The following is a 115,343-nucleotide window of genomic DNA, read 5'->3' on the forward strand; positions in this document are numbered from 1 at the left end:
AGGATATTAGCGCCATCTGCCCCCGGTTTTCCGGTTGTGGTCTGTACATTAACCCCCGCCGCGAGTCCGGCCAAAGAAGAGCTAAGTGTAGCCGTTGATCTGTTTTCCACCGAACTTCCGTTCACGGTCGATACAGCACCAATCACATTTGCGCGTTTCTGACTTCCGTACCCGACAACAACCACCTCGTCTAGACCACTGACAAGCTCTTGAAGCACAATACTCAATTCTTCATTGCCGGTGACACTCTTTTCTAGACCTTGGTAACCGACGTTTGAAACTACCAAGGTTGCATTGGTAGTTGGTAACTGGATGGTAAATTTCCCATCTTGATCTGTCACCGTGGAGATATTGGTTCCTTTCACGGTAACGGTCGTTCCTACCAGGGCCTGTCCTTTGCCATTAACGACTTTACCGGCAATGCCCCGCTGCAGGACTTCTTTGTGTTCGGGAATTAATGGATTTCTTTTGGGTTTTATCACGATCACCTCATCTTTTTTGATCCATTCCAGATCCAGAGGTGCTACGATAGCATTTAATGCATCTTCCAATTTGGCATGCTGTATATTGACTGACAAGCGAGTCTGTGCCAGCGACTTGCCATTTAAGAAAAAATTGACGCCACTCTGCTTTTGGAGATCGCGCATCACCTGATTTAAGGTGACGTGCTTAGCGGTTAAGTTTATGGTTTGCGCATTTCCTTCTGCAAACAGCTGCATTGCAGTCAGTAAAGAAATGAGTACGATTAATTTCATAATCAGTATACTTCGTAAAGTTAAACTCCACGGGTGTAGCCTAACAAATGGATAAAAAATCATATGTTTGTACGGTTTGTATGTTATTTATAAATGGTTATCAAAAATTTGCCTTTGGGCAACACTTGTAAGTATATGCATCCAATTTAAGGCAGTGCCCCCCAGCACTGCCCTTTTTGTGTTGCTTATACCTTTCTCCAGCTCAAGAAGAGTCTATAGTCATTTCTTTTTTCATCAATATTTAAGGTTTTATTGCAATGGTGTCACCAATAAGATATTTTTTTCCTGACCTTTACTCAACTCAAAATGCAACCCACCTTCTTCCAATACATCGAGTACGTCACGGAGTGACTTGTTTCGTTTGATACGACCATAGAAATGCGTTTGTGGCGCTTCGCCCTTGTACCTCACTTCTACATTATACCAGCGACCAATCTGCTGCAATGCATCCGACACCGGTGTTTCGTCAAAATAAAACAAGCCATCTTTCCAGGCAGTGAACGGCGCTGTATCTACATTTGCAACTTGTATATTTCCATTATTAGTATTAGTCGATTGCTGACCGGGTTGAAGGTATATTGCCTGTGAAGCGCGATTATCGTTTGATAATTTGACCTTCCCTGTGATTAAAGTTGTCTTAATAGCCGTATTTTCCGGATAAGCATTCACATTGAATGTTGTCCCAAGCACCTCAATTTCCTGCCCTTTACTGTGTATTTTGAAAGGTCTCGAGCTATCTTTGGTCACCTCGAAAAAGGCCTCTCCCAACAGGATAACTTTTCGTTCATTTTTGGCAAAGGCCATCGGATATTTTAGCGAAGAGGCCGCATTAAGCCATACTTTTGTTCCATCAGGTAAAGTAATTTGATACATCCCCCCCAGCGGTGTGGTCAACTCCAACATCGCCTTGCTTGGATCCATTTGCTGGCCTTGTTTACTTAAGGCATCGGCGATAGATTGCCCATTTTCGTAGGTGATATTTTCCCCCATGACAATCCCCGAAGCCTGTTTATCGAGTTCCAAAAGTGTACCATCTGCCAAGCGAAGAGTGGCACTGTTTCCGCCAGGCTGTACAGCATCATCCTTTGTATCTTCCAGTCCAGCGAGATTCCTGTCCGCCAGGGTATGACTCGTCTGCTGTTGCCAAAATATTACTGAAAAAACAAAGAGCAATAGACAGGCCGCTGCAGCCCAATAGGGCCATCGTATGGAGATAATGGTTTTCTTCTGGATCGGCATACGATCTTCCCCTCCTTTTTCCAATAAGTTATCGTTATCTTCTTTTCCTTGCTGGATTTGTTTTTTGATGGTTTCGAGTATTATTTTCAATCTCGATTCCTCCATTTTACCAACAGACGAAGGCCGTAGTAAACTAGCGACTAGCGCCTGATCGATCGCATCCTGCTCACTGGTGTCAGTAGTAGAAAGCGCTTGCTGTAGCCATTCGATCTCCTCAAGCGAACAGTTCCCTTCTTGATATTTTTGAAGTAATTGGTCTATTTTAGATTTATTGGTCTCCACTGAGCTGTATTTTAAAGTAAATACACACAGCATGAAATAAAGGTCTGCTCTAGAAAAAATTTTTTTATTTAGCCGAATAGAGAAGCAATGCCAATAACAATGATGAAAATCCACTATCCTGCAATGCGCCACTTCGGATAAACTTATTTGCTTTGACAATATGGTCGCGAACTGTCGCAATGGAAATCCCCATTTCTTCGGCGATCTCTTGATAACTTTTACCCTCCAGCTTGGACAGCCTAAATATTTTTTGGCGTTGTTTGGGCAATTTGCTCAGTAATTCCTCGACCAGGACCAAGGCTTCCTTTGAATCCAGCACTTTATCAATGGTATTCTCGGATTCCACTACCCCATAGGCGAGCTGGATCTCGGATTCCATTTCCAATTTCAACCTTCGTTTGAAATTAAACGTAATATTACGTGAACAGGTAAACAGAAATGCGGCGAAAGATTGTTCAGGATTTATTTTTGTTCTATTTTCCCAAATACGTAGAAAAACATCCTGAAGTAAATCTTCAGCGATAGTTTCATCTTTCAAAAACCTAAGAATATTGGCGTAAATAATCTGGCTATAGCGATGGTACAAAATATCAAAGGCCTGGATATCTCCATAGTGAAGTTGGCACAAGAGTTCCTTCTCAGGCAGATTTTGATCGATGTCCATAATTGATTATTCTAGGCATGAAGTTAATTACTTCGCTGCAATAATTCAAATCAAATTTCTGAAGCCCAGTAAACTTATTGTATTTTTTTCTTAATTTGCAGGAGCTAATCCCCCCATAGCTGCGCAATCAATTGATAAACGTATCCATTTAAAACATGCAAAATTTTAGATATTATTTTCGGAAGCTCAGCCGTTCGACAGCTCAATGTATTAAAATAGGGTCAACCTTGATTCTGATCTATTTTTTTACGGCTTCTTCTCCCTGCCATGCCCAATCTCTTATGCACCCGAATGCACAGATTAAGTTTGTAAAATCGCAGATCAGCAAAAAATCCGAACCGGTATATACGGCGTACAAGCAATTGATTACGCTGGCCGATTCTCTTTTATTGACCAATCATCATGCTGTCGAAGATTTTAGCGTCCCTGGCTTTTATAGCGATAAAGAAGGCCAACGTGCCATGGCAAAAAAACTCCACACAGACGCTTTTGCCGCCTATTGTACGGCCCTCGCCTATACGTTGAACGGGGAGCAGAAATATGCCCAAAAAGCCCTTTACTTCATGAATGCTTGGGCCACCATCAATAAAAAATATTCCCAGTTTGACGGACCAGTTGTACTTTCTTATGCTGGTGCCGGATTAATGATTGCAGCAGAGCTGCTCAAAAACGATCCGCTCTGGGCAGAAAACGATCTTAATCACTTTAAAAGCTGGACGATCAGCGTCTATCAAAAAGCGACACATTTCTTACGTGAAAGGCCAAATAATATTGCTGATTGGGCAAGGTTTGCAAATTTGCTTTCGGCCAATTTTCTTGATGACCCAAAAGAGCTCGCCTTCACCATATCATTGATTAAAGGCGATCTTTTTGAAAAAATCGCAGCGGATGGTCACCTCATTGAGGAAGTAAAACGAGGAGAAAAAGGTTTATGGTACACCTATTTCTCGTTGGCCCCATTAACAGCCTCCATGTGGTGTATACGTCAGGTGACGGGCGAGAACCTGTTTGCAGCCACGAAGGATGGGAAATCGATCAAAAAGGCCCTAGATTACTTATATTATTACAATCAACATCCTACAGCATGGCCCTGGTTTAAAAATCCTGACGTAGACATTCACAACATGACGGTAGGCGTCTGGCCTTCCAACCTACTTGAAGCCATGAAGGATATTTATCAGACGGCTGAATATGATTCGTATCTCTCGATTTACCGTCCAATTATCTACAAAAAGAATCATTTTGCCTGGACTTTCCCGACATTAATGCCGGTATACTTGAATCAGGCCAATAATATAGAATAGTATAAACCATAAAGCGATCCTTCGTGAAAACGAGGATCGCTTTAATCGTGTAAATTGGGGTTCTATCTCTTAAATCCAGCAATACCGAGCTCTTGAAACTCCAGCTTTTTATTCCCCACGATACGCACCTTGGTTATCGGTCTGTTCGGAAAAAATAAACTGGTCATTACCGTTAGTCCCCCATCTGCAAAAAGCTCCACAGAGCTCACATCAACATACAAGCTGAAAGAGAGTGTTCCGTTATTCAGCAGGCGTTGTGCTGAAGCTATCTTTGGGAATTCCTCGTTAAACGACACTTCCCCGGACTTAGAACGATCAATATAATAGGCATTTTGATCTTCACGATAACCAATAACCAATTCGTCACCAGATTCATTTGATAAGATCACTTTGAAAGACTGTTGCTTCAAATCTTTGAGGTCCAAACGGTACGCTTGCGGGAGATGTTGCCCAAACGAAACTTCCTTCGTCCCGCCGCCATGGTATTTTTTAAGCGGTCGGAATGCAGTTTCAATTTCTTTGGGCGCAGTACTTGCAACGTAGAACGACTGTCCAATTTTATCCAACGATAAAACACGTGGTATGGTTGAGGAGGAGCGCCATTTTGTGGTAGGAACCACATTGGCATATTGCCAGTTGCTCATCCAGCCAATCATCAGGTGCCTATCCCCCAGGTTGCTCCAAGTTACACCGGCATAATTATCGGGTCCCCAATCCAGCCACTTTATTTTGGTATCTTCTGTGTGGAACTGATGTCCATCAAAGTCACCCACAAAATATTGTGTTACGGAACCACCGTTGGGCCCACCTGGATTGATACTGACCAACAAGACCCACTTTGTAACTCCTTTGTAGTCCATGGGAATAAGATCGGGGCATTCCCAGACGCCTCCATGGGCTCCCACCTCTTTACCAAACTCACTTTCCTTCTGCCATGTTTTCAAATCTTTGGAAGAATAGAAAGTAATACAATCTTTTGTAGCTAAGGTCATAATCCAACGTTGGCTATGCGCATGCCACATCACCTTTGGATCCCTGAAATCCCATATGCCAGGGTTTGGTAATACTGGATTGCCTTTATATTTTGTCCAGGTAAGACCCTTATCTAAACTATAAGCCAAACTTTGATTTTGATGCAATCCCGTTTTCCGATCCTCTTCCTGATGATTGTGATGGGTAAAAATGGCGACCATAGCATCTTTCCCAAACCCTGCGGTGTTGTCTTTATCGATCACAGCGCTACCTGAGAAAATAGTTCCCAAACTGTCGGGGTACAATGCGATCTTCTGCTCGTCCCAATGGATCAAATCTTTACTGATCGCATGGCCCCAATGCATTGGTCCCCAAACGGGCTTTTCGGGATTATGCTGAAAAAAAAGATGATAATTACCGTTCAAATAGACCAGCCCATTGGGGTCGTTCATCCAGCCCTGCTGTGGAGTAAAATGGTAAAGTGGGCGATATTTTTCTTCAGCATCCCGTTGTTTTTGCTGTCCCATCTGGGCCAGACTTGTACCGACAATACTTAGCAAGAACATCGTAAGTCCGTATTTTTTTAATCTTATCATTTTTCTTTTGTTTACGTTTATAATCCGATTATTGTTCGCTTCAATAAGCAAATATCTTATAAATTATCAGGAAGATTTTTCAACTTTCAACCCATTCACTGTAACAGTTCCCTGATCCACAAAAATAGTCCATGGATTTTGATCCATTTTATAGATCCGGTTGGTAAAAGCAACACGATCATTCACATACACGACACAGATAGACTTTTCAATACTAATTTTCAGATTAAAAATCCGATTGGTCGGTACGGTGAGTGGTGTAAAATTGAGTGCTGTTTTACTTCCGCCACCATTTCGAGCCTCCTTATTCATAAGCAGGGCCGGCATATTCCAACGATTGGATGAAGTCAGGTCAAAAGCAATGCTATACACTTCGGTCGGATCATCACATGCTCCAAATGAAAAACCAAATTGATTGGATTGCGAAGCATCAATAGTCATTGTCATTTTTACGGTCGACGTATTTCGGTTAAACAGCGCATAGCTTCTTCCCCCTGATTGAGCTGACAAACGATAGGTTTTATTCGACTCAGAAACTTGACCAACGCTGCTCAGTTTTTCAAAGGCGACTTCTTTATTGAATTTGCTGTTTAGGGCCTCCGGAATTTTAGGATACAACTGTCCTGACGTTCCCTGAACCAACTGATGGGAAATTAGATTTCCAGCCCAGGGCAGTTCGTTGTTATTATTGACGGTTTGTCCCGTTGAACACCAACCCGAAAGATAACGTGTTGTACCATCGCTAGCCGTCTTGCCAGCATAGAGATAAAGTCCATCAAAGGTTTCATGATGTCCTTCGGCATCCCGACAGATCATCCAGGGACCATCCGGAGAATCCGCAATACGATAAAATGTCTTGCGATGTTCATCCCGGTTGATCCGCGAAAACAACAGATACCACTTATTGCCCGTTTTAAATAGATCCGGGCATTCCAATAGTTCAGCATCTGTTTCGATGCCATATTTTTCCACTGTCCCTGTCGTCGCAACGAGCGGTTCAATCATCGACCAACTGCTTAAATCGGTTGACTGATAACGTGCAAGGATTCCTTTTCCGTCTTTTCGCGTCGTGACTAGCATCACGTAGGCATTACGGCCTTCATCCCAATAAACGTGCGGATCCCGAAAATTATTTCGATCATAGCCCACCGCAGCCTGCAGTGCCATAGCTGGTTGCTTGGTCCAATTCATTAAATCAGTGGAGGTAGCCAACATGATCTTTTCTGCTGGAGTAAAAACACTGTTATGACCTGTATAGAAACAGTAATACACTGTTCCTTTTTTGATAAAACTTCCTGTTCCGATCCATTCATCCTGACTCCCCACAGCGCCCGACGACAATACTTCGGTATAGCCCTCAAATGTTCCAAAGTCACTTGTTCGCGTGCTATAAATCGGGTGCCTGTTGGCGTTCTCATAGAGATAAAACAAGTAGAACTTTTTATCGCTGGCATTGTAATAAGGCATGGGATCGCCCACAAACCCCTGCTGAGGCCTATAGAATCGTTGATATGGGCCAGTCTCCTGCCCCGAAATACAAGCCGTAGAACTGTCCACAGGTTGTATTGTTATGGGCTTATCTACCACTGTCGAACGCTCGTCGCTATTCTTGCAACTTGTCAACAAGCTGAGCAAGAATACTGTCGGAAGCAAATACATTTTTGGTCTCATGATTTAAATCTTTCTATTAATCCCTTATAATCTATCATCGCTTGTTTTATTTGTATTCGATCATTCTTTAGGTAATGCTTTCAATTCGTCCCAGTACATCCGTTGGGTAGGAAATGCCACGGGCTGTCCATTAGGATGCTCATGCGGCATCACAAGTATATTGTTGATGATAGCCTTTCTTCCAGCAGGAATCTGAAAAACCAACTCTTGCCACTCCCCAACGTGCTCCTTTGCATAATTAGCCCGCAACCAATCTTTTTGCTGTTCACCATCCGATTGAATCTCCAATTGTACATCTCCCGCTACATCCTTCAATATCATAATGGAAAAACGGCCATATTCTGCCGGATTGATAGTCACTTTATTTGCATTCCACAGCGCACCACCATGCCAGCCTTCGCCCGTTTTATTATCCCGGACAAAAGACGCACAGAACGGTGTTGCATTAATTCCCGTAGTTTTCGGGTTGGGATAAGGTGAATCTACGGCGCTCACCCCTAACCCGTCGAAATGTGGAACGCTTGTTTCGCCATTATAAATCATCAGGATCTGTTTGGGTTCCGTGCCCAAAATCGCTGTTACCGTATACTGGAACGTCTGCCCCATATACGCAAGGCTGTATTTTATCGGAGAACTTAAATCCACGGGGCCACTCTGATTGGGCGTTATGCTCGCGCCAGCTGTAAATTCTATCGCAGGTGATAAGTTCTTCAGGTCTGTCCCCAGGGGTAGGTAAATTTTAATGCTTTTATTTTTCTGATCGATGATTCCAGCTTTTTCTCCGATATGGAATGCCGTTATTTCCGCTTTGATTTCTTTGACGGTTACTTGATAGGTGTTGAATAGATTTCCATTAAACACGCGGTAAGTAATTGGTGTTGTTCCAGAAAATGAAAAGTTCTGGGCGATACCTGAAGCTGGAGAAACCTTGGCGTTATTGGGCAATTCAATCGTCGGAGCCACCGCTGAAAGATCTGTGCCTTCAGGAACCATGACAAGAATGGTACCTTTTGCCGGATCTATTTTTCCAGCGGTATTACCGACCTTGAAGGAAAGTACCTCTACATCTGCGTTCAAATTGAGTGTGCTATCGGCATCACGCTTGCAGGCAGCAATAAGCCAGATAAGTAGGATAGTAATCCCTACTTTTATCGTATTTTTTAATGTGTGCATTGGAATAATTGGTTATGCTAATGGTTCAACAATAAATGCTTATTTAATAGCCTGGATTTTGTTTGTACAGATATTTACTTAATCTGATCTGTGCTTCAGGAATCGGCAAGTATTCGTTCCTATCTGCAGTAAAATGTGCCGAAGAATAATAAGATCGACGTGACTTTTCCGCATCATAATAGGCATTCATGGCCTGGTCTGCAATTCCCCAGCGTACCAAATCAAAGAATCTTCCGTTTTCCATCGCAAGCTCCAATCGTCTTTCCCAACGTAACGCCTTCCGGGCATTTTCTTCGTTCCATACAATATTATCTCCATTTTTGTACGTTTCGATCAGGGTTTTATCATTTGCATAGCCCGTAAGTGCAGTGCTATTTTTTGCCCGCGTACGTACTTGGTTTATCAATGGCAGAGCTTCAGCCGAACGATGCAGCTCGATAAGCGCCTCTGCCCGCATCAACAGCACATCGGCAAAGCGCAATACAATTCGATTTTTTGTATTGGCATAGAAAGGTACCATCGGGACAAAGCAATCGCAATCGGGATCTACATTCTCTTTCAATGAGGCGTAAACCGAATATTCTGCCGGGTTACGGTTCCAGCTTTCTTCATACGTTCTTTTGCTACTATACTTGTACGGTAAGCCCGGAATTGCAACCGTATGAAATAACCGTGGATCGTACTTTTCTGAGGTATTAAAGCTATTCAAAGCATTGTAGTTATCCAGTGGTAGACCTTTACCCGTTGTGCGAAACGCGTTGACAAGGCTTTGACTCGGTTTATTGAAATCACAACAGCCTACGCCCATAGGTACTGATAGCACATCAGAAAAATTAACACGCCCAAATTTTGTGCCGTCATCTTTTGAAAACTGAACTGAAAACAGGGCTTCGGTCCCATTTTCATATTTGCCCGGCAAGAAATTAAAAGCAAAGTCGGTTTCCAGCGTATGATTGGATGAAAGTACAACATCCGTATTTTGTACAACCTTTTCCAAATCTCCGGCATCGATGCCCGTCACCACATTACGTTCGGCATTGTCCTGACGGTATCCCTTATAGAGATAGGTTTTGGCAAGATATGCCGCAGCAGCAACACGGTTGGCACGCCCGACCTCCGTTTGTACAGCCGGGAGATGATCTACAGCATACTGAAAATCATCCACAATCTTTTGCCAGAGCGCATCGTTGCTCAAGGCCCTATTCGATACGGTTTCATAGCTGTCTACTGCGACATTTTCATCAATATAAGGTACATATTTGAAAAGGATCTTGAGCATAAAGTAAAAATGACCGCGTAGAAAGCGTGCTTCACCCAGCTTTTCTTCCTTCCCATCGAAATTATCCATCTCCTGTATGGTCTTGATCGTGGTATTGGCACGCGAAATCGCAACGTACAACTGAAACCACAATTTATCCAACTCTGCAAAATTGGTTGTAATGTTATTGGAGACCTCCAGGAAATGAAAGGTCTGGATATCCTGTGGTCCCGATCCGCCTTTATAAGCATCGTCCGACCGAACCGTACCATAGGGCCATAAGCTAAAAGGAACATCATAATGATCGTTACCCAATGCCGCATAGGTAGCTGTCAATAATCGTTCAGGCTCCTTAACCTGATCGGAGCTTAGTACACCATTGGGTGTTTGATCTAAAAATTTGGTGCATCCTGGAAGTAGTCCAGCAAGAACCATGAATATCGCTATTTTAGTGGTTATTTTTTTCATCCGTATAAATTATTTAGAAGTGTATCGCCTTATTTCGCTCCCATTTTAAAATCCAATATTTACCCCAGCTGTCCACGTGGTTGGAATTGGATAACCCCAACCTACATTTTCAGGATCCACACCGGTGAAATTTTTTGATTTAACGGTAAATAGATTCTGACCAGTTACATAAATCCTTAATCGGCTCATACGTAGGTGTGCGGCGGTTGCTGTTGGCAAAGTGTAGCCCAGAGACAAATTCCGGAGCTTCATATAAGATCCATTCTCGATAAAGTAATTTGACAGACGGCCCTCGTCGTTGTTATTTGTTGTTTGTAAGGCCGGGATCGTTGACGTTGGATTTTGTGGTGTCCAGGCATTGAGCAGACGTACACCTTTATTGGAATTGACGTCGTCCACACTCCAGAAGTCCGTTTGCTTTTTCAGCCAGTTTTCAACATCTATTCCCTGTACCCCCTGAAAGTACGCAGATAGGTCAAAGCTTTTATATTTTAGCACAATGTTCAAACTATAAGAAAAATCAGGATGAGGACTACCAATCCAAGTACGGTCCATATCGGTGATCTGCTTGTCCGCATCATAGACGTTGACATAACGTAAACGCCCTATCCCTTTACCGGTCTGATTGACGTGCGCATCCACCTCGTCCTGATTCTGAAAAATGCCATCGGTGACATAGCCATAAAATGACCCTAGCGGCCGGCCGATAATATTGTCTCCTTGACGACCACCATAGGAGTTTTCTACTGCTTCGGGTAAATGTGTCACCTTGTTTTTATAGGTCGAGAACACAGCCATTACATCATAATCCAATCCAAAGGTTGTTTTATTACGATATCCGGCCGATACGTCCAAACCTTTATTTTCCATGGAGGCACCATTCGCCCAACGGTAACCGCCCTCTCCGACCACACCGATATAGGCTGGATTGATCAACATATCTTTGGTTGCTTTAACATACCAGTCAATCGAACCATAGAGACTTTGATTAAACAATGAAAAGTCCAAGCCTATATTCGTCTGCGTGGTAGTTTCCCATTTCAGATCATTATTTTCCGTTTGGATTTTGCGGTATCCCGATGGTAACTTTCCCGTTCCTGCACCCGATAGATCGTATGCTGTACCGTCCACGATATTCCATGTTGGATCAGCAACACCATATTCGGGGACGAACAGGGCATAGGTAGCCAGATTACCAATACCCTGGTTGCCTGTCTGCCCCCATCCCACACGTAACTTGAGGTCAGAAATATAATTTTTTGTACTTGCCATAAAGCGTTCAGAAGAGATCCGCCAGCCTGCCGTTACCGCCGGAAAAGTGGCAAAGCGGTTATTTTTACCGAAGCGGGAAGAGCCATCGTGGCGTACGGTGAAAGAAGCCAGATAACGGTCATCATAGGAATAATTGGCCTTTCCAAAATAGGATAGCAGCGAGAAGCCTGTAGAGCCACCTCCTACTGCCGCTGTACCCGTACTCACACCTGGCCACATATACTCTGGTGTTTCTATGGCAAATGCACCATCACCAGCGGTATAGGCGTTAAAATTAATATCATTCTGACGGTTCATTTCGATACCAGCAAGCACATCTATTGTATGTTTGTCGATTGCCTTCCGATAAGTCGCTGTATTGGACCAAGTCCACTTCATCCCATGAGACTGCTCCATATTAACGCCACTGCGGCTGCTGTTCATAAATCCCGAACGATAGGATACTTCCAGGTTACGTTTGTAAAAATTACTGTAATCCAGGCCATAACTGGTTCGAACATGCAGATCTTTTATCAGCTGTAGATCGGCATAGGCATTCCCAAACAAACGCCAATAATTGTATTTATTATTTCTATTGTCGTAAAGTACACGCATGGGATTATGACGGTCGTTCATTCCTAATGCTGGTCCCCCCCAGCCCATTCCATCTACCGTATGCACGGGGATAATCGGTAAAGCTTTCAACGAAAGGTCAAGTACATCGCCGGGGACCTGCACTTCACCCGTGTTGTTTACTGTAAAATTCTCTCCAACAACCAGTTTTCCATCAAACAGTTTATAGTCAGCATTCATCCGGGCGGATATTCGCTGGAAATCCGTGTAACGGAGTGTGCCATTGTTGTGCAAATAACCTAAGGAGAAAAAGGAGCTGGATTTTTCTGTTCCGGAGCTCAATGTCGCATTGTATGACTGCTGCAGTCCTGGTTTCGAAACTTCCTTAAACCAATCGGTATCTGAAGCATACATGGTGTGCTCACGATCAATATACTTGGAAACAAAAACAGTATTGAGCTGAGGCACGCCATTCGCATCGTTATTCCATTCAAACTGATAACCAATATTGTTTCCATTTGGATTGCCACCGCTGTTGATCGTTGCCTGCCATAGGGCACGACCATATTGTTGTGCGTCGAGCACTTTCATGCGATTATTAAAATGCGTACTGGTGGCGTAGGCGTCTACTGTAAGTTTAGGGGCACCTAGCTTTCCTTTTTTCGTAGTGATGACAATAACACCATTGGCTGCACGCGAGCCATAGATACTCGCCGAAGAAGCGTCCTTTAAAACCTGAATGCTTTCGATATCATTCGAATTGAGTTCGTGCATTCCGCCCTGTGTGGGGGTTCCATCAATGACATACAAGGGATCCTGACTACTATTGATCGAACTGATTCCGCGCATACGCACTGTTGCCGCTCCACTTGGACTACCATCCGAAGTTACAGTCATACCGGCTACCCTTCCTTGCAGGGATTTCATTGGGTTATTTTCTGGAGCCTTCATCATCTCAGCAACATTCACAACACTCACTGCGCCAGTCAAATCCTTCTTCCGTTCGGTTTGATATCCCGTAACGACCACTTCATCCAGCCCTTTTTCGGTGCTCGTAAGCTGAATATCGAGGAACTTTCTTCCGGCAACAGCAATTGTCTGCGTGGCATAGCCGACATAACTTATTTCTAATGTGCCCTGATTGCCCGATGTCTGGAGGACAAATTCTCCCTTTTCATTTGTCTTGGTAGCTATTGTGGTTCCCTTCACCACTAAAGATGCCCCCACTATAGGTGCTGCTGTTCCTCTATCCGTAATTCTTCCCCGGATTTCAGTCTGCTGCGCAAATGCGACAACAGAAAAAAGTGCCAAAGACGGGAGCAGCATTGCTTTCTGTCTTGTAAACATAATTGGTTATGCGTAAATGGTTAATTATTTAGATTGATTATTTTATGATGATAGCGTGTATACTGCTTCTTTAAGAAGCAGTATACTTACTGTTGCTTCTGGCCTCCATTGAAGATCGGATGCAACCATTGGAATCGATTGATGACCTCATCGTTATATTCAGGACAAGCCCCCCGGCTCTGTGTCACAAACCCACTTAAGGTCGCCGCAAATTCCAGTACTTCCTCCAGCTGAACACCCTCCTGCATCTGAAACCTTTTGGTGAGGAAAGCCGCCAAAAACGAATCACCACTTCCGATGGTATCTTCTACCTGAACTTTCAAGGCCGGGAAATGATAACTGATATTATCTTTTTTATAATGATACACGGCTCCATCTGCACCATAGGTTACAATTGCCTCCTGAATTGCAAAACGGGCCATGATCAAGTCTACACGCTGCTGATCGGTATAGGCTTCCGTGGCGCCATTCCAGTCGGAAATAACATGCAGTTCCTCGGCATTCATTTTCACAAAATCAGCGTATGCCAACAACTTATGTATTTTTTCAGGACCAAAATAAGGTGTACGCAGGTTGACATCCATCACCCGAAAGCGGGCTTTTTCAAGCAATAACAGCAAACTTTGGAAGCTTACTTCATCCCGACAGGCTAGACTTCCATATACCAAAAAATCCACCGTTGCAACTGCTTCCAGAACAGCACTATCCACTGCTATTCTGTCCCAAGCTACCGGATAAACGATATCGTAATGCACATCGCGTTTAGCATCGATCGAAACCTCTACGGTTGAGGTAGGCAATAACTCATCGTACTGGAAAAAATCGGTCGGAATGCCCAGATCCTCACATACCTTACGTAGTTCATAACCATTTTCATCACGCCCTATGCGTGTTAGCATACGCGTCGTAACGCCCAGTTTATTGAGGTGATAAGCCACATTCAACGGTGCACCGCCCAATTTTTTACCGGTAGGAAGATTGTCCCAAAGTACCTCTCCAAAACAAATACCCTGTATTGATTTTTCTCCGTTTTTCATATTTCTTCTTTTTTCACAAAGCTTCGGCCGAGCGCCAAAAGCCATGTAACGAATTGATTATTATATTTCCCTTTAAGTTCAATGTTGACAATAGATACACACGACTTGCTATCATAATGTCATTGATTAAATAGCTTTCGATAGGCGCCAGTCGCGCCATGGCTACTCCGACGCCTATTCGTTTAGTCCAGCTAAAGACTAATGTAGATTGATGGTATGCCCAAGGTCTTCCAGTGACTTCCCTTTTGTCTCCGGCATAAACTTAAGCACATAGATAAGCTGTAAAACCATAAATAGGGCAAAGATCAAGAAGGTACCGCCCCCGCCGAGCATTTCCGTCAATGCAGGAAAACAAAAGGTAATAATTGCCGCCATCACCCAGTGTGTCAAGCTGCCGAATGTCTGTCCTTTAGCACGGACATCATTCGGAAAAATTTCCGAAATAAACACCCAAATCACAGCGCCTTGCGAGAATGCGAAAAAGGCAATAAAACTCATCAGATAGATGGTGATCGCAAAACCCGTCGTTTGACTGGTATAAAAAGCATGGGAAACGAGTGCCAAAGAAACAATCAGTCCAATGGAGCCCACCAACATTAATTTTCTTCTACCGACCTTATCGATGAAATTGATCGCCAGCAACGTAAAGATAAAATTGACAACCCCGATCCCAACTGTTGAAAGCAATGAACTCTGTGAGCCCAAGCCGGCCATTTCAAATACACGGGGGGCATAGTAGATAATTGCGTTAATGCCTGAAACCTGATTGAACAGCGCAAAACAAAAGGCCAATAAAATAGGTTTGACATTTTCGCGAACGAAGAGTTTGCCTTCTCCTGCTGTATTGTTTTTGGACTCCTGAATTTTTGAAATCTCCAGCTCGTAACCATCCGAGTTGATTTTTTTCATAATTCGTTTTGCTTCAGCTAAATTACCCCTGTGCAGCAGTAACCATCTTGGACTTTCCGGAATAAGGAAGATCAGACCGAAGAATAATAACGACGGAAAACACTGTACGCCTAACATCCAACGCCAGGACTCTTCCCCTACCTGACCGATAAAGTAATTGGACAGATAGGCAATCAGAATCCCCAATACGACGTTGAACTGGAAAAGTCCGACCAATTTTCCACGCGATGCCGCCGGAGATATTTCCGATATATAGATTGGCGCAGTTACCGAAGAGACGCCAACGCCTATACCACCCAAAAAGCGGAATAAAATAAATATCGTCCAGTCATTCGCCAATGCGCTGCCTATTGCTGAGATAAAGTAAAGAGCTGCAACCGCAAATAAAGTATTCTTACGCCCCAACTTATCTGAAGGCAGTGCGCCCAGCGCTGCTCCAACAACTGTTCCGATCAATGCAATGGCCATGGTCAATCCATGCTGAAACTCACTTAAATGCCAGTGTTCCTGCACGGCCTTTTCTGCTCCTGAAATAACCGCTGTATCAAATCCAAATAAAAATCCGCCTAAAGCCACTACAAAGGACCAAGCTAGTACCGTGTTTTTGTTCATGTTATGATCTATAATTGATTAATCCAAATTTAACCCTGGTTTCATCTTAACTTAAATTTGAGCTTCGCAAAAACATTTATTTATGTAACATTTTTTAAAAAACATTAAAACACTAAAAATCTGAAACTTACACTAGTATTACTTTTTAAAACTTTCACTTTTTAAACAGAAAATTTAGAAAATGATACATTTTTGAAAGTTTCCATATCAGTGTAAAGAATACACTAACAAAGACGAGGTTACCCTAAAAAAACTAAATAATGTATATTCGGATATTGAAGGGAAAAAAATCATGGGAAAATATTTCATTTATGGTGGCATATTGATCCTGCTTCTTTTTTGTGGATGTCAACCAATGGTCCAGAAGAAAAAGCGGATTATTGCTTTTTCACAGTGTATCGGAAATGATGCCTGGCGACAAACCATGCTCGAAGAAATGAAAAGGGAACTTTCCTTCAATCCGGATATTGACTTTCTTTATCGAGATGCCCATGGCGACAATAATGTCCAGATTAATCAAATTCGGGAATTAGTCAAACAGGATATCGATCTTCTGATTGTATCGCCAAATGAGGCCGAGCCCCTTACCCCTATAGTAGATTCGGTATTTCAACGCAATATACCCGTCATCGTAACTGACCGTAAGACATCCTCAGGCCAATATAATGCCTATGTGGGGGCAGACAATCTTGCTATCGGAAAACTGGCGGGCCAGTATAGCCGCACCATTTTACAAAACAATGGTTCGATCGGCCTGGTTACTGGATTATCGGGTACATCCGCCTCCATAGAACGTGAAAAAGGCTTTATGCAGCAAATTGGAGATGCTAAAGGGATTCGAACGAGCGGAATCATTCACGGCGGATGGGAAAAAAACAAAGCTTATTTGGAAACGCGTAAGCATATAGACCAAATGATCCAGAGTGATATCATCTTCACCTTCAATGATCAGATGGCCATGGGGGTAAAAAAAGCATTGGACGAAGCCCAGATCAAAAAGGACATTAAGATAATCGGTGTTGATGCTCTTCCTGGTCCCGGAAATGGCCTTGAACAGATCATACAGGGCAAAATGTTCGCTTCCATACTCTACCCCACTGGCGGAGCCGAAGCCATTCGAACGGCCTTGGCTATCATCAACCACCAAAACTACCGCCGCGAGAATATACTCGCAACCTCTGTCATCGATAAAACCAACGCGGAGTTGCTTGCCCTGCAGTCGGATAAAATAAAGCAACAGCAGCTCGATATAGACAAAAGACAGGAATTCATTACGGAACAGAATAAGATTTACCAAAGTCAAAAGTCGGTTCTTAATGTACTGGTCGTTAGCTTGGTGCTTGCTGTTGTCTTTGGTGGCATTTCTATTATCGTGATCAGGAGCAACTGGGAAAAGAACAAACATCTGGAAATCCAAAATAGTGAGATCCTTGCGCAACAAAAACAGATCGTCGAGATGAACAGTCAGATCCAGCAAGCGGCAGAAATCAAGAATAATTTCTTCACCAACATCTCACATGAATTTAAAACACCACTGACGCTTATTATAGCGCCTATCGAGGACCTTGAATTACGAAAAGACCTGCCAGAAGAAGTCAAAGAACAGTTGTCGCGCGTCAAGCGGAATGCAAAAAAACTACAGCGTTTGGTTACCGACCTCATTGATATCCACCGAATCAGTAAATCAAAAATTAGGCTACATGCGTCTATCGTTTATATCGATCCATTCATCCAGCAGGTAATAGGTAGTTTCAAACCGCTATTTAAGAAAAACAGAATCTCGGTCAGTTATGTCAACAAAACAAGTTTGAAAGAGGTCTGGATGGACGAATACCTCATGGAACAGGTCCTATCCAACTTATTATCCAATGCGATCAAACATACTTCAGCAAGCGGCAGAATTGAAATTATACTAGAAGAAAACAATTTCAAGGACTATTTTTATCTACGCGTATTGGATAATGGTCTGGGAATTGCGCCGGTTGATATTGAGCATATTTTTGATCCTTTTTACCAAGGAGCCGGCAGCCGTAACGGATCCGGAATCGGACTCGCATACAGCAAACAGATCGTCGAACTGCATCATGGCCAGATCACCGTGAGCAGCAAGCCCGGCCATGGATCGATCTTCACCCTCCGCATGCCAATTGGGAATGGTCACTATGAACCTGCTGAACTGACCGGTTTCGACAGTGGAGAAAAACCATTGTTTCAGCAACAAGATCTACTGGACACGACAGCAAAGGTGGTAGACAACAATCTTTCTTTTCGATCCAACAAATCGAAGAGCATTATGATCGTCGAAGATAATGATGAAATCAGAGACTATCTCCGCTCGTTATTGGAACAGGATTACAACCTGTTTCTGGCGAAGGATGCCCAGCAAGCCACTAGTATGATGAAGACACATTTTCCAGACCTGGTGATCACCGATATTATGCTTCCTGATGGAAGCGGACTGGATATTTTGAAAGACATCAAAGCCTTTTATCAGACCGCACATATTCCCGTCATCTTACTGAGTGCACTTGCCAACGAGGAGACCATGCTTGAGGGGAGCAAATTAATGGCCGATGACTATATTACTAAGCCATTCAATGCCGAACTACTGCGGATACGTATTTCAAATATTCTTCAATCGCGTCATCAGCTTAAAGAAAAATATAGCAGCAACGTCGAACAGTTTGAGCGTACTCAAGCCGAACAGGTCAACGATAGCGACAGAAGATTCCTAAACAATCTCTCCGCCATTGTCGAATCCAAGTTATCGGATCAGCGGTTAAGCGTCGACGGGATTGCCAACGACCTCCATCTCTCACGCGTTCAGCTCTATCGTAAGGTGAAACAGCTGCTCGACTGCAGTGTCAATGAGTATATTGTGGAACGAAGATTAAAGAAAGCCAAAAGCCTGATGGCTGAGGGTCTAACCATCAACGAAATATTTAGTAGTGTCGGCTTTTCATCAGCATCTTACTTCGCGTCGGCCTTTAAAAGGAAATATGGACAGTCACCAAGCGCCTATAAAAAAGAACTTGACAAAAAATAGCCGATCAGTGGGGCATGCACAAACGAAACGTTAAAACTGCCCCTTTCGTTTAAATAGATAAAAGCTGATCAATAGAAATACAACAACCATCACCATGTTGCAGTAATCGAGCCGTGCAAATGAGTCATTTTCGGATAGGATGTTCATGACCGCATTATAAGCACCCGTATAGGGTATAAAATCCGAAAAGCTTTTTTGCGCCACCAGCACTGAAAACACCAACATAAACATCCCCACCCCAATCGGGTAAATAAAGCTTCGGAACAATAGACTTAAAGCCAGCTGGATCATCCCAATAGCTGATAAGGTAATGAAAAGCTTCAGAAATGTATAAAAAATCACCTGCCTATAGTCGTAATTCTGGAAACCAAGGACGGGATAAATCAGACTGAGCAGATAGCCGCTGATCAAAAATGCAGCGTACGCAAAAAGAATTGAAAAAAGTAATGTTAGTAGAATAAAGGTCGCTTTGGAAAAGAAAATATTCGATTTACTGATGGGCACAGTAAAGAGTATTTTATAATTGTTATTCTTATACTCCACATCACAGCAAGCATATACGAACAAAGCGACAAGAATGGGATAGAGTAAATAAAAAAATTGAAATACATATCGACCCAATAAGACTTTCCAGGGATTTGGAATGGCGCTGGCACCACCGGAATTGACAATGTCATAGATTATATAAGCGCTAATCGCAAAAATAAGCAGCATAGGTGCGATCAAGACCCCAAAAATTTCCCTGTTACGAAGAAGTTTGTACTTTTCAGACAAAAAAGCAGTATAAAATGTATTAGTCATTTGCACGAGCGATTAGGTTTATAAAAATTTGTTCAAGGTCAGCACCACGGGATTCCAGCCCATAAATAGCAATCTGCTGTTCAACCAAAGATTTGATCACAAAATCAAATTGCTGATCATCACCTATATTGACGATAACATTTTGACCATCGATCTTAACGGTAGAAAAACCTGCATTTTGCAAAATAGAAACTGTTGCAGCAGGATTGGATGTCCGTAAGAACACTTCTCGGTCAACCTGCCCCAGCAGCTCATGCTTAGTTCCTTGGAAAATCATTTTCCCACCTTCTATGATACCAATGTGTGTTGCTATTTTTTCAAGCTCACTCAAAATATGGCTTGAAAGAAAGATCGTTTTACCCTGTTCATTGAGGTGACAAAACAAGTTGCGCATTTCCACAATACCCTGTGGGTCGAGACCATTTAATGGTTCATCCAGAATGAGTAATTGGGGATCATGAAATATCGCCATTGCAATCCCTAACCGCTGTTTCATACCCATAGACAAAGCATTCGTTTTTTTCTTTTTCTCCCGATGAAGATCAACCATTTCCAACACTTCATCAATGCGTTTATTCCCTTTTTTATGAATGATATCCAAATACTTTAAATTTTCAAAAACGGTTAACTTAGTATAATAACAAGGCGATTCGATCAGGTTTCCAACATTCGTATAGATACGTGTTCGATTTGTCCTAAGACTATTTCCCTGAATAAAAATCGCATCTGTCCGGTCCTCCAAAAGACCTAAAAGTAGCTTGATTGTTGTCGATTTTCCGGCTCCATTTCGCCCGAGATAGCCATAAATACCCTTTTCTGGTACCTGCAGACTGATGTTATCCAGGATTGTTTTCGCGCCTATTTTAAAGCTAAGTTGTTTTGTGAGGATACTTTCCATTGGTGTTACCGGTAAATTGGATCTTTATTGATATCGATATAGAAAATGCCGTCGATAAAGTCGTGCCACCTTCTATCTTCATCAATCCCTTGATTGATGACTGAACTAAAATTCTGTTTTAAAATACTATTTTTGGACAACTCCCGAAGATCTAAAAAGAAATAAGGCGATTTGGTAGCATGAAATACATTTTCCACCGCCAACTTACCCACTCTATCGACAACACGGCCAGTTTTATCGTATCGTCCATAGGAAGTAAAGTCCAGGCTATATGCTTGGGCGCCATATTTACGCTTTAGATAAGTCCCAAGCGGCCGATAATCTTTATTGTATGGAGCAGAAAAGCTATGGATATTGGCACACCAGACGATAATCTTTTTGCCGGCGTAAAGCGAATCGATCTGATAGCATAGATTTTCTGCCATCAGGGAATCCCTAAAATGCATGCTCTGCATTGATCCTGATTTATAGCGCCAAGATTTGTCAAAGTTATTTCTCATATCGGACAGGTATCGGCTATAGATCAGGTGCTCATTGTCTTTTACACCCCTGCTGATCACACGGCTCAATGCATCCAATTCTGCTAAAAACTGTTTCTTTTGGTCCGCATCGAGCTGCTTGCTGGCAAAACGTTCATATGTCAGGTATTCCAGTTTGTTTCTATTTTTTTTCAATAAAGGATACTTGGTTGAATCAATCCCATTTTTGACTAAGAAATCTTCTAATAATTTCGCCCGCTTATCAGACAATTCCCTACCCGAAAACTGAATATCAAACCCACCGAGAGAAATAGGATTCTGGGATGTTTTCGTATTTTTATAATAAGTTAAGAGCAGTTGATTTTCCTCATTTTGCCACCAAAAGTCAAATAGACCGATACCGCCGACCGTTTTTACTTGAGACCGACTCGTAGGGGTATCCATCTGTGCATTCATCATCCACATATCATATTGCCCTGCCTCATATAAAACTACGTCATAATCGAGATGCTCATGCAGATAACGGATGAGTCTGGCTTTCGCTTTGAAAGTTTCGCCATCATTGTGCAGCATTTCACCCAACATCAAAATTCTATTATTTTTTAGCGTAGCATCAAAAAAGCGTAGATCCGAAAAATTACTATCGGTCATCAAGATACTTTTGATTTCTTTTTTATGGCGATTCACTTCGGTTAATAATGTTGCATGATTCGCCATGGGCGTATCATTATAGACAAGCTTATTAAACGATAAAATTAAAACTGTAGTTATCGCAAGTGCACATAAAACACCTCTCATGCATTTCAGCTTATATAATTCATAATTGATCTATCTACTGCGTGTCACGCTAAAGTAGAATACATTTTAACATAAGATGATCATTTTTTCTTTTTCCACAAAAAAATTATACAAAAAAAATTAGAAATGCCCTATAACTACAAAAAGGCGGTTAAGTGAGTGTATCACATAACCGCCTTGCTTGCTTGCTTGCTTGCTTGCTTGCTTGCTTGCTTGCTTGCTTGCTTGCTTGCTTGCTTGCTTGCTTGCTTGCTTCGTAAAAAATATAGCAGGAGAAAATTAATACCCTACATTTTGTTTCAACGTTCCTTTACTGTTATCGATTACAGCTTGCGGAATTGGCCACAATTCATTTTTTCCAGCTTTGAACGTTCTATTTTCAGAGAAAAAACGGTCCGTTAGCGACGTGTAAGTAACCTTGCCTGTTTTAGGATCCACCGCACCTTTTGACAGCGCGCCATTGACAGGACCGTTCATCACATCTTTGGCTATTCCCCAACGAATAATATCAAAGCGACGGCGTCCTTCTCCTGCGAATTCTACACGCAGCTCGCGACGAACCAACTCACGCAGTTTGCTCTGACCACTGTAAACTGCTTTATCTACTTTTGGCATCTTTGCGCGTAGACGAACCAGATCGATATTGTCATATACGCTATTATCAATGATCCCCAATTCAATCTTTGCTTCCGCATTTAACAGAAGCATTTCAGCATAACGCATCACAATAATGTTGGTACCCACGTTCCAAATGTTCGCATAACTGCTCGGATTTTGGATGTATTTTTTATAGTTGTAAGCTGTGCTAGATGCATTATCTGGACCAGATGGATAATCTTCCGATTTCGGATCCAATGGATCGAAATATTTACCGTTATACAGTGCTCCTGGGTAAACAATTGTTGCGCCCAGGCGTGGATCTCTTTTTTCATATGGACTGGCAGGGTTATAGGATTTCGACTCGCCAATAGTTTCTCCATCGGCAGTTTCGTAAGCATCTACCAGACTCTGTGTTGGTACAATAGACCCCCATCCGCCCATGGAATTGGGCAGCATAATACCAAGTGAAGTATATCCTTGAATATTTACCAAATATTCGATATTCATCATAACCTCACTGTTGTTTTCATTTGCCTCTTCAAATAGGGTTGCATAATCATCGAATAATTTATAATTAGCCGAAGAGATGATCTCCTGTGTTGTATTGATGACATCCTGATATTTCTTTTCAAAAGCATAACAGCGAGCCAACAAACCAAGGGCGGCACCTTTTGACATCCGCCCGCCTCCCTTAGCAAACGACAAATCTGCTGCAGCTTCTTTCAATTCTTTTTCCACAAATTCCAATACTTCTTTTTGCGTATTTGCAGGCACGAACGAATTTTCTGTGGTCAAAGTTTTCGTAATGATAGGTACTCCCCCAAATAAGGTCGCCATATCAAAATACTTATATGCGCGTATGACGCGTACCTCAGCGGTCAGCCGTTTCTTTTTTTCAGCATTAACCGGCGATTTTTCAATATTTTCAAGGATATAATTAGCACGACGGATATGCTCGTACGTATAGCGTGCCTCTGCGTTTCCAGAGTTTGTCGGTGTTGCCGTCCCATTTCCCAAAGCTTGGAATCCTTCCCAAGGGAAATCACTATTGGAGTTATCCGAAGTACAATCCATGTAAAAGATCTGTGTACCGTCTTCCCAAGCAGATCCTTCGGCCAGCTTACCGTCGCTTCCCCTTGTACCGCTGTACAAACCTGTTACAGCAAAATCGGTTTCTGCTTCCGTTTTCCAAAAATTATCGGCATTATATGCATCCAACGGTTCCTGATCGAGTTTTTGACAAGAGAACAATAAGGTGGCTACGCTCAATGCGATCGTTATATTTCTAAGTTTCATGATTTTCAATTAAAAGTTTACGTTAAGACCAAACACATTTGTTTTCACTTGTGGGTAGTAATTACCTCTAGAATCCGCTGGAGCCTCCGGATCAAATCCTTTAGCAAAACCAGTAAAAGTCAAGAGGTTTTGCCCACTATAGTATACCTTGGCCCCTTTAATACCGATTCTATCCGTAAACGTTTTTGGTAAGGTATAACCGAAGGTAATGTTCTTCAAGCGGACATAACTTGCATTCTGTATCCAAAAATCGGAAGGAGTGCCTGAAGGACTATTTTGTGACCAACTGGTCAATGCCCTCGGCATCGATCCATTTGGATTGGTCTCTGCATTGAAACGATCTGCAAAAATGGTTGTCGGTTTATCAGATCCCGAGATCCCGCCAATGGCTTCACCCCAAAGATAGCCCTGTACTTTAGCGGCCCCTTGGAAGAATAGGCTCAGATCAAAGTTTTTATAACTCATATTGGACGTCAGACCAAAGATGAATTTCGGATCAGGCGAACCTAGATATACACGGTCATTTCCATCGATTTTTTTATCGCCATTCTGATCTTTATAGATAATATCACCAGCACCTACAGTTCCATTTACGCCTTGAATGCCACTGTTTTTGTATTCTTCGTCCGAACGATAGATTCCTGCTGTTTCGTAGCCATAAAACGAACGGATTGGTCGGCCCTGCTCATAGATATAAAAAGTTCCATTAACTTGTGGCTCATCGCTTGCCCATTTTTTGATCTGGTTGTTAATATAAGAACCATTTGCGGCAATGCTATATTTAAAATCACCAATACTATTTTGATAGTTCACTTGGAGCTCAACCCCATTATTTTGTACTTTCCCTGCATTTTGGTAAGGCGCGGGAAGACCATATAAGTTCGATACGGGCAGTTTTAACAACACTCCATCAGTTTTACGGTCAAAGTATTCAAATACAAAGCCCAAATTGTTTTTGAAGTTCAGGTCCAAACCAATGTTAGTACTTGTCGTTGACTCCCATTTCAATATTGGGTTTGCTGATTCAACGATAGCTCCGCCAGAACTAATCTCACCGCCAAAGGAGTAATTATAGCCAGGAGAAATGGTAAATAAGCCTGGATAATAAGCGTCTGAAGAAGGATATGAATTGTCTGATGTTGCCGCTAATTGTTGGTTTCCGAGTTTACCCCAACCACCTCTTAATTTCAATTCTGAAATTACATCAGACAAAGAAGATTCTTTAAAGAAATCTTCCTGAGAAATACGCCATCCTGCTGAGAACGAAGGAAAAGTACTCCAACGATTGCTTCCCAAGAATCGCGATGTCCCGTCACGTCTCACATTGGCTTCCAATAGGTACTTATCCGCAAATGCATAATTGATACGACCGAAGAAAGAGCGTAAAATTAACTTTTTTGCTCCCCCGTCGACTTTCATTCCGTCCTTGCTACCTAAATTCAGTTCCGAAAAATCATTATTCAAAAACCCTTGCGCATAAGCACTGGAGTAATCTGCACGGAATGTTTCATCCATAAAACCGCCTAAGACATTGATTTGATGATTACCAATCTTTTTATCATAGGTCAACAAGGTTTGAAAAGTCAATCGTTCAGATTGAAAGTTGTAAACAGTCAGATTATTCACCCCTTGCTTAGGTCCCAAATCACCGTTCGGTGCATAGTATTGGATGTCTTTGACGAATTTGGAAGACATATTGTCGATCGGTTGAAAGCCAACAACTTGTTTGATCTTCAATCCATCCATAATCTTAAATTCACCGGAGAAATTGACCTGCGTATGTTTATTGATCATATTGTCCTTTGCCTCCAGATCCATCCAAGCGATTGGGTTACCGTCGCTACCACGACCATACACACCATTGCTATATTTGTATGGAATAAAACTAGGAATACGATTTACCTGTCTAAAGATCTGTGCCATGTCACCTGTATAAGGGTTTACGGGTTCGGTAATACGTTGATAGTTATACGCCAGCCCTAAATCAAATCGAAGCCTTGAAGACACTTTTGCCCCCACATTTGTGCGTAAATTATACCGGTCCGAACTCGCTACTTTAATAACACCTTTCTGCCCTAGATAGCCTCCGGAAGCCATATACTGCACATCTTCTGTTCCTCCTGTAACCTGCAAATTATGCGATTGCTGGAAACCTGACCCTTTATACAACAACCCTAACCAATCTGTATTTGGATGACCGTCCGGATCAGATCCATTTTTGAAAAGTTCTAGATCCTGCTGGGAGAAACGCTGCGTCTTCCCTTCATTTTTAAGAGCCTCGTTTAAGATGACAGCATGGTCATAAGAGTTCATATATTCTGGTAGACGTGTTGGATCCTGAATCCCGGCATAGCCCGTATAATTCAATTGCGGTTTGCCACTTCCCCCTTTTTTGGTCGTAATCAGGATAACCCCGTTTGCAGCCTTAGATCCATAAATTGCTGCACTAGGTCCATCCTTCAGTACCGAAACACTTTCAATATCGTTGGGGTTGATGTTATTCATCGAGCTTTCTATTCCATCGACAATAACAAGCGGATTTGCATTATTGATAGTACCTAGGCCACGGATTCGGATCGTACCGTTGTCTTTACCGGGCTGTCCTGAATTTTGAGTAATTGTTACACCCGAAAATTTACCCTGGATCGCTGAGGATACATTTGTAACGGGACGGTCCTGTAGATCCTTTGACGTGATCGCCTGTACCGCACCAGTTAGATTTACTTTCTTTTGTTTGGCAAATCCCACAACAACAACTTCTTCCAAAGCCTCATTGTTACTTTCGAGCTGAATTGACAGGGTCGTCCCTGTAACAGTTACTTCTTTAGTTTTATAGCCAACGCTACTAACAAGCAAAATATCACCGGCTTTCGCTCGAATTGTAAATGTCCCTTTTGCATCTGTCGATGTCGATACCGATGTACCTTTGACCGAAACAGTCGCAGCCGAAAGAGGACCATCTTCTGCGTTTACTTTCCCGGTAACTTGGTTCTGAGTGGCCTCGTTTGCTTTATGTTTAAATGCAATTGGCGTTTCTGCGGCCCACAAACTTTGCGAAGACGCAACAAGAAGAGCAATAGCAAGCAGGCTTACCTTTTGGTTACTTGTAAATTTTGAAATCATAATTAAATAGTTAGTAAAGTTGAGTCTGTCAGTTTAGTATTTGATTGACTGGTTCAGCCCATTAAATTAGAGGGATATTTTATGGGAACAAAAAAACGGTGTCACGAAATCGATTGCGCAAATAACGCAATCGATTGACTTTTGTTTATTGAAATTCACTTTGTCACTTTTTTAGTATATAAAACAATGCAACCGGATGCATCCAAGCCGGAACGCTGTTGTTATATTAAAAACAAATACTTATGTGTTCTATTAATACTTTATTAATGGACTATTAATTGGGCTAATCGATATTTAGCGGGATAACTTAATTATAAATCGATATGACAGCTCAAACGCTCAAATTTCATTTTCTTGGCATCTGCCTACTTTTTTCGGTAGGCCTGCTATTCGCACAAAAACAATACGATTCGTATAACGGCCTCGTCATGGCTGGCTACCAAGGTTGGTTCAATAGTCCTACCGATGGTGCAGACCGCGGATGGTACCATTACCGTGGGAAAAATGGATTCCAACCTGGTTCTACGAATATCGATTTTTGGCCCGACGTCAGCGCATATCAAAAGACCTATGATAGTCCTTTTATGACAAAAGAAGGCAAGCCCGCTAAACTTTATAGCGCTCATGATTATTCATCGGTCAACCTCCATTTCAAATGGATGCAACAATACGGAATCGATGGTGTATTTATGCAGCGATTCGTAAGTGAGATTGCCAACCCCAGTGGTCGCAACCATTTCAATACCGTATTGACTTCGGCTATTCGTTCAGCCAACGAATTTGACCGTGCAATCTGCATCATGTACGACCTTAGTGGTATAAAAGATGGCGACGACAAAATCTTAATGGACGATGTAGCCGCCCTCGAAAAAGAATGGAACCTCAAAAAGCGTGATCGCGCCAAAACTTATCTTTTTCATCATGGTAAACCACTTATTGCCGTTTGGGGTATCGGATTTAACGACGGTCGAAAATATAATCTCAAAACAGCCGAACGTATTGTCAACTATCTCAATCAAAACGGCTATAGCGTACTTCTTGGCGTACCGACTTATTGGCGTGAATTGCGCCAGGATACCGAATCCGATCCATTTTTACATGAACTCATCAAAAAATCAGCTATCATTATGCCTTGGTTTGTCGGTCGATATAATCAGGTCGGATTCGATGAGTTCAAATCACTGATCAAAGATGATATGGACTGGTGCAAACAGTACAAAATCGATTATGCACCACTTTGCTTTCCCGGATTCTCCTGGACTAACATGACGGGTAGCTCCCGTGCCTTTGTCCCACGTGATTCCGGAAATTTCTTGTGGAAACAATTACAGTATAATCTTTCAATTGGTGCCCAAATGCTCTACATCGCCATGTTTGATGAAGTCGATGAAGGTACCGCTATATTCAAGACACTCCATCAAAAAGATGTTCCTCGCAATGGAACAGGCTCATTTGTCGGTATTGAAGATAATCTTCCAAATGATCATTATCTTTGGTTAACCGGGCAGGCAAGCAAATACCTAAAAACCAAAACCTCAGCCCCTGTCAAACAACCAAAAAGAAACTAAAAGATGAAAATAAAAACGCTCTTATACTGTGCACTGCTACTGATGAGCAATACAATCGTTGAGGCACAGCAGTCCAATAAAACAACAGATGCTCCTGCTAGTCTGCGGCAACAAAAGATCACGCAATTCTGGACAGATCGCACACAGATTCAGTCAGTCGCTAGTCTGTCGGTTGCCCCTTTATCTTTATACTACACACGCCCTGCAGGGGTTTGGGAGGAAGCCTTACCGCTCGGTAATGGTCAGTTCGGTGCCATGGTTTTTGGTGGTGTAGCCGATGAACGCATCCAGCTGAACGAAAGTACGCTTTGGGCCGGTCATCCGCAGGATCCCAATAACCCCAATGGGCAAAGGTATCTGCCCCGCATACAACAACTTCTTTTTGAAGGTAAAAATAAGGAAGCCATTGACCTTGCGGACAGCACCTTAATGGGCCAACCAAAAAACATCAAGCCTTATCAGTCGCTTGGCGAACTGTGGTTGGATATGCCTCATCTAAAAGCTGAGCAGTATCAGCGCTCACTTGATCTCCAAAGCGCATTGCAACAAACAAGCTATGTATACAATGGTATCAAGTATATTCGCGAGTCTTTTATTTCAGCTCCTGCCAACGCAATGGTCATCCATTATTCAGCAGGTAAAAAACAAGGTTTGGATCTCAATTTCACATGGAAAAGAGCCCAAGATTTCAGCTGCAGCACTGACCCAGCCGATCCTACACAATTGCTACTTCAGGGGCAGATTGGCCAATCTGCTCACACCAATGAGCGCGGAACAAAGTTTGCCGCCATTGCAAAAGTGGTCTTGAAAGGCGGTAAACTCGTCAATGCCGACGGCCGCGTATCGATTACCGGAGCAGATGAAATTACTATACTCATTACCGCTGCTACAGATTATCCCGGACTGAAAAATATCGCCTATCCACAAACCCCAGCGCATACTGATCCGCTTGCGAGCTGCTACAATGTAATCACTAGCCTGAAAAAACAGGGTTATCAGCAGTTAAAACAGGCCCATATTGAAGATTATCAACAGTATTTCAATAGGGTCAAGTTGAATCTTCCAGATCAAGAACACGATAAACTCGCAAAACTATCGACTGATTCGCTCGTTCGGCTAACAAAAGGATTGCAAAGAGTACCTAATACCTTAATCAACAAATTCTTTCAGTTCGGTCGTTACCTTTTAATTAGCAGTTCCCGTCCAGGACATATGCCGGCAAATTTGCAGGGACTATGGGCTTGGCAGATGGATCCACCTTGGAATGCTGATTTTCATACTAATATTAATTTGCAAATGAACTATTGGCCTGCCGAGGTAACCAATCTGTCTGAATTGCATACCCCGCTATTTGACCTGACTAAGACCTTAATCCCTTTTGGTGAGCGTACCGCAAGTAAGCTCTATGGAGCCAAAGGCTGGGTGGTACATCATCTCACCGATGCCTGGGGATATACTGCCCCAGCTGATGGTGTACAGGGTATTTGGCCCATGGGGTCGGCCTGGATGGCGCAGCACCCCTGGGAACACTACAACTATACAGGCGACCGGGAATTTTTAAAAGTCCAAGCTTATCCTATTATGAAAGGAGCAGCTGAATTTATTCTGGACTTTATGGTCAAAATACCGCAAGGTAAATCATTCGCCGGTTATTGGACCACCAACCCCTCACATTCTCCTGAGAATAGTTTTATCCTACCATCAGGTGAAATTTCCAGTTTTACCTATGGGGCCACCATGGATACTCAGATTATCCGCGACCTCCTACAAAACTGTGTAGAAGCAACAAAGCTTTTAGATTGCGATCCTGATTTCAGAAAACGCTGCAAAGCTGCCTTAACAAAACTGATCCCGACACAGGTTAGCAAAGAGACAGGCCGCATTATGGAATGGATCGAAGATTACAAGGAGACGGAGTTAAATCATAGGCATACATCCCATTTATTTGGCCTACATCCCAGCAACCAAATTTCAATCGTCAATACGCCCGAACTAGCCGAAGCTGCAAAAAAGACGCTATTAAGTCGGGGCGATCATGGTACAGGTTGGAGCCTGGCCTGGAAAATCAATATGTGGAATAGATTACATGACGGAGAGCATGCCTACCGCTTATTGTATAACCTGATCAGTGATAAGACACTGCCCAATCTGTTCGATAATCACCCACCCTTCCAGATTGACGGGAACTTTGGCGCGACCGCAGCGATTGCCGAAATGCTGCTGCAAAGCCAGGTCAGGGACAAAAATAACAATTACCTCATCGAGCTGCTCCCCGCTTTAAGCCACAACATGGATCAGGGAAGCGTAACCGGACTCAAAGCAAGAGGAAATCGTACGGTGAATATACAGTGGGAAAACGGTAAGCTTAAGAAAGCTGAAATCCTACCCAGCGGTACTGGTCCAATCTGTATCAGTTATGCTGGTAAACAGATCGAACGACATGGAACAAAAGGTACAGCAGTCTTGATTACCCCCGAAATGTTTCAATAAGTATGCATTCATCCATTGTTGAGCTGCTTGCCACATTTTGTTCATTCGATTTAACGTAACGAAAATTCCTAGCCCGAATAGACCATAGAAAACAGCTGTATATAAACAAAAGCCCTGTTGATCGATGATCAACAGCGCTTTTTACCTTTTTTACTTTCTGACATACGCATGCTGGTAAGCAAGCTTTGTTAGTTTCCCCAATTGCGATTTGCACTATCCCCCATCACAAACTCCAAGGTACCACCTTTCAACACATCGGCATGGGTCAACTGTGGAACGTTCAGTGGCTGTCCATTTAATTTCGCCGACTGAATGTATTTATTTTTTGCAGATGCATTCTTGCCGATAATAACAAAAGATTTGCCATTAAGAAGCTGTATGCTCACCTTCTGGAAAAATGGAGATCCGATGCTGTAGGAAGTCGAACCCGGTGTCACAGGATAGAAGCCCATTTGGGAAAATACCACAAAAGCCGACATACCACCACCGTCTTCATCACCTGGCACACCCATTAGGTCGTTTCTAAACCATTCACCGATCAGCTTATGTATCCGTTTCTGTGTCATCCAAGGTTGTCCGGCGTAATTGTAGAGATAAGGAATATGCAAAGCCGGCTCATTCGCCATGGAAAATTGTCCAACATTACCTGTATGATCTGGAAGCTGCGCATAAAAATCAAATTTTGACCGACCCAAAGGCTGCTGGAACATCTCATCGAGATACTTGACAAACAATTCATTCCCACCCATCAATTTGATCAGATCCGGAATGTTGTGTTGTACATCCCAGCGATAGATCCAGGCATTGTTTTCACCATAATACTCCCGTGCTCCCTGTCCACCAGAAAACACATAGTCAAAAGGCATGATAAAATTTCCCTTGTCATCTTTGGGATGGAAAAATTTGGTCTGCTCGTTGAAAAGATTTCTATAATTGAAAGATTGCTTCATAAATAACTCATAGTCAGCCTGAATACCCAATTCTTGCGCAAGCTGTGCCAAGCACCATAAATCGTAAGAGGTACCCAAGGTTACTGCGACCGGTTGTCTCCGTTCAAAACCGTTTACTTCGGGTATGGTTTCTTTTTCACCTGGATACAATGCTGGGATATAGCCTTTCTCCTTAAAAAATTCGTCTAGTTTTCCTGCGGCCTTACCGGACCATGGAGCCAAAGTCTTTTCTGTAATTGCACCTTTTGCAGCCAGATACGCTTTCTTGATATCAAAATTGCGCACTCCTTTGCGATAAGCATCCAATAAAGTTGCTACACCATGATTGGAATTCATCCGTCTACTATCGCCGGTAATCTCAGGGAAAGTAGGCAACCATGGCTGCTCCATTTGCTCGGACATCCGGACAAAAGAATTGAGGATCATGGACTCTGTGTTGGGATCCAAGAGTACCCGTAATGGGTGATGTGCCCGGTAAGAGTCCCAGATCCAGTCATCTGTAAAAAAAGGTTTACCTTCGTCCTGATGTACCTTTCCGTCGAACGCGCTGTAATAGCGACCATCTTCAGAAATGTTGACAGGCCTTTCGTAAGTGCGGTACAAAGACGTATAAAACACATGCTTATTGGACTCATTGTCGCCTTCTACAGCAATTTTACCTAAAGCATCGTTCCATATTTTACGTCCTTTTTCGGCCAGCTTCTTTTGGTCAAAGTCGCTGATTTCACGCTTCAAATTGGCTTTTGCTTGTGCCGCATCAATAAATGAAACACCATATTTCATACGTAAGCTAGTCCCTGCTTGATTAAACTCCAGTACCAGACAAGAATTCTTACCAGCAGCTTCAGTGGCATTTTCCAATTGTTGGCCTTGCAGTCGCTTCACGGCAACAGGTTTGGATTCGGGAACGGCATAAATATACACATGCGTGCCATTACCAATATCCTGCATACCCGAAAGTCCCTGACCGTCCCATTGAAGTTTCCCCTCCTGTGAATTGAACTGCAGGTATTTTGTCGAAGTTGACGGAAAAGTAAAGGTATACATCCCCGACTGATGCGACAACGCGTAGTCTACCTGAATATTCTCTTGATCCAATAACACGGAATACGCATACGGATGAATTTCCTCCTGATCGTAACTGTACAATTGTACCGGTTTCAAACCGCTTGGCAATTTTACCATTGGGCTAAGGTTGAAAGCCGATCTTCCACGATGGCTGGTAACGATAAGCGGCAGACCAAACAGACGATCTGAAGTATAGTCTCCCCGCTCAGGATAAACGCGCAAAAGGCTGTTTGGCAAGTGAACCGTTGGGTAGGTTGGTACCAATAAATGACTGATGTTTCCCATGTATGGATTAACATAATCAACATAATCTTTCGTCATTCTAGCTTGGGAAAAACCTTTTAGCATACTGACCGAAAGAAGAGAACAGCAACATATTGTGCGTAACAATGTATTGGTTTTACGTTTGATATTCTTCGTTAGCATTTTAAACAATTAAGTGTTCGATGGTTTAAGGGCGGAACAGTTGTTCCGCCCTTAAAGTTAATTTTTTTTGGCAACATATCGTCTTCGTGCCCATCGATTATTTAGGACCTGTCAGTAAGCCAGTCTGCTTTACCTTCTTGATACTGCCGTCCTTATTGTACTCTAAACGGTCTACGCAGATAGAGCGAAGCCAATCGTTGAATTCGCCATTTTTTTGTGACAATTCACTATTATGATAAAAAGCATACCATTTACCTTTAAACTTCACGATCGAACCGTGGTTGGTGTAGCTATTCGTCGGATCCATATAGATGCCCATCGATTTCCATGGTCCCATTGGACTGTCACTTACCGCATAACGCATACGGTTATCCCCTTTCACTCCATCTTTCCAGTTCTCATCGTGATTGTCAGAATAGGACAGATAATATTTTCCATTATACTTGTGTACCCATGAGGCTTCGTGAAAATCTTCTAAGCCTTCCATCTTTTGCAGTTCACCGTCGATCTCCATCATATTGTCTTTGAGCTTCCCGGCTTTACAGACACCGCCGCCGCCCTGATAAAAATAAGCCTGCCCATCATCATCGATAAAGATATGTGGATCAATAAGTGCTTCGGCCCCTTTTACATAGCCTTGTACCACAAAATCCTTTGTTGGTGATTTACTTGTAGCCACACCGATTTTCCAGGTCTTATTCCACTCCGTACCACTTGGATGTGGAAAATAAAAATAGTAGGTACCATTTTTATACACACAGTCAGGAGCCCACATAAATCCACCTTCTTTTCTACCCCAAGGGACTTGTGAGGCGCGTAATATTTCGCCATGATCGGTCCATGTTTTCATATCCGTAGTCGAAAACACATGATACTGATCCATCAGATCACATCCTTGAGGCGGAGCAATGTCATGTGAAGCGTACACATACAGGCGGCCATCGGCCCATACCCGTGCCGAAGGGTCTGCGGTATACATATGTTTGATAAATGGATTATCTTGCGCCTGCAAGTGTGTGGCAAAAAATAATGTCATGCCCAATAGGCATTTGGAACCAGCTTTAATAAATTGTTTCATCCGATAATTATTTAGTATTGAGTAGTAATAGTAGCGGGCACCAAGTCCCGCTTATTGTTTAGATTCTTTGCTTAGGGTACCTTAATTGCTTCCACGGCTGAATAGTTGAATTTTTCGTAGGTGTCGCGGACTTTTGCCCCCATCCGTACATAATAGGTGTACCCTGATTTCAATGGAATATCCTTGATCGTATAGGTTTCCTTCCCTTCTCCGGTCTGCATATTGCCGATATTTTCCCAATTTTGGTTAATCAATGCGCGATATTCATCCTTATAATACGCATCAATGCGATTGCCAGCCCCACAATATGGTGTCAAGCTTAAGAATGGGCGAACTTCGATCACTTGTGGCAATCCACCGGTAATAGGCGCGGCAAGCGTACAGGAGATTTCCAGTTTATTTTCCGCTTTTAAGGTCCACTTCACATTTTTGATCTGCAGATAGGGCGTCACCTCAAAGTTTTGCTCTGCATTGGCCCCCAACTGATAACCTTCGATCTTCTGTGCTGGCCAAAATGCCCCACCATAAGGCTGCAGCGTATACGTCGCCTGAAAGAGTTTTGTATGATTATACGATCCGTCCTGCTTGACAGCAATATCCTGCGGTGCAGGATTGTCGCTCCAGCTAGTTTCCAGCAAACGGATACTAAATTCGCCCTGTCCTGTCATGAAGGGTTTACTGGTTAGCTTATCAATGACCTGCCCTTTCATACTCGCATTCGGGCCATCGTAATTATCTGTTTTCGAACAGGCATTTAAAAATAACAGGCCTGTCAATGCTGTCAATAAATATATTGTTCTCATTTCTGCTCAATTAGTAAATAGGGTTCTGTGGATATAGATTAGGGTTTTTGTTCAGTTCTCCTCCCGGAATAGGTTCGTAGTACCATTTCTTTTCAAAGTTGAACGTCTTGTTCCAAGGTTCCTTTTCGCGAATAAAAATAAAGGAGTTAATCCGTTCACCGCCCGGAGCATATTTCAGTTCATCCAATACGAGGTAAGGCATCAGCGAATTGGGCACAAAGTTGTTGAGCTCCACATCAGCAATGCGCCATCTCCGCATATCCCACCAATGGTGATTTTCAAAGCACAATTCACGTTCGCGTTCCTCGCGTATAAATTGCAGATTTCCATCCAAGGGATAACCATACTTACCGGAGAGGTTTGCCGACGCGGCCGTGTAGAGATAAGGCTTAGCACCTGCGCGATTACGGACCTGCGCGATGTATTGGAATGCTTCCTGTTTTAGTGTTTCATCGTTTTTGATCAGACCAAGTTCATAAGCCGCTTCAGCCTTGTTCAAAAGTATCTCTGCAAGCCTAAAGACCTTCCAGGGCTGTGTACTGTTATACAATTTCACATCCTTGGTAGACATTTTATAGTTGATGTATTTACGGATATAAAAACCTGTTCGCGTATTGTTGGCATGTCCATCTTTCCACATGCCATGTTCGCCCGTTATGTTGATCTTCGTGCCATTGTAATCAAAGAGGCTATTCTTGGGTCCAGCCAGGATACGATTTGACTCGCTATTTATAGCAGCGGTACCGGCGCCCATCTGTGCATCAGCAGCCTTACCGGGAAAGGTTTTATAGAGTCCACGCTGAATATCAAAACTCCGCCTTTCGGCGCCTTCGCGCAATTCCATTCCCGAGAAGTAAAATGTGGCCCGCTGACGAGGTTCCAAATCGGCATAAAGCTGTTTACGGTCTGTATAGCGTATTGGCTTTCCACCGGCATCCGTGATTGGAAGCTCACCGAACAATTCTACGACATTCAATACGGGATATGCCGCAGACTCATTGTCACTTGAAAAGGTCGGATTGGGTAGGTGCGTGGCGTCATAGCTATGTTTAAGACGATTGTTGTGCGGTGCAGTGAGACTATATTCCTTGATCAGAATATCCTCGGGGCTATCTAAGTCCAAAAACAAATTCACATAGTTTAGTTCCTTATCCTGGGCATTCTTATTATACAAACTGTATGGCCCTGCCAATACGGTTGTTGCAGCATCATAAGCCTGTTTGAAGAACCATTCCGCTTCTTCCTTTTTGACACCCACCAACTGCTTGTCCGTGGCGTCGCCGGACAGATTACTATACGAGCTATATTTAGCAATGCTACCGGCATATAACATGGCGCGGGAAAGTAATGCCGCGGCCACATATTTATTGGCGCGGCCCCGCTCGCTGCTTCCAGACATCATAGAAATTGCCACCTGCAAGTCTTCATTGATAAAATGATAGACCTCAGATTCTTTATTTCTACTAACCAAGAGTTGTTCTTTATCAGCGGTAGGATCCTGCACATCTTTTATAATAGGTACCCCGCCGTAACGCTTAACCAAAGCAAAATAATAGAAAGCCCGTAGGAAATGAGCTTCCCCAAAGATCTGATTGTACCCCTGTTCGGTATAATTGGCTTTGTATTTAGGTAGTCCTGCAATCAGGGTATTGACATTCCGAATGCGATCATATGGCCAGTAACCAAAGCCCTGTGCCCCAGCTATCCCCCAAAATTGTCCGGTCATCTCGCCGCTCATAGCCGCAAGCGTTTCCGAATTTTGCCAATAATTGTCCCATCTAAATCCTCTTTCTGGATGGTATACAAAGTCTTCTATGGGCAGATAGCTGTACATTCCGGCGACATATTTACGTGCTCCGGCCTCATTTCCAAAAAGCGCATCTTCACCCAATACTCCTAATGGATCCAAATCCATCTTTTTACAGGATTGCATACCCGAGCACAGAAAAAGGCCAATGATTGCTATAGCGATTGATTTTTTCATGTTTTGTTCGTTTTGAGATTAAAATTTAATGGATGCTCCAATGTTGTAGGTTTTATTGATGGGATATTTGTACACATCAATATCGCCCGATGAAGAACCTCCGGCAGATCCTGGATGCTCAGGATCGGTATATTTGAGACCTGTCCATGTCAACAGGTTATAAGCACTCGTATAGATCCTAAGATTCTTTATTTTTAATGTCTTCAACCATTGTTGCGGGAGAGAATAACCCAGTTCTAAGGTTTTCAGTCGCAGATAGGAGGCATTTTGAACTGCCCGGGTTCCTTCGGCCATGGCTGAGCCAGTAGAAGGATAATATCCAGCAAGCCATTGTGTGCTTGGGTTAAATAGATCGGCACCGGCATCAACTGGTCTCCAGCGATCCAAAAACTGCGTCAAAGCACCACCGTCAAACTGCAGTGGTCCTGCCAGTACCTCACTATACTGTACATACACTTTTGCTGCACCCTGAAAATTCATCGCCAGATCCAGACCACGCCACGATCCTCCTAAGGTAAAACCATAGTTGATCAAAGGCATATTGTACGTTGCAATAGGATGATTGTCGGCATCGTTGATCACTCCATCGCCGTTCCAGTCCTGATAGTAATAATCACCAGGCAATGTGCCGCTGCTTACCAATGTTGGGTGGTTATAAATCTGTTCATACGATCCAAACTGTCCGGCGTACTCCTTGCCCCACCAGATATCCTTATTACGATTAGAATAGCGGTTACGCCAGTTGTCGTACGAATTACCCGCTTTTGATTCTACGCGGTTTACAAATTGACTCTTGGTAGAAGAGACCTGCGCATTGATAAAGTAACTGAAATCATTGATCTTATTACGATGGGTCAAAGAGAGCTCATAGCCAAAAGTGCGATCGCTTTCCAGATTTTCCTGCGGTAGGTTGGCGCCAACGGTACCGGGGATCAAATCAAGGCTTGTTGCCAGGAGACCCGAACGATTACGATTAAAATAATCAAAAGTCAAGCCCAGCTTACCGTTCCATAGATCCATATCCAAACCAACATCAGCAGTTTTGGAAGTATACCAAGTGAGATTAGGATTAGGAATTGCTGTAGGCAGGGCCCCATTCACGAGGTTTCCACCAAAGATCCATCCTGTTTCATTGGGTTCAAGTGCATAACCGACAATAGTTGAAGAGTAATTACCTGCCGAACGGTCATCCCCCAACTTACCGTAGGATGCTCTTATTTTTAAGTTATTAATGAAACTGTAGTTATTTTTAATAAAGCTCTCCTCACTAATACGCCAGCCCACCGAGGCTGCCGGGAAAAATCCCCAGCGCGATTCTTTTGGAAATTTAGATGAACCATCATAGCGGAAACTAAATTCCGCGATGTATTTGCCCAAATAATCGTAATTGAACTTGCCGACCAAACCTCGTGCTGTACGTTCGCCAATACCTTCCATATTTGCCAATTGGTTCTTGTCCTCACCGGCAAATAGATATTCCGAATTAACCATGATCTCCCGCTGTGCATAGAAGCTGTCCCATTTGTTATATTCTTCGACAAAAAGCAACAAACCGGAGACCTGATGTTTTTCGGCAAAACGACGGTTATAATTCAACGAGAATTGCATCAGGGAATGCGTATCCGGGTAAGAACTCCGTCTCACGGTGGTAGGTGCATTTTTCTCGTGTGCATTATACTTTTCCGGAGTTATAATCTGGCCGTTACCATCATAGACCGGTGGTGTATAGCTATATAAAAAATAGGATTTTTTGAAGTCCGTGTTGTCACTGTACTTAAAATCATAATTATAGGTTGCCTTTGCATTTAAACCTTCCACAAAGGGCACCTTATAATCTAAAGCAATAATACCGTTGAATTGCTTACGCAAAAATTTACGATAGCCAGTCTGTTTGGAATCCGTTACCACGACAGGATTTTCGTTATCGATCATCTCAAAATTCGGATATAGGGGATTGTCATTAACATAAATCGGCACGATAGGTCTTTGTCGCCAGGCCTGTTTGTAGACGGCCCAGATATCGGTCCGTGGTTGGTTGGTCTCATCAGCATAACCGCCCAGATCCAAGGATGCTTTCAGACGATCCGTAATCTGCGCATCGATGTTGGATCGGAAATTCCAGCGATTATAGTTGAGACTCTTACTTTTGTAGGCTCCCATCTGGTCCATATGGCCCAGGTTGAAGAAATAATTAACTTTCTTGCCACCACCGTTGATGGACAGATTGTGCTGGTATTGTGGTGATACTTTGTCAAATGCCGCATCTACATAATTGGATGTCTTTTTTGTGCCGTTCTGATACGCTTCAAAATCTGCTGCCCCAAAAATATTAGGCATCTTCGCCGGATAATTGCTATTAAAATCGCGACCTATCTGTTCATTTTTAAGCTGCATATAAGCAAGGGCATCCACCGTATTGGGAACATAAAGAAACTTTTGCCAGGCACGATTATAGGAATAGTTTATTTCAAAGTTTCCATCTTCATTACTTCCGCGACGGGTGGCGACCAAAAGAACACCATTCGCCGAGCGCACACCGTATACAGCTGCTGAAGCGTCCTTTAATACGGATACACTTTCGATTTCATTGGCATCCATGCGTGACAAATAATCTTTGTCCCTGGGAATTCCGTCCACTACAATCAAAGGCTCACCCATTCCGCGGATGTCGATATTTGATTCAAACGATCCCGGTTGGCTCGACTGTTGGCTGATACGGACACCGGGCATCTTACCGGCTAACATATTGACCACATTTTCATTTTTTGTTACTGTGATTTCTTTATTGTTCACCGATGATATCGCCCCTGTTAACGAAGCCTTTTTCTGCGTGCCATACCCCACAACCACGACCTCTTCCAAGCTTGTATTATCTTCGTTGAGCAACACATCCATGAGGCGTTGTTGCCCAACGATCATTTCAGTCTTGCGGTAACCGACAAAAGTGATCACCAGTTTATCTCCCGGCGATGCGCTAATCTTGAAGCGTCCCTGACCATCAGACGATGTTGTCTGCCCGGTACGGAGGTCTGTAATGGAAGCCCCAGCGATCGGCTTATCATTTGAAGTCTGCACTTTACCTTCGATCTGCTGTTGCTGCGCGATGGTTGCCATTGGAGACAATAGCAGCAGCGAGGACAATGCCCACTGCCAAGGGTAACTACGGAGCTTGTTCCACGGCAGTGGCCTTTCATTAAAAATGAAGTTTGTTTTCATGTATTGTTTTAAATTGGTTATTGAATGATGTATTAGGTTTATGTATTTAGGGAGGACCTGTTTGCTACAAACAGTCCATTACCGCTATTCCCTAGGGAAGAGCTGAAGATAATTTTTCGCTTTCATTTGATTGGTTATTAAGTATGAAAACGAATATATTGGCGAGGGGTATAATAGAAGATTAACAGAAGATTAACAGGTATCCAAAAACACTATTAACAACTGTATATCAACACATTAAAATTTTAAATATTTTTTCTTAATCTAGACAGTCTTTAAAACTTTTGGGGTAAGCTTCACCATATGAACGAGCGTAGATCTGACAGAAATTCTCATAGCACTGTAAGGCTAGGCTGTGATAGCCCAGCTGTAACAAGGAACGACATTTATGAACCATCGCCTCCTCATTGATTTCATCAAAATAGAATATCTTATTGCAGATCTCAATAATCAGTTCGGCATTATCCTGCACATTCAGATTTTCAATAAAATTGCCCAACGTTGTGAGCACCAGAATAGACATTTCACTTTTAAAATTATCGAGCCACTCATAGTTCACTTCGAAAAGGAAGCCTCCTTTGTCAATTATATCGAGTAATTCTCTAATTTCAGTTTCTGTAAAATATTTTTTATTGGATACCATCCTGCTGAAGCGGAGGTAATCGATATATACTGTATCCATTGGCTCAATGCACCAGTAACCACTTTTTTTGGTCACCCTAAAATCACCCAATTGCTCGAGTAAACTATTGAGCTTGGCGATGTTCACGGATCGATTATTACGCGCACTCGACTGGCTCTTATCGGACCAAAATAGCTCAGTCAACTTCTCTGAGCTAATTCCCCGCTCCCATCGTACGGTATAGAGAATAAAAATCAGCAGCATTTCTTTAAGCAATGGCGAAAACTTCTTTGTGATTTCTTTTCCACCAAGATCCACAATCTGTAAGTCGCCGCCGAAAAGGTAGATTCCGGCGCCATGTCGGGTTTCAAATCCCTTGGCCACTTTCTTGGGTTGCGGAAGATCTACCAATTGCCCGCTCTTATCTTGTTCAGTCTCCTTCAAGGGAGCTGCTTGTAGGTGCGGCTCTCCTATTTTATCGGTTTCTATGACGGAAATCGTTTGTTTTTTTTGCTTGCTTCTTTTTCGATACCACCAGATCAAGAGCGATAATCCCATTACAGCGAGGGCATAAAGGCTGTATTTAAGCAGCGCAGGCTTAGCCAAAGGCATTATACCCTGTTCAGACGGTAAAGGGGGGGCCAGCAAAGTATAAATCGTTGCCTTAGTCAGATCGGTCTTGTCATCATAAAACAAGGTAACTGCAACGAAGGACTTAGATTTCGGCGCATAATAGAGATCGGCAAAAGAACGGATGTCATGAAAATCGAAAGGTATAGTGCTCCCCAGAAACTGGTATTGTGTCCCTTTGAGGTTACTTGCCACCAATTGTAGATGCGTTTTAAACTTATTATTATGGAAAATCAATCCATAAAACAGTCCACTACTATCTTCAACGACCAGACTATTGGCCCATACCATATCGGCGAATGCAGATGAAAATTCGTAAATTTTTAGTGCTTTGCGGTGTTTAAAATCAAGCTTAAGAAAATCATTTGAAATGCGGGGATTCAACATTTGATCTCCTGTGGAACTGCCATAACCACCGGCCAGGTATACACCATCTTTTCCCTGCCCCATTCCCGCAAGATAATGCGGAAAAATTTCATCACCTGTAAAAGGAATGCTATCCCAAGATTGTGTGGGCAGATGATAACGCAATACGCCCGCTTTGTATTTAAAATGTCCATAGCCCCCGATCATATAGATACTCGTGTCGGACGAATTAAAATATTTGTTGAACAGCCAATAGTTTGTGCCTACAGCAGGAAAATCAAATTGTTTATTCCATGTTCGACTGATGGAATCATAAGCAGCAACGATTTTTTGGTCGATGGAGATATTCAGGACGTTCTTTTTGATCGGATCAAAAAGCGATTGGCTACCATTAACAAGCAAAAGCTTGCCATCCGCATATTCCTGCGAACGTAAGTCACTACCACCAATTTTACTGATCATTAAACGCTTATTTCCAACAAAAAACAGTGTTTCTTCATTTTTGTCAAAGGCCACACTAGCTTGCCCTTCCAGTGTAAAAGAAGACTGTGTTTTCCATTCCCTACGTTGCCGTTTGATCCAGATCGGATTGCCGATCTCGGCAACACTCTTTTTTTGTTCGTCTAAACTATTTGTTCCTGAAGACTCATCCAATGGCCAAGAGTATTTAAGTTTGCCATTGTCTGCAATTCGAATATCCTTTAAGCGCATGGGGGGAACATCCATTGTCTGGAAGTTTTTCATCCGATTAGCACCGAATACAAGCTTAAACTGCGGCGCGAGCTGTTTTTTTAGGCGATAGGAATACCAGGTCGTCCCGACCTCAAAGTAAAGCTCTTTTTTATCTATATCCAGTTCCAGCCGCATGGGTGTCCAGTTATAATACAACTGTAAGGGTTGGACATTGAACGATATAGGGGTAAAGTCCTCACCGACTACCAATTTAAAATGTTTGTCTTGATCAAGCCGTCGATCGTATATTAAATCGATATTGACACCGTCGTCCGTAACCAGTCGAAAGATATAACCAAAATAATCCTGTTGGAGCGGCAAAAAAGAAAGATCGAATGAAACGGACAGTGTATGTTGAAAAGAAATCGATTCTTTGTTACCGATCTGCAAGCTTGTCCGTTTATCAGCCTCCATATTATGACTGGAAAATTCTAACCCATATTGTGCTGATCCAATCTGACAGATTAGTATAAACAACAAAAACAGAAAAAGATGTCTTGATTTTTTCTTCACAATTTAGATTAAGCCTGATCTCAAAAATAGAAAATTTTAAATAGAAATCTAAAATTTCTGTAACTATTAGCTCAGCGGGCGTAGCGATCTTTTTCCTAGCACCAAGTTTCTTCTTGATCGTGTATTTTGGGCCCATTTGCGGGTAAAAACATGTTTCCAGATGCGTAAAAATATCGCTACGCTGACGGCTATAATTGGGATGTTAGGTGATATTAGCTATCTTCGACAAGTATAATCCTACAAGGATGAAAGCACAACATAAACCAATTCATTCTAATACAATCAACATGAATATCCTAAAATCTTATTTACTGATCCTTCTCATACCATTCCTGTGTTTTGAAAGCCTTGCGCAGTCCACCACTAAGACGATTGATCTTTCCACCTATGGTGTTGTCCCCAACACGGGCAACAACAGCACTGCATTGGTCAATAAGGCCATTCAGTCTATTCTCAGCAAGATTGGCAAGAAAGAACCTATTATTTTAAAATTCAAAAAGGGGCGCTATGACTTTCATCCAGAAGGAGCGCTAGTCCGCGAATACTACATTTCCAATCACGATCAGGACAACCCCAAGACGGTAGGCATGGCATTTGAAAATTGCGATAACATCACAATCGATGGACAGGGTTCAGATTTTATTTATCATGGCAGGATGCTGCCTGTTGCATTGATAGAAAACAAGAACTTAACGCTGAAAAATATCCACATCGATTTTGAGCGCCCTCAAATCTGCCAGGTTAAGATCCTACAAAATGATACCATCAACGGTACAATCACGTATCAGACTGCTCCCTGGGTAACTTACAAAATTAAGGACAGTATATTTTACAATACCGGTGAAGGTTGGGAACTAAAACCAACATCCGGTATTGCCTTTGAAGAAAAGACCAAGCGTATTGTTTATAATACGAGCGACATCCGTGTTGGCACCAGCAAAGTAGAGGAACTTTCTCCGGGCGTAATACAAGCTCAGCAATGGAAGAACAGCAAACTTATACCGGGCACTGTCGTTGCCATGCGCGCTGGATTTCGTCCCAACCCGGGCGTGTTTGTCCATAAAGGGAAAAATATACGACTAGAAAATATCTCCGTCCATTACGCCGAAGGCATGGGCTTGTTAGCTCAATTAACGGACAATATCACCTTAGAAGGTTTCCGAATTGCTCTTCGCAACGATCAGGATCGACGTTATTTTACAGCACAGGCTGATGCTACACATTTTTCGGGCTGCAAGGGAGTCATTGTATCGAAGAATGGGCTCTACGAAAATATGATGGATGATGCCATCAACATCCACGGCACTTACCTCAAGATCACCAAACGACTGGATGACAAAACTTTGATTGGCCGTTACATGCACGATCAATCCTACGGATTTGACTGGGGTTACAAAGGGGATACCGTCCAATTTATACGATCCAGCACCATGGAGCTCTGGGACCAAAAAAATAAGATCCAATCCATTAGCGTTTTACGCGAGAAAGCCTCAGAGCCAATCCGCGAATTCAAAATCACCTTAAGTACTGCTTTGGATCCAGCTATTGACCCAACAAAAATGGATATTGGCATCGAAAACCTCACATGGACTCCAGGTGTACTATTTAACGGCAATACCATTCGTCACAATAGAGCCCGGGGAGCTTTATTCAGTACGCCAAAAAAGACCCTGGTAGAAAACAACCTGTTTGATCATACTTCAGGTACCGCTATTCTCCTGTGTGGCGATGCCAATGGTTGGTATGAAACTGGCAGCTGCCACGATATTCGCATCCGAAAAAACACGTTTATCAATGCCTTGACCAATATGTTCCAATTTACCAATGCGATTATATCGATCTATCCAGAAATTCCTGATTTAAAAAATCAGCAGAAATACTTCCATAGCCATATCATCATCGAAGACAACCACTTTGAAACCTTCGATAAGCCTATTCTTTATGCCAAATCAGTCGATGGATTGGTATTCCGTAACAACCAAATCAAGACCAACAAGGAATATCCTGCATTTCATTGGAATAAAAAACCTATATTTTTTGAGCATGTCGCAAATAGTAGCGTTTCAAACAATACTGTAAATGGTAAACAAAGTGATTTACAAAGGTTGGATTAATAGTAAGACCCCATATTCAAACTATAAATTGTCCCTATGTTATTTTGCAAAAACAATTCATCACTCATCTTCACGGTTTTATTAAGCAGTCTGTGCGTGGGCAGCCAGGCCCAAACTGTCAACCGAACAAAAGTCAGGCAAAAGCCCCAATCGGCCTCTACAACAGAACGCCCCAATATTGTCGTGTTTTTTGTAGATGATCTTGGTTGGCAGGACATGTCCGAACCATTTTACAAGGTCAAAACACCAATCAACGAAAAGTTTCATACCCCCTATCTGGAAACATTGGCCAAAGATGCCATTAAATTTACCAATGCCTATGCGACCCCGGTGTGCACACCTTCCCGAGTGAGTTTTCTAACCGGTTTAAATGCAGCTCATCATCGTGTCACCAATTGGACCCATCCCAAGGCTGACACGCCAACAGATAGCAAAGATGAATTGTTGAATCCACCAGATTGGAATATCAACGGATTAAGTCCTGTACCCAATGTTCCACATACGGTATATGCCACTCCATTCCCAAGCATCCTCAAGGCCAATGGATACTATACCATTCATGTGGGTAAAGCCCACTGGGGGTCTGCTGGAACGCCTGGTGCCAGTCCTTTGAATTTGGGCTTTATGGTCAATATTGCAGGGCACTCTGCTGGACACCCACAAAACTATTATGGCGAGCAGAATTACGGTAATCTTCCTGGTAAAGCCAGCTATCAAGCCGTGCCTGATTTGATGGAGTATCATGGTACTTCAACATTCCTAACCGAAGCGCTGACTCGGGAAGCCCTCAAGGCACTCGAAGAACCTATACGCCGTAAAGAACCTTTTTTTCTTAATTTTTCCAACTATGCGGTGCATGTACCGATACAGCCTGATCCACGCTTTGTACAAAAATACATCGACCATGGCTTAGATTCAACTGAAGCTGCTTATGCCTCTCTGGTCGAAGGTTATGACAAAAGTATGGGTGATATCGTGCAATTTCTCAAAGACAAAAACCTCTACGATAACACCGTCATTATTTTCCTTAGCGACAATGGCGGACTTAGCCTTAGCCCGATGCGCACCGGACCAAGCCATACACAAAACCTACCATTAAAAGCCGGTAAAGGGTCGGTTTATGAAGGTGGAATCCGGGTTCCTCTACTGATCAAACAGGCCAAGCAACACCCTGCAAGCACAGATGCTACCCCTGTTATGGTCGAAGATCTCTTTCCAACGATTCTCAGCTTAGCCAAAATAGATCACTACCAGCTCGTACAGGAAAAACCAGATGGGAAAAATCTATTGCCATTAATGGAAGGCGATAGGTCCGACAATTGGAACAGCCGTCCATTGGTATGGAATATCCCCAACAAGTGGACCGTGCCAGACGGCCCCGGAATCAACTTTTTCTCGGCAATAAGACAAGGAGACTACAAGTTACTTTACGACATGAAAAATGGGAAACTTGAACTTTATAACTTGCAGCAAGATATCGGTGAGCTCAACAACCTTGCCCCCAAAATGAAGGAAAAAACCAGCGAACTCAGCAAATTACTCTCGGATCAACTCCGGACCTGGAAAGCACAGTTGCCAACCTACAAAGCTACAGGCCAGCAGATCCCTTATCCCGACCAAATTAAGCTAAGGGATTAAGGGGGCTGCTTGAATGATTTAAACAACGAAGCCCCGACAGTACATATCGGGGCTTTGCTGGTTTATCCTTTCCTCTGAGGATACGATTTAGCAAAATCTGTTGCTATTCTGACAACTATCCTTTTTTTTCTTTTTTTGCAGATTCAATCAGTTCACGCATTTCTAATTTAATGTAATCAACATTGGCAATTCTCCTTTAACTTTGGCAGCTATCCCTTATAGGATTAATTCAGTCAGCAACTGTTAGTTAAAAACTCACTACGAAGATCGGATTAATTTAAAGTACTGTTAATCATGCACGATAAAACCGAATTTTTTATTGGAACACACCTATAAAACAAGATAAATTTCAGCAGCAGCCCCAAAATAAATGTACTTTTGACTATTTATTCGAAAAATTGAAAGTCAATTCTATTTTAATTTTATTCAACCTAATTTTGAGCTAATTATAAACTAAAGACCGATTTTCCTTAAATATAAACCGTAATAAATAGGTCAAATTTTTAATGAATTTCAAAAAATTAAACATAAAATATAAAAAATACTTACGAATATTGACCTTCTTTAATAAAATATGTATTATTGAAAAAAGTTATATTCCTCGACCCTACTCATCAAAGGAACTTAACTTCACACTATCATATCATGAAAAACGACAAATATCCAACTCATAATGATGTAAGCTTATTAGCTAGGCTCCGAGAAGGCGATTTAGAAGCTTTCAATATCTTATATGATAAATATTGGTCCACGCTATTAAATGAATCCTACAAACGCTTGGAAGACCTCGCTTCCTGTGAAGAGATTGTTCAAGATGTATTTATTGATCTTTGGGAGCACTCTTCCACTAGAGAGATTCGCAATCTAGAGGCCTATCTCATGAGCTGCATGAAATACAAAGTCTTCGAAACCTACAGGAAAAACAAACGCAGGAATACGCTCTTTGAAGTAAATAAGCAATTCTACGATGATCATGAAGCTGTAGAGGGGGATCAGTATGGCGATAAGGATTTAAAATCACTAATAGAGCAATGGATCGCCAATCTTCCACACAAAAGGCAAGAAATTTTTAAAATGAGATACTTAGACGGACTTACCACAAAAGAAATTAGTGATCTGACAGAAACTTCCCAAAATACAGTCCAAAATCATCTCGGAGTATCAATTCAAAAACTAAAAAAACTAGTTATCCAGCATTTCTTGACACTACTTTTAATTTTATACAGCTGTAAATAAGCTAATTAAAAATAATTATCAATTTAGACTAGTACATTTTTCTCTCTCAGGGGCACTATTTAAGTGAACATTGTACTAATCATATGCAATATCCTAACCAAGAGCTTGAAAAGCTAATTGACAAATACTTAAAGGGCGAAGCCAATTCGGAAGAAATAGACATCGTAGAACGTTTTTTCGACTCATTTTCATCCCGGCCGAATGTACTCAAAACACTACCAGAACATGTGCAGAAAGCACTTAAGGAACGAATTCATAGCCGGATTCTAAGTAGACTGACTCCTAAGAAACAGAAAAAATTAAATTTTGTCAGGATTGCAGCTGCGGCAGCTGTTCTCTGTATCGCCCTGGCTTCTCTTTATCTATACAAAATTAAGCAACCAAACAATCAAGAAATTACGCTAACAAATGGACAAACGCGTCAAATTATTCTAGAAGATGGCACCAAAGTTACGCTAAACGCTTCGAGCAAAATAATCTTTCCCAGCTCATTCAAAGACTCGGACACACGTGAAGTTACATTAATCGGAGAAGCATTTTTTGATGTCACAAAAAATCCGTCCAAGCCCTTCCTTATCCATACACCAAGAATGGAAATTAGCGTATTGGGCACCGCCTTTAATGTACGCGATTATGCTGAAGAAAATAATGCCGAAACAGCTTTAGTACGTGGTAAAGTGTCGATTTGGAAAAAAGGAATAGACGATCAGAAATTTATATTAAAACCCAAAGAAAAGTTTGTGATCAGAAAAGTACATGAAGCTGAGAAAGAATTTCCTTCTACAATGACGCAAACTGTATCTCCTCCTATGACAATAGCGATTCAGCCATTCTCCATCTCTGAAAAAGATGGATCTGCTTTAGAAACTGAATGGTTATTAAATCGGATTACCATACAAGATGATAGATTACTTGATATCGCCTTAAAATTGGAACGCATGTATGGGGTGGAGATTAAAATTACAAACAAAGCCGTTGCTAACCTGCGCTATTCAGCAACATTCGAAAACGAACAACTAGAAAATATCCTAAAAGCATTACAAACTGTCAATTACTTTCAAATAAAAAAAACGGGGAAAAATCAATTACAACTATTTTAAAAACAATCAACCTACATAACTCACATGAACAAAACAAAACCCAAATTTAGAAAAGAGTCGAGACTGGCCTTACTGCTCGTTTGTTTAAGCGCCATGCATGTACAGAGTTTCGCCTATTCTCAAACTGAAAAAATTGATGTCTCCATTCAAGGTGGAAAGCTTGAAGATGTCTTTCAAACAATCAATGACAAGAGCAAATACAAAATGTTCTTTAGCAAAGCGACCTTGCCCAATGCCACGGTCAATATTGTAGAAAAGAAAATCAGTGTAAAAGATATACTTTCCCGATCTTTGGAAGGAAGCAACCTAACATGGGAGATATTGGACAACAATATTATCGCTGTAAAAGAAAAAAAACAGAATCAGCAACACATTGCGGGGCAAGTAGTCAATGAAAATGGAATGCCTTTGGCGGGCGTGTCTGTTATTATAAAAGACTGGCAGAAAAAAGAATACAGCAATATGCAAACGAGTACCGCAACGGATGTCAATGGGCAATGGGGACTGCGTATTCCAAATGATGATGTTATTATTACTTTTTCTTTTATAGGGTATCAAAAGATTGATATCCCAGCCAAACAACTGATGGCTAATCCTACCCCAATCAAGCTTAAACCTGAAGAAGGTAGTTTGGAAGAAGTAGTTGTCATTGGCTATGGTACAACAACACGTCGATTGAACACAGGTTCTGTTGCTTCAATAACAGCAAAAGAAATCGCTTCCCAACCTGTAAGTAACCCGCTTGCCGCACTATCTGGGAGAATGTCTGGTGTATTGATCGCTCAAAACAATGGCGTACCCGGAAGTGCCGTTCAGATTCAGATCAGAAATCAGGCATCATTAAGTGGCACAACTTCAGGTTCAATACCGCTATACGTGGTTAATGGAGTTCCCTTTACCAATTTTAACGGCGGACAACCTGCTACAGATAACCTTAATTCATTTGGTATTTCAGCTTCTTCTGGCGGTTTAAGCCCCTTCAGTATGATTAATCCGGCCGACATTGAACGTATTGATGTTTTGAAAGATGCCGATGCTACAGCTATCTATGGTAGCCGGGGCGCAAATGGTGTCGTATTGATCACCACAAAAAAAGGATCAGCAGGTCGTACTCGCATTGGTGTCAACTTTAACACCGGATTTACCGAGGTCAACCATTTTATCCCCATGTTGAATCTAGAAGAATATCTCACTTTAAGAAAAGAGGCATTTGCTAATGCTGGAGTTACACCTACAGCCGATAACGCTCCAGATCTTATGTTATGGGATCAGAACAAATCAACAGATTGGCAAAAAATGCTAATCGGAAATAAAGGACATATAACCGACGTCCAAGCGAATATGTCTGGTGGAAACGAGTCTACTCGCTTTTTCTTTAATTCGGGCTATCGACGCGAGAGTACCGTATTTTATGGTGATAGCAAAAATAGCCGGTTTACCTCCCGCTTAAATCTGGATCATACCTCTTCTGACAAAAAATTCAATGCAGCTCTATCTGTTAGCTATGCCAACGACAATTCGGATATGCCTTCCTCAGATGTTACCTCACTCTACAATTTGGCTCCCAATTATCCAATTTATGGTGACAACGGAAAATACTATTGGTTACCGTCATCAGCATTTATTGATAACCCAATCGCCTTGCTCGAACGGAAATACTTTGGCAATACCAATAACCTGATTTCAAATGCCAACCTGAGCTATAAAATCATACCAGGATTAACCGCAAAAGCAAATTTTGGTTACACCATTACCCAATTGAATCAAAATAATCAACGGCCAATTACATCCCAAAACAATACAGTTGCAAATCCGCTTGGTTCATCCAGTTTCTCCAACACAAAGGCCGAAAATTGGATTATTGAACCGACATTGGATTATGTAAAAAGTATCGGCGATGGTAAATTAACGGCATTAATCGGTACAAGTTTTCAACAGAACTCTTCGCGTTCGCAGACAACCAACGGTTCCAATTATTCAAACGATGCACTGTTAGGTTCGCTCAGTGCGGCAGGATTATTTACAGCCAGCAACAACCTCGTATATTACAAATACAATGCTGTATTCGGAAAAGTAAATTACGACTGGAAAGAGAAATATTTGTTTAATGGAACCTTCAGAAGAGATGGCTCATCTCGTTTTGGACCTAAAAACCGATTCGGAAATTTTGGAGCTGTAGGGCTAGGGTGGGTTTTTGGAAAAGAAGATTTTGTACAGGATAATCTATCCTTTTTAAGTTTTGGTAAATTGAGAGCGAGCTACGGAACAACTGGAAATGATCAAATTTCAAATTACCTTTATCTTCCACTTTACTCTTCGGCAACGGCTTATCTAAATAATCCTTCCATGAATATTGGAACGCTTCCGAATGAATACATTAAATGGGAAACGACAAAAAAATTGGAGTTTGCACTCGACCTAGGCTTTTTGAAAGATCGAATCTTATTTACAGGAAACTTTTTCAGAAATCGTTCTTCAGATCAAATAACCGATTTGGTCTTAAGTACCCAAACAGGCTACAATAGCTACAAAGAAAACCTACCGGCATTGATCCAAAATTCAGGTTTGGAATTGGAGCTAAATACCACCAATGTGACGAATGAAAATTTTACATGGAAGACCTCGGCGAACTTCACATTTTATAAAAACAAGCTTGTCGAATTCCCGGGAATTGAAAACACATTTTATGCAAGTAGCTTTCTAGTCGGTGAACCACTTAATATGGTCCGTTTATATCACTATCAAGGTGTAGACCCAGCTACAGGACGAGCTTTATACGAAGATCGCAATGGTGATGGGGCTATTACAGTCGATGATCGCTATGTTGCCGACTTAGGCACGCCTTTCTATGGTGGATTTAATAATACATTTTCCTACAAAGGCTTCGAGCTCGGTGTATTTTTTCAATTTAACCACCGATTTGGTGTAACCAAAATACTCAACACAAGACCAGGTGCGTTGGTCAACCAAAACGATTACTGGTTGGACAGATGGACACCAAATAACAGCAATACCAATATCCCGGGAGCAATTATCCCAACGATACCTGCCTCTTCAGCTGACGGCGTTGCATTAAGCAATTCCTATAACCAATATACCAATTCCGATGCGGTGTATGGGGATGCTTCCTATATTAAATTGAGGTCTGTCAATTTATCTTACAACTTGCCCAAAAGCTGGACTTCGAGATTAAAAATGTCCAATTGTAATGTATTTATGCAAGGGCAAAATCTCTTTACATGGGCCAGGAACAAATATGTCCTGGATACCGAAACGACCGTTCAAGGTGGTCCATCTGGTTTAGGAACGGGAACGATTGCCCAGGTATTGCCTCCTTTACGTACGATTGTATTTGGATTTAACTGTCAATTTTAAAACTCGAGATCATGAAATTAAACATCAATAAAAATATACTATTATTAGCAATTACCAGCGGAACTCTTCTTGCAAGTTCTTGCGAAAAATTTGTGGAGCTGGGTGCTCCACCAACACAGGTCCTTGCGAGCGAAGCATTCGCTACAGATGCTTCGGCAAATAGCGTTATACGAGGCTTGTATACCACAACATTATCCATCAATCTCGCTGGAATTTCAACGTTCTATACAGGGCTTGCTGCCGATGACCTTCAATACAATGCTGCCGATCCGAATACATCAGAATTCGCAAGTAATAACATACTGAATACGAACGGAAATGTCGCTAATTTCTGGTCAAATTGCTACCAACTTATTAAGAACGCAAACAATGCGATATCGGGTCTCGAAACATCAACTACGCTTACTCCAACAGTAAAAGATCAACTTTTGGGCGAAGCTAAATTTTTCAGGGCATACGCGTATTTTTATCTCACCAATCTTTACGGCGATGTGCCTTTACAATTACGCGACGACCTGCACGCTTTTGAAGACGCAACGCTTTCACGAACTCCTGTACAACAAGTTTATGACCAGATTATTGCGGATCTCAAAGATGCCGAAAGCAAGATGGCGACAACCTATGATGCAACTGCCAGTCCAAGAGGGCGTGCTAATAAGGCTGCTGCCAGCGCACTATTGGCTAGGGTATATCTTTACCAGAATGATTACCAAAATGCAGAATCTTATGCGACCAAAGTACTGCAATCCTCTGATTATGGAATGCCTACACCAGATAAAAACTTTGTAAACTCAAGTAATGAGGTTATTCTTCAACTTGGTAACCAAAGTGGCGTAACAACATTTGGTTCCAACTACATTACCGCAGCTACAGCCACACCTGGCTACACGTTGCCAGACGCTGTATACAACAGCTTTGAGACTTCTCCAACCATTGACTTAAGAAAGGTAAATTGGACAAGTCCAAAGACGGTCTCAAACAAAATCTATTATGCCATAACCAAATATAAAGTATCCTCAGGAACAGGATCCGAATACCATATTATGCTGCGTTTAGCAGAGCAGTATCTTATTCGTGCCGAAGCAAGAGCCAATCTTGGAAAACTTGCCGAATCCCGAATGGATGTGGATGCCGTTCGTACGCGTGCTGGACTTGCAGGGCTTAATGCAAGCTTAAACCAAACACAATTATTGTCTGCAATTGAAACGGAACGCCTACACGAATTTTTCGGTGAGTTCGGCCACCGCTGGCTCGATCTCAAGCGAACCAATCGTGCTACCGCGGTACTTTCTCCAATCAAATCAAACTGGCAAGCAACAGATGTCCTATTCCCGATTCCACAAACTCAGATTTTGATCAATAGGAACTTGACACAAAATCCTGGATACGATGATTAATGAATTTAAAAATTATAAAAATAAAAAATGAAAACAAACATCTTAACAGCGGCTTTTGCACTTTCGCTAACAGCAGTGTTCGCACAACAGCCAGCAAAAAACAAATACCAACAATACCTCCCAATTATAGAAAAAGGTACGTTGGTACAAAAAGATTCGCTTGCTAAAGTATTAACGAACGAATTAAAGACTTATAAATCAGAAGAAGACTACCGTACGGCAATCAACGTTTTGCGTTCTTTAGGCAAAGAAGATCTACAGGCATCAGTAGAAGCACTGGCCAAGAAAAAATATCCAAAAGGATCCCTAACCCGTGATGCATTTATCACAGATGTTTTTTACAATGCAAGTACATCAGTAGAAAAAGAAAAAGCGTACAACGACCTTATCAAAAAATGGCCAGTTAAAAACTTCAACGAAGAATCACTGACTTATGATTATGCATTGGGAAATTTGGCGCAAAGTTTTGCCAACGACGGAAATGCACAAAAAGCAGTCTATTATCTTGGCGAAATGAAAGAGCGGTTCTGGCGCGGAAATGGATATATTCCTGTTGGTCAAATCCTCTTGAGAGCCGGTGATACAACCACTGCCGCACCACTCCTAAAAACCGCTATGGACGATAGTTATTATTATTTAACCCTTCCAGAAAACCAAAAAGATAATAAAGCTCGGTTCGCAGCCATGGGCTATGCAAGTTCCATGTCGGCTTATGTCAACATACTTGTTGCACAGAAAAAATATGCTGAAGCACTGGGCTATATAGAAAATGCATTAAAAGCAGCACCAGAGCAAGCGGATGGTCTTGCAACGGTATACTACAAATCTTTAATGGGTACAGGAAGAAATCTTGAGGCCTATAATATTCTGACCAAACTATATGCGAAAGGACAGTTTGCTGTCGAAGATGACCTCAAAAAGCTATACACTGAATTAAACGGATCTGCTCAAGGTTATGAGAATTTTAATGCTTCCTTGAAAACGGAGCTAACGCAAAACATTCGCAATCATATCAAAGAAATGGCAACTTTTAAACCAGCACCTAATTTTGAATTACTTAATCTTAAAGGTGAAAAAGTATCCTTAGCCAGTTTAAAAGGAAAAGTTGTGGTATTGGATTTTTGGGCAACCTGGTGTCAACCTTGCGTACGCTCATTTCCAGGAATGAAGGCAGCTCAAGAATCTTATGCAAATGATAAGGAGGTACAATTCTTATTCATGAATACCTGGGAGCGCGACAAGAATTATAAAGAAAATGTAGTATCCTTTATCACAAAAAATAACTATCCTTTTGAAGTTCTCTATGATGATCAAAAAGATCCGCAAACGGGAGAAGTCATGGCCGCTAAATTCGGCGTCAAAGGAATTCCAGCAAAATTTATTATTGATAAAGAAGGCAATATACGTTACTTTCTTACAGGATCTACTCCAAATGTAGACTATATCAAATTAGAGATGAAAGAGCTCATCGAAGCTGCTAAAAAACCTTACAAAGGATAAAAAAGAGGGCTGTCCAAAAAGTTTGGACAGCCTCTTTTTCATGCGATTTCATACCTTTTCCCCCTATAGCTTCTTTTCAGCTATTCTATTCTCAAAGAGTTTGACTTGAATTCTTGGACACCTTCTTTTTTCCAATCCTGCCAATTCATAAGCTTAGAATTCAGTATTGTCTTAAATTACACTATTCTGAATGCCTTATAGAGTTTAAAATCTTTCTCCAATATAGATCAGATGAAGTAACCAAAATGAGCCATACAGCATATAAATTTGAGCCATCAGCAAAAATAGATCTGTCTCAGCAGTCTTATCTTTGTTGCCATACAACAAGCAGATGACAACAAGAAACAACAGAACAAGGTGGCTTCGATTTATAAAAAGAACAATCTTAGGACTAACTGTTCTCATCGCTTTCATCGGACTATATATGATGCATCCACTATTTGGCAAAAGACCCTCGGGCAAAAGATTTCAACGTATACAGTTATCCAAGCAATATCGGGATGGTAAATTTCAGAATAGCAGCCCTACACCACAGCTTACACAACCCTGGACCGTGGCCCTATACGATTACTTTTTTAAGCGATCGAACGAAACAAGTCCCAGGCACAATATACCAACAATGCCCGTCGATTGGGAGAAGTTGTTAAGTCAGTCTCATGGGCTCGTTTGGTTTGGTCATTCTTCCTATTTTCTTCGTCTCGACGGTAAGAACATACTCGTCGATCCAGTCCTTAGCGGCAGTGCTTCCCCAATTCCAGGCAGTGTAAAAGCCTTTAAAGGAGCCGATGTCACTACCGTAGCGGCATTACCGCCGATTGACTTTTTATTTATATCACATGACCACTACGATCATATGGACTACAAGACGCTCAAAGCACTTCAACCTCGGGTCGGAAAAGTCATTGTTGGTCTTGGTGTCGGTTCCCATCTTGAATATTGGGGATATCGTCCTGAACAGATCATCGAAAAAGACTGGTGGGATCAGGTAAACTTGGGTGGTGGTTTCGAGGTAACGGTCACCCCGGCAAGACATTTTTCGGGTCGCAGCATCTTTACGGCCAATACCTTATGGGCCTCCTACGTTCTCCAGACACCTTCAATGAAACTCTATTTAGGAGGGGATAGCGGCTATGACAGCCACTTCAAAGAAATTGGCAATCAATTGGGTCCTTTTGATCTCGCTATATTGGAAAATGGCCAATATGACCTCAGTTGGAAACACATACACATGATGCCGGAGGAGGTTATCCAAGCAGCACACGATCTCAAAGCTTCCTTGCTTTTCCCCGTTCATTCATCCAAGTTTGTATTGGCCAATCATGCCTGGAATGAACCTTTAGAACGTATTTCCAAGGAAGCAACACAACAACAACAGCCCTTACTCACTCCCCTGATCGGTCAGGTCATCGACCTGGATCAACCCCCTTTAACAGCCAGTTATTGGTGGCGGAAATAATTTTAAGCGACCGAATTGATGGTCGCTGGCGTTATCCCAAACTTCTCCTTGAAAGAGGCATAAAAATGAGAAAGGTTTTCAAAGCCCAGATCAAGATAAAAATCAGAGGGCTTTTGACGCTTATTCTCAATTAGATAATAGGCCTCAGAAAGGCGTCTTTCCTGCAGCCATTTTCGGGGCGATGTTTGGAATATTTTCTCAAAATCGCGTTTAAAACTCGCTAAACTCCTTCCCGTCAACTTGGCAAAGTTTTCTAAAGGTACATTGTACCGATAATTCTTGACCATAAACTGCTCAAGATCGATTTTGTGCGGTTCCGAAAAGTCAAACAGTAGGTCTTTCAGCAGCGGGTAGCTCTCCAACAACAAGGTAATCAATTCATAGATCTTGATATTTTCCATCTGCGGACTTACACGGTCGATCGCTTCGGCATAGGGCGCCAATGACTCGAAATAACTTCTTATAAACAGGTTACTTTCCAACACAACATTGGACTCACCCTGATATTTTTTTTCCGAACTGAGGTGATGATCCATCGCATATTGCTTCAGCCGATCCGCTTGCAACAAGACGGAAACAGATTTATAGACATTATTTTCTGCGGGATATTTAAAAGCTTTGGCCAATTGATTTCTACGGGCAACCACAATTTGCCCCTCTGTTGCCACCAATTTTCCTTTTTGATGATCCAGGTGCGTTTCGCCGGACATCTGGAAAAAGACCACATGTTCGGAAATAAACTGTTCATGCCCAAATGCTTTCTCGACATAACAGGAATACAAAAAGGCATTCCCAAAATCTCTCTCTTCCATGCTCAATACGATTTATTTTAAACAGCTATGCAACGGTGAATACCAATAATCAAAAATTAGTCCCCGTCTAAAGGTAACAAATATCTTATACCTTTTACAAAGTCTAGTTGTCCAAAAGCTCAAAATACATTTGCCACGCAGCTCAAATCAAATCTCACAAAACGCCATACAGAAATCCACCCACTTTTTAAAAAGCCATATTATTCTTTTTCCAAATCGAACGGCCCATGTCATCACCTACATATTTCAACATGGAGCCGTTCGAACTGCTTACTATTTCTTTGCAGCAAGCCGCTTACGTATAATACTGACAAATTCGGGTGAGACACCTAGGTACGACGCAATATAATATTGCGGTACCCTTTGGGAAATCGTCGGATATAGTTCAATAAATTCGAGATAGCGATCGGCGGCTGGTTTGGCCATCGTATGAATCAGCCTATTTTGCAGAACAGCAAGCCGACGTTGCACCAACATACGAAAAACTCGCTCAAACTTTGGAACAGTCTCTAATAATCTCTCCTTCGTCTCTGGTGTTAACATCAAGAATTCACTATCTTCTAATGTTTCCATGTATAAACTGGATGGTGTATGGTAATGAAATGAAGCAATATCACTAATCCACCAATCTTCGACAGCAAATGCCAGCGTTACTTCAAAACCATTTTCATCCAGATAATAAATCCGGACGCAGCCTTTTTGAAGATACCCTTCAAACTGACAAACGTCCCCCTCCTCAAGTAGTTTTGTTTTTTTAGGAACCTTCTTCGTTGTTAATAAGCTGGTGAACGCTTGGGTTTCATCATCTGTCAAAGTAATACACTTGGACACATTTTTAAGAATATTTTCGTATAACATCGTATTTATTTTAATAGATCAAGCCATTAAACACCTTCATTTTCGTGTAAAATATAACCCGCCCCGTAGATACTTTCGATATGAAGTTTGCGATCCATCTGCAACAATTTACGAAGTCGGGAGATAAAAACCTCTAGGCTTTTGCCGTTAAAAAAATCCGTATTACCCCAAAACTGCATCAGCAGATCTTTTTTATTGACCAATAGATTTTTATGGAGGATCAGATGTCGCAGCAATTCAGCTTCACGAACCGTGAGCTTTTGTGTCCCCCCCACTCCATCTCGCAGACTATGGCGTTCCATGTTCAGCAACAGACAACCGATAGTGAATTCGATTTCCGAATTGGTCTGCACCTCGGGCGCATTTGCTACGGTCAATAAATTGCGGATCTTGAGCAATATTTCGTCCATGTCAAAAGGTTTAGCAATGTAATCAACAGCACCTAGACTAAGTCCTCTAAGCCGCGATGTACGTTCATGAAGTGCTGTTAAAAAGAAAATAGGTTGCCCTGGATTTAATTGTATCATTCTTTGCGCAAGATCAAAACCGTTGCCATCGGGCAACTGCACATCAATAATGAGTAATTTGACAGCATGGGCCTGAAAAGTGGCCCAGCCTCCTTGCGCTGTACTTTCCCAAACTACAATAAAGCCCTTATAACGTAAATAACGCGAAAAAACCTCCCCCAAATCGGGTTCGTCTTCGATCAAAAGAATGTCAATCTTGTCTTTTACCATTGAATCCCCCATTGCCCATGTAAATATAAAAAATCGTACCGGAACCAGACTTATCTTCTGCTATATGGATTGTCCAACCCAGCCTGTCCACATAAGATTTGACGTAATAGAGTCCCAGTCCCAGTCCAGGTTTGTTGCCGGACAGTTTCCCTCTATAAAATGCCGTAAATATCGCTCCCTGATCTGCAGCGGCAATCCCAACGCCGTTATCCACTATTTTGAGACTGTAATAATGATCCCGCCGCTCCCAAGCAAACAGAATCGTCTTTTTACTATTGTCGTTAAATTTTATCGCATTGGATACCAGATTATCTAAAATTGAATAATAATAATCTTCATCAAGGTTCATCTCCACATCTGCGGCTAAAGGTTCATATTGAATTTCAATTTCTCCTTGGTAGCGCAAATGAAGCTCATTCAGTATTTGCTGTGTCAGCAGATCAATAGAAACGGATACGATTTTAGCCTGTTGCTCCTGTAACGCAACGGCTCCCATTACCTGTTGAAAATAGGCTTTAAGTCGATTAGCTTGCCTTTCCACAATACGTCCCAGTTGTACCACCTCTACGTCTTCCTTACCCGCTTCACTGTCGATCAGACTATGTGCACTGATCAAAATCGTCGTCAGTGGTGTATTAAATTCATGCCGCATATGATTTAGAAAACTTGTTTTTAGGTCTGCAAGTTTACGTTGGTTGATCCAATTGCTATAGGTTCGATAACTCAAGAATACAATCACGACGATACAAGCTAAAGAGAGTAAAAACACAGGTGCCATATCTTGGACGATACGCCAGTTCCTATTTTCATCATCAACATACAGGCTATACGTAAAACGGTAAGGAATCGGGTTCTTATCACTGACAGACAGTTCAAATACCCTATTATTATGAGTTCCGCGGTTGAGTGTACCACTAATTAAACCTACACGATCATTACTTGCTAACTCATAGAAAGTCGTCCAAGCACGATCTTTTGCATTATATATTTCCAATTTATCGAAATGGAACAGGTAAACAAGTGTCGTATCGAGCCCTTGTTGATGTACAATCTGACGAAAGATACTATCCAATGACTGCCGACTCCGCATCTCATCAAGAAAGCGATTCATACAATGTTTACCGTATTGGTCTGCATCTGCGGACTTCGTGATTTTTTTTTCATACCATGTCGGCAAACAGGGCACTAATGTTGTCTGGAAGATGGCATCCCCACCGGGGAATATCTTATCATCCATAATAACAGCGCCATAAGCATTCTGGATCTGATTGAGCTGTCCGATCTGATAATTCTTATCTTCAAGCTTATAGGTATTGAAAATTAGAAAACCGATCAAAACGGTCAAGATCAAGAAGCTTGATCCAAATGCCCAAGGATATAAATTTTTACCTGTACTCTGCATGGTTTAAAAATAGCATCAATTTGTCGAACCAAGACAACTATTAGGCTTTTATTAGGCTTTCGTTAGGTTTCCATTAGGCTTAAATAACACAAACATGGCCTACCTTTACAGCATAACAACTTCGTAAATTATGTCCAAAATTTCACATGCTCTACTTTACTGCCTATCTTTTCTTTTACTGGGCAACACGCTATTTGCACAATCTGGTTTTTCAAAGAAGGTACTCGAGCAGAGCCAGCTCGACTTTGTCAACCTTGGATTCGGTATGTTTATCCATTATGGCATGCCGACGTTTATGGAACAAGACTGGTCAGATCCCAATGCCGCACTTGAACTGTTCAAATCGCCAAAGCTCAATGCAGATCAATGGGCGAAGGCGGCCAAATCGGCCAACATGACCTATGGTTGCCTAACCACCAAACATCACAGTGGCTTTCCGATCTGGAATACCAAAACAACAGATTATAATGTGATGAATACGCCTTTACATCGTGATGTTGTTAAAGAATTTACGGATGCTTTCCGCAAAAATGGTTTGCGTGTTATGCTGTATTATTCCATTTTGGATATGCATCAAGGCATACGTCCACATACCATTACCAAAGCACACATCCAATTGATCAAAGATCAGCTGACAGAATTGCTGACTCAATATGGCGAAATCGACGCCTTGGTCATTGACGGATGGGATGCCCCCTGGTCGCGTATTTCGTACGATGATGTTCCTTTCGACGACATCTATTATCTTGTCAAATCACTTCAACCGAAATGTTTGTTGATGGATCTCAATTCAGCAAAATACCCAGGTGATGCGTTGTTTTACACCGATATTAAATCCTATGAACAAGGTGCGGGTCAATTTATTTCTAAGGAGCACAACAAACTTCCGGCGATGGCCTGTCTTCCCTTACAACAAAACTGGTTCTGGAAAACATCATTTCCGAATACCCCAGTTAAAAATGTCAATGAATTGGTCGAGAAATTTGTAATTCCTTACAACAACGCGTACTGCAACTTTATGCTCAACGTAGCTCCAAATAGTGATGGTTTGATGGATCAAAATGCACTCGATGCATTGAAGACAATTGGTACATTATACAATAACAAACCCAACTACCGCTCATTGCCAAATTACCAAGCCCCTATTGTCGACCACAATATAGCCAAACTAGTACCTTCACACAGTAGCTGGAGCGATGACATGAATATTATGGATTTCGCCAATGACGATAACTTTGGCAGCGCCTGGGTTTCCAATCCGGCAGTCAAAGGTGAAGTATGGTATGAATTGGATTTTGAACGTAGTAAACCTTTCAATAGTGTTGTTATTACCGAAGGAAAAGACAATCCCTCGCATTATAACTTGTCTTATCTGAAAGATGGAAAATGGCATCCTATAGCGGTTACAGCGGTACAACAGGGACGCATCAAGATTTTCCGATTTGATGAAGTTTTGGGGCAAAAATTACGTTTTAGCATCAAGCCCGAAAAAGGTCATGCGGTCGTGAACGAGATTGGCGTTTACCAAGAAAGACGCTAACACAAAACAAAGAATCACCCATGTTTTTGCTATTCTCCTCCTATAAAAGTCTATTTCCATCGACTTTTATAGGAGGAGATTGGTATTCATGGTCTGTTATCCTATTCTTTCAAAATCGCCCCATATTTAGTAAATTTCACGCTAAAGCCATGCATCAGGCCCCGTATACGTTTGACCAGTCCTTCTCGTTTTCCAAAAGTCCCCAAATCGTTAACCTCCGCTGTGCCAAAATCAAAATCCACATCAATCAACAGAGGATATTTCTTTACATGAACTAAACCCACGCGATTACTAGCTTTAATCCAACGGGTCAAATCATCATCGCGATCAACAAAATAGGTTCCGACCGTTAACCGATAAAATTCACCCTCTCTAACCAGGTCCAGATAAACCCTTTCTTTTTTACTATTTAGCCTGTACTCACTTAAGTGTTGTTCCAATATTTTCTCTACGGAATCTGGAAATACATACAAAATTTCCTGCCCAACAGCCATCAGCGTCATGCAGTTTAAAAATAAAAAAAGTAGACTGCTTCTAAAGAGGCGATGTATTTTCATAATCCTTATCGTTTTTCTAAAATCAGCGGAACAGCGTTCATTTCAAGGGAATTCGTATCGTCCAAATGGAAATGGGCACCTTTTGGCACCTCATCTTGCGCGAGTATCAAAAGTTGCTTGGCCAATGAAATAAGCCCCTGTTTGTTGGCTCGAATTACAATTTCGTTGGCAATAACATCAACTGCAATTTCGAATCCAGGTTCCCAAGAAGCCTGTAGCCCCAACTCTTCGGAATAGGTGGGTAAATTAATGTCTAAATTCATCTATACGGATTTTGCTTCACCTAAACTTAACTAAAATTACCTGGATCTAGTGTATATATAATTTAAAGTCCCCATCAAAAGGACTCCTCGCAATGCAAGGGGCCATTTTGATGGGGACTAATAGGTTAAACTATTATTTACTCCAACCTGGATTTTGTACCAAATTTGCGTTCAGCACAATCGCTGCAGACGGAATTGGGTAAAGATATTGCTTGTTACTATCATCCCAAGTCCGTTTCACAGCTTTAAACCATTCCAGGTGATTGTCCGAAGTCATTGTCTGGAAATTGGTACTTTTACCCCCTATAGCTACCTTGGCTACTCCTGCAGGAACAGTTATCGAAGGAGCAGATTTGCTTCCATCATAGAACACGACATCTGGAGTTCCATTGTGGTCGATATCAATCAACTTATCCAAAGCAGGGATATAAATTCCCGTCCAAGGTAAGTTTGCCATAAGCGGCCCAAGTTTCCATCGCTTCAAATCATTGAACCGGAAACCTTCCAGGGCTAATTCCACTTGTCTTTCACGACGTATTTCTAAAAGCACGGGACTATTGACTTCGGGAAAGAACGTATTTTTTAAGTAGGTATCCACTTTGGTCGGCAATGTATTCGTTCCGCTGGTAATACCTGCTCTCGCGCGTAATGCTCCAATGGTTTTAGACCAATCTACATCGGTGAATGTACCCAGTTCCTGTTTCGCTTCAGCATAGTTTAATAATATTTCTGCATAACGCATTAAAGGAACCGCATTGGTATTGTAGCCGCCATTGTCATAATAGGGATCATCTAGGGTATACTTGATCGGTTGATACCCCGTATAGGTAAAACTCGCAAAATTGGGTGGCGCGGCCTGTCCATTACGCGAGTATCCCGGCGTGCGGATCAACTGCGCCAAGCGCAGGTCACGATTTTGACATTCCTCATAGAACTCCTCAGTCTGGAAGTTGGCTCTCTCTGTATAAGGAGTACCGTCAACATTCAAAAAACTATTAATAAAAGGCCTTACCAAGCTCAAACGCGGACCGTAAGTCGCTGATGTCCACCACCAGTTGGCATCGTTCAAAAGTGCAAGGTCTTTACTGAAAGTTACGGCCAACATAACCTCTTTTGTCACTGGCGTATTACTCGTAAACAACTGTCGCTGTGAAGTTTTAGGATCTGCAGAGATATTAAGTCCATAAGGACCATTTTCCATTAAAATCTTGCCAGCGTCGACTGCCATCTGGAAAAAGACTTCCGGCTGTGTAGCCAAATTAAGCTTCTGATATTTGCGAAATGTTCCTTCAAACAGTGCAATTCGAGTCTTCAAACCAAGGGCTGTCCATTTATTAATCGTACTACCGTCGCCACCTGTATTGGTGATATTGGCGTAAGCAAAGTCCAGGTCTTCCATGATATGCTTCATGACCACTTCACGCGAATCGCGTGGAGCTTTCAGGATATCCGTTTCATCAACAGCCAAGGGATGATCTACCCAAGGCACATCGCCAAAACGAACCACTTTCTCATAATAGAACCAAGCTCTGAAAAAGCGAGCTAAGCCGATATAGTTATTTTTGATGGCATCGCTCAATTTGGGACTATTACATTTAGCTATCAATTGGTTGATATTACGCAAAGTAGTCCAGGACCAGCCTGAACTGATCTCAGCACTGTAAGCGCCGCCGACCATAAAATCATTCAGACTATTTACGGCCGAATAGTCAGCCATGGCATCCCCCTTATAAGCGTCACTACCAGAGGTGATATTCCGATAGAATGAGTTGCTGTAATTTTTTAATCCACTTTCACTACCAAAGATATCTTCTTCGGTAGCACCCGCCTTCGGCAGTTCGTTTAATTCACAAGAACTAAATAAAAGCGCAACAATAGGTATATAAAATAATTTTTTCATGATGATAAAAACTATAAGCCAATAGATAAGTTAAAACTAATACTCTTCATGATCGGATAGTTAAATCCGTCGCCAGAACCTGTTCCGATCTCTGGATCAGATTTGCCTAAATTACCCACATCGAGATCCTTCGTCTTTTTGTAAAGCGGCGACCAAGTCCATAAATTTTCGCCCGAGAGCCCAGCTCGAAGACTACTGATTTTTAAGCTGTTGGTTACAGACTTAGGGAAACTATAACCAATCTGTATATTTTTCATCCGTATATAGGCAACATTTTGCAGGTACCTTGTCTGTGGCGTTGTTTTGATAGATTCATTATAGCCGGCATAGCGCGGGAAGTACCCGTTTGGATTGTCTTCGGTCCAATAATTATTGAGGTGCCATTCCGGTAAATTGTTGTAAGGTCTATTGTATTGTCCCCAAAAAATAGATTCATTGCTCGGGTACCAATTCTGCTTACCCACGCCTTGGAAGAAAGAGGAGAAGTAAATACCTTGCCAATCCAGATTGAGGTTAAAACTATAGATATATCGTGGATCAGCATTACCGATTACAGTTCTGTCACCATGGCTATAAATCGTATTGTTTCCATAGTCGATTACACCATCACCATTCAGATCAGCAAAACGCACATCACCTGGGTATATTGTACCATTGTTGGATGATTTAATCAATTTTTGTTTTGCAGCACCATCAATCTCCGCCTGATTCTGAAATAAACCCTGCGTTACGTATCCCCAAATTTCTCCGATACGTTGTCCTTCGTAATAGGAACCGTCTTTAATTAAACCTTCTTTATTTTCATAACGGTCTATATTGGATCTATAATCCGCTAAAGTACCGCGTACTGACCAATTAAAAGGACTACCGTTCAGGTCAAATCTATCCTTATACGTCAAGCTCACTTCAAAACCTTTTGTGGTCATGTCCGCATAATTTCCTTTCGGGGACTCAGCACCAAAGATATCCGGCAAAGCAACACCCAACGTATACATATTTAAGGTCTTACGTTGATAGATATCGCCCGTAAAAGTCAGTTTACCATTTAATGACGATAGATCAAGACCTAAGTTTGCCGTGCGTGCTGTTTCCCAAGTTAAGTTATCCGGGATCACTTTAGGTACAGAAGTATAGGCCGGTTTCTGTCCGTTTAATACGCGATCCATAATCTTGATCTCGTAAATATCTAAATAAGAATATGGATCGACATTACCATTCCCCAATGAACCATACGAAGCTCTTAGTTTCAGATCAGAAAGCGCTCTTTTGTCCACCTGAAAGAATGGTTCCTCAGAAATACGCCAGCCGACGGATGCCGAAGGAAATAGCCCCCATCGTTGGTTTGTCGGAAATTTCGACGAACCATCGTATCGGCCATTGAATTCAAAAAGGTAACGGTCCTTGAAAATATAATTGGCTCGCATGAATACCCCTACATTACGGTATTTGTTATATCCTGCTGTTGCAGTCGTATTCTGCCCTACTGCCAAGTTGATATTTTCGACATCATCATTGAGTAGACCTGTTTTGGTAATGTAGGTTGAATTATAAGTACGTTGCTCATAATTATATCCGAGCAAAGCCTTAAAATAATGATCACCTATTGTACGTTCATATTCACTGTACAGATTTCCAAACAAGTAACGGTAACGTTGGTCTACTTGATAAATATTGTCGTTCATACTCGTTTCCAAACGCAGCATTTTCCCCTCTTGTGTGCTATATGGAACAGGCACACGGACTCTTACTGAATTAAAATCGCGATTTCTAAAGGTCAGATCCCCTTTAACGCGAAACGTATTGTTGAAAAACTTAGTCTCGAAAGAAGTTGTATTGCGGAGATCTTGATTAGCCGTATTCGTACCATTCTTACCATAAATAAAATCCCCTACAGTGTAAGCCGCTGAAAAGCTCATTGATCCGTCGGGATTGAAGATTGGTGATGAGGGATGTCCTTCATCAGCAATATTACGCCAGATATTTCCACCTTCGCCTGCTGTCGATGGATCTCTATATTTAGCGTAATTAAAATCGATATTATTGCTTATCCGCAACCAGTCGGTCACCTGAAGACCCGCTTTTGCACGTGTATTATAGGTCTTATATTTATCGCTGTTGTAGCGGTACAGGCCATTGTAATCGTAAGCACGTCCAGAAATATAGTAATCCATTTTTTCTGAATTACCACTTATCGAAAGGTTGTGATCTTGGACGAAAGTATTATCCTTAATCAACATACCATAATAATCTTCATTACCATAATAAACATAGTTACCCTTATCATCCACCGTAACCTGTTCAGTAATCCCCTGCTCCTTTCTTCTTTTAAATTCTTCTAACCAATCAGTCGTAAAAATTTGGGTCTTATTAAGCTTGCTCGGAATGGAAGAATAATTATTCCACGCATTATAGGCCGTAAAGAAATGCGAAGCATATTCATAACCATCTGTCACAAATTTGGGCAACGCTACAGGTTTTTGGAAGGAACCACTTCCAGAGTAGTTGACCGAAGTTTTTCCGGACTTGGCACGTTTGGTTGTGACCAAGACGACCCCGAAGGTACCGCGGGAGCCATAAATCGCAGATGAAGCTGCATCTTTGAGCGTCGTTACAGTTTCAATATCATTTGGATTGATGGCCGAAAGATCGCCCTCCACCCCATCAATCAATACAAGGGCGCTACCACCCTGCCCGATGGATGTAGTCCCACGAATATTGAAACTTGGTGCGCGATTGGGTTTACCATCGGCTGGGGTCACATTCAAGTTAGGAATAACCCCTTGGAGCATCTGACTTGCATTGCCCAATACCCTTCCCTCAAAAGCTTCTGCGCCCACCTGATCGACAGCACCCGTCAGATTAACTTTCTTTTGTGTACCGTAGCCAACAACGACGACTTCATCCAATTCGGTATCCTTGGATTCCATCACAACATCAAGCTGACCACCAGTGACGCTAATAATCTTTTCACTGTAACCAACAAGTGTCAGTTTCAGTTTGCTCCCCACATTTGCTTCAATACTGAACTGACCCGCTGCATTTGTTGAGGTCGTTTTTTGAGTGGAAAGGTTGGCGACTGTAACTCCCGGGATAACTGTTCCGTTTTTGTCTTTCACCACCCCTTGAACGATCGATTGATTTGCAACATCTTGCATCTCTTTAATAGATCCGACATGATTACGACATACATTAGCCCACGTGGGGTATGAGATACCCAATGCCATACTGATTAGTAATGTTTTTTGCATTTTTACTCTGGTTTAGAATTTTGCATCAAAGTTGATGCTTTCACTTGGTTTATAATTTACCCTAATGTTAACAAATATTTAATTAATATCAACAATATCAGTACCTAAACAGGTTTAGCATACCATTAAATAATTAAAATTTATCTTTTAGATAACATAAATCATAAAAAAATCCTTCAGACACCTAAAAGTTAATCTATTAAATTAAAAAACCTAAGTGCCCATTTTTCAGAATCCAGTAATACATTAAATGACCGCGAAGGGATTCCGCAATATCCATTGTTTAGTACATTTTTTCTTTCCCCTTTTTTCTTGAACTAGTTCAATGAACAGCAAAATTAACCCGCCTAAATTTGGGTATACAACAAATGCTTTGGTCATCTCTAAAGGATAATAGCAACTTCAGAGCGGTGAATAGATTATTGACTTACCAGATTATTTTAATACGAAAAACAAATTGACGATATATCGTCAATTTTAAAAGCCAACAAAATAACGTAGAAAACTAAAAATCAAAACAATAAGAAAAAAGGTAAAAGATTTGAATCTCAACAATTATCAAACAACAATAAAATACATATTTATGAAACCATCATTAGAACTATTGTCGCCAAGCAACCATGCATTGGTATTGATCGACTTCGAAGGCCAAATGGCATTTGCCACAAAAAGCATTACCATGGAAGAGCTCCGCAACAATGTAGCTGTAATCTGCGGCGCTTCCAAAATCTTTCAGGTACCGACAATTGTTACCACGGTTGCCGAAGAAAGCTTTTCAGGCCCTGTATTCCCTGAGATTGAAACGTATTATCCACAAGCTAGCACAGATTACATCGACCGCACCAGTATGAACACCTGGGAAGATGAAGCAGCTTACCTTGCCATCACGAATACCGATAAGAAAAAATTGGTACTCGCGGGACTATGGACAGGCGTCTGTATCGTTGGGCCAGCCTTATCTGCATTAGCTGAAGGCTACGAAGTCTATGTCATTGCCGATGCCTGTGGTGATGTAAGTCAGGAAGCACATGAGCGTGCGATGCAACGTATGATCCACATGGGTGTCAAGCCAATCACTTCAGTACAATACCTTCTGGAATTACAACGTGACTGGGCGCGTCAAGAGACCTATGTTGCTGTAACAGACCTCATGAAAAAACATGGTGGCGCCTATGGTCTGGGAATCCATTATGCACACAATATGGTAAAACACGCCTAATTCAAACAAAATATCTCATTCAAATCCTTACCTCGTGCAGCACCAACAGACCATTCGCAACAACACCCTTCAGGTAGTTTTTATACTACTTATTCTGAACCTATTGCCTTATTTTTCGAAAGCGCAGACCTATAAGTTAATGCGTTTTGATGAAGACTATAGCTATCTAGCGGATAGTACACGTGATGGGTACCAACGGTTCAAATACGTCAAGCTGTCGTCAGATAGCAAGCTATGGTTGTCTACGGGCGGCGAGGTACGGTTAGAGTACGTCGATTTTAACAATGAGGACTGGGGACGCCTAAAACTAGGACACAACAACTTCTTATTGCAACGTTATAGCCTTCACGCTGATGTCCATTTCGGTAAGCGTCTCCGCCTCTTTGCCCAACTTCGCTCAGCGTTACAGCATGGCCGCAAAAATGGTTCACGACAGATCGATGAGGATCAATTGAACGTACAAAATCTGTTTATTGACGGAACACTGTTCACGCAAAATGACAAGTCGATATTGATTCGTTTTGGCAGGCAAGAATTAGATTACGGATCAGGTCGTCTGATTTCCGTTGGCGAGGGGCCCAATGCCCGAAGATATTTTACCGGAGCAAAACTAGCATACAACAGCAACAAGGTGAATATTGAAGCATTTGCCATGATGGCAGATACCATTAGACCAGGAATATTCGACAACACACCTTCAAAACAGGTAAACTTATGGGGAGTTTATGGTAAATTTATTATTCCTCAACAGGCCAATCTCGACTTATATTACATCGGCATCTATCGCGACCGTTCGATTTTTCAGGAAGGTATAGCACAGGAAAAACGCCATACCCTCGGAGGCCGGATATGGAAATACGGCGGTGGATTTATCTACAACCTCGAAGGTGCTTATCAATTTGGAACCTTCGGACAAGGTAAAATTGCTGCATGGACAGCATCGGTCGATGTGGGTTATCTTTTCGAAAATACAGCACTCAAACCATCCATCAATCTACGTAATGACTATATTTCGGGCGACAAAAAAGCAGGCGATGGCAATCTGCAAACGTTCAATCCCATTTATCCAAAAGGTGGATATTTCGGTTTTAGTCCACAAGTCGGACCTGTCAACTTGATTGACATCCACCCTTATGCCACACTCGACCTACTTTCCAAACTCAAAATGCAGGTTGACGTAGTTTTTAACTGGCGACATACCTTACAAGACGGTCTTTACAGACCAAGTGGAACTTTTAACCTGTCCGGATCTGCTTCACGTAAACGCTATATCGGAACGGCTTATCTAGCCAATTTCACCTACACAGCCAGTAAGCAACTTTCGCTGGTAACAGGTATTCAATATTTCAAAACCGGGGCTTTTATTGAAGACATCATTAGCACGCCAAAAAATGGAATTTTCTTCAATAGTAGAATAGCCTTTAAATTCTAAAAACATGAAAACAACAAATAGATTCTTTCAAAAGAAAAGATTTCAATGGGCAATGATAGCCTTTTTTGGTGCCCTAGCAGTCACGCCTATTCATTCCTATGCACAAACAACCACTGCAGCTGCGAATAAAACCACGGCAATAGGCACAAGTACAATTTGGGGCAAGGTTGATGGATTGGCTATCGAGGGTTTGGTACAAGGGCCATCAGCAGCAATTAGTGATCTTCAAGTAGCCTGCGTATTTGAATATACCGAAGGTGATATCTTTATTTCTCCACCCGCTTTACCTGCCGCATTGAATGGGCTTGTCCATTTGGATGAAGCCTTACATGGCACGCTAACTGAAATTCGTAAATCAGGAAAATTTAAAGGACAGTCCCTTGAAACCATCCTATTAACTCCTGGACAACAAGGCACACTAGCTAGCAAAAAACTATTATTGATCGGACTGGGCAAACGCGAAGATTTTAATCCAGCACTCATGAAAGATGTTGCCCATGTTGCCATGCGGGAAGCGCTTAGATTAGGTGTCAAAGATTTTAGTTTTGCGAGTGATCTCAAAGATGCAGGTGTGGATTCACCGACTGCTCTGGTTGCAGAGAATGTCGTTATCGGCTGTATAGATGCCTTCAGAACACAAAAGTGGTTGGCTGAAAAAAACTTGGATCAGCAACCTGTATTGAACAAGATCACGTTATTAGCCGGACCAGCTTTCTTTGAAACAGCTGGCGGAGGCATCAAAAACGCGATTTCTTCCTTGAACAATTAAATAAACTAGATTATGAAAGCAGATCTTATTCTATATAACGCGAAAGTCACCCATTTTGACAGAGCACAGACAGCGATTACAGCTGTTGCGATCCAAGATGGTAAATTCATAGCAGTCGGTACAGACAAAGATGTCCTTAAATTCGCTGAGCAACGTACCAAATTGATCGATCTTAAGGGAAAACGTGTGGTACCGGGCATCAACGACTCGCATATCCACCTGATCCGTGGTGGACTCAATTACAATTTAGAATTACGCTGGGACGGTGTACCTTCCTTGGCCGATGCGCTACGTATGCTCAAAGAGCAAGTAGACCGCACTCCACATCCGCAGTGGGTTCGTGTCGTTGGTGGCTGGTCCGAATTTCAATTTGCAGAACGCCGCATGCCAACTTTAGCTGAAATCAATGCCATAGCACCTGATACCCCCGTTTTTATCCTTCATCTCTATGACCGCGCACTGCTAAACGCTGCTGCACTGCGCGCCGTAGGTTATAACAAAGACACACCTGCCCCTCCAGGAGGAACCATAGAACACGACAGCCATGGTAATCCTACAGGATTGTTGATCGCATCGCCCAATGCCATGATCTTATATTCAACATTGGCCAAAGGTCCTACATTACCTTACGAAGAACAGATCAATTCGACCCGCCATTTCATGAAGGAATTGAATCGCTTTGGGATTACCAGCGTCATCGATGCTGGTGGAGGCTTTCAGAACTATCCCGATGACTACAAAGTCATCAGTGACTTACATCGTGAAGACCAGCTTACGGTTCGCATCGCCTACAACCTCTTCACACAAAATCCAAAGCATGAGTACGAAGATTTTCAACAATGGATAGACAGCGTGCCGCTCCGTCAAGGAGACGATATGTATCGCCACAACGGTGCTGGTGAAATGCTTGTTTTTTCGGCAGCAGATTTTGAGGATTTTCTCCAACCAAGGCCCGATCTCGGCGAAAACATGGAAGCCGAGCTGGAAAAGGTAGTCCGCTTATTGGTAAGCAACCGATGGCCTTTCAGACTTCATGCCACCTACAACGAAAGTATCAGCCGCTTTTTGGATGTATTTGAGAAAGTCAACCGCGATATTCCATTTGATGGACTGGCCTGGATTTTTGACCATGCCGAAACCATCGACGAGCGTAATATCGAACGCACAAAAGCATTGGGAGGCGGTATTGCCATTCAGAGCCGTATGGCCTATCAGGGAGAATATTTTGCAGATCGATACGGCATTACCGCAGCTGAACAAACACCGCCAGTCAAGAAAATGTTATCCATGGATATTCCTGTAGGTGGTGGTTCCGATGCTACACGCGTAAGCAGCTACAATCCCTGGGTGTCCATGTACTGGCTCACATCAGGCAAAACCGTTGGTGGACTCCAGATATACCAAGATAGCAAGCTTGACCGTATGACAGCTCTACAGCTCTACACCAAAGGCAGCGCCTGGTTTTCACAAGAACAACAAAAAAAGGGAGACATTGCCGTAGGAATGCTAGCTGATTTAACCGTACTCAACAAGGACTATTTTACAGTAGAAGATGAAGCTATAAAAGAGATTGAATCCGAACTTACTGTCGTAGCGGGTAAAATTGTCTATGCAGAAGGTGATTTCAGTTCCTTCTCTCCACCACCGATCCCTATCCTACCTGATTGGTCACCCACAAAAAGCTACGGTGGTTATTATAGTGTTTCGAAAATAGCTCAAAAAAGCAGTACAACTACGTCAACAGCTCAAAGTAGCATTGTAAATTCCGTCCATCTGTGTAGCGGAAGCTGTCAGGTACATGCACACGATCACAATCAAGCCCGAATGAGTAACATCGCGATAAACAATTACACCGCATTCTGGGGAGCCCTAGGCTGTTCATGTTTTGCATTTTAAGACACTGGAAAGATGGAAATACTTCAAAAACTCTTTTACACAGACTTGGGCAATCCTGTCAACAATGTCGCTATATTGATCTTTCGACTGTTGCTGGCTTGGGAATTGTTAACCGTCCATGGTCTAAAAAAAATACAGAAAGGCCCACAGGCTGAAGCCGAACATATCCCCAATCCCTTGCAGCTACCCGAAAAACTAAATGCGGCAGTAGCCCAGTTTGCAGACACCATTGTCCCTTTTTTTATTGCACTGGGCTTGCTTGGAAGATTGGCGATCTTACCAACAATTGGTGTTACAGCAGTCGGATATTTCGTCGTTCACCGTCGCGATTCAAACGAAGTACGCGATATTCCATTTATGTACACCCTATGTTTGCTGCTTCTCTTATTAACAGGCCCGGGGTCCTATTCAATCGATCATTATATTTATCATTTTCTTAAAACACTTTAAACTCATGGAAACACATATTGGCATTCAAGGAAACCATCTCGCTGAATCAACCCGGATTCTATCCAAAGTATTAGCAGACGAATATGTACTTTATACCAAAACCAGAAATGCGCATTGGAACGTTGAAGGTGCCGATTTTTATAATAAACATCTCTTCTTTGAGGCACAATACAATGAACTTGACGAGCTAATTGACAGCCTTGCAGAGCGTATCCGAAGTCTTGGACACTATGCCGTTGCCAGTTTAAAACAATTTTTGCAGCTGACCCAATTAACGGAAGAAAACAGGTCCACCAACGACAGTAAAAGCTATATCAAAGAGCTCTTAATGGACCACGAAAGCATTATTATCTCATTGCGCGAAAACATCGATCACCTTGCCTCGGATCTAAAAGATCTTGGTACCAGCGACTACGTGACCGGACTTATGGAAACTCACGAAAAAATGGCCTGGATGTTACGCGCTCATTTAAAATAAAAATCATGGAAAATCTAAAAAACACCCATATTACAACCCTTGTTCTCACACTTGTTGGAGGCTACTGCGACACAGTCACTTTTGTCGCTGCAGATAAAATATTCTCGGCACATGTGACGGGTAACTTTATCGTCTTCGCATATCAGTTGATCAATGGGGGAGATATCATGGCCTGGATAAAATTAGCAACTTTCCCTGTGTTCGTAGCATCAGTCATGGTGGGTGGATGGCTCTCCTCACGTTCGCACAAAAAAAATACCGTGCTCTTTGTCGAAGCTCTTCTACTCGTAATTGCAGGTCTATTGGCCTATATTCTACCCGTCGCGGAGTCTAAAACAGTCATGTACGGGCTCGTCTTACTTATTGTTTTCGCGCTGGGCATGCAAAATGCATTTGGAAAGCTATTTGTAAAAGCAACTCATGGGCCTACAACAATGATGACCGGAAATGTAACCCAGGCATCATTGGATCTTTGTGTACTTATAGCCAACAAGTTTAAAAATCCGGAAACCAATATCAACTTTGGAAAACAGCTGATCACCTTATTTGGTTTTTTCATCGGATGTTTAGCTGGGGCTTATTTTGGTAAACAACTTGGATTAACTTCCATTATATTTGCAGGCGTAGCAATGCTGATCTGTTATGCCCTTTCAAAGGATAAAGACGAATAAATAAGAATCAGTATATAGCAAATTAGAGCAAGCTACCATAGAACGATAGCTTGCTCTATTTTATCATGTAAGACATCTTGATGAGAATCTATCTATTATTTATTTTTTATATCCTCTTCATCAATACTGTATTAGGCCAGGACAACAACTATCCTCATCGTGTCTTAGACAGTATATCTAATGAAAAGGATGTTGGCCAAAAAGCACGTATGCTTTATGAAGCGGCTAAATACTATCTGGAAAAACCAGGGGAATCGAAAAATGACCTCGACAGCGCCCAATGGCTCAATAATAGATCACAGAAGCTACATCTTTCGTTGAGCCGTAAAACCGAAGCAGCACTCAATATGCTCCTGGATGCACGTATCCAAGAAGAAATGGGCAAACCTTCAATGGCTAAAAGCCAAAAGGAAGCCAGTTTACGTTTCGCCAACACCAATAAACTTTCAAAAGCATCAGCAGTGATTTACCTATCCATGGCGAATGATATAAAAGATGTGGAATTTGAAGAAAAAACAGACTTTTTTGAAAAGGCAATTCGACAAGCCCAATTAGCGGGCGACAAATTATTAGAAGCAAAAATACTCATTGAGCAGTCCAGCTCACTATCAAATTACGGTAGCTATCCCGAAGCAATCCAAAAAGCTTACAGAGCCGCATTGTTAAAAAAACAAAATCACGATTTGAACATCAGTCAGGAGCTTGTCATGATTGCGGGCAACCTGCGCATGCAGCTCAGACTCAAAGAAGCTCTAAAATATGCCTTACAGGGTAAAGCAATTGTCGAGAATGATAATATAAAAACCTCCAAGGACGATATGGCCGCCGTATATAATATCGTCGGTTTAATCTATTATGATCTCAAATCTAACAAAGAAGCCTTAGAGAACTACCAAAAGGCATTTGAAATTGCTAAAGATAAAGGTGATCGCTATGCTGTACATACCGTCACACTCAATCTTGCTACAATATTATCACGGTTGAATCGTACAACCGATGCGCTAGCGCTCCTCGATAACGTGACCAAGGATTATGCAACAGACGTGTATGCGATCCGATATGCCTATCTATACACGATGTTGTACACCAGAGAAAAGAATACGAAAAAAGCTCTTCCCTACTATCAAGAACTTCTGCGATATTATAAAACAGGAACCATAACAGGGCAGGAAAGACATATTATGATGGTCGGTATTTCAAGTTACCTTTTTGCAGATGGTCAGATTAAACAAATGTATCCATACCTTGCCGAAATAGAACGATCATTGACCAAAGAAAGCAGCTTACTCCGTCTATCGGAACTGCGTAAGCTTTACTATTTGGCAGATTCGGCCCGAGGTGATTTTAAATCCGCATTTAAAAACTTTACAGCCTATAAAACCTTAAGTGACTCCATCAACAGTGTCGAACGGGCGAAAGAACTGACGGCCTTACAATTGGACTATGATACCGAAAAGAAAGACCACGATATTGTCCTTCTAAAACAAAAAGGACAGCTGCAAAAGTCTCTGCTCGAACGTGAAGCTATAATCCGGAATGTCTTTATAGGAAGCTTGATCATTCTTATCGTCTTTGCAGGCTTTTTATATATCCAAAATACCATAAAAAAAAGAAGCAATGAAAAGTTAAAGCTTAAACAGGAAGAAATAAACGCCCAAAATGAGAAGCTGAAACAACTGATTGCCGAAAAAGAATGGCTTCTCAAAGAGATTCATCATCGGGTCAAAAATAACATGCAAATCATCATCAGCCTGTTGAATACCCAATCGGCTTATCTTGAAAATGAAGACGCCATCAGTGCCATACAAAGTAGCCAAAATCGTATGCATGCGATGTCATTGATCCATCAAAAACTGTATCAAACCGACAATCTCTCGCGCATAGATATGAAATGGTATATTCAAGAACTTACAGCTCATCTCAAAGACAGTTTTCAATCTGAAAAATCAATTAAATTTGATATTGAGGTTGATAAAGTTACGCTTGACGTATCACAAGCTGTTCCTGTGGGGCTGATCCTGAATGAAGCAATCAATAATGCCATCAAACATGCTTTCGCCCAAAACGAGGGTACTATTTGCATTCGTTTTAAACAAATAACAGCCACACCCTACGATCTCCTACTTAGCATTGCCGATAATGGAATGGGCATGAAGAAAGACATCGGCAGTGGTGATAGTGATTCTTTTGGTATGAACCTCATGCAGGGCCTTACATCCCAGCTCGATGGCAAATTTAACCTGATATCTAAACAAGGAGTATTTATTACCATTCTATTTTCACAAAAAGAAGGTGAAATATAAGACGAATATTATGCACAAAGGAAACAAGATCTTAATTGTAGAAGATGAATTCATCGTCGCCAACGACCTAAGGATGATACTTAAAAAGAACGCTTACGAGGTTATTGGTATTGCTTCTTCCGTCACACAGGCGAAAACGATTATAGAAACCAAAAGGCCAGATTGGGTACTTTTAGATATTATATTAAAAGGAAATGAAACTGGTATTGATTTGGCCTCAGAATTAAACAAGCTAAGTATTCCATTTCTATTTATATCAGCCAATACCAGCCAAAGTATCTTAGAAGCAGTTAAAGAAACAAGACCTTATGGTTTTTTAACGAAACCATTTCGGGAAAAGGATCTTTTTATTATGCTCGATATTGCCAATGAACGGTTCACTGCAGAGAAAAAGGGTGATACCACCTCAGCTCAGCCATCTCAAAATAAATCCGACAAAATGCAAATCGTCGGTACGAGTTCAGCCATTAAAGAAGTGCTGTCACTCGCAGCAATGGTGGCACCTACAGATACCTCTGTCCTTTTACTAGGAGAAAGCGGCACAGGCAAGGAAAAGATCGCCCAATATTTACATCAGCAATCCTTGCGCTGCCAAAAGCCTATTGTTGTGGTCAATTGTGCAGCCATCCCAATAACGCTAATTGAATCTGAATTATTCGGTCATGAAAAAGGTGCATTTACAGGAGCACAAAACAGAAGGATCGGTAAATTTGAACTAGCTGATGGAGGAACAATCTTTCTGGATGAAATTGGTGAACTACCACTGGAAGCACAGACTAAACTACTCCGCGTGCTCCAGGAACAAGAGATTGACCGTGTTGGTGGTGATCTGCCTGTCAAGATTAATGTACGAATTATCGCCGCGACCAATCGTAACCTTGAACAGGAGGTCGCCATGGGTCATTTTAGGCTCGATCTTTATTATAGGCTCAACATCTTCCCAATTGCAATTCCACCGCTACGTGAACGGGTAGACGATATTGAAGTATTGGCAAACCATTTTTTGACAGTTTATAATACCAAGCTCAAAAAAAATATCGTAGGCTTCGCACCCAGCGCCTTGGAAAAAATGCAAAAATACGCCTGGCTAGGAAATATCCGGGAGATGCAGCATCTCATTGAAAGAACAGTTCTTCTTACAAAAGACCCGATAATTCACGAAATGGCGTTCACAAATCAAACGGAAATCAAAACGTCCGATTTCCCGTCTAAAAAATTGGGTTCACTCGAAGAAATTGAACGGGAACATATTCTACACGTACTGGAATCCTGCAAAGGAAAGATCTCTGGTCCAGGCGGAGCCACGGAAATCTTGCAGATCAGCCCATCGAGCCTATATAGTAAACTAAAAAAATATGGTATCAGATCTGATTTTTATTGATAACTCAACTATTTTATTGATCCCTAAGCTATACTAAATTACCTTTATGCAGAATAAAACCTCTGGATCTGAGCCACAATCACTTTATGAACGCCTCAAAAACCGCGAAAACGAACAACTTGCACAATTTGCTCTGTGTAAGAAATTGGCACCAATCAAAACTTTAGCTGCTTTTGATTTGATTCAACAAGATTTACAGGATTTTTTTGGACAAAATTGGCTTTCACTATTTATAACTGAAGATCCTGAAACTAATTATAGCGTATTTTTCCAATCGAAATATCAGAAAAAAACTACCAAAAAAGAATTATGGAACTGCAAAGATCGATTCTTCACAGCATGTATCGATGCAGCTGAGCCGATACTGCACCGCGCCGACGAAATCTTAAGAGCAGATAAATCCTTTCCAACTAATCTTATCAACTGCATACATGAAGGGAATAAAGCGATTGTGTCCAAAGCTTTTCATATCCAAGGTCAATGTTGGGCTATTGTGAGTTTAGGATACAAGAAAATGGAATCTATTGACACGCAGCTTGAGTATCGCATCAAAAACTGTCTCCCTCAATTCGGTATCAGTGTCTGCAATATACTGATGCACCAACAGTCGACACACGCATCCTTAACGAACCCTGCCGGCAGCTCAGCACAGCTCATTTCGCATCCTCAGGATCAGCAGGGTTATGGAAAAGAAAATCATGCAGAGCCAATAATGATTGGCGAGAGTGAACTGATACAAGCCATAAAATCGCAGCTCAAAACAGTAGCGCGCTCAGAAATGAACCTGCTTATTCAAGGTGAAAGCGGAACTGGCAAAGAAGTAGCAACCCAAATTGTACATCATTTTTCAACCAGATCGGACCGTCCCCTAATAAAAGTCAACTGTGCGGCTATTGCGCCCACATTGATCGAAAGTGAGCTTTTTGGATATGAAAAAGGTAGTTTCAGTGGTGCTGTAAAACGTAAAATCGGCAAGTTCGAACAGGCTCAGGGCGGAACACTTTTTTTGGACGAGATTGGAGATCTTCCTTTAACACTCCAGGCCAAACTTCTCCGTGTGTTACAAGAAAAAGAAATTGAGCGCGTGGGAGGAAATAAAAATATTCCTATCGATGTCCGTATAATCTGTGCCACACACAAGGACTTACAAACCGAAGTTAAGGCCGGCAACTTTCGAGCCGACCTATATTACCGAATCAGCGCATTTCCAGTTACCCTCCCATCCCTTCGTGAACGACGAGAAGATATTCCTCATTTAATCCAGCATTTCCTCCTAAAACATGCCGGAGAAAAACCACCTAAGCAAATCAGTAAAAAGGTTTTGCAACGCCTCCATTTACATTCCTGGCCTGGCAATATTCGCGAACTTGAACATGTTATTGCACGTTCGATTCTATTGACGGAAGATTCAACTATAAAAAAAATCGCACTATTGTCTGACGGTGATTTTGTAGGAGAAAGCAAGGTTCCGGATTTCCGTTTACAAACCTTGGCAAACTTTGAAAAAGAGTATATTCTTTGGGTATTGCACAACTGTAAAGCCCGTATTTCTGGCCCCAATGGGGCGGCGACCATACTCGGTATTCCAGCCACAACGCTTCAATCCAAGATGAAAAAGCTGGGCATTGGCAAGAAGTTTTCTTACTCCAAGGAATAAAACAAAAAAAGCCATTCCCGTTCATGGAAATGGCTTATACAACTATTTAAAAACTATTTTTAGATCAACAGAATCTTATTTTTGGATAAAATCCAAAATATCCTTATTAATGGTCTCCGCTTCTGTAGTAGGCATTCCATGTGGAAAACCGGGATAGGTAATTAAAGTACCATTTTGGACTAACTTAGCCGCTCTTCTACCCGTTATATCAATGGGTACAATCTGATCATCTTCACCATGCAATACTAAGACAGGGATCTCGACTTTTTTAAGTTCTTCTGTAAAATCAGTTTCAGAGAACGCTTTGATACAATCATAGTGTGCCTTAATGCCGCCCATCATCCCTTGCCGCCACCAGTTGTCCATCACGCCTTGCTGTACATTCGCTCCATCGCGGTTATAGCCATAAAAAGCGAGGGTAAAATCCTGAAAATACTGTTGTCTGCGTGTTGCAGTATTCAATCTTATTTCGTCAAAAACCTCCATTGGTACACCATCGGGATTTGTAGCACTCTTAGCCATGGTCGGGGTAACCGCACTGATCAATACAGCTTTTGAAACCCGAGAAGTACCGTGATTGGTTATGTAGCGAACGACCTCGCCACCACCTGTTGAGTGACCAATATGGATGGCATCTTTTAAATCCAATGCTTCTACCAATTGTGCAATATCCGACGCATAGGTATCCATCTCATTTCCCATTGCCGTCTGTGTCGAGCGACCATGACCCCGGCGATCGTGTGCGATCACACGGTATCCTTTTTCGAGGAAGTACATCAACTGCGCGTCCCAATCGTCGCTGGATAAAGGCCAACCATGATGAAATACGATCGGTTGTCCTGTTCCCCAGTCCTTGTAATAAATTTCTGTTCCGTCTTGAACTTTGAATGTTGCCATGATGAGTAGTTTAAGAATTTTATTGTTTACATGATATGTTAATTGGATTGCAATTCATAGTCCAACAAACATATACAACTGTATTTAAGCATATTAAAAAATTAAAAGTCAATTTAAAAACAACGATATTTCGTTATTTATACAACAGGTTCATTCGTTTTTACGATACGATCTATTATCCTGCAAGAGACTTCTCGTCGTGTGCTCACCTGTGTTTAAATAGTATTCATATATTCAGTTTTCACCTAATATTTGAACCAAATCTTCCGCTCCACCATCAAATTTCTGTCCATTAACAAAAAATGTCGGTGTCCCATTAACGCCGCTAAGCATACCACTTTCAAAATCGCCATCCACGCGATCCTGTAACGCCTCGTCCTGCAAATCAGATTTGAACTTCGACATGTCCAAATCCAGTTGCTCGGCGATATCCAGCAGCAATCTTTCACTCAGCAAGTTTTGGTTTTCAAAAATGGCATCATGCATCTCCCAAAATTTCCCTTGCAGTGCTGCAGCCTCCGCCGCCAATGCTGCGGGTTTTGCATAGGGGTGCATCTCCGAAAGCGGAAAATTGCGGAATACAAACCTGATCTGGCTTCCCAGTTCGGCCATCATTTCTTTTATAATTGGATGAGCTGCACCACAATGCGGACATTGGTAATCCCCATATTCAACAATGGTCAGATCGGCCTGGCCATTTCCCAATATATGGTCAGCATTGCTGACCTTCGGTTTCAATGACATAATTATTTTGATTTAAGATTCTCCAATGCTTCGATAATACCGTCTGCACCCGGATTGACCGCAGTCGGAGACAGATAACTCCAAGCGATAACGCCCTCCTTATCAATCACAAAAAGTGCGCGCTTGCACTCCCCTTCCTCTTCATCGTAAACACCATACTTCTTGGCGACCTCGCCTTTAGCTTCAAAATCGGCTAAAAGTGGAAAATGCAGCTTTCGGGATTGCGCAAAGGCCATATGGCACCATTTGCTGTCAACGGAAATACCCATAATCTCCGCATCATATTTCTTGAAATATTTGAGCATTTCATTATATAAGGCCATCTGATCGCTACATACCGGACTCCAATCTGCCGGATAAAATGCCAATATCACATTGTGCCCCTTAAATTCTGATAATCTAATTTTTTGATCGGGTGTCGCGTACAAGGTAAAATCAGGGGCAACATCATTTTCTTTTAACATATCAACGTCTTTAAAGTTTATCGACCATCTCAAGGTGCACAACCTTAAAATAGATGTGCATCATCTTTAAATAAAGCATTTAAAAGCTAAAATTGTTTTAAGGAAAAAATAGCTATCCACGATTTGACTACAAGATCCGTTGATCTGCCTACATCCAAAATCGATCAATTGGCCACCTTTGTAACATCAATTTATTTAAAAACAGAAATACATGAAATCACAAAAAGTATGGTTTGTCACTGGTGCTTCCAAAGGGTTAGGCCTCAGTCTTGTTAAAGAATTGCTCGCCCAAGGTTATCTTGTGGTTGCCACATCACGAACAAAACAGGCCCTGGAAGATGAAATTGGCGATCAGGAAAATTTTCTGCCGCTTGAAGTGGATATTACCGATGACAAAGACGTTGCCCGGGCAGTACTCTCGGCCATTGATTATTTCGGAAAGATTGATGTATTGGTCAACAATGCCGGTTATGGTCAGACCGGTACCCTGGAGGAGCTCAGCGACTGGGAAGCACGCCGCAACTTCGAAGTGAATGTCTTTGGATCGCTTAATGCCATCCGGCATATTGCTCCCCATATGCGCCTTCAGCAATCGGGTCATATTTTCAATATAGCATCTATCGGCGGGCTCGCTGGAAATTACCCAGCCTTTGGTGTTTATTGCTCCACCAAATTTGCTGTCGCAGGCTTTACTGAAGCCCTCGCTGTCGAAATGGAACCTTTTGGCGTACACACGACCTTGGTCTATCCCGGTTACTTCAGAACTGATTTTTTATCGGAGGGATCCTTACATACCGCAGCCAATCCGATCGCTGCGTACGTCACTGCCCGAGAAAACGAAGCTACCCATCTGCATCAGATCCATGGAAATCAGGCAAACGATCCCCAGAAAGCAGCAACCTTATTAATTGAGTTAAGTACGCTCGCACAGCCCCCAGTTCATTTTTTAATGGGCGAAGATGCGTATGAGCTGGCAAAAAATAAGATCAATATGCTTATGACGGAGATCGAAAAATGGAAAAGCTATACAGTATCAACGGGTTTTGAATAATCCCAATAATTGGTTAAATCAGCATAAAAAGCTTCCAAGGAAATCTCACAATAATCAAATTAGAAATTCATTAAATTTACAAGATGGAGAATACATTTCGCTTTCATTCGCTTTCGGAATTCCACAGCTTTTGCGGACTACCTAAGCCCGAACATCCATTGATCAGCTTGGTTGATTATAGTCAAGTACATTACCCCATAAATGACAGCAAATTGAATTGGATACAACATTTTTATTCGATCGGTTTAAAGCGAAATGTAAATGCCCGGTTCAATTATGGACAGCAGCACTATGACTTCGACTCGGGCATACTCACCTTTATCTCGCCCCTACAATTTCTACAAGTGGAGATCAATCAGCAAGTACAGGCACAACCCAGCGGCTGGATCCTGTTGATCCATCCCGATTTTCTCTGGAATAGCGAACTTGCAAAACATATTCACTCGTACGATTTTTTCCAATATCAGGTCAATGAGGCGCTTTTTCTTTCGGACAAAGAAGAAGCCATCATTGTCGATATTCTGCAGAATATAGAAAAAGAGTATCAGTCCAATATCGATAAATTTAGTCGCGAACTCATTATCAAACAGATCGAGCGCTTGCTGATTTACGCCGAACGATTTTACGAACGTCAATTTATCACCCGCAAGCGATCGACTCAAGAACTGGTCACCAAGTTTGAGCAGTTACTGTCAGCACAGTTTCAGCAACACATACTTGTGGAGCATGGCGTACCAACCGTCAGCTTCCTGGCGCAGCAGCTCAATTTATCACCAAACTACCTGGGCAGCCTGCTCCGCATCTACACACAACAAAACACCCAACAGCATATTCAGCATAAAATGATCGAGTATGCCAAATTGAGATTAAGCACGAGCTCCCTCTCCATCAGTGAAATCGCCTATGAACTGGGTTTCGAACATCCACAGTCATTCAGTAAAGTGTTCAAAAAGAATACCCAACAAAGTCCCGTGGAATTTAGGCAGCAATTTCAATAAAAAAACAGCATGCTACTTTAAAAATAGATCAGTTACCGGCATTAATTAAGGCTGGAAGCAAAAATTCGCTGACGATCCGGTCGACCTGCTTATGCGCATAAGCTTGACCATAAGCACTGGCCGTAATAACGATCACATATGGAATATCGTTCATAACAATAATGTAATTCCCGCCATTTCCAGCGCAATAATACGCTTCGTACGCCTTATTGCCCACATTAAAGCACTTGTTCCAGAATAGATAGCCATAATACTCGTTCTCCCTTTCAGGAATCATAAGCTGTTTGGAAAGGCTCTTTTGAACCCAGGTTTGCGGAAGAATCTGGTTGCCGTTCCAGCGCCCACCGTTCTTATAGAGCTGGCCGTATTTTGCAAAATCAAGTGCGTTCATGCGAATACCGCCAGCGGTATTTGGCAGCCCTTGTGGTGTGTATTCCCAGCGATATCTCCTTATCCCCAATGGGGCAAACAGTCTTTTTTCCGCATAGGATTCCAATCCACCTTGCACGTGTTTATGGAGTAGATCTCCCAATACAACGACTCCGGCAGTAAAATAATGCCACTGTCGCTGCAACGATTTTCGAAAAAGAAGATCTAAGGTAAAGTCTACCCAATTTGCTGTAGGATACATATTTTCCTCATTTCCGGGGCTATTGGGATCTTCATCATTACCATCAAAGCCAGCACTCATGGTCAATAATTCACGAATTGTTGTTTTGTTTTTACCAGGATCAGGATGTTGATATTTGGTAAAATCATAACATTGATCTAATGTTTGATATTCATCTTTGATATAACCGTCGGCAATAGCCATTCCCGTTAAGGTCGATGCAAAAGTTTTGCCGACCGACCTTGGATCATGTAGGCTATCCCGATGTTCACCATTGAAATATTCTTCTACCAGTAGATTTCCATGTTCCAATACCACAATACCATTTACCTTTTTAAAAATCCCCTCTTCAATCATTCCTTTTAACTGCTGCATCTTACGGCGGTCAAACTTGGCTTTTGATACGTTCAATCCAGGATAAGCGACTGGAACCTGCAACATATACTTATCTGGATTTACTACCGGATTCATACGGACAGCAAGCTGCAGTTCACCACTTGCAATGATGTCACCAACGACCAGATGATCAAGGCTTACATAAGGTCTGATTTCCATCTTAAGATGATGTTCTCCATCCGTTAGCGCCTTTTCACCACCATTAAAAAGAAAACGATTCCAGAAAGATTCTGACCAGGATCCCTGTCCATTGATTTGATCGATCAGGGGACGTTTAAAGGTCGTCTCCTGTTGCTGTATCTCCTGCTGGGGGGCCCCAGGAGATAAATTGCTCCTGTAGATTACTTTTCCATCGATCCATAACGTAAATTGAAAATTACCCCGTTGAAAAAGTTCAATTTCCGTTAGCTTTGGCGCTAGGATCTTTTGATAATAGCGCAATGGTTTTTGAAGTTTGACCGCAAAAAACAGATTACTTTTTGGTGAGAGTACATAGTTATGCGTAAACTCTTGTTTTTGTAACAGTTCCCGCGAACTTGCAAACAAAATTTCAACGGGCATTTCTCGGTCAAAGTGAACCTGCAAAGTATCCCGTCCCGAATGTTGTTGCGCATTGATCCACAGAGGGTAACAGGATAAAAAAAATATAACAAGATAGTTCATAAGGCTTTTTCCAATCTATTTGTGTAAAAATAGTATTAGCCAAATGAATAAAATAGAATGAAATTAACTTTTTATGCGTTTATCTTATTGCGATACTCCCCAGGTGTGGATCCAAACAGATTTTTGAAACAACGTATAAAATGACTTTGATCTGCAAAACCTGATTGATAGCCTATTTCGGTTAGCGAAAGGCCCGGTTCACGCAGTAGCAGCACCGCATTTTCCACTTTCAATTTGCGGATATAATCACCCATTGTTACACCAAAATACCGGGAAAATTCACGCGACAAATAAACGGGATGCAAATCGACAAGATGGGATATCGTCGTCAGATTCAGCTCATTGGTAAAATTAACCCGCAAATAATCACGCAGCATATAAACCCATTGCGGAACTTTACGTTCGCTTACGATCCGGTCGCGATGCAACAAAGAAAACACATTTAACAACAAACTGTCCATTGCAAGTCCCGAACTATTATCCCGATCGAAAGATTCCCAAAAAAGTTTATGGAAGAGCAGTCTTACCTCCGGCAGATGAATATCCATATTGCCTTCCAGCAGATGCAAGGCCGCCATCTCGTTCCAGCACCAGCCTTGACCTAGTTCAATATGAAAACCTCGTGTACACCCATCTGGTTTTATATTGTAATGAGGGTCTTGCCAATGATGAAAAAGCAGGTCTCCGGCAGTACAATGATGAATCCCTTTTTTGCTTTCCTCCAACAAATTTCCCTCCAAAATAAAGGTAAAATACGGGTTTTCATGGTAATGCCAGTCCACTTTTTCCAGTGTATAAATAGCATCTGAAACAAGTAGTTCATTGGAATTAAATTTCCTATTCAAGGTACCATAGTAGGTACCTGCACTGAGCTGTTCCACCTCTTACCTTATTCCGCGTAATATCCCGCTACTCCAATGCCGATCGTCCAAAAGAACTTTGACTTTTCAAGGTCCTCCAACAGCATATCCGCATTGTCTTCGTATTCACCATCGGCTTTGATTTCCTCAATCTCCTCCTGAACATCCTCTTCAGTCATCTGCCGCCAGACACCAACAGAGCTGTTCAAAAATGTATAACAATACCCCGCTTCGGCATCATCAACCTCACCCTGGTTTTTATCCGTTAAGATGGTGACCAGTTCAGCCGCTTCCACCTGAAATGGATTAACACCATAGATACTGATTTCAGTTTTTTCGGGATAAGGGCCATTGATGCTTTCGATAAAGCCCAATATCCCTTGGCTATCGAAATCAAGCCTCAGTTCGAGTTCATCATAATAATATTGGTTGTCCAGCGCATCTGAAGGAGCGCCAAGTACACCTTGGACTTCAGCACGGCCCGCACCGAGATTAACAGGACCAATACCTTCAATTTGAATCCCAACAAGTGGGATTAGTTCGATCTTTTTCATGCGTATTCAGTAAATTACAAAAAGGATACCTGCATAAATAACAAGTGAACATCTGCTATCGTTTTATCCAATGATGAACATAGCTACAGCTTTATGCTGACATAAATTTACATTAATTCCCATTAAATAATTATTAACATTTTTAACTTTTCTTACGCTTCTAAGCACATAGCATTATTCGCATACCCGGTTATTTATGACTAACTTTATGAATGCATCAAAAATCGACCACTATGCAACAGACGCTAGCAACATTAGACAGCTATATCCAAAATCTAAGACCTGAATTGTATGCCGATCTACAAGATCCATTATCGGCAGAAGAGTTTAGGTCCCTTGAGCAGCACTATGATATGGAGATACCTCATGATCTTAAAGCACTCTATCGTTGGAAAAATGGGCAACGCACAACAAGTTATGAAGCCTTTGTGAACAATTCGACGTTCATCCCCTTAGAAGAGGCCCTGGATACAGCGCAGGAAATGACTAATATGATTGGTATGGACTTCGAAATCGAAAACTGGTGGAATGAACGTTGGATCCCTTTATTCCATAACGGCGGCGGAAGTTATATCTGCTATGATCTAGGGGGCATCTTTACGGGGCAGGCAGGTCAATTGATTGAATACTGGAATAAAGACAATGACCGGAATGTTATTGCACCCAACCTCACAGGTTTTTTAGGGCTACTAAACGACTATTATGCCCATACGCCTCAAGAAAAATTCGATGATTTTTTTAGCCTAGATACCACAGGCGAATATCCCAAACGGTTTAAGGTGGGCTAACAGAAACTCATCGCCCTCATTTTTTTCTCTCGATGAATTTTTGAATTTTCTTTAAATAAGTAATCGATTTAGGAGGGGGAATACGATGTCCAAACTCCTTATGAACATAAGAGACAGCATTTTCTTCGTCGAGCTCATAAGCCCTAAGCAAATAAAACAGGGCTTGGTTCCGAGAAAGACTATCCCTGCCTGCAAGCTCGATTCCACTCATTGTTCCTTCTAATGTTAGCAGATTATAGAGATGCAAATAAGCCTCAGGGCATTCGTGTCTATTTGCCATCAATTGTGCATAATAATACAACTCAGGCATCTTTAAGATAAGCCAATAATTATTTGACACTTCATTATAAGCCTTGAAATCTCCTGCATTAATTGCTCGACGCCAAAGCGAATCAGCTACTTCCCGAGGCAGTTCCAGATCTTTGGGGTCATCAATTACTGCCTCTAGCTTTTTTTCGACATGATGGCTACAACTCAAGAAAAGCACACAAAAAACAACGGTAAACAATTGTAAAATCTTCATCTCTCTTCTTTTCATCATAACTATATAACCTTTTATGTTTTAAGCAATTCACCTCCCACGCATCCATCGGTTTTTGTTGACTGCGTTCACTTTACGCTCCTGTCATTAAACATTACTTTTTTCACATAGTTGCTTTTTCCACTCAAAGCCAGAGCTGCCGAATCTGCCGAAATGTAATTACAAAAAAAAGAAATCAGTTCAGGAGAAGCCTCATACACCAAATAATTCAGTCTTAAAGTTCTATTATCTGGATTCAAGCATAATTGACATAAGGATTTTTCATGATCAAAAAACGTAATCTCTAGATTTGAGCAATAATTATGTTTATGTCTGATATCATTCATTTCAGGTTTGTACCGCTTTAACTTGGCCATTTCATCAAGAAGAATATCCCATTTCGCTAATGGAACTGTATCATTCTTGGCCGTAAAAAAATCAACCGCATGATTTCTATAAGAATCACTCAAGTAATTTTCTTGAGCAGACTGCTCATCAACGAATTCGCGACTGAACAAAATCCGTAATTCCTTTTCCCGTTTTTTCTCTTTGGAACCACAGGATAAAAACAGAGGCAACATGCAATAAAGAGTAACAAAAATTAAATAAGTTCTTAGGTTCATAATACTATTGGTCTTTACACTACTCCAAAGAAAACAATAAGTGCTGATTTCAAATAAACGTGTTAACAACACACCTATTAAAATTCAGATGTAATTGTTCATCGAATTCCATACTTTTCAGACCTTAAAACATCCTATATGCCTTTTTTTATAAAAGGCAATATAGGAATTTAAATGAATAGATGATACCTTTGAATAGACAACAAACAGTCCATTATACGAATCAGACTTTGATGAAATCGAAGAAAACAAATCCCTGCGATCACTCCTGCCTTATGTGCCGTTATGTCTTACAAGATTGGCTCGGACAGATCGACCTTCATCGGAAGAATATCAAATTAAAAAAAGGTGAACAGTTTATCACCGAAGGAGAATCCGTTCGGGGCATTTATTTCATCCAGTCGGGACTTGTCAAAGTTCACCGTAATCTGGGGGATAAAGAAACCATTGTACGATTTGCAAAAAAAGGAGATATCGTTGGCCATCGCGGAATCAGTACCGAACAAACTGTCTACCCTATTTCTGCAACAACCCTGGAAGTGTCACAGCTCTGCTTCGTCGAAATGCCGTTCTTCCTGTCCACGCTACGCATAAATCCAGAGCTGAGTTACCGGTTGATGTTGTTTTTTGCCGACGAACTACATCTTTCTGAACAAAAGATGACCCGCCTGACACAGCTCGCTGTTAAAAATCGCCTTGCCTGGAGCCTATTGTTACTTCACCGTGTTTTCAGCGAGGGACATAAGGATGGATATATTGGATTATCCCTAAGCAAAAAAGACTTGGCTTCCTACGTAGGCGCTACGTACGAGACCGTATATCGTACGCTGAGCGAACTTATCGAATTAGGAGCCATCATAATGGACAAAAAAGATATTTTTATTAAAAACCTCCAGCTTTTACAGGATCTATCAGAAGAAAACAATGGGGAGTTAAACTAGCTAGAAAAGCCAACGACTCCCCAAATCATATATTCCCTTAAAAATACATCACCTTAAAATTTAAAGCCCATACCGACTCCCAATCTCCATTTACCATCAGCAGCACTCGTTTTTGCGGTATAGAATGCTGGCAGCTGAATGGCAATATGTCGGAATACAGCCGTTAAACCAAATCCCAGAGAGGGCGTGATCCAGGAGTTCTTTGGCTTCCCCGATTCAACCTTATCTTCTTTCAGTTTTAAGCTAGGTAATAGACCAAGCAACAGGCAGCTTTTGGGTGCGAATATGTATTTCACAGCTGGCCCGGTACAATTGAAGTAAACACCCCGATCGACGTAGCCCGCTACCGCAATGCCTTCAAACAAACTGCCTTTTATTATTTTTTCCTGACTATAAATTCTATCGCCAGCAATCAGCAACAAGATTAGCGTCAATAGTTTTTTCATTTGATCCATAAAAATTCAATTTTGTGAAGTTGATACCTTTTCTTTTTGATGATAAGTATAATAGATAGCCATCCCCGTAAATAGCAGACCGCCAACAATGTTTCCAGCGGTTACGATCAGCTGATTACAAAGCCACCAGTCGGAGATCGTCACTTTTGCACCAAACATCATCCCGGCAGGGATCACAAACATGTTAACAACAGCGTGCTCATAACCTAATGCAAAGAATATAAAGATCGGAATACCCGCAGCTAGAATTTTACCAAGGGTAGACTTAGAAGTCATGGACATCACCACGCCCATACAGACCATCCAATTACACAGAATAGCTTTGACAAAAGCCGAAAACAAACCCGCCGCACCATGACTGCTGTATCCAAGGGTTTTCTTTTCACTGATCAGAATCAGACTATGTTCGATATTTCCGAGCTGGCTCGACTGCCCGGTCTCTGTGCTAGCCGCCCAGAACAAAATCGCAAAGAGCACACTGCCCAGCAAGTTGCCCAGAAAAACCCAGAAAAGATTATTGGCCATCGCCTTAAAATTGATCTTACCTTCAAACCAGGCCAAAGGCACCAGCGAAAAGCTTCCCGTCACCAGCTCCAGACCAAGGATAACGATAATGACAAAACCCACCGGAAAAACAAATGCACCGACTAAGCTCAGTCCCGTCTGGGAAGTCGCCAATAGTGCGAGTGTGACAGAAATTGCCAATAAGGCTCCTGACAATGCTCCCCGTATCAATAGATCTTTGATTGGAAGCGTAGATTTGTAGATTGCGGTATTCATCATTGCACCAGCAACCTCTTTTGGGCTAATATAATCCATGGTATTTTTGTTTTAAAAGGTTTTAGATTCAGTTATTTATTAGCTTAGCTAAGCAGTCATTCCAATAAAAACACTTCCGTTTTCAACCTTCACCGGGTAAGTTTTAATCGCACATTCATCACCCGAAAGACATTCACCTGTATCTAGGGCAAAGGTTTTTTTATGGAAAGGACAAGCGACTTTCGGCGTCTCACCCAAAGAGCCCAACATCCCGCGGCTTAAAATCATCTGCCGTTTGTGCGGACATTCATTCTGCGTGGCATACCACTCATTGCGGCGGGCAAAATAAAACAAGGCCACCTGTTCGTTATTCAATTTAAGACAGACTCCGCCGTTTTCAATGGCATCTTCAATCCGGCAAGCCTTCAGCCACTGCATGTCAATTTGCATATTCATATGATTTCAATTAAAAGGTTTAGTGATTCTATATTTAATAAGTATTGATGTTCCAATCTGCAGCTTTCTTCTGTCCGCGAAAGCTTTCGAAGCGAACAGTTTCATCCTTCTCCTCTGGTGCATTTACAAAATGAACAAAGCGTTTACGAATTTCCGGATCCTCCACAGCGACTTTCCATTCACAGCGATAACTATCAACAAGCAGCTGCATATCCTGTTCCCAGGAATCACCCATCCCCAGACTATCCTGTACCACAACATTTCTTAGATAATCTATTCCGCCCTCCATTTTATTGAGCCAGGTAGCAGTCCGCGTTAACGGATCCGCGGTGCGGATATAAAACATCAAAAAACGGTCGATATAACGGATACAGGTTTCACTATCGATATCCGAGGCTAATAATAAGGCATGCTGCGGCTTACTTCCACCGTTGCCGCAAACATAAAGGTTCCAACCTTTTTCGGTTGCAATAATTCCAAAATCCTTACTCTGCGCTTCAGCACACTCGCGAATACAACCACTAACGGCCGACTTGATCTTATGCGGAGCACGTAGTCCACGATAGCGTTCCTCTATCCGTATCGCAAAAGAAACACTATCGTGCAACCCAAACCGACACCAGGTACTGCCTACACAGCTTTTAACAGTCCGTAGTGCCTTACCATAAGCATGTCCACTTTCAAAACCCGCAGCAATAAGTTCTTCCCAAATCAATGGCAGATCATTGAGATGTGCACCAAATAAGTCAATGCGCTGTCCACCCGTAATTTTTGTATATAACCTGTATTTCTTGGCCACCTCCCCAATAACGATCAGTTTATCCGGGGTAATTTCACCGCCTGGAATACGCGGAACCACCGAATATGTCCCACCCTTTTGTATATTAGCCAAATAACGGTCGTTACTATCCTGAGCCACATCATTACCCTTGCCAAGAATCATCTCGTTCCAAAGACTGGCAAGCAAGGAAGACACCAAAGGTTTACATACTTCACAGCCATGGCCATGGCCCAGCGCATCCAATACATGATCATAACTTTTAAGCTCGTGGATCTTGATCAGATCATAAAGCTCCTGACGGCTCAAATTGAAATGTTCACAGATGGTACTCCGGATGTATTTCCCTTGCTGTTTCATGATGTAATTAACAAGGTCCTTAATCATCGGCACACAGCCGCCGCATCCTGATCCGGCTTTGGTACATTTCTTTACGGCGTCCGCATTTTCACAATTTTTAGTTGCTACAGCATCACAAATCTGTGCTTTAGAAACTCCTTCACAACTGCAGATTAGCGCCGCATCAGGAAGAGCCTCTAGACCAGAAGAAGCCGACCTGCTGTCACGCTGTTGGTCGAAAAGGAGAAGTTCTGGATGTTCTGCTAATGCGAGGTTATTGTTAACCATCTGAAGCAACATGTTGTAACTTGTCGCTTCCCCGACAAGTATTCCGCCCAATAGCCGCGTTCCATCTGTACTGACGTTTAGTCGTTTATAAATACCCTTATTACGATCCTCCAATAAGATCGTTCGAGCATAAGGTTCACTGATAAAAGGATCTCCAAAACTAGCCACATCAACTCCCATCAGTTTCAGTTTAGTGCTCATATCAAACCCTATAAAAGATTTTTCTTCCCCTACGATTTGAGCTGCCGCAATTTCAGCCATCTCATACCCCGGCGCCACCAGACCATAAATCATATCATTCACCAAGGCGCATTCACCGATGGCATAAACTGAAGGGTCTGAGGTCTGCATCTGTGCATTCACCAAAATTCCACCCCGTTCACCGACAGCTAGGCCCGACTTCTTGGCGAGTTCGTCACGGGGACGTATACCAGCCGATATCACCAGCAGATCTGTCGCCATGGAGGTGCCGTCGTTAAAGGCGACTCCTGTGAGGCGATCATCACCCAGCAGTTGACTTGTGGATTTTTGCAATAAGCAACGCAAGCCCAATTCCGCGAGCTTATGCTGCAAAAGCACACTGGCACTATCGTCGATCTGGCGTGGCATCAGGCGGGGAGCAAATTCAATCACAGCAGTTTCTTTTAGGCCAAGATCTAGGAGAGCTTTAGCAGCTTCAAGACCCAAAAGTCCGCCCCCCATGACCGTACCAGTTTTGACCTTTGCCGCATAAGCCTTAATCAACTCCAAGTCTTCGATTGTACGGTAGAGAAACACCCCTTCTTTCTCAATCCCAGGAATAGGAGGAACAAAAGGGGCAGAACCTGTCGCAAAAACCAAATAGTCATAATTTAATGTAATCCCTTTTAGAGACTTCACTTCCTTTTTCAAGAGATTTATAGCAATAACAGGATCATCTAAATGGATTTTTACATTATTCTCTATATACCACTCATTTTTTAGCAAAAAAAGTTCATTAATGGACGAAACTTTGAAGTAATCTGTCAAATGAACACGATCATAAGCTCGAATTGACTCCTCTGCGAATACAGTTATACCTAGGTTATTAGATTTTTGCTTTAATTTTTCACAAATCTTATTACCAACCATACCATTTCCGATAATAACAACATTTTTTCTATCCATAATCATAATTTTTATTGAAAAAAATCAATTTACACTTTCAATAACACTAATTTATGGAATAAAAAATAAAAAAATCAAAATAAATATGATTTTTATAATATTTTTTCAAAAATAAAACATAAAAATTAACACAAAACATGATTTTAGTCATATTTTTTAATACTTTTATATAAAATAAAAACAAAAAAAAAGGATATAATGAAAGAAATAAAGAAAAAAACCTTATTTATTGTAGGTTCTGGACCGGGAGACCCCGAATTACTTACCATAAAAGCTTATAAAGCGATAGAAAATGCTGAAGTGATCCTATATGACAACCTAATTAATCAAGAAATCCTTCAAATAGCAGACAAAAACTGCTTAAAACACTATGTTGGCAAGCATCCTTATGGAAAATACGTTCCTCAGGAAGAAATAAATGAACTTATCCTACATTACTGCAGCAAATTCGACAGGGTGCTACGACTTAAAGGTGGTGATCCCTATCTTTTTGGCCGGGGTTTTGAAGAATGGCTTACCGTGCAAAACAGATCCATTGACATCACCTATATTCCGGGTATCAGCAGCATGCAAGGCGCAGGCCTTCATAATATTCCATTAACACATCGCGGTGTAAGTGAAGGCGTATGGGTATTGACAGGCATGAAGAAAGATGGAACCCTTTCATCCGATCTGCAACTAGCGGTTCAGAGCAGATCTACAGTAGTTATCTATATGGGCATGCGTAAGCTCGACGAAATTGCACGTACTTATGTGTTACACGGTAAAGGAGAAACAACAGCCGCGATTATACAGCACGCGAGCTTACCTCAACAAAGACAAGTGCATTGCAAAGTCAAAGATCTCGTAAAAATAAGCAAAGAGTATAACATGGGACATCCAGCCATCATTATCATCGGCGACGTCGTGGATCTACAACATACATTGACACTGGCTACCGAAAAAAGGCACATCATCTAACGCTATCTACCCGTCATTCTGCCGGATACAACAATACCACTTCGCAGCAGCATGTAAACAAAAGAGCTTGCCGCACGGATGATTATTCACTGAATTCGACCACAATACAAGGCCAAAATAGTCAGGCCGTCTATACAATCTGCAGATCCATATTTCTAAATGGATTCAATTCGGGATCATTGGAGTCCAGGTCGGTGATCAATGCCGTGAGCGAATCTATTGGACATACCCTAAACAGTTCCCCTTGATAAAGCTTATTCTGGCTGGCTAAGGCTATTGTTTTCTTTGCACATTGCACCATCATCTTTTTTGTTTCGCCATCTGCAGCTGACGTTGCCGATACACCGAGCTCAGGATCTACAGCACAAGTTCCCATAATAAAGATATCGGCGTTATATTTAGCAACTTCCATACAGGTTGTGATGCCTGAAGTTACAGCCAGATCGGGTTCAAAATTACCACCCAAAAAAATAAGTTCCACATTTTTGAACTTATCGAGCAGCGGCACGATGGAAAAATTATTCGTAACCATCCGGATCCGGATATCCAATGGCATCGCATTCACTACGGCCCATGTCGTAGTGCCACCATCCACAAAAAGGGTCATGCCATCTTTCAGAAACTGCTGTACTTTTAATGCAATAATATCTTTTTCTTTGGTCAGAAACGATTGCCTATCCTGGAAAGTCAACGGATCTTTTTCGCGAAGCATAGCCCCACCCCTGGTCTTGGAAAGCAAGCCGTTCCGATAGAGAAGATCTATGTCGCGACGGATGGTATCTTCCGATACCGCCAACAATACCGCCAGTTCTTCAAATTTCACCTTCCTCCGACTCGCCAATTCGCGGAGGATTACCTCAAAACGCTCTTCTTTTAACATGCTATTACTTCCTGATTTTATAGATAAGGGCTACCACTAGAAAAAGTAAAGCTATTGTTTCGAAAGCAATGATCAAAGAAAAATGCTGTGCAATAGCACCCAAAAGTGCCGGTCCTGCCAGCTGACCTGCATAGCCCATGGTTGAAATAACCGGAATGGCTACTGTCGGTGAAAGTCCTTCAATCCGGCCACCCTCGCTAAAAAATACAGGGACAATATTGGCGGCTCCCAGTCCCAACAGGACAAATCCAACAAGTGTAACAGAAAGCCAGGGACTAAATACCAGGATCAAAATACCTAATGACGCCAATAGGCTCCCACCGATCACCACCACTTTACTATTCAGCTTACTTACTAATCGATCTCCCTGCAATCTCATCACCGCCATCGCTACGGAGAATGCCGCATATCCAATTCCCGTAAATTCCGGAGATACGCCTTTGTGATCCCGCAAAAATATGGCGCTCCAATCCAACATCGCTCCCTCCGACAGAAAGGCGATGAAACACATCAGCCCAAGTACCAGCACACTCCACCTGAGCCATTGAAATCTTTTTTTGGAAACCCGAGTCTCATCAATGTGGGAAAACTCGACAATGATTTCCTTTTCCTTATGGTAACCCAGCAGCTTTCGATATTGTAAGATCAATAGCAGTATTAAAAAGATAGCGATAGTAACTGCCGCATAAATCGGAATTAGCCCCATCTTTATCAGAAAACCCAAGCCGATCGACCCAAATAGGCCACCTACGCTGAACAGCCCATGTAAAGATGACATGATCGGTTTACCCATGGCATTCTGAACCTGCACACCATGTGCGTTCATAGCCACATCTATAGTACCTATACTGCAGCCAAATATAAAAAGAACACAGGCCATCAAATAGCTATTTGTTACCATCAACAGAACAGGGAGCACAACGGCAGCAATTATACCTGAGATCAAAATCACTTGTCTACTCCCAAGTTTCCCGATAAAAAAACCAGAGAGAGGCATCGTTAATAGTGCACCACCACCCAAACACAGCAGTAAAAGCCCCAGTTCTCCATCGTTAAGACCAAGACGGTCCTTGGCGAAAGGTACCATCGGTGCCCAGCTTGATAGCGCGAGGCCACATACCAAAAACATAACCTGTGTCGCTGTTTTTGCCTTAATTATCGATTCGTTAATGATCGGTTTGTTCAACATCCTGATAAATTTTACATTGCAATATTATGCAAATTTGCATAATATTGCAATGTAATTAAATAAAAAGATTTGCCATGCGAATAGAACACCTCGCCCTGTGGGTCGATGACCTCGAGAAAATACGTGCTTTTTACGCCAAATACTTTGGTACTGTTAGCGGAGAAAAATACCATAACCCGAAGAAAGGGTTTTCATCCTACTTTCTTAAATTCCGCGAGTCAGACGCACGTTTAGAGATTATGAACCGTATTGATATCACTGCAGCAGCAGCTGACAGAAGCCTGAGCAAAGGTTATACCCATCTAGCCCTAAGCGTCGGTGGAAAAGATGCTGTCGATAAGTTGACCGAGCAATTACGGTCGGATGGATATATTATCGAAAGCGAACCCCGTACGACGGGCGATGGGTATTATGAAAGTGTCATACTTGATCCAGAGGGAAATCCAATAGAAATTGTAGCTTAAACTCAGATAAACAAAAGTCCATAATCTGCCAAACTTGAACATTGGCAAATCATGGACTTTCTGGGATATTATCCTTCCTATTTTTGACCGCCAAATCGCAGTTCTAGCTTGGAGGATACCTTAACCTTTCTTGGCTAATTCGATCTTGTTTGAAATTTCGTTAACGATCTTTTCGACATCCGAACCACTACCCGATGACTGAAAGCGAATAAAACCATCTTTATCGATCACCACTTTAGTAGGGATGCCACTAACACCGTAGGCCGAAACGACAGACTTATCCTTCTCCTTCATCTCATCATATAGGACATGGAAACTATATTTATTGTCGTTGATAAAGTTGTTGACAAGTTCCTTATAGTTTTCCTCCTTCTGCCAGGTATTGATAAACAAGAATGCGACCTCCTGATCATTTGCATATTTGTTGACCGCAGCCTGCATGCCCGGGAATGACATTTTACATGGTCCACACCAGGTTGCCCAGAAGTCAAGTACAACCACCTTTCCTTTCAGGCCCGCCAAAGATACCTCCTTGCCCGAACGATCCACCAACGAAAACTGAGGTGCTTCTTTTTTGATCATTTCACCCTTCAATTTTGTAACCAGCATTTCGTCAATACGTCCATTTAGCGCTTTGAGATAAGCCGTCGTGTCCGAAAACCCGCTATTCAGCTTACTGTACAAAGGCAGGAGTACTTCCATCATTTTGGGATCTTTCCCTTCTTTGACAACTTCCTTTTCCATAAGCTGAAAAGCATCCAGATCGCGTCCTTTTGCCTGAAGCGCCTTGGCATAGGCGATCGTTGCCGATTCGGACGGTAATTCTGTGCGCACCTTGTCCAATACTTCAAGCGCCTTATCCACATCCTTGTTGCCCATTAAAGCATCCGCATATTGCAGGCCGATAGCCCCCAGGTATTGACCACCCGCAGTTTTCTTACCTTCAGATTTCAGCTGGTTTAGATTGACATAGACGGGTTCAAGCATTTTTTGTGAAAAAGTGTACTCTTTTTGTCGGTTTAACTCGCGTCCGATCGCAAAAACAGCGTTAGCATAATTGTCTTTGGGTTTCAATAGTTCCAGATAATAACTGACCTTATCCAAGTTTTTTTCTTTTGTATACTGTTGTGCAATAGTCCCCATGCCGTAACCATAGATTCCTCTATTTTTTTCAGCGTAGCTATTTTCCGGAAACTTTTTAATTAAGCTAGTATACTGCTCTTCTAATTGTGCCGCAGTCTGATTTTCCGCTTTAAACAGTTTACCGAAAGCTTCATTTCGTGCGGTAATTCCCTTTGGAAACTTTTTGGCGATACCTGCCTTTATCGCATCGGCTTTATCTGCATTTTGCAAGCCATTGTAGATCTGTCCTGCCAGCAGTTGGTCTTCCTCTTTTTTCGATTTCGCCAGAAATTCAGCTTCTTTCAATATTTCTGCCTTCGATTCATCTGTCCCTTTCTGAAACAAACCATTGAGGTGCTTATATAGCTCCTCCTGAGTAATTCCTTTTTTTGCAGCTAATTGTCCAAAAGCAGCCTGGCTTCCCAATAGTAGTAGCGGAATGGCTAATTTTATTGATTTCAAATTCATATTTTAAGATTTATACATGTTTAAATGAATGATATTATGCTTTAAGAGCTAACAGTTTTTATTGCGTCAATATCCCTAAATGGAGGTCGACGATCTCGTCAACCACATGTGGAAAAGATTGTTCCAAGACCATGGTGTTTGCGTTATAAATATAGATGGACCCAGGCTTACTGGCGGTCAGATCATTGGTTGCTATCATCAGCTTGCCATCCAGGATCTTAAATTTGACAATATCTCCAGTGGCATTTTCAGGCAGCTGCACATATTTCTGGAATTCGACACCGAGGTAAGAGGCCATATAAATGGTTTTGCCACTAGCCATAAACCAACGGCTTGTAGGACCATCAAAATAGACATAACCAATTGCACCAGTTGTCGGCATTGGACCGCTGCCCAGTAGGCTGAACGATTTCGGTTTATAATCTGCAGCGTAATCCAAACGATAAGAATACAATTGATTGTCCTGTTTAAAGAGGTAGATATGGTTGATCGAAGGGATATTGGCATAACTACAGGCCAAAAATACCTTTCCATTCATGAGCTCCTGCCCCAGGATATCTTTATAATCATTGATATAAACATACTCATTGGCCGTAATACCATTATCCCACACCCGCACCTTTTTATTCTTTTCGTCGTAGACACTCATAAAGTATCTACCATTGCCCAGCGGGGCGGCCACACCATTCGGTGCAATCTGGTAATCCGTCGGATCGTTTATAAAAGCAGGCAGCGCTATAGCGCCCTTCCGCAGTACATGAAACTTACCTTTATTAACCACATAGATCACGTCATTGTATCGGTCGTTCATCACCTGGCTTGGACGAAGCTCAAAATTGCCACCACCGACATAGCTGGAAGAATTGTACAGCAGCGTAGGCACAAACTCCCTGGAATCAATGACCACGACAGGATTTACAGCATCCCGAATCCCGATGGTTAACACGTTATAAAAGTCTGTTGACGAAGCGCCATACTTTTTGGTCCCACTGATCGACAGCGGATTCTGGCCCAGCTTACCTAACTTGGGCAATAAAACCTGATCAAAGGAAGCTTTTTTGGTAATGCTCGATAGGCAGTACAATGATGCCGCTTTCGATTTATCCTGTGTCAGTACATAGTACCCCCATTTATACGGGTTCACAATATTCAAAAAACAATTGTAGCTGCTTGTTATTCCCGTAGACCTGTCCGTTACAGTAAACTCGGCCGAGATCTTACCATAACGCTTATTGGCCACATAAAATAGATTTTTCGATTTACTGACTGCAACAGAGTCCACCTTCCATTCAAAAGTGAGTTGTGTCGTATCACTAGCCGAAAGCGTCCCCATCACTGTTGGATTCAACCGAATCGTATCGTTAAACGGGATTTCATAAATTCGTCCCGTCGGATGATTAGCTTCTAGCAGGCCCGTGATTGTTATCGTATTCACGTCCTTGTAATTATAGTTACCTAGATCCTTAGAACAGCCTCCTACAATCAGAAGAGCCAGGAACAGGATAAAAGATCGGTTTATAAATTTCATCTGCTTCATCGTTAAGGTAATAGAATACGTTCTTTTGTACTGTCGCCATCAGGATAGACCTGGTGATCGATAAAATACTGTTTGAGCACCTGAATATAATTGAACGTGACAGGATACCAGCTTGCAATAGCCGAAGTAGGCATATTATTCCAATAATATATTGGCCCCGGCGCCCCTGTCGTCAGATCTGGTGAAGGGTCGGCGCCAAGGTGATAGACCTGCATCCATTGCTGGAACACCTCTTTTTGATAAGGGCCAAAATAATTTTTCCAGGTATTCCACCAAGCCGGTTCATTCAGTATATCGTCAACCACAATCCGTATTTTTTGATTGTATAGGTTTCCGGGAGCGAAAGCCTCATTTTGCTCCATGCGCAGATACAAGACCGTGGGCTCAGCTTTCATTTTGACTGTACGTTGAAATGTGACAAAGAGGGTATCCACATAGCGGCTGGCGCCGATCATCGGTGCTGAAAATTTCACGGCAGCCTGATCATATTTGGACGAATCTTCCAATACATACGTATAGCTACGGTCTTTCGCACTCGCCCTTCCGCCGATACCGATCGGAATCGCAAGGGTCTTTTCCTTGCGTTGCAGATCGGCATCCAACGCAAATCCATAATAGACACTATCTGCAAATTTTTCTACAGATCTGGTATTGGCATTTGGATAGGCAAAATAGATGTAACTCTGGGTATCGTCAAATTGGAGCATATTGTCGTTTTTATTGCAGGCACCCAGTATAACGGCAGCACAAAAAAGCAAAATATATCTGTTCATTTCGGTTAGTTTTGAGGGTTATACAACAATTCATCATCTGGAATTGGCAGCCTGAATATTTCGTTTTTAGGCTGTACCAGTGTAGGCCGATCAATGGCCCTATACAGACGTTTATATTCTGTAAACAGGTAACCTTCGCCAATATTCTCTTTGCGCATCTCGTCAAAGATCAGATCCTTGAGCTTCTGGGGTGTCATATCTGCGTTGAGCACAAGATCAGTGCTGATGTTTCTGCTTTTGCGCACCAGGTTGAGATATTCCATTGCTTTGGTTGGATTAGCAGCAGCATTACTTTCGGCCGCAATCATATAGATGGTATGCAGTCCAATGATCTTGTTTTCATAAGCCGGGCGATAATTGACCTCCGAAGGCAATCGCTTGAGATCAAATAGGTACTTCGAAAGCTTCCAGGGATACGCGGTATTGGGCTGTGTAAACCAATTGGCCAGACGAGCATCATTCAGCGAGCCATGCACCGTGCTGTTGTAAAGGTTCGTTCGCAACCACGAATAATTAGGGAATAAAAAGGGTGAGGTCGAGCTTGAAATAGTCGCATCTGGCTGCGCAAAAACCAAACTTACCATCACGCCCAGTTTACTGGAAAACAGTGCAAATATATTTTCCATGGGCATACGCGCAAAAGCACCCGGGGCGATTTCTCCATCGAGGGTCAACCTAACGCTCTGCGTGGTCTTGAGCTCCGTAATCAGCTCTTCGGCATACTTGCCCGCGCCAACTAGATCACCCTTCCATTGCGCGACCATAGCTTGCAGCGCCACGATTGCGTAATAGTTCATTCGGATACCACGGTAATCAATTAAGCTGTTGTAATGTTCGTAAGCATATTGGTTTAAATTAGCATCACGTGCATTCGAACGTATCGGATCCTTTTCTAGCAAAGCACGAGCTTCTCCGAGGTCCTTTTCCAATAAGGTGATCACCTCGGCTGCTGTAGAAAACTTCGTCGCCGAATAGGTCACCCCATCCCGGTACGGGATCGCCTGTGCCGAAGCCCCTTCGTTCGAAATGGCAGGGCCAAATAATTTCAGCAGCTGGAAATGGCAAAATGCCCGCAGGCCGATGGCCTCCCCCTTGATCAGATCGTAGTTTTCATCCGTCTTGATACGGTCTACGTTTGCCAGAATAATATTGGTCTGATTGATGCATTGGTAAAATTTACCCCAAATATTGGCAATCGTTTTTTTAGGTATATCAAAATTGTATTCATACCGAAAGGACCGGTAGTAGTTGTGCCCCGAATTGGTCACATTATACGATCCGACCAGGCTTTCCATAAAACCATATTTCATTTCACGGCCATAGAGTGTATCCGTATTCATGGTTTCGTATACACCAGCCAATGCTGCACTAAAGCCCGATCGATCTGTGAGCAGATCCTCCTCATAAGCTTTATCAGTGGGATTAACATTTAAGAATTTTTCGCAGCCCGACAGTATGCAGAGCACAGCGATGGCGATTATTAACTTTTTCATGCTTTAAAATTGAACCATTACACCAAAATTAAATTCACGGGCATACGGATAATCTATCCCCCGTTCCATGCGCACCGTACTCCAACGGAACATATCGTTCATGGAGAAGTTGAGCCGAAGGCGTTCCAGCTTATACCGCTTGAGGATGGCATTGCTAAACGAGTAGTTGACGTTGATTGTGGAAAGACGCAAAAAAGACTCCGTCTGCACAAAGCGGCTCGAAGGCTGTGTTACCGATTGGTCGCCGATAGCCTTAAATCGGCTGAGGTCTCCAGGTTGTTTCCAACGTTCTTCCAACACCCTTCGGTCGGCATTGAGATAAGCAGAATTATTTTCGATCTTGTCCATTAAGGTCTGATTATAGATATCTCCTCCAAGGGAATAATTTCCGATGATCTGCACCGACAAGCCCTTGTAGTTGACCGTTGTCCCTAAGTTCCCATACAATGTCGGCTCCGCGTTACCCACTACCACTTGGTTATTGGCATCCCATTGATAGGTCACATTCCCGTTTCTATCGCGGTATAGCTCACGGCCATTGGCCGGATCAATCCCCAGCGATGGTACCGCCCGGATAACACTCAGCGACTGGCCCTCCTGATAGAATTGCGATGGACGGATCACATTGCCCTTGTTATCTTTCTTCACAAGCGATTCATTGAGGGTACGCAGCTCATTGGATATCTCTTTCAATTTACTCCTGTTTTGTACCGCCCCGACGGAGAGGTACCAGCTAAAATCCTTTGCCGTGTTGTTCAACACGCGAAGATTGGCCATAGCCTCAAACCCTTTATTCTGTACTTTTCCCAGATTTTGAAAGAACTTGTCCTTGTAAAAGCCAAACGAAGGAGCGACATTCACCGTAGAAATCATACGGTTGGTGATCCGGTCATAATAGGAAACATCCAATCTTAGTAGATCGCCTTTAATCCCAAACTCGCCACCGATACTTCGCTGCTGCTGTTCGGGCCAGCGTACCGCCGGGTTCCCCTGCCCTGTATAAATGGCCGCATACTGATTATAGTAGTTTTGTCCCGTAAAAAAGTTGTAGGCGGTACTCACCATCCCCACATTAAATTCACTTACGGTACTTGATGTACCCGCGTTCAGGTACCAGCGCAGTTTGGTCAGGAAGCTATTTTTGAACCATTCCTCATTGTGCATGTTGTACGAAAATCCGGTACTCCAGAATGTTCCAAAACGATTTTGACTTCCGTAGATCGAAGCGCCGTCCGAACGCAGCGTACCGCTCACATTGTATTTGTTGTCGTAGGTGTAGAAAAGCGAACCAAGGAAGCCCACCGAACGAACTGGTAATGAAGTTGACTTCGGCAGCGATCCCACGGCGTATTGCAAGGCCATTTGAGGAGTCATAAAACGATCGTCCACGTATCCCGTTACTGTATTGAGATTACCCACAGTATTCTGCTTTCTGATTTCGGCAATCGCATTGGCCACGACCTGATGCTTACCAAATTTATTGGAATACTGCATATCCACTTTACCTTCATACTTGGTAAAGTTTTGGTTGCCAAAAGTGTAGGATCCACGCAAATTGGCGTCGGTGACGGTGGCAAAATCGGTGTGGAATGGCGATTTGTACCGGTCTAGATCTGTAATGGTACGAACGATTGTTCCCGATGCTCGCACAATCAGCTTGGGCAGTGCATACCACTCTATCGACATATTGTTCTGTAGCGTTTGGCTCACCTGTTCATCACGAAAACCAAGTCCCGCATTATACAACGGATTATACAGTGTTGGTCCCCAGCTATACCATTGCCCGAGTTCACCGAAGCGGATATTATAATTCCCCTGATCATCGTAGATCCGTTCATAAGGATTCAGTGCCGTATAAGTTTTAAAGTCGCCGTACGGACTATTGTAGGCCTTGCTGTAAAGGTAAGTACCCACATTACGAAATGTGATCACATTGGGAATACGATAGATCAATGTAAAGCCGGCATTACCACGCGTCCTTCCAGACTCCTTCATGACGCCTTTGTTGTCAAAATAACCACCTTCGAGGCTATATCTGACTCCATTGCCCCCACCTTCCATCCGCAGACTATGGTTGATGGAAAGCGTATTTCGCACGGGCTGCTTCAACCAATACGTATTCACTCCCGCTGCTACATCCTGTTCCCGCTTGGCGAGCAGGTTGTTGTAGCTTTCCTGCTGGATCAGATCCCAGGAAGGGTCTCCGCTTCGGGAAGTATAAAGATCGGCCAATTTTTCATACTGCAGCTTCTCGGCAGCATTCATTAGGTTATAATCAGAGAGGTCGACCATCGCCACCGAAGGTTTCATGTCGTAGGTTACGGTAAACTTACCGTCTTTGGGCAGGCGCGTTTCAATGACCACCACCCCATTCCCACCACGCGAACCATACAAACTCGTGGAACTGGCATCCTTCAAAATCGAAATAGACTCAATCCGATTGACATCAATATCATACAACGTAGTTAGGGGCACCTCAAAACCGTCCATTATAATCAGGGGTGCATTTACAGCATATTCACCGACACTCGATACCCCACGAATATTGATCTGTGGCATCACATTGGGATTGGAGCCTGCAGTGACACGTTCATCCACTTTAAAGGACGGATCGAGCGCCTGCAATACCGTAAAAATATTGGTTGAATTGAATTTCTCCAGATCCTGCCGAGTCACCATCGTAGCAGCGCCTGTAAAGTTGTCCCGTCGCACTTTGGTATAACCCGTCACTACGGTTTCCTCGATTTTATTGGTTACCTGCTCGAGCGTTACCGTTAATGGCTCTGGCGAAGAAACCTCGACGCGCCTGCTCTCATAGCCCACCATAGAAAAAAGCAAATCGGTCTTCTTCGAAATGACGACGAAGAAAACACCATTTTCTCCCGACAAAACACCACTATTGGCGCTACCCACCACTTTGATGGACACACCAACAAGGGGTTTCCCCTTATTGTCCTGAACACGGCCTCTTACCCTGATATGTTGCTCTACCGAACTTTCAGCTCCCTGCCGCGGACGCTGATTGCTGACCGGTCCTGAAGAGGTAGGTTGCTTTCTGCGTACCAAAATGGTGTTGTTCTGAAATAATAGGTCGACAGGTTGATTTTCAGAGATCTCTTTCAGCACCTGAATGATATTTTTGCTATCCGCCTGAATACTGATGGGTTTGCTATTCTTGAGGAGAGCCAAATCCCCTATCAAATCAGCATTTGCCTGTTTACGGATCTTTTCCAGCACCTGAAACATCGAACTTTTATGCTCCTTTAGTGTAATGTTCTGCGCATGTGACACCCCCATGGTCACCGATAAAAGTAGTCCACTAAGCACTAATTTAGACAGGTACTTACCGACATCTTTGGGCAAATCGGTAGCCGCCACTTTTTTTTCAAAATGGTAAACGTTCAATTTCATAAGGTTAGTTTTTGTTAGTCTGTCGTTTTTCTATTTGATGTATATGTAATTATTTTCCATGGTATATTTCATCGGATGCACCTTTGCGATGAGATCGAGCACTTCTTTTAAATTTTTGTCGCGTCGCACACGACCGAATAGCTGCACTTGAGCCACACTGGCATCTACGCGGATAGCTACGCCATACCAGGCACTCAACTTCCGCGACAGCTGCTCTACATTGACTTCATTTAAATCAAAATACCCCTCCTTCCAGTCGATGTAACGTTCAATATCTTTTACTTCGGTGATCTTTTTGCCATTGTAAACCTGATTTGGCCGGATCCGCACAGTGAATTTCTCTTCGCGCGCTTGCGCCAGACTTGATCCCCGATCAGAAAAAGCCACTGCCCCCTCAAGCAAAGCTGTTTCATTGTTGGTCGTAAAATTGGCATTGAATTTCGTTCCCAGCACCTGAATGGTCTGTTGGTCACCACGTACAAAAAATGGTACCCGTTTATGATTCCGCTCCTGCTTGGCCACCTCAAAGTAACCTTCACCCCGGAGGGCCACCTCGCGGATATTGCCTTCAAAATAGATCGGATAACGTAGTTCACTATTGGTATTCAGCCAAACTTTCGTCCCATCGGCCAACTGTACATGGGCTGTACCACCGGTCTTTGTACGAATAGTATTGTAGACCACCCTTGAGGTATTGCCCGCATCAGTTAGGTATATAATCTGATCGTCAGCAGTCCGCACAATACGGTAACCCATGGCCTGCAAAGTGTCGTTACGCTTGAGTTTATCCAAGTCAAACTCTTCGTTGTTTTCCAATACGACGATGGCATTTGATTTCAACGGGGCTTTGATTTCCTGAATGCTGGCATATAAAATCCGATCGGACTGTTTCTGCCAATATAGATACAGCGTCGTTGTCAATAAAACCAGTATACTCGCTGCAGCGATCCACGGCCATGTCGCTTGTTTTTTAGGCTTTTTCATGAAAGGCATCTTTTCATCCAGCCTTTCCAATAAGCTTAGCATCCGAGCATCTTCGGGTTCCGGAAACTTATCAAGTTGGTCCAACCAACGTTCAACCACAGCCATCTCCTCTGGGGAGCATTGCCCAGCCTGATACCTTGCAAATAGTGAATCGTCAATCTTCATAGTCATAATTGTTAGTCCAGCCCTAATGGTGCTATACTAAGGTAAACGGCGCTACTGGACGATTGTCCCTTAGAAAAATAAAAAAAGTAAAAACGATGAAAAGTTGGACCTGATGATTTTTAAAGTAGATGAATATTGATTGCGCACGGTCTTCTCCGAAAGGCCCAATAAGGTCGCTATTTCAGGGTTGGAATAGCCCTGTAGCCGTAATTTTAAAATGGCCTGATATTGTGGCCCGTAGCGATGGAGCACCGCAAATATAGAATCGCTAAAAGACTGCGTACGGATAGATTCATCGGCCTCTTCAAAAGCAAATTCATTCCCATAAGACTTTAAATCCTCGAGATAGCCCTGGGCATTCGTTTCCTTGGCGAAATAATCGATGATACGCCGCCGTAGGGCTGTAAAAAGATAAGCTTTGAAATCGTCCTGATAATCGATGGTATACCTGTTGTTCCAGGTACGGATAAAAACATCCTGAACAAGATCCTCGCCCACATCTTCGCCAACTCTCTTGATCGCATAAATGAGTAGAGCAGCCTTATACCGTTCATACAACATATGAAACGCCCCATCCTGGTTCTTAGCAACCAAAAGAAGCAGTTCCTCGTCACTCAAACTTTCCAACTTAGGCATGATGTATTGATTTGGACAAATATAGTTATTACTATAAATATCTTACGTAATTATTATTTTTCTAAAAACTCCACATTTTCATCACATCTAAATCCTAAAATGTGATTAATACTGTGCAAAAATAATAAAATTTCAATAAAGACTACCAAACAAGTATACTTTTAACAGCGTTACGTGCTACCCAAACCATTCAAAAAAAATAAAGCATCTCGATGGTGTTCGAGATGCTTTACCTTAATCCGTATGAAAAGAAAGTCCAAAAGGCCTATTTAAGGGATTCAATTACGATTTTTTATAACAGGATCGATCCAGTAGTAGTCGTGGTCGGTATGGGAAAAGAACTCCATGGGGGTGACGTGACAATCAATGGTGTCGCTGAGCCCATCGTCGGTATAACTGACTACCTCTTCGGAGGGAAGCACCATACCGCTCATAATGGAACCATAGTCCAGGCAATGAAGATCCGACATCAGTACATTGACATGATTCGATACGACCCATTGTTCCATTTCTTCCTTACTGACACGTTTTACACGATCGGCCAAAAAGCGAGCTTCCTCCAGCTCTTTTTCAACACTGTCCGGAAAAAATAGTAGTAAAAATGCCTCATACTTTTCGACGTCTTTATTTCGAATTGCTTCATTCCGTAGAAACAGCTTCTCGCCCATCTGTCCATACTGATCCGCATATTTTTTCAGTTCCATCTGCGCAAGCTCCTGATCCGACCATTTTTGCAGCTCGGATAAGGCATACACCTCCGTACCTTGTCCGTCACAGCGATTGAGGTATTCCCAGATATCGCCCTGCACGACTTTAGGTTTCTTCTGCTCCAGCACATTGTAGCCTTGGGCTATCCATGCGTCTATTTGTTCCCTTCTCATGTTCTGCTATTCTTTTAAAAAGAAACAACAGTGTAACTGCAATGGTTTGCTTTTTTCTATTTGAGATTCCGGGCTTTCAACTCCGCATCGACAGCCTTTTCATTTTTACCAAAATATTTATAGGCTAGGACCGCCAGAATCAGGGGAAAAATTGTCGGCCAGGTTATGCCTGCGACGAATACACTGTAGGCGGCTATCCCTAAACAAAAGCCAATGATCGATGCATTGATGATTTTCGTGGGTTTGGCTTTCTTCTTAAGAACCAACAACTCTTCATTACTCAGTTCATTTAATTTTTTTTCTTCCATCAGGTCTGTACTTTTATAGGTTAGTTATTTTGTATGTTGATGCGAATATAATTATTTAAATGGGCAATAAAAAAACAGAAAAGGTTGGAAATTAGCAAAAAGAATAGCGCAAAAAAATAAAAAAGGTCGGATGAAAATGGAACACCCGACCTTTTTAACTAAGTTACTCCTTACATGGATACCTATAGGACAACAGCCGCAGGCAGATGGTTTGTTTTTTTTTTACAATTCGTATCAGCTTCCGATCGACCGGTCTTCATCCAATCAGCTCTTGCTTGTACTTTTCAATGCCCAAGCCACCAATAGGGGTTGAAAAAATAAACGGGCGAGCCGCTTTCCATCCGTATCCAATCCAAAGCCATCCCGATGGTCTTTATATTGAGCAATATTTCCGGGAAACACGGCTGCAAAAAATGCTGCTGCGATTTTTCCAACGTTCGATCGCTGTTTGGCAGGTGCTAAAATCAGTGTAGCACCCAAAGCAATTTCCGCAAAACCTGAATATACAACTGTATCATCTTTGGCGATCGGAACCCAGTCTGGCACCTGAGCCTGAAATTCCTTACGAGCAAAGGTCAGATGTCCAATACCGGCAACAACCAAAGAAGCACCTAATCCAATCCGTGCAATCTTCTGCATATGTGATTTATCCATAGCTTTTTTATTCAAAGTACATCATTCGACGTAAAATTGTTTGACCTATTGCAACGCATCAATGTCATAGCCTATGATGGGAAAGAACAGCAACGTATTACAAGTTTACTCAACGGGGCTGGCGTTATGCCCAAGCGTGTTGATTTCATGTGCTATCCTACCGATGATTTTTGGGTGCGGAAAGGAATGGGGATCGAAGGAATAACAAAAAGCGGCCGATCTCCTCAGAGCAAGGCCGCTTTTTCAGATAGACAAATGGTACGTCACTGCATCCTGGCTCTTTCCTGTAGTGCAGATCGGTATCACTAACGGAACAACTGCCGGCACTCAAACGTTTTCGAAGAAATATAAGAACAGCTGCCTTTCTCAAATCCAAAACCTGAGCATATTTCCCTATATTTATACCCGTGCTCCTAGAGCTCCTGTTATGTCAATTTCTTTATACATCATCAAACAAGGTGGAAAATTTGCAGATAGCTTTACCTTACGATATTGAATCTCTTTTTCAGCAATACTACCGACAGCTTTGTCTCTTTGCAAACAATATCCTCCACGACGAAGCTTTGGCTGAAGATGTTGTTCAGAACTTTTTCGCAGGGCTCTGCGAGGGCCGCAATACCCTACCCGATGATGAAAATACACGCCGAGGTTATCTCTTCATTGCCATCCGGAACAATTGCCTCAAACACATCCGCCGTGAAAAAATAAAAAGTAAATACGTCGACCAGCTCGACAAGGACATGATCGAAGAGCAGACCGTCATGGATGCCATGATACAGGCCGAAGTCATCGACCAGCTCATGGAAGCCATCAACCAACTACCGCAGGGCTGCAGACAGGTATTGCATATGGCCATCTTCGACAAACTCTCCAACGAAGAAATTGCGGGTAACCTGACCATCTCCATCAACACCGTCAAAAGTCAGAAAAAAAGAGCTATACAGCTTCTCAGATCACGTTTAGATGCACAAGCACTCCTCCTTTTATTATTTTTACTCACTGAATAACAAGGATTTATAATTTTTATTTTTTTTCCTTCCATCCTTTTACGCCCCCTATGGCTCTTCTCCTTATACAGCCAATTGAACAACATGATGGATCACCAATTTATACTCGTCGATTTCTTAGTCAAGCACTTTAGCGGGACATTGAGCCAAGCAGATATGCAGGCTCTTCAAAAAATCTTTGAAGATGATCCGACCCTACGTGAACAATGGGAACGATACACCAGCCAAGGGCTCAGATCTAGCGATGCGGAGTTCTGGAATAACCTTGACTTGGATCGCGCAAGAACGAAGATACTAAATTATACGTCGGCCGAGCTAGCAAAACGACCATTACATACCGGCGGCATGCGCCAACTAAAGATCTATGCAGGTCTTGCAGCCAGCCTACTCATCTTTTTAGGTGTCGCATGGTTTCTAAACTCTGCTCCTCAGGACAAACAAATTGTCGCCGATCAAGTCTATCGGTATAACAACGATGTATTGCCAGGAGGACAGAAAGCCACTCTTACCCTCTCCAATGGTAAAACTGTAGCTCTTTCTGAGGAGAAAACGACTATAGAGGAAACGCATGGCGAACAGCTTCAGATCGTAGATGGCCAGTTGCAGTACAAACCAAACAGCGGGCAGGCCGAACTTGCAAACCTAAAAAACACGTTGAAAGTACCTGAATCGGGCTTCTACCGGATGGTACTCCCCGATGGTACTAAAGTCTGGATAAATTCAGCTTCCGAACTGAGCTATCCTTTGGCCTTTGGTAAATCGACCCGCAATGTGGAACTACGGGGTGAGGCCTACTTTGAAGTGGCCCACGAAAAAAATCGTCCCTTCATCGTCAGCACGATCCACGGTGCTGTTAAAGTTTTGGGGACAACCTTTAATCTGACGGCCTACAGCAATGCGGCCTCCAATGTCACATTAATCAATGGCAGCATACAGCTGACCAATAAAAATAAAATGACAAAACAAATCGTACCTGGACAGAAAGTCGAATTCGACGGCAACGACATGCGCGTATTTCAGGCAAATATCGAGAAGGAAACCGCCTGGCAACATGGCTATTTCTATTTCGAACACGACCAGATTCAGGACATTATGGAACAGCTGGCACGCTGGTATGATATCCAGGTTATCTACAAAGGACCGATCAGTAAGAAAAAGTTTGGCGGAAGCATGAGCCGAAGTGTAAGCCTCGCCGAAGCCTTAGAACTCATTAAACGCGGGGCCGGCCTTGAATTTGAAATTGACAGAAAAACCGTCACCGTAAAGAATAAAAGCTAAAGAAGATAAACCAATTTTTAAAAACCAAAGGAGGACTAAAGATGATTTAAATATTTACCTACTCCAACAAACATTGCTATTACTCTATTCAGCAGTGCTTGAATAACATCTAGATGTGAATTAAACAAAAAACCAACCCTATTACTGAAAATATGAATTACTTTATCAAATGTAAAGATTACCTATTCGGGAACCGAATGGCTGAACCTAGCTTTGCACCCCTCGTTTCCAAAAAGGTGAAAGCCACCCTTTTCCTGGGTTTACTATTTACCTATGGTGTCTACGGCAAAACCGAAGCACAGCAGGTCACCTTACATATCAATAAGGGTAACCTAAAATCGGTTTTTACTGAAATCAAAAAACAGACCGGTTATCATTTCTTTTATGATGAAAGTCTCTTCAATGGCCTCAAACAGGTGAATGTCAATGTCTCCAACCAAAAGCTGGAAAGCGTGCTCAAAGAACTGTCAGATGAGCTCCCCTTACAGTTTGAGATGCACAAAAATCATATCATCGTCTTGCCGAGCGCTCCGAAAACTTCCCTTCAGCCCAAGCAACAACAGTATACGATAAATGGGCAATTGGTTTCCAAAAAAGACGGTAAACCCATCGAAAACGCAACGATCAGCATCAACGGCGGCAACAACAGGACCTCTTCCGATAGCAAAGGAAACTTTTCCCTGCAAACCGTCCAGGCGGAAGGTACGCTGACCATTTCGCACCTTTCCTTCAAAGCACAGACTGTGCGGTTTAACAGTGCAACAGCCAGTGCTTTGACAATAACCTTGGAAGAGAACGACAGTGCATTGGAGGAAGTTGTTGTGGTCGGATTTGGTACCCAAAAGAAAGTCAATTTGACAGGAGCCATTTCCCACGTCGGTAAGGAAGCTTTTGAAAATCGGCCGGTTGCCAATATCGGACAGGCTTTACAGGGGCTTGTCCCCAATCTGAATATCACCTTCGGAAATGGTTCGCCAAACAGTACTCCGGGTTTTAACTTACGGGGTGGTACATCCATGAGTTACAATAGCAATACAGGTGTATTTGAATCCGTCAATGGTGATCCTTTGGTGATCATAGATGGAGTAGAAAGCTCTACCGGTGCCCTGAACCAGCTCAACCCGAATGACATCATGGATATGTCTTTTGTCAAAGATGCCTCTGCGGCAGCCATCTATGGTACCAAAGCAGCCTATGGTGTCATCTTGGTCCGTACTAAACGTGGTGAATTCAATCAAAAAGGCAAGATCGCCTATAACTTCGACTCCAACTTTGATACGCCATCTGGCCTGCCTGACATTTTAAACGCCTATGAAATCCAAAAATCGGGCATGGATCGGACCCTATGGACGAATGGCAAGCCAGGTACAGCAGATGAAAAAAAGCTGGAGATGATCCAAAAGTACATGGACAATCCCAGTCCCGAAAATGCATGGTATCAGGAAGGAAACAGCATTATTTGGGTCGCTAACGTTAACCCATTTGAGGAAGCCGTCAAAAAATGGACGCCGATGCAAAAACATACGCTGAACTTGAGCGGTGGAGCCGAGTCCATCAACTACTATATCTCCGGAGGATTACAAAACCAATCGGGCATGTACAAGATCAACACCGATAAGTTGAAACGCTACAATGCGCTGATGAACATCAATGCCAAAGTAAATAACTGGTTCAGCGTTTTTGGTAAAATAGGTTTTGACCAGACAAATTTCAATAGTCCATATATCGTCGGCGGTAAGGGAAGCATCTGGTCGGCCATGATGGGTGAGACAAACAAAAACATCAATATGCCTATCCAAACGGGGCCAAATGATCC

At 42.2% G+C, this 115,343-nt stretch carries 86 protein-coding genes (2 of these 86 only partly in view); 33 read left to right on the forward strand and 53 right to left on the reverse strand.

From position 1 onward, the window contains the following. The 3 genes from B3600_RS10785 to B3600_RS10795 all read right to left on the reverse strand — a co-directional run. On the reverse strand, positions 1 to 755 hold the beginning of the coding sequence (locus B3600_RS10785) for a SusC/RagA family TonB-linked outer membrane protein (RefSeq protein WP_286752934.1). Its footprint begins 2,782 nt before the window's first position; only the first 755 of its 3,537 coding nucleotides appear in the window; its start codon is at positions 753 to 755; the stop codon falls past the left edge of the window. 249 nt (positions 756 to 1,004) lie between these two features. Continuing rightward, entirely contained in the window at positions 1,005 to 2,276 is a 1,272-nt protein-coding gene (locus tag B3600_RS10790) for a FecR family protein (protein WP_286752935.1), read from the reverse strand. Positions 2,277 to 2,340: 64 nt separating this feature from the next. Continuing rightward, the gene (locus tag B3600_RS10795; RefSeq protein WP_053003692.1) at positions 2,341 to 2,940 is read right to left on the reverse strand and encodes an RNA polymerase sigma-70 factor; all 600 of its coding nucleotides are present in this window, start codon (positions 2,938 to 2,940) and stop codon (positions 2,341 to 2,343) included. Between the two features lie 155 nt (positions 2,941 to 3,095). Here B3600_RS10795 and B3600_RS10800 point away from each other — a divergent pair, with 155 nt between their 5' ends. Continuing rightward, positions 3,096 to 4,244, forward strand: a complete 1,149-nt coding sequence (locus B3600_RS10800; RefSeq protein WP_286752936.1) for an alginate lyase family protein — start codon at positions 3,096 to 3,098, stop codon at positions 4,242 to 4,244. Positions 4,245 to 4,306: 62 nt separating this feature from the next. On the opposite strand, the gene B3600_RS10805 is transcribed toward B3600_RS10800, so the two are convergent. The 7 genes from B3600_RS10805 to B3600_RS10835 all read right to left on the reverse strand — a co-directional run bounded on the left by B3600_RS10805 (position 4,307) and on the right by B3600_RS10835 (position 16,111). Next, positions 4,307 to 5,812, reverse strand: coding sequence for a glycoside hydrolase family 32 protein (locus B3600_RS10805; protein WP_286752937.1), 1,506 nt, complete (start codon positions 5,810 to 5,812; stop codon positions 4,307 to 4,309). A gap of 66 nt (positions 5,813 to 5,878) precedes the next feature. Next, complete coding sequence (locus B3600_RS10810; protein ID WP_286752938.1) at positions 5,879 to 7,483, reverse strand: glycoside hydrolase family 32 protein; 1,605 nt, start codon at positions 7,481 to 7,483, stop codon at positions 5,879 to 5,881. A gap of 60 nt (positions 7,484 to 7,543) precedes the next feature. After that, complete coding sequence (locus B3600_RS10815) at positions 7,544 to 8,656, reverse strand: hypothetical protein (RefSeq protein WP_070567410.1); 1,113 nt, start codon at positions 8,654 to 8,656, stop codon at positions 7,544 to 7,546. Between the two features lie 43 nt (positions 8,657 to 8,699). Continuing rightward, a complete protein-coding gene (locus B3600_RS10820) occupies positions 8,700 to 10,382 on the reverse strand; it encodes a RagB/SusD family nutrient uptake outer membrane protein (RefSeq protein WP_286752939.1) in 1,683 nt (560 codons plus the stop codon). Positions 10,383 to 10,427: 45 nt separating this feature from the next. Continuing rightward, entirely contained in the window at positions 10,428 to 13,553 is a 3,126-nt protein-coding gene (locus B3600_RS10825) for a SusC/RagA family TonB-linked outer membrane protein (RefSeq protein WP_286752940.1), read from the reverse strand. Positions 13,554 to 13,639: 86 nt separating this feature from the next. Beyond that, the gene (locus B3600_RS10830) at positions 13,640 to 14,590 is read right to left on the reverse strand and encodes a carbohydrate kinase family protein (RefSeq protein ID WP_159332812.1); all 951 of its coding nucleotides are present in this window, start codon (positions 14,588 to 14,590) and stop codon (positions 13,640 to 13,642) included. 198 nt (positions 14,591 to 14,788) lie between these two features. Beyond that, a complete protein-coding gene (locus tag B3600_RS10835) occupies positions 14,789 to 16,111 on the reverse strand; it encodes a sugar porter family MFS transporter (protein WP_286752941.1) in 1,323 nt (440 codons plus the stop codon). Positions 16,112 to 16,403: 292 nt separating this feature from the next. Between B3600_RS10835 and B3600_RS10840 the strand changes: the two genes are divergently transcribed. Next, positions 16,404 to 19,157, forward strand: a complete 2,754-nt coding sequence (locus B3600_RS10840) for a hybrid sensor histidine kinase/response regulator transcription factor (RefSeq protein WP_286752942.1) — start codon at positions 16,404 to 16,406, stop codon at positions 19,155 to 19,157. Between the two features lie 30 nt (positions 19,158 to 19,187). On the opposite strand, the gene B3600_RS10845 is transcribed toward B3600_RS10840, so the two are convergent. The 5 genes from B3600_RS10845 to B3600_RS10865 all read right to left on the reverse strand — a co-directional run bounded on the left by B3600_RS10845 (position 19,188) and on the right by B3600_RS10865 (position 27,152). After that, positions 19,188 to 19,958: an ABC transporter permease gene (locus B3600_RS10845; protein ID WP_286752943.1), complete on the reverse strand. Its 771-nt coding sequence runs from the start codon at positions 19,956 to 19,958 to the stop codon at positions 19,188 to 19,190. Then, a complete protein-coding gene (locus B3600_RS10850; protein WP_286752944.1) occupies positions 19,951 to 20,856 on the reverse strand; it encodes an ABC transporter ATP-binding protein in 906 nt (301 codons plus the stop codon). The genes B3600_RS10845 and B3600_RS10850 overlap by 8 nt, the downstream gene beginning before the upstream one ends. Before the next feature lie 5 nt (positions 20,857 to 20,861). After that, positions 20,862 to 22,052, reverse strand: a complete 1,191-nt coding sequence (locus B3600_RS10855) for an erythromycin esterase family protein (RefSeq protein WP_286752945.1) — start codon at positions 22,050 to 22,052, stop codon at positions 20,862 to 20,864. 360 nt (positions 22,053 to 22,412) lie between these two features. Then, positions 22,413 to 24,029, reverse strand: a complete 1,617-nt coding sequence (locus B3600_RS10860) for a RagB/SusD family nutrient uptake outer membrane protein (RefSeq protein ID WP_286752946.1) — start codon at positions 24,027 to 24,029, stop codon at positions 22,413 to 22,415. A gap of 9 nt (positions 24,030 to 24,038) precedes the next feature. Next, entirely contained in the window at positions 24,039 to 27,152 is a 3,114-nt protein-coding gene (locus B3600_RS10865; RefSeq protein ID WP_286752947.1) for a SusC/RagA family TonB-linked outer membrane protein, read from the reverse strand. 323 nt (positions 27,153 to 27,475) lie between these two features. Between B3600_RS10865 and B3600_RS10870 the strand changes: the two genes are divergently transcribed. Further along, on the forward strand, positions 27,476 to 28,720 hold the full coding sequence (locus B3600_RS10870) for a glycoside hydrolase family 71/99-like protein (protein WP_286752948.1): 1,245 nt from the start codon (positions 27,476 to 27,478) through the stop codon (positions 28,718 to 28,720). A 3-nt stretch (positions 28,721 to 28,723) separates the two neighbouring features. Continuing rightward, positions 28,724 to 31,210, forward strand: coding sequence for a glycoside hydrolase family 95 protein (locus B3600_RS10875; protein ID WP_286752949.1), 2,487 nt, complete (start codon positions 28,724 to 28,726; stop codon positions 31,208 to 31,210). Between the two features lie 188 nt (positions 31,211 to 31,398). Here B3600_RS10875 and B3600_RS10880 read toward each other — a convergent pair whose 3' ends face one another. The 6 genes from B3600_RS10880 to B3600_RS10905 all read right to left on the reverse strand — a co-directional run bounded on the left by B3600_RS10880 (position 31,399) and on the right by B3600_RS10905 (position 43,598). Beyond that, entirely contained in the window at positions 31,399 to 33,654 is a 2,256-nt protein-coding gene (locus tag B3600_RS10880) for a GH92 family glycosyl hydrolase (protein WP_286752950.1), read from the reverse strand. A gap of 97 nt (positions 33,655 to 33,751) precedes the next feature. Then, positions 33,752 to 34,732 (reverse strand): family 43 glycosylhydrolase, encoded by a 981-nt coding sequence (locus tag B3600_RS10885; RefSeq protein ID WP_286752951.1) that lies wholly within the window; start codon positions 34,730 to 34,732, stop codon positions 33,752 to 33,754. Positions 34,733 to 34,803: 71 nt separating this feature from the next. Continuing rightward, entirely contained in the window at positions 34,804 to 35,535 is a 732-nt protein-coding gene (locus B3600_RS10890) for a DUF3823 domain-containing protein (protein ID WP_286752952.1), read from the reverse strand. Positions 35,536 to 35,545: 10 nt separating this feature from the next. Then, the gene (locus B3600_RS10895) at positions 35,546 to 37,519 is read right to left on the reverse strand and encodes a RagB/SusD family nutrient uptake outer membrane protein (protein WP_286752954.1); all 1,974 of its coding nucleotides are present in this window, start codon (positions 37,517 to 37,519) and stop codon (positions 35,546 to 35,548) included. An 18-nt stretch (positions 37,520 to 37,537) separates the two neighbouring features. Beyond that, positions 37,538 to 40,735, reverse strand: coding sequence for a SusC/RagA family TonB-linked outer membrane protein (locus B3600_RS10900; RefSeq protein ID WP_286752955.1), 3,198 nt, complete (start codon positions 40,733 to 40,735; stop codon positions 37,538 to 37,540). Positions 40,736 to 40,994: 259 nt separating this feature from the next. Continuing rightward, positions 40,995 to 43,598, reverse strand: a complete 2,604-nt coding sequence (locus B3600_RS10905) for a hypothetical protein (RefSeq protein WP_286752956.1) — start codon at positions 43,596 to 43,598, stop codon at positions 40,995 to 40,997. Positions 43,599 to 43,843: 245 nt separating this feature from the next. Between B3600_RS10905 and B3600_RS10910 the strand changes: the two genes are divergently transcribed. The 8 genes from B3600_RS10910 to B3600_RS10945 all read left to right on the forward strand — a co-directional run bounded on the left by B3600_RS10910 (position 43,844) and on the right by B3600_RS10945 (position 57,414). Then, a complete protein-coding gene (locus B3600_RS10910) occupies positions 43,844 to 45,712 on the forward strand; it encodes an alpha-1,3-galactosidase-related protein (RefSeq protein WP_286752957.1) in 1,869 nt (622 codons plus the stop codon). Between the two features lie 36 nt (positions 45,713 to 45,748). Continuing rightward, positions 45,749 to 47,350, forward strand: a complete 1,602-nt coding sequence (locus tag B3600_RS10915) for a sulfatase (RefSeq protein WP_286752958.1) — start codon at positions 45,749 to 45,751, stop codon at positions 47,348 to 47,350. Positions 47,351 to 47,995: 645 nt separating this feature from the next. Next, positions 47,996 to 48,586, forward strand: coding sequence for an RNA polymerase sigma factor (locus tag B3600_RS10920; RefSeq protein ID WP_286752959.1), 591 nt, complete (start codon positions 47,996 to 47,998; stop codon positions 48,584 to 48,586). Positions 48,587 to 48,669: 83 nt separating this feature from the next. Next, the gene (locus B3600_RS10925; RefSeq protein WP_286752960.1) at positions 48,670 to 49,686 is read left to right on the forward strand and encodes a FecR family protein; all 1,017 of its coding nucleotides are present in this window, start codon (positions 48,670 to 48,672) and stop codon (positions 49,684 to 49,686) included. Between the two features lie 24 nt (positions 49,687 to 49,710). Further along, entirely contained in the window at positions 49,711 to 53,061 is a 3,351-nt protein-coding gene (locus B3600_RS10930) for a SusC/RagA family TonB-linked outer membrane protein (RefSeq protein WP_286752961.1), read from the forward strand. Between the two features lie 11 nt (positions 53,062 to 53,072). After that, entirely contained in the window at positions 53,073 to 54,458 is a 1,386-nt protein-coding gene (locus B3600_RS10935; protein WP_286752962.1) for a RagB/SusD family nutrient uptake outer membrane protein, read from the forward strand. Between the two features lie 27 nt (positions 54,459 to 54,485). Continuing rightward, the gene (locus tag B3600_RS10940) at positions 54,486 to 55,958 is read left to right on the forward strand and encodes a TlpA disulfide reductase family protein (RefSeq protein WP_286752963.1); all 1,473 of its coding nucleotides are present in this window, start codon (positions 54,486 to 54,488) and stop codon (positions 55,956 to 55,958) included. Positions 55,959 to 56,382: 424 nt separating this feature from the next. Next, positions 56,383 to 57,414, forward strand: coding sequence for an MBL fold metallo-hydrolase (locus B3600_RS10945; RefSeq protein ID WP_286752964.1), 1,032 nt, complete (start codon positions 56,383 to 56,385; stop codon positions 57,412 to 57,414). Between the two features lie 2 nt (positions 57,415 to 57,416). Here the strand turns inward: B3600_RS10945 and B3600_RS10950 are convergent, their stop codons facing one another. From B3600_RS10950 to B3600_RS10965, 4 genes are all read right to left on the reverse strand, one after another. Then, complete coding sequence (locus tag B3600_RS10950) at positions 57,417 to 58,226, reverse strand: helix-turn-helix domain-containing protein (RefSeq protein WP_286752965.1); 810 nt, start codon at positions 58,224 to 58,226, stop codon at positions 57,417 to 57,419. Between the two features lie 273 nt (positions 58,227 to 58,499). Further along, a complete protein-coding gene (locus tag B3600_RS10955; RefSeq protein WP_286752966.1) occupies positions 58,500 to 59,084 on the reverse strand; it encodes a Crp/Fnr family transcriptional regulator in 585 nt (194 codons plus the stop codon). Between the two features lie 26 nt (positions 59,085 to 59,110). Next, a complete protein-coding gene (locus B3600_RS10960) occupies positions 59,111 to 59,821 on the reverse strand; it encodes a response regulator transcription factor (protein WP_286752967.1) in 711 nt (236 codons plus the stop codon). Continuing rightward, positions 59,802 to 61,223 (reverse strand): sensor histidine kinase, encoded by a 1,422-nt coding sequence (locus tag B3600_RS10965; protein ID WP_286752968.1) that lies wholly within the window; start codon positions 61,221 to 61,223, stop codon positions 59,802 to 59,804. The genes B3600_RS10960 and B3600_RS10965 overlap by 20 nt, the downstream gene beginning before the upstream one ends. 130 nt (positions 61,224 to 61,353) lie before the next feature. On the opposite strand from B3600_RS10965, the gene B3600_RS10970 reads away from it, so the two are divergent. Continuing rightward, positions 61,354 to 62,763: an alpha-L-fucosidase gene (locus B3600_RS10970; protein ID WP_286752969.1), complete on the forward strand. Its 1,410-nt coding sequence runs from the start codon at positions 61,354 to 61,356 to the stop codon at positions 62,761 to 62,763. Positions 62,764 to 62,864: 101 nt separating this feature from the next. On the opposite strand, the gene B3600_RS10975 is transcribed toward B3600_RS10970, so the two are convergent. The 4 genes from B3600_RS10975 to B3600_RS10990 all read right to left on the reverse strand — a co-directional run bounded on the left by B3600_RS10975 (position 62,865) and on the right by B3600_RS10990 (position 68,731). Further along, complete coding sequence (locus tag B3600_RS10975) at positions 62,865 to 63,320, reverse strand: hypothetical protein (protein ID WP_286752970.1); 456 nt, start codon at positions 63,318 to 63,320, stop codon at positions 62,865 to 62,867. Positions 63,321 to 63,325: 5 nt separating this feature from the next. After that, a complete protein-coding gene (locus B3600_RS10980; protein WP_286752971.1) occupies positions 63,326 to 63,583 on the reverse strand; it encodes an Imm32 family immunity protein in 258 nt (85 codons plus the stop codon). A gap of 133 nt (positions 63,584 to 63,716) precedes the next feature. Continuing rightward, a complete protein-coding gene (locus B3600_RS10985; protein WP_286752972.1) occupies positions 63,717 to 65,483 on the reverse strand; it encodes a RagB/SusD family nutrient uptake outer membrane protein in 1,767 nt (588 codons plus the stop codon). Between the two features lie 11 nt (positions 65,484 to 65,494). Continuing rightward, complete coding sequence (locus B3600_RS10990) at positions 65,495 to 68,731, reverse strand: SusC/RagA family TonB-linked outer membrane protein (protein WP_286752973.1); 3,237 nt, start codon at positions 68,729 to 68,731, stop codon at positions 65,495 to 65,497. A 583-nt stretch (positions 68,732 to 69,314) separates the two neighbouring features. Here B3600_RS10990 and B3600_RS10995 point away from each other — a divergent pair. From B3600_RS10995 to B3600_RS11040, 10 genes are all read left to right on the forward strand, one after another. Beyond that, positions 69,315 to 69,950, forward strand: coding sequence for a hydrolase (locus tag B3600_RS10995; protein ID WP_286752974.1), 636 nt, complete (start codon positions 69,315 to 69,317; stop codon positions 69,948 to 69,950). A gap of 34 nt (positions 69,951 to 69,984) precedes the next feature. Next, positions 69,985 to 71,382 (forward strand): alginate export family protein, encoded by a 1,398-nt coding sequence (locus B3600_RS11000; RefSeq protein WP_286752975.1) that lies wholly within the window; start codon positions 69,985 to 69,987, stop codon positions 71,380 to 71,382. A 4-nt stretch (positions 71,383 to 71,386) separates the two neighbouring features. After that, the gene (locus tag B3600_RS11005) at positions 71,387 to 72,151 is read left to right on the forward strand and encodes a M17 family peptidase N-terminal domain-containing protein (protein ID WP_286752976.1); all 765 of its coding nucleotides are present in this window, start codon (positions 71,387 to 71,389) and stop codon (positions 72,149 to 72,151) included. Positions 72,152 to 72,163: 12 nt separating this feature from the next. Continuing rightward, positions 72,164 to 74,047 carry an amidohydrolase gene (locus tag B3600_RS11010; protein WP_286752977.1) on the forward strand — a complete coding sequence of 628 codons (1,884 nt, stop codon included), beginning with the start codon at positions 72,164 to 72,166 and terminating at the stop codon, positions 74,045 to 74,047. A 12-nt stretch (positions 74,048 to 74,059) separates the two neighbouring features. After that, positions 74,060 to 74,497 (forward strand): DoxX family protein, encoded by a 438-nt coding sequence (locus B3600_RS11015; RefSeq protein WP_286752978.1) that lies wholly within the window; start codon positions 74,060 to 74,062, stop codon positions 74,495 to 74,497. 4 nt (positions 74,498 to 74,501) lie between these two features. After that, positions 74,502 to 74,975, forward strand: coding sequence for a Dps family protein (locus tag B3600_RS11020; RefSeq protein WP_286752979.1), 474 nt, complete (start codon positions 74,502 to 74,504; stop codon positions 74,973 to 74,975). Between the two features lie 5 nt (positions 74,976 to 74,980). Then, entirely contained in the window at positions 74,981 to 75,646 is a 666-nt protein-coding gene (locus B3600_RS11025; RefSeq protein ID WP_286752980.1) for a YoaK family protein, read from the forward strand. Between the two features lie 80 nt (positions 75,647 to 75,726). Then, positions 75,727 to 77,949, forward strand: a complete 2,223-nt coding sequence (locus tag B3600_RS11030; protein ID WP_286752981.1) for a histidine kinase dimerization/phosphoacceptor domain -containing protein — start codon at positions 75,727 to 75,729, stop codon at positions 77,947 to 77,949. 10 nt (positions 77,950 to 77,959) lie between these two features. After that, positions 77,960 to 79,330 carry a sigma-54-dependent transcriptional regulator gene (locus tag B3600_RS11035; protein ID WP_286752982.1) on the forward strand — a complete coding sequence of 457 codons (1,371 nt, stop codon included), beginning with the start codon at positions 77,960 to 77,962 and terminating at the stop codon, positions 79,328 to 79,330. 46 nt (positions 79,331 to 79,376) lie between these two features. Beyond that, positions 79,377 to 80,987 (forward strand): sigma-54 interaction domain-containing protein, encoded by a 1,611-nt coding sequence (locus tag B3600_RS11040; protein WP_286752983.1) that lies wholly within the window; start codon positions 79,377 to 79,379, stop codon positions 80,985 to 80,987. Positions 80,988 to 81,062: 75 nt separating this feature from the next. On the opposite strand, the gene B3600_RS11045 is transcribed toward B3600_RS11040, so the two are convergent. The 3 genes from B3600_RS11045 to B3600_RS11055 form a co-directional block, all read right to left on the reverse strand. Further along, a complete protein-coding gene (locus B3600_RS11045; protein ID WP_286752984.1) occupies positions 81,063 to 81,884 on the reverse strand; it encodes an alpha/beta fold hydrolase in 822 nt (273 codons plus the stop codon). Positions 81,885 to 82,118: 234 nt separating this feature from the next. Beyond that, positions 82,119 to 82,628 carry a DsbA family protein gene (locus B3600_RS11050; RefSeq protein WP_088160608.1) on the reverse strand — a complete coding sequence of 170 codons (510 nt, stop codon included), beginning with the start codon at positions 82,626 to 82,628 and terminating at the stop codon, positions 82,119 to 82,121. 2 nt (positions 82,629 to 82,630) lie between these two features. Beyond that, complete coding sequence (locus B3600_RS11055) at positions 82,631 to 83,092, reverse strand: redoxin domain-containing protein (protein ID WP_286752985.1); 462 nt, start codon at positions 83,090 to 83,092, stop codon at positions 82,631 to 82,633. 211 nt (positions 83,093 to 83,303) lie between these two features. Between B3600_RS11055 and B3600_RS11060 the strand changes: the two genes are divergently transcribed. After that, complete coding sequence (locus tag B3600_RS11060; RefSeq protein WP_046674287.1) at positions 83,304 to 84,143, forward strand: SDR family NAD(P)-dependent oxidoreductase; 840 nt, start codon at positions 83,304 to 83,306, stop codon at positions 84,141 to 84,143. An 83-nt stretch (positions 84,144 to 84,226) separates the two neighbouring features. Further along, positions 84,227 to 85,141: a helix-turn-helix domain-containing protein gene (locus B3600_RS11065; protein WP_286752986.1), complete on the forward strand. Its 915-nt coding sequence runs from the start codon at positions 84,227 to 84,229 to the stop codon at positions 85,139 to 85,141. A 28-nt stretch (positions 85,142 to 85,169) separates the two neighbouring features. Here the strand turns inward: B3600_RS11065 and B3600_RS11070 are convergent, their stop codons facing one another. The 3 genes from B3600_RS11070 to B3600_RS11080 all read right to left on the reverse strand — a co-directional run bounded on the left by B3600_RS11070 (position 85,170) and on the right by B3600_RS11080 (position 88,224). Continuing rightward, positions 85,170 to 86,810 carry a serine hydrolase domain-containing protein gene (locus tag B3600_RS11070; protein WP_286752987.1) on the reverse strand — a complete coding sequence of 547 codons (1,641 nt, stop codon included), beginning with the start codon at positions 86,808 to 86,810 and terminating at the stop codon, positions 85,170 to 85,172. A 71-nt stretch (positions 86,811 to 86,881) separates the two neighbouring features. After that, a complete protein-coding gene (locus B3600_RS11075; RefSeq protein ID WP_286752988.1) occupies positions 86,882 to 87,691 on the reverse strand; it encodes a helix-turn-helix transcriptional regulator in 810 nt (269 codons plus the stop codon). A gap of 8 nt (positions 87,692 to 87,699) precedes the next feature. Next, positions 87,700 to 88,224, reverse strand: coding sequence for a hypothetical protein (locus B3600_RS11080; RefSeq protein ID WP_286752989.1), 525 nt, complete (start codon positions 88,222 to 88,224; stop codon positions 87,700 to 87,702). Positions 88,225 to 88,457: 233 nt separating this feature from the next. On the opposite strand from B3600_RS11080, the gene B3600_RS11085 reads away from it, so the two are divergent. Continuing rightward, positions 88,458 to 89,012 carry an SMI1/KNR4 family protein gene (locus tag B3600_RS11085; RefSeq protein WP_286752990.1) on the forward strand — a complete coding sequence of 185 codons (555 nt, stop codon included), beginning with the start codon at positions 88,458 to 88,460 and terminating at the stop codon, positions 89,010 to 89,012. Positions 89,013 to 89,028: 16 nt separating this feature from the next. Here the strand turns inward: B3600_RS11085 and B3600_RS11090 are convergent, their stop codons facing one another. Next, complete coding sequence (locus B3600_RS11090) at positions 89,029 to 89,553, reverse strand: hypothetical protein (protein WP_286752991.1); 525 nt, start codon at positions 89,551 to 89,553, stop codon at positions 89,029 to 89,031. A 68-nt stretch (positions 89,554 to 89,621) separates the two neighbouring features. After that, positions 89,622 to 90,155: a hypothetical protein gene (locus tag B3600_RS11095; RefSeq protein WP_286752992.1), complete on the reverse strand. Its 534-nt coding sequence runs from the start codon at positions 90,153 to 90,155 to the stop codon at positions 89,622 to 89,624. Positions 90,156 to 90,388: 233 nt separating this feature from the next. Between B3600_RS11095 and B3600_RS11100 the strand changes: the two genes are divergently transcribed. After that, entirely contained in the window at positions 90,389 to 91,096 is a 708-nt protein-coding gene (locus tag B3600_RS11100; protein WP_286752993.1) for a Crp/Fnr family transcriptional regulator, read from the forward strand. 53 nt (positions 91,097 to 91,149) lie between these two features. Here B3600_RS11100 and B3600_RS11105 read toward each other — a convergent pair whose 3' ends face one another. From B3600_RS11105 to nirB, 4 genes are read right to left on the reverse strand one after another with little or no spacing between them, the layout of a single operon-like run. Further along, positions 91,150 to 91,551, reverse strand: coding sequence for a hypothetical protein (locus tag B3600_RS11105; protein ID WP_236560135.1), 402 nt, complete (start codon positions 91,549 to 91,551; stop codon positions 91,150 to 91,152). 6 nt (positions 91,552 to 91,557) lie between these two features. Further along, on the reverse strand, positions 91,558 to 92,370 hold the full coding sequence (locus tag B3600_RS11110) for a formate/nitrite transporter family protein (protein ID WP_112373447.1): 813 nt from the start codon (positions 92,368 to 92,370) through the stop codon (positions 91,558 to 91,560). Positions 92,371 to 92,418: 48 nt separating this feature from the next. Next, entirely contained in the window at positions 92,419 to 92,766 is a 348-nt protein-coding gene (nirD, locus tag B3600_RS11115) for a nitrite reductase small subunit NirD (protein WP_112373448.1), read from the reverse strand. A 34-nt stretch (positions 92,767 to 92,800) separates the two neighbouring features. Beyond that, complete coding sequence (nirB, locus tag B3600_RS11120) at positions 92,801 to 95,317, reverse strand: nitrite reductase large subunit NirB (RefSeq protein ID WP_286752994.1); 2,517 nt, start codon at positions 95,315 to 95,317, stop codon at positions 92,801 to 92,803. A gap of 198 nt (positions 95,318 to 95,515) precedes the next feature. Between nirB and cobA the strand changes: the two genes are divergently transcribed. After that, positions 95,516 to 96,277 carry a uroporphyrinogen-III C-methyltransferase gene (cobA, locus tag B3600_RS11125; protein ID WP_286752995.1) on the forward strand — a complete coding sequence of 254 codons (762 nt, stop codon included), beginning with the start codon at positions 95,516 to 95,518 and terminating at the stop codon, positions 96,275 to 96,277. A 130-nt stretch (positions 96,278 to 96,407) separates the two neighbouring features. Here the strand turns inward: cobA and B3600_RS11130 are convergent, their stop codons facing one another. Together B3600_RS11130 and B3600_RS11135 are read right to left on the reverse strand one after the other, a co-directional pair. Then, the gene (locus B3600_RS11130; protein WP_286752996.1) at positions 96,408 to 97,157 is read right to left on the reverse strand and encodes a DeoR/GlpR family DNA-binding transcription regulator; all 750 of its coding nucleotides are present in this window, start codon (positions 97,155 to 97,157) and stop codon (positions 96,408 to 96,410) included. 4 nt (positions 97,158 to 97,161) lie between these two features. After that, positions 97,162 to 98,346, reverse strand: coding sequence for an MFS transporter (locus B3600_RS11135; RefSeq protein ID WP_286752997.1), 1,185 nt, complete (start codon positions 98,344 to 98,346; stop codon positions 97,162 to 97,164). A gap of 74 nt (positions 98,347 to 98,420) precedes the next feature. Here B3600_RS11135 and B3600_RS11140 point away from each other — a divergent pair, with 74 nt between their 5' ends. Continuing rightward, complete coding sequence (locus tag B3600_RS11140; protein WP_046674292.1) at positions 98,421 to 98,810, forward strand: VOC family protein; 390 nt, start codon at positions 98,421 to 98,423, stop codon at positions 98,808 to 98,810. Positions 98,811 to 98,930: 120 nt separating this feature from the next. Here the strand turns inward: B3600_RS11140 and B3600_RS11145 are convergent, their stop codons facing one another. The 10 genes from B3600_RS11145 to B3600_RS11190 form a co-directional block, all read right to left on the reverse strand. Beyond that, on the reverse strand, positions 98,931 to 100,400 hold the full coding sequence (locus B3600_RS11145; protein WP_286752998.1) for a TlpA disulfide reductase family protein: 1,470 nt from the start codon (positions 100,398 to 100,400) through the stop codon (positions 98,931 to 98,933). A 58-nt stretch (positions 100,401 to 100,458) separates the two neighbouring features. Further along, positions 100,459 to 101,928, reverse strand: a complete 1,470-nt coding sequence (locus B3600_RS11150; RefSeq protein ID WP_286752999.1) for a PKD-like family lipoprotein — start codon at positions 101,926 to 101,928, stop codon at positions 100,459 to 100,461. A gap of 11 nt (positions 101,929 to 101,939) precedes the next feature. Beyond that, positions 101,940 to 102,710 carry a DUF4843 domain-containing protein gene (locus tag B3600_RS11155; RefSeq protein ID WP_286753000.1) on the reverse strand — a complete coding sequence of 257 codons (771 nt, stop codon included), beginning with the start codon at positions 102,708 to 102,710 and terminating at the stop codon, positions 101,940 to 101,942. A 5-nt stretch (positions 102,711 to 102,715) separates the two neighbouring features. Next, positions 102,716 to 104,203: a RagB/SusD family nutrient uptake outer membrane protein gene (locus B3600_RS11160; protein ID WP_286753001.1), complete on the reverse strand. Its 1,488-nt coding sequence runs from the start codon at positions 104,201 to 104,203 to the stop codon at positions 102,716 to 102,718. 3 nt (positions 104,204 to 104,206) lie between these two features. Next, the gene (locus B3600_RS11165) at positions 104,207 to 107,614 is read right to left on the reverse strand and encodes a SusC/RagA family TonB-linked outer membrane protein (RefSeq protein WP_286753002.1); all 3,408 of its coding nucleotides are present in this window, start codon (positions 107,612 to 107,614) and stop codon (positions 104,207 to 104,209) included. A 30-nt stretch (positions 107,615 to 107,644) separates the two neighbouring features. Further along, positions 107,645 to 108,763 (reverse strand): FecR family protein, encoded by a 1,119-nt coding sequence (locus B3600_RS11170; RefSeq protein ID WP_286753003.1) that lies wholly within the window; start codon positions 108,761 to 108,763, stop codon positions 107,645 to 107,647. Between the two features lie 69 nt (positions 108,764 to 108,832). Continuing rightward, a complete protein-coding gene (locus B3600_RS11175; RefSeq protein WP_046674297.1) occupies positions 108,833 to 109,399 on the reverse strand; it encodes a sigma-70 family RNA polymerase sigma factor in 567 nt (188 codons plus the stop codon). A 278-nt stretch (positions 109,400 to 109,677) separates the two neighbouring features. Continuing rightward, positions 109,678 to 110,280, reverse strand: coding sequence for a hypothetical protein (locus B3600_RS11180; RefSeq protein WP_112373453.1), 603 nt, complete (start codon positions 110,278 to 110,280; stop codon positions 109,678 to 109,680). Positions 110,281 to 110,336: 56 nt separating this feature from the next. After that, positions 110,337 to 110,588: a hypothetical protein gene (locus B3600_RS11185; protein WP_046674299.1), complete on the reverse strand. Its 252-nt coding sequence runs from the start codon at positions 110,586 to 110,588 to the stop codon at positions 110,337 to 110,339. Between the two features lie 264 nt (positions 110,589 to 110,852). Further along, positions 110,853 to 111,242 carry a DoxX family protein gene (locus tag B3600_RS11190; protein WP_286753004.1) on the reverse strand — a complete coding sequence of 130 codons (390 nt, stop codon included), beginning with the start codon at positions 111,240 to 111,242 and terminating at the stop codon, positions 110,853 to 110,855. Between the two features lie 48 nt (positions 111,243 to 111,290). Here B3600_RS11190 and B3600_RS11195 point away from each other — a divergent pair, with 48 nt between their 5' ends. From B3600_RS11195 to B3600_RS11210, 4 genes are all read left to right on the forward strand, one after another. Next, complete coding sequence (locus B3600_RS11195) at positions 111,291 to 111,551, forward strand: hypothetical protein (protein WP_286753005.1); 261 nt, start codon at positions 111,291 to 111,293, stop codon at positions 111,549 to 111,551. A gap of 149 nt (positions 111,552 to 111,700) precedes the next feature. Then, positions 111,701 to 112,249 carry an RNA polymerase sigma-70 factor gene (locus B3600_RS11200; RefSeq protein ID WP_286753006.1) on the forward strand — a complete coding sequence of 183 codons (549 nt, stop codon included), beginning with the start codon at positions 111,701 to 111,703 and terminating at the stop codon, positions 112,247 to 112,249. An 84-nt stretch (positions 112,250 to 112,333) separates the two neighbouring features. Then, the gene (locus B3600_RS11205) at positions 112,334 to 113,527 is read left to right on the forward strand and encodes a FecR family protein (RefSeq protein ID WP_286753007.1); all 1,194 of its coding nucleotides are present in this window, start codon (positions 112,334 to 112,336) and stop codon (positions 113,525 to 113,527) included. Positions 113,528 to 113,679: 152 nt separating this feature from the next. After that, positions 113,680 to 115,343, forward strand: the beginning of a protein-coding gene (locus B3600_RS11210; RefSeq protein ID WP_286753008.1) for a SusC/RagA family TonB-linked outer membrane protein. It continues 1,864 nt past the right edge of the window; 1,664 of the gene's 3,528 nt are visible here — the first part of the coding sequence; the start codon lies at positions 113,680 to 113,682; its stop codon lies beyond the right edge, outside the window.

The organism is Sphingobacterium sp. UBA2480 (assembly GCF_002341965.1).
In the GTDB taxonomy this organism is placed as follows: domain Bacteria; phylum Bacteroidota; class Bacteroidia; order Sphingobacteriales; family Sphingobacteriaceae; genus Sphingobacterium; species Sphingobacterium multivorum.

Bases quoted from the DNA above. Each gene is read 5' to 3' on its own strand.
- B3600_RS10865 (WP_286752947.1), bottom strand. From the start codon at position 27,152: ATGATTTCAAAATTTACAAGTAACCAAAAGGTAAGCCTGCTTGCTATT.
- B3600_RS10825 (WP_286752940.1), bottom strand. From the start codon at position 13,553: ATGTTTACAAGACAGAAAGCAATGCTGCTCCCGTCTTTGGCACTTTTT.
- B3600_RS10970 (WP_286752969.1), top strand. From the start codon at position 61,354: ATGTCCAAAATTTCACATGCTCTACTTTACTGCCTATCTTTTCTTTTA.
- B3600_RS10840 (WP_286752942.1), top strand. From the start codon at position 16,404: ATGGGAAAATATTTCATTTATGGTGGCATATTGATCCTGCTTCTTTTT.
- B3600_RS10920 (WP_286752959.1), top strand. From the start codon at position 47,996: ATGAAAAACGACAAATATCCAACTCATAATGATGTAAGCTTATTAGCT.
- B3600_RS10855 (WP_286752945.1), bottom strand. From the start codon at position 22,052: ATGGCGAATCATGCAACATTATTAACCGAAGTGAATCGCCATAAAAAA.
- B3600_RS11180 (WP_112373453.1), bottom strand. From the start codon at position 110,280: ATGAGAAGGGAACAAATAGACGCATGGATAGCCCAAGGCTACAATGTG.
- B3600_RS10955 (WP_286752966.1), bottom strand. From the start codon at position 59,084: ATGTTATACGAAAATATTCTTAAAAATGTGTCCAAGTGTATTACTTTG.
- B3600_RS11040 (WP_286752983.1), top strand. From the start codon at position 79,377: ATGCAGAATAAAACCTCTGGATCTGAGCCACAATCACTTTATGAACGC.
- B3600_RS11135 (WP_286752997.1), bottom strand. From the start codon at position 98,346: ATGTTGAACAAACCGATCATTAACGAATCGATAATTAAGGCAAAAACA.
- B3600_RS11055 (WP_286752985.1), bottom strand. From the start codon at position 83,092: ATGTTAAAAGAAAATGATGTTGCCCCTGATTTTACCTTGTACGCGACA.
- B3600_RS11190 (WP_286753004.1), bottom strand. From the start codon at position 111,242: ATGGATAAATCACATATGCAGAAGATTGCACGGATTGGATTAGGTGCT.
- B3600_RS10795 (WP_053003692.1), bottom strand. From the start codon at position 2,940: ATGGACATCGATCAAAATCTGCCTGAGAAGGAACTCTTGTGCCAACTT.
- B3600_RS10945 (WP_286752964.1), top strand. From the start codon at position 56,383: ATGATGCATCCACTATTTGGCAAAAGACCCTCGGGCAAAAGATTTCAA.
- B3600_RS11155 (WP_286753000.1), bottom strand. From the start codon at position 102,710: ATGAACAGATATATTTTGCTTTTTTGTGCTGCCGTTATACTGGGTGCC.
- B3600_RS11080 (WP_286752989.1), bottom strand. From the start codon at position 88,224: ATGAAAAAGATCGAACTAATCCCACTTGTTGGGATTCAAATTGAAGGT.
- nirD (WP_112373448.1), bottom strand. From the start codon at position 92,766: ATGAATATGCAAATTGACATGCAGTGGCTGAAGGCTTGCCGGATTGAA.
- B3600_RS11060 (WP_046674287.1), top strand. From the start codon at position 83,304: ATGAAATCACAAAAAGTATGGTTTGTCACTGGTGCTTCCAAAGGGTTA.
- B3600_RS10910 (WP_286752957.1), top strand. From the start codon at position 43,844: ATGAAAGCACAACATAAACCAATTCATTCTAATACAATCAACATGAAT.
- B3600_RS10935 (WP_286752962.1), top strand. From the start codon at position 53,073: ATGAAATTAAACATCAATAAAAATATACTATTATTAGCAATTACCAGC.
- B3600_RS11205 (WP_286753007.1), top strand. From the start codon at position 112,334: ATGATGGATCACCAATTTATACTCGTCGATTTCTTAGTCAAGCACTTT.
- B3600_RS10805 (WP_286752937.1), bottom strand. From the start codon at position 5,812: ATGATAAGATTAAAAAAATACGGACTTACGATGTTCTTGCTAAGTATT.
- B3600_RS11130 (WP_286752996.1), bottom strand. From the start codon at position 97,157: ATGTTAAAAGAAGAGCGTTTTGAGGTAATCCTCCGCGAATTGGCGAGT.
- B3600_RS11160 (WP_286753001.1), bottom strand. From the start codon at position 104,203: ATGAAAAAGTTAATAATCGCCATCGCTGTGCTCTGCATACTGTCGGGC.
- B3600_RS11170 (WP_286753003.1), bottom strand. From the start codon at position 108,763: ATGAAGATTGACGATTCACTATTTGCAAGGTATCAGGCTGGGCAATGC.
- B3600_RS11035 (WP_286752982.1), top strand. From the start codon at position 77,960: ATGCACAAAGGAAACAAGATCTTAATTGTAGAAGATGAATTCATCGTC.
- B3600_RS10995 (WP_286752974.1), top strand. From the start codon at position 69,315: ATGAAACCATCATTAGAACTATTGTCGCCAAGCAACCATGCATTGGTA.
- B3600_RS11150 (WP_286752999.1), bottom strand. From the start codon at position 101,928: ATGAAATTTATAAACCGATCTTTTATCCTGTTCCTGGCTCTTCTGATT.
- B3600_RS10870 (WP_286752948.1), top strand. From the start codon at position 27,476: ATGACAGCTCAAACGCTCAAATTTCATTTTCTTGGCATCTGCCTACTT.
- B3600_RS11085 (WP_286752990.1), top strand. From the start codon at position 88,458: ATGCAACAGACGCTAGCAACATTAGACAGCTATATCCAAAATCTAAGA.
- B3600_RS10975 (WP_286752970.1), bottom strand. From the start codon at position 63,320: ATGAAAATACATCGCCTCTTTAGAAGCAGTCTACTTTTTTTATTTTTA.
- B3600_RS10980 (WP_286752971.1), bottom strand. From the start codon at position 63,583: ATGAATTTAGACATTAATTTACCCACCTATTCCGAAGAGTTGGGGCTA.
- B3600_RS10925 (WP_286752960.1), top strand. From the start codon at position 48,670: ATGCAATATCCTAACCAAGAGCTTGAAAAGCTAATTGACAAATACTTA.
- B3600_RS11045 (WP_286752984.1), bottom strand. From the start codon at position 81,884: ATGGCAACATTCAAAGTTCAAGACGGAACAGAAATTTATTACAAGGAC.
- B3600_RS11175 (WP_046674297.1), bottom strand. From the start codon at position 109,399: ATGCCTAAGTTGGAAAGTTTGAGTGACGAGGAACTGCTTCTTTTGGTT.
- B3600_RS11025 (WP_286752980.1), top strand. From the start codon at position 74,981: ATGGAAAATCTAAAAAACACCCATATTACAACCCTTGTTCTCACACTT.
- B3600_RS10915 (WP_286752958.1), top strand. From the start codon at position 45,749: ATGTTATTTTGCAAAAACAATTCATCACTCATCTTCACGGTTTTATTA.
- B3600_RS10815 (WP_070567410.1), bottom strand. From the start codon at position 8,656: ATGCACACATTAAAAAATACGATAAAAGTAGGGATTACTATCCTACTT.
- B3600_RS10885 (WP_286752951.1), bottom strand. From the start codon at position 34,732: ATGAAACAATTTATTAAAGCTGGTTCCAAATGCCTATTGGGCATGACA.
- B3600_RS11020 (WP_286752979.1), top strand. From the start codon at position 74,502: ATGGAAACACATATTGGCATTCAAGGAAACCATCTCGCTGAATCAACC.
- B3600_RS10810 (WP_286752938.1), bottom strand. From the start codon at position 7,483: ATGAGACCAAAAATGTATTTGCTTCCGACAGTATTCTTGCTCAGCTTG.
- B3600_RS11090 (WP_286752991.1), bottom strand. From the start codon at position 89,553: ATGATGAAAAGAAGAGAGATGAAGATTTTACAATTGTTTACCGTTGTT.
- B3600_RS11095 (WP_286752992.1), bottom strand. From the start codon at position 90,155: ATGAACCTAAGAACTTATTTAATTTTTGTTACTCTTTATTGCATGTTG.
- cobA (WP_286752995.1), top strand. From the start codon at position 95,516: ATGAAAGAAATAAAGAAAAAAACCTTATTTATTGTAGGTTCTGGACCG.
- nirB (WP_286752994.1), bottom strand. From the start codon at position 95,317: ATGGATAGAAAAAATGTTGTTATTATCGGAAATGGTATGGTTGGTAAT.
- B3600_RS10860 (WP_286752946.1), bottom strand. From the start codon at position 24,029: ATGAAACTTAGAAATATAACGATCGCATTGAGCGTAGCCACCTTATTG.
- B3600_RS10950 (WP_286752965.1), bottom strand. From the start codon at position 58,226: ATGGAAGAGAGAGATTTTGGGAATGCCTTTTTGTATTCCTGTTATGTC.
- B3600_RS10820 (WP_286752939.1), bottom strand. From the start codon at position 10,382: ATGAAAAAAATAACCACTAAAATAGCGATATTCATGGTTCTTGCTGGA.
- B3600_RS10940 (WP_286752963.1), top strand. From the start codon at position 54,486: ATGAAAACAAACATCTTAACAGCGGCTTTTGCACTTTCGCTAACAGCA.
- B3600_RS10845 (WP_286752943.1), bottom strand. From the start codon at position 19,958: ATGACTAATACATTTTATACTGCTTTTTTGTCTGAAAAGTACAAACTT.
- B3600_RS10965 (WP_286752968.1), bottom strand. From the start codon at position 61,223: ATGCAGAGTACAGGTAAAAATTTATATCCTTGGGCATTTGGATCAAGC.
- B3600_RS11105 (WP_236560135.1), bottom strand. From the start codon at position 91,551: ATGGATCAAATGAAAAAACTATTGACGCTAATCTTGTTGCTGATTGCT.
- B3600_RS11065 (WP_286752986.1), top strand. From the start codon at position 84,227: ATGGAGAATACATTTCGCTTTCATTCGCTTTCGGAATTCCACAGCTTT.
- B3600_RS11185 (WP_046674299.1), bottom strand. From the start codon at position 110,588: ATGGAAGAAAAAAAATTAAATGAACTGAGTAATGAAGAGTTGTTGGTT.
- B3600_RS11030 (WP_286752981.1), top strand. From the start codon at position 75,727: ATGAGAATCTATCTATTATTTATTTTTTATATCCTCTTCATCAATACT.
- B3600_RS10990 (WP_286752973.1), bottom strand. From the start codon at position 68,731: ATGCAAAAAACATTACTAATCAGTATGGCATTGGGTATCTCATACCCC.
- B3600_RS10875 (WP_286752949.1), top strand. From the start codon at position 28,724: ATGAAAATAAAAACGCTCTTATACTGTGCACTGCTACTGATGAGCAAT.
- B3600_RS10900 (WP_286752955.1), bottom strand. From the start codon at position 40,735: ATGAAAACAAACTTCATTTTTAATGAAAGGCCACTGCCGTGGAACAAG.
- B3600_RS10800 (WP_286752936.1), top strand. From the start codon at position 3,096: ATGCAAAATTTTAGATATTATTTTCGGAAGCTCAGCCGTTCGACAGCT.
- B3600_RS10890 (WP_286752952.1), bottom strand. From the start codon at position 35,535: ATGAGAACAATATATTTATTGACAGCATTGACAGGCCTGTTATTTTTA.
- B3600_RS10850 (WP_286752944.1), bottom strand. From the start codon at position 20,856: ATGGAAAGTATCCTCACAAAACAACTTAGCTTTAAAATAGGCGCGAAA.
- B3600_RS11100 (WP_286752993.1), top strand. From the start codon at position 90,389: ATGAAATCGAAGAAAACAAATCCCTGCGATCACTCCTGCCTTATGTGC.
- B3600_RS10985 (WP_286752972.1), bottom strand. From the start codon at position 65,483: ATGAAAAAATTATTTTATATACCTATTGTTGCGCTTTTATTTAGTTCT.
- B3600_RS10895 (WP_286752954.1), bottom strand. From the start codon at position 37,519: ATGAAAAAATCAATCGCTATAGCAATCATTGGCCTTTTTCTGTGCTCG.
- B3600_RS11140 (WP_046674292.1), top strand. From the start codon at position 98,421: ATGCGAATAGAACACCTCGCCCTGTGGGTCGATGACCTCGAGAAAATA.
- B3600_RS11010 (WP_286752977.1), top strand. From the start codon at position 72,164: ATGAAAGCAGATCTTATTCTATATAACGCGAAAGTCACCCATTTTGAC.
- B3600_RS10930 (WP_286752961.1), top strand. From the start codon at position 49,711: ATGAACAAAACAAAACCCAAATTTAGAAAAGAGTCGAGACTGGCCTTA.
- B3600_RS11145 (WP_286752998.1), bottom strand. From the start codon at position 100,400: ATGAATTTGAAATCAATAAAATTAGCCATTCCGCTACTACTATTGGGA.
- B3600_RS10880 (WP_286752950.1), bottom strand. From the start codon at position 33,654: ATGCTAACGAAGAATATCAAACGTAAAACCAATACATTGTTACGCACA.
- B3600_RS11110 (WP_112373447.1), bottom strand. From the start codon at position 92,370: ATGGATTATATTAGCCCAAAAGAGGTTGCTGGTGCAATGATGAATACC.
- B3600_RS11070 (WP_286752987.1), bottom strand. From the start codon at position 86,810: ATGAACTATCTTGTTATATTTTTTTTATCCTGTTACCCTCTGTGGATC.
- B3600_RS10835 (WP_286752941.1), bottom strand. From the start codon at position 16,111: ATGAACAAAAACACGGTACTAGCTTGGTCCTTTGTAGTGGCTTTAGGC.
- B3600_RS10960 (WP_286752967.1), bottom strand. From the start codon at position 59,821: ATGGTAAAAGACAAGATTGACATTCTTTTGATCGAAGACGAACCCGAT.
- B3600_RS11165 (WP_286753002.1), bottom strand. From the start codon at position 107,614: ATGAAATTGAACGTTTACCATTTTGAAAAAAAAGTGGCGGCTACCGAT.
- B3600_RS11005 (WP_286752976.1), top strand. From the start codon at position 71,387: ATGAAAACAACAAATAGATTCTTTCAAAAGAAAAGATTTCAATGGGCA.
- B3600_RS10830 (WP_159332812.1), bottom strand. From the start codon at position 14,590: ATGAAAAACGGAGAAAAATCAATACAGGGTATTTGTTTTGGAGAGGTA.
- B3600_RS11015 (WP_286752978.1), top strand. From the start codon at position 74,060: ATGGAAATACTTCAAAAACTCTTTTACACAGACTTGGGCAATCCTGTC.
- B3600_RS11050 (WP_088160608.1), bottom strand. From the start codon at position 82,628: ATGTCATTGAAACCGAAGGTCAGCAATGCTGACCATATATTGGGAAAT.